The organism is Pigmentiphaga litoralis (genome assembly GCF_014651835.1).
Lineage (GTDB): Bacteria > Pseudomonadota > Gammaproteobacteria > Burkholderiales > Burkholderiaceae_B > Pigmentiphaga > Pigmentiphaga litoralis.
Genome location: NZ_BMXQ01000001.1, coordinates 2,500,434 through 2,615,017, shown reverse-complemented (window position 1 = coordinate 2,615,017; position 114,584 = coordinate 2,500,434). Strand labels below are relative to the sequence as shown.

Annotated in this window: 102 protein-coding genes, 1 other RNA gene and 3 pseudogenes (2 of these 106 cut by a window edge); 46 read left to right on the top strand and 60 right to left on the bottom strand. The window is 64.1% G+C overall.

The genetic code is table 11. The features are described 5' to 3' along the window. From rfbG to wbaP, 7 genes are all read right to left on the bottom strand, one after another. A protein-coding gene (rfbG, locus tag IE116_RS11835; RefSeq protein ID WP_189614581.1) for a CDP-glucose 4,6-dehydratase crosses the window boundary here: on the bottom strand, positions 1-404 show its beginning. The gene continues 676 nt to the left of window position 1, outside the view; the window shows 404 of its 1,080 coding nt (coding positions 1-404); the start codon lies at positions 402-404; its stop codon lies beyond the left edge, outside the window. After that, positions 404-1,174 (bottom strand): glucose-1-phosphate cytidylyltransferase, encoded by a 771-nt coding sequence (gene rfbF, locus IE116_RS11830; protein WP_189614582.1) that lies wholly within the window; start codon positions 1,172-1,174, stop codon positions 404-406. The genes rfbG and rfbF overlap by 1 nt, the downstream gene beginning before the upstream one ends. A 37-nt stretch (positions 1,175-1,211) precedes the next feature. Beyond that, positions 1,212-1,763, bottom strand: coding sequence for a dTDP-4-dehydrorhamnose 3,5-epimerase (gene rfbC, locus IE116_RS11825; protein WP_189612653.1), 552 nt, complete (start codon positions 1,761-1,763; stop codon positions 1,212-1,214). A 2-nt stretch (positions 1,764-1,765) separates the two neighbouring features. Beyond that, on the bottom strand, positions 1,766-2,659 hold the full coding sequence (rfbA, locus tag IE116_RS11820; protein ID WP_189612651.1) for a glucose-1-phosphate thymidylyltransferase RfbA: 894 nt from the start codon (positions 2,657-2,659) through the stop codon (positions 1,766-1,768). Beyond that, complete coding sequence (gene rfbD, locus IE116_RS11815) at positions 2,656-3,585, bottom strand: dTDP-4-dehydrorhamnose reductase (protein ID WP_189612649.1); 930 nt, start codon at positions 3,583-3,585, stop codon at positions 2,656-2,658. The genes rfbA and rfbD overlap by 4 nt, the downstream gene beginning before the upstream one ends. Beyond that, the gene (gene rfbB, locus IE116_RS11810) at positions 3,575-4,666 is read right to left on the bottom strand and encodes a dTDP-glucose 4,6-dehydratase (RefSeq protein WP_189612647.1); all 1,092 of its coding nucleotides are present in this window, start codon (positions 4,664-4,666) and stop codon (positions 3,575-3,577) included. The genes rfbD and rfbB overlap by 11 nt, the downstream gene beginning before the upstream one ends. 114 nt (positions 4,667-4,780) lie before the next feature. Next, the gene (gene wbaP, locus IE116_RS11805) at positions 4,781-6,250 is read right to left on the bottom strand and encodes an undecaprenyl-phosphate galactose phosphotransferase WbaP (protein WP_189612645.1); all 1,470 of its coding nucleotides are present in this window, start codon (positions 6,248-6,250) and stop codon (positions 4,781-4,783) included. A 489-nt stretch (positions 6,251-6,739) separates the two neighbouring features. On the opposite strand from wbaP, the gene galE reads away from it, so the two are divergent. From galE to IE116_RS11785, 4 genes are all read left to right on the top strand, one after another. Beyond that, positions 6,740-7,789 carry a UDP-glucose 4-epimerase GalE gene (gene galE, locus IE116_RS11800; RefSeq protein ID WP_308428229.1) on the top strand — a complete coding sequence of 350 codons (1,050 nt, stop codon included), beginning with the start codon at positions 6,740-6,742 and terminating at the stop codon, positions 7,787-7,789. A 155-nt stretch (positions 7,790-7,944) separates the two neighbouring features. Continuing rightward, complete coding sequence (locus IE116_RS11795) at positions 7,945-8,196, top strand: hypothetical protein (RefSeq protein WP_189612643.1); 252 nt, start codon at positions 7,945-7,947, stop codon at positions 8,194-8,196. 153 nt (positions 8,197-8,349) lie between these two features. Beyond that, a complete protein-coding gene (locus tag IE116_RS11790; protein WP_268249234.1) occupies positions 8,350-10,464 on the top strand; it encodes a YjbH domain-containing protein in 2,115 nt (704 codons plus the stop codon). A gap of 383 nt (positions 10,465-10,847) precedes the next feature. After that, on the top strand, positions 10,848-11,390 hold the full coding sequence (locus tag IE116_RS11785) for an MORN repeat-containing protein (protein WP_189614579.1): 543 nt from the start codon (positions 10,848-10,850) through the stop codon (positions 11,388-11,390). Between the two features lie 9 nt (positions 11,391-11,399). Here the strand turns inward: IE116_RS11785 and IE116_RS11780 are convergent, their stop codons facing one another. Further along, positions 11,400-11,768: a VanZ family protein gene (locus tag IE116_RS11780; protein WP_189612640.1), complete on the bottom strand. Its 369-nt coding sequence runs from the start codon at positions 11,766-11,768 to the stop codon at positions 11,400-11,402. A gap of 204 nt (positions 11,769-11,972) precedes the next feature. On the opposite strand from IE116_RS11780, the gene IE116_RS11775 reads away from it, so the two are divergent. The 5 genes from IE116_RS11775 to IE116_RS11755 all read left to right on the top strand — a co-directional run bounded on the left by IE116_RS11775 (position 11,973) and on the right by IE116_RS11755 (position 19,769). Continuing rightward, on the top strand, positions 11,973-13,379 hold the full coding sequence (locus IE116_RS11775; RefSeq protein WP_229828111.1) for a phosphomannomutase/phosphoglucomutase: 1,407 nt from the start codon (positions 11,973-11,975) through the stop codon (positions 13,377-13,379). A gap of 11 nt (positions 13,380-13,390) precedes the next feature. Next, positions 13,391-15,016 carry a glucose-6-phosphate isomerase gene (gene pgi / locus IE116_RS11770; RefSeq protein WP_189612637.1) on the top strand — a complete coding sequence of 542 codons (1,626 nt, stop codon included), beginning with the start codon at positions 13,391-13,393 and terminating at the stop codon, positions 15,014-15,016. Positions 15,017-15,833: 817 nt separating this feature from the next. Then, positions 15,834-17,297 (top strand): capsule assembly Wzi family protein, encoded by a 1,464-nt coding sequence (locus IE116_RS11765; protein WP_189612635.1) that lies wholly within the window; start codon positions 15,834-15,836, stop codon positions 17,295-17,297. Between the two features lie 175 nt (positions 17,298-17,472). Beyond that, on the top strand, positions 17,473-18,447 hold the full coding sequence (gene waaC, locus IE116_RS11760) for a lipopolysaccharide heptosyltransferase I (RefSeq protein WP_373303044.1): 975 nt from the start codon (positions 17,473-17,475) through the stop codon (positions 18,445-18,447). Further along, positions 18,447-19,769 carry a 3-deoxy-D-manno-octulosonic acid transferase gene (locus IE116_RS11755; RefSeq protein WP_373302989.1) on the top strand — a complete coding sequence of 441 codons (1,323 nt, stop codon included), beginning with the start codon at positions 18,447-18,449 and terminating at the stop codon, positions 19,767-19,769. Before waaC ends, IE116_RS11755 begins: the two co-directional genes overlap by 1 nt. A gap of 69 nt (positions 19,770-19,838) precedes the next feature. Here the strand turns inward: IE116_RS11755 and IE116_RS11750 are convergent, their stop codons facing one another. The 7 genes from IE116_RS11750 to IE116_RS11720 form a co-directional block, all read right to left on the bottom strand. Next, entirely contained in the window at positions 19,839-20,936 is a 1,098-nt protein-coding gene (locus tag IE116_RS11750) for a glycosyltransferase family 9 protein (RefSeq protein ID WP_189612632.1), read from the bottom strand. Positions 20,937-21,099: 163 nt separating this feature from the next. Then, entirely contained in the window at positions 21,100-22,002 is a 903-nt protein-coding gene (locus IE116_RS11745) for a glycosyltransferase family protein (protein ID WP_189612630.1), read from the bottom strand. 36 nt (positions 22,003-22,038) lie between these two features. After that, complete coding sequence (locus IE116_RS11740) at positions 22,039-22,983, bottom strand: WaaZ-like lipopolysaccharide core biosynthesis protein (RefSeq protein ID WP_189612628.1); 945 nt, start codon at positions 22,981-22,983, stop codon at positions 22,039-22,041. Positions 22,984-23,041: 58 nt separating this feature from the next. Further along, positions 23,042-24,352 (bottom strand): TolC family outer membrane protein, encoded by a 1,311-nt coding sequence (locus IE116_RS11735; protein WP_189612626.1) that lies wholly within the window; start codon positions 24,350-24,352, stop codon positions 23,042-23,044. 12 nt (positions 24,353-24,364) lie between these two features. After that, the gene (locus IE116_RS11730; protein ID WP_189612624.1) at positions 24,365-25,045 is read right to left on the bottom strand and encodes a protein-L-isoaspartate O-methyltransferase family protein; all 681 of its coding nucleotides are present in this window, start codon (positions 25,043-25,045) and stop codon (positions 24,365-24,367) included. Positions 25,046-25,218: 173 nt separating this feature from the next. Next, positions 25,219-25,518: an antibiotic biosynthesis monooxygenase family protein gene (locus IE116_RS11725; protein ID WP_189612622.1), complete on the bottom strand. Its 300-nt coding sequence runs from the start codon at positions 25,516-25,518 to the stop codon at positions 25,219-25,221. A 17-nt stretch (positions 25,519-25,535) separates the two neighbouring features. After that, the gene (locus tag IE116_RS11720) at positions 25,536-26,510 is read right to left on the bottom strand and encodes a Bug family tripartite tricarboxylate transporter substrate binding protein (RefSeq protein ID WP_229828110.1); all 975 of its coding nucleotides are present in this window, start codon (positions 26,508-26,510) and stop codon (positions 25,536-25,538) included. 286 nt (positions 26,511-26,796) lie between these two features. Here IE116_RS11720 and thiD point away from each other — a divergent pair, with 286 nt between their 5' ends. Both thiD and IE116_RS11710 read left to right on the top strand, forming a co-directional pair. Next, positions 26,797-27,639, top strand: coding sequence for a bifunctional hydroxymethylpyrimidine kinase/phosphomethylpyrimidine kinase (gene thiD, locus IE116_RS11715; protein WP_189612620.1), 843 nt, complete (start codon positions 26,797-26,799; stop codon positions 27,637-27,639). Between the two features lie 116 nt (positions 27,640-27,755). Beyond that, positions 27,756-28,592 carry a fumarylacetoacetate hydrolase family protein gene (locus IE116_RS11710; protein ID WP_189612618.1) on the top strand — a complete coding sequence of 279 codons (837 nt, stop codon included), beginning with the start codon at positions 27,756-27,758 and terminating at the stop codon, positions 28,590-28,592. A 77-nt stretch (positions 28,593-28,669) separates the two neighbouring features. Here IE116_RS11710 and IE116_RS11705 read toward each other — a convergent pair whose 3' ends face one another. The 4 genes from IE116_RS11705 to thiC all read right to left on the bottom strand — a co-directional run bounded on the left by IE116_RS11705 (position 28,670) and on the right by thiC (position 34,974). Continuing rightward, positions 28,670-30,259, bottom strand: coding sequence for a carboxylesterase/lipase family protein (locus IE116_RS11705; RefSeq protein WP_189612616.1), 1,590 nt, complete (start codon positions 30,257-30,259; stop codon positions 28,670-28,672). Further along, a complete protein-coding gene (locus tag IE116_RS11700; protein ID WP_229828109.1) occupies positions 30,252-31,391 on the bottom strand; it encodes a serine hydrolase domain-containing protein in 1,140 nt (379 codons plus the stop codon). Before IE116_RS11700 ends, IE116_RS11705 begins: the two co-directional genes overlap by 8 nt. 392 nt (positions 31,392-31,783) lie before the next feature. Further along, positions 31,784-32,581: a thiazole synthase gene (locus IE116_RS11695; RefSeq protein WP_189612614.1), complete on the bottom strand. Its 798-nt coding sequence runs from the start codon at positions 32,579-32,581 to the stop codon at positions 31,784-31,786. 464 nt (positions 32,582-33,045) lie between these two features. Further along, entirely contained in the window at positions 33,046-34,974 is a 1,929-nt protein-coding gene (thiC, locus tag IE116_RS11690) for a phosphomethylpyrimidine synthase ThiC (RefSeq protein WP_189612612.1), read from the bottom strand. 338 nt (positions 34,975-35,312) lie between these two features. Here thiC and IE116_RS11685 point away from each other — a divergent pair, with 338 nt between their 5' ends. Then, entirely contained in the window at positions 35,313-36,497 is a 1,185-nt protein-coding gene (locus tag IE116_RS11685) for an alpha/beta hydrolase family protein (RefSeq protein WP_189612610.1), read from the top strand. A gap of 82 nt (positions 36,498-36,579) precedes the next feature. On the opposite strand, the gene IE116_RS11680 is transcribed toward IE116_RS11685, so the two are convergent. The 3 genes from IE116_RS11680 to IE116_RS11670 form a co-directional block, all read right to left on the bottom strand. Then, positions 36,580-37,350: an ABC transporter substrate-binding protein gene (locus tag IE116_RS11680; protein WP_229828438.1), complete on the bottom strand. Its 771-nt coding sequence runs from the start codon at positions 37,348-37,350 to the stop codon at positions 36,580-36,582. Positions 37,351-37,424: 74 nt separating this feature from the next. Next, positions 37,425-38,123, bottom strand: a complete 699-nt coding sequence (locus tag IE116_RS11675) for an ATP-binding cassette domain-containing protein (protein ID WP_189612606.1) — start codon at positions 38,121-38,123, stop codon at positions 37,425-37,427. After that, on the bottom strand, positions 38,120-38,947 hold the full coding sequence (locus tag IE116_RS11670; RefSeq protein WP_189612604.1) for an ABC transporter permease: 828 nt from the start codon (positions 38,945-38,947) through the stop codon (positions 38,120-38,122). Before IE116_RS11670 ends, IE116_RS11675 begins: the two co-directional genes overlap by 4 nt. Positions 38,948-39,054: 107 nt before the next feature. Between IE116_RS11670 and IE116_RS11665 the strand changes: the two genes are divergently transcribed. Then, entirely contained in the window at positions 39,055-40,179 is a 1,125-nt protein-coding gene (locus IE116_RS11665; protein WP_189612603.1) for a substrate-binding domain-containing protein, read from the top strand. A gap of 163 nt (positions 40,180-40,342) precedes the next feature. Here the strand turns inward: IE116_RS11665 and IE116_RS11660 are convergent. The 12 genes and pseudogenes from IE116_RS11660 to apbC form a co-directional block, all read right to left on the bottom strand. Continuing rightward, positions 40,343-40,681, bottom strand: a pseudogene (locus IE116_RS11660) (hypothetical protein); the annotation flags it as partial. Positions 40,682-40,696: 15 nt separating this feature from the next. After that, positions 40,697-41,815: a formate dehydrogenase subunit gamma gene (locus IE116_RS11655; RefSeq protein ID WP_229828437.1), complete on the bottom strand. Its 1,119-nt coding sequence runs from the start codon at positions 41,813-41,815 to the stop codon at positions 40,697-40,699. Between the two features lie 225 nt (positions 41,816-42,040). Then, positions 42,041-42,268, bottom strand: a complete 228-nt coding sequence (locus IE116_RS11650) for a hypothetical protein (protein ID WP_189612599.1) — start codon at positions 42,266-42,268, stop codon at positions 42,041-42,043. Further along, positions 42,265-42,930 (bottom strand): formate dehydrogenase FDH3 subunit beta, encoded by a 666-nt coding sequence (fdh3B, locus tag IE116_RS11645; protein WP_179584866.1) that lies wholly within the window; start codon positions 42,928-42,930, stop codon positions 42,265-42,267. Before fdh3B ends, IE116_RS11650 begins: the two co-directional genes overlap by 4 nt. 11 nt (positions 42,931-42,941) lie before the next feature. Further along, positions 42,942-45,908: a formate dehydrogenase subunit alpha gene (locus tag IE116_RS11640; RefSeq protein WP_189612596.1), complete on the bottom strand. Its 2,967-nt coding sequence runs from the start codon at positions 45,906-45,908 to the stop codon at positions 42,942-42,944. Between the two features lie 13 nt (positions 45,909-45,921). Continuing rightward, positions 45,922-46,131, bottom strand: a complete 210-nt coding sequence (locus IE116_RS11635; RefSeq protein ID WP_308428228.1) for a ubiquinol-cytochrome c reductase iron-sulfur subunit N-terminal domain-containing protein — start codon at positions 46,129-46,131, stop codon at positions 45,922-45,924. Positions 46,132-46,292: 161 nt separating this feature from the next. After that, on the bottom strand, positions 46,293-46,925 hold the full coding sequence (locus tag IE116_RS11630) for a TorD/DmsD family molecular chaperone (protein WP_189612592.1): 633 nt from the start codon (positions 46,923-46,925) through the stop codon (positions 46,293-46,295). Beyond that, complete coding sequence (locus IE116_RS11625; protein WP_189612590.1) at positions 46,922-49,039, bottom strand: 4Fe-4S binding protein; 2,118 nt, start codon at positions 49,037-49,039, stop codon at positions 46,922-46,924. The genes IE116_RS11630 and IE116_RS11625 overlap by 4 nt, the downstream gene beginning before the upstream one ends. A gap of 22 nt (positions 49,040-49,061) precedes the next feature. Next, on the bottom strand, positions 49,062-49,889 hold the full coding sequence (locus IE116_RS26170; RefSeq protein WP_189612588.1) for a DUF3306 domain-containing protein: 828 nt from the start codon (positions 49,887-49,889) through the stop codon (positions 49,062-49,064). A 131-nt stretch (positions 49,890-50,020) separates the two neighbouring features. Next, positions 50,021-50,080: pseudogene (locus tag IE116_RS26165) on the bottom strand (hypothetical protein); the annotation flags it as partial. A 2-nt stretch (positions 50,081-50,082) separates the two neighbouring features. Further along, the gene (locus tag IE116_RS11615) at positions 50,083-50,685 is read right to left on the bottom strand and encodes a DUF3305 domain-containing protein (protein WP_189614574.1); all 603 of its coding nucleotides are present in this window, start codon (positions 50,683-50,685) and stop codon (positions 50,083-50,085) included. Positions 50,686-50,774: 89 nt separating this feature from the next. Further along, positions 50,775-51,863, bottom strand: coding sequence for an iron-sulfur cluster carrier protein ApbC (gene apbC / locus IE116_RS11610; RefSeq protein WP_189612585.1), 1,089 nt, complete (start codon positions 51,861-51,863; stop codon positions 50,775-50,777). Between the two features lie 155 nt (positions 51,864-52,018). On the opposite strand from apbC, the gene mobA reads away from it, so the two are divergent. The 3 genes from mobA to mobB are packed head-to-tail and all read left to right on the top strand — an operon-like array spanning position 52,019 to position 54,589. After that, on the top strand, positions 52,019-52,672 hold the full coding sequence (gene mobA, locus IE116_RS11605) for a molybdenum cofactor guanylyltransferase MobA (protein WP_189612583.1): 654 nt from the start codon (positions 52,019-52,021) through the stop codon (positions 52,670-52,672). A gap of 4 nt (positions 52,673-52,676) precedes the next feature. Next, a complete protein-coding gene (gene moeA / locus IE116_RS11600; protein ID WP_189612582.1) occupies positions 52,677-54,017 on the top strand; it encodes a molybdopterin molybdotransferase MoeA in 1,341 nt (446 codons plus the stop codon). Next, a complete protein-coding gene (gene mobB, locus IE116_RS11595; protein WP_189612580.1) occupies positions 54,017-54,589 on the top strand; it encodes a molybdopterin-guanine dinucleotide biosynthesis protein B in 573 nt (190 codons plus the stop codon). The genes moeA and mobB overlap by 1 nt, the downstream gene beginning before the upstream one ends. On the opposite strand, the gene IE116_RS11590 is transcribed toward mobB, so the two are convergent. From IE116_RS11590 to IE116_RS11580, 3 genes are all read right to left on the bottom strand, one after another. After that, positions 54,573-55,475 carry an NAD(P)-dependent oxidoreductase gene (locus tag IE116_RS11590; protein WP_189612578.1) on the bottom strand — a complete coding sequence of 301 codons (903 nt, stop codon included), beginning with the start codon at positions 55,473-55,475 and terminating at the stop codon, positions 54,573-54,575. The two genes, mobB and IE116_RS11590, sit on opposite strands and share 17 nt — an antisense overlap. A gap of 120 nt (positions 55,476-55,595) precedes the next feature. Further along, positions 55,596-57,098: a tripartite tricarboxylate transporter permease gene (locus IE116_RS11585; protein ID WP_189612577.1), complete on the bottom strand. Its 1,503-nt coding sequence runs from the start codon at positions 57,096-57,098 to the stop codon at positions 55,596-55,598. A 10-nt stretch (positions 57,099-57,108) separates the two neighbouring features. Beyond that, positions 57,109-57,573: a tripartite tricarboxylate transporter TctB family protein gene (locus tag IE116_RS11580; RefSeq protein ID WP_189612576.1), complete on the bottom strand. Its 465-nt coding sequence runs from the start codon at positions 57,571-57,573 to the stop codon at positions 57,109-57,111. A gap of 312 nt (positions 57,574-57,885) precedes the next feature. Here IE116_RS11580 and IE116_RS25890 point away from each other — a divergent pair. Further along, a pseudogene (locus tag IE116_RS25890) lies at positions 57,886-58,041 on the top strand (response regulator transcription factor); the annotation flags it as partial. Positions 58,042-58,258: 217 nt separating this feature from the next. Here IE116_RS25890 and IE116_RS11570 read toward each other — a convergent pair. Then, a complete protein-coding gene (locus IE116_RS11570) occupies positions 58,259-59,272 on the bottom strand; it encodes a Bug family tripartite tricarboxylate transporter substrate binding protein (RefSeq protein ID WP_189612572.1) in 1,014 nt (337 codons plus the stop codon). 95 nt (positions 59,273-59,367) lie between these two features. Between IE116_RS11570 and IE116_RS11565 the strand changes: the two genes are divergently transcribed. Then, positions 59,368-60,510 carry a branched-chain amino acid ABC transporter substrate-binding protein gene (locus IE116_RS11565; RefSeq protein ID WP_189612570.1) on the top strand — a complete coding sequence of 381 codons (1,143 nt, stop codon included), beginning with the start codon at positions 59,368-59,370 and terminating at the stop codon, positions 60,508-60,510. A gap of 135 nt (positions 60,511-60,645) precedes the next feature. On the opposite strand, the gene msrA is transcribed toward IE116_RS11565, so the two are convergent. Both msrA and IE116_RS11555 read right to left on the bottom strand, forming a co-directional pair. Continuing rightward, positions 60,646-61,194, bottom strand: a complete 549-nt coding sequence (gene msrA, locus IE116_RS11560) for a peptide-methionine (S)-S-oxide reductase MsrA (protein WP_189612569.1) — start codon at positions 61,192-61,194, stop codon at positions 60,646-60,648. Between the two features lie 224 nt (positions 61,195-61,418). Further along, the gene (locus IE116_RS11555; protein WP_189612566.1) at positions 61,419-61,754 is read right to left on the bottom strand and encodes a c-type cytochrome; all 336 of its coding nucleotides are present in this window, start codon (positions 61,752-61,754) and stop codon (positions 61,419-61,421) included. A 152-nt stretch (positions 61,755-61,906) separates the two neighbouring features. On the opposite strand from IE116_RS11555, the gene lgt reads away from it, so the two are divergent. Further along, positions 61,907-62,698 carry a prolipoprotein diacylglyceryl transferase gene (gene lgt, locus IE116_RS11550; protein WP_189612565.1) on the top strand — a complete coding sequence of 264 codons (792 nt, stop codon included), beginning with the start codon at positions 61,907-61,909 and terminating at the stop codon, positions 62,696-62,698. A gap of 152 nt (positions 62,699-62,850) precedes the next feature. Here lgt and IE116_RS11545 read toward each other — a convergent pair whose 3' ends face one another. The 8 genes from IE116_RS11545 to IE116_RS11510 form a co-directional block, all read right to left on the bottom strand. Beyond that, complete coding sequence (locus IE116_RS11545) at positions 62,851-63,621, bottom strand: SIMPL domain-containing protein (RefSeq protein WP_189612563.1); 771 nt, start codon at positions 63,619-63,621, stop codon at positions 62,851-62,853. A gap of 75 nt (positions 63,622-63,696) precedes the next feature. Beyond that, positions 63,697-64,515 carry a sulfite exporter TauE/SafE family protein gene (locus IE116_RS11540; protein WP_189612561.1) on the bottom strand — a complete coding sequence of 273 codons (819 nt, stop codon included), beginning with the start codon at positions 64,513-64,515 and terminating at the stop codon, positions 63,697-63,699. A gap of 151 nt (positions 64,516-64,666) precedes the next feature. Further along, a non-coding RNA gene (gene ssrS / locus IE116_RS11535) (6S RNA) lies at positions 64,667-64,850 on the bottom strand. A gap of 177 nt (positions 64,851-65,027) precedes the next feature. Further along, the gene (locus tag IE116_RS11530; protein ID WP_189612559.1) at positions 65,028-65,339 is read right to left on the bottom strand and encodes a cell division protein ZapA; all 312 of its coding nucleotides are present in this window, start codon (positions 65,337-65,339) and stop codon (positions 65,028-65,030) included. Beyond that, positions 65,326-65,718: a cell division protein ZapB gene (locus IE116_RS11525; RefSeq protein ID WP_189612557.1), complete on the bottom strand. Its 393-nt coding sequence runs from the start codon at positions 65,716-65,718 to the stop codon at positions 65,326-65,328. Before IE116_RS11525 ends, IE116_RS11530 begins: the two co-directional genes overlap by 14 nt. A 135-nt stretch (positions 65,719-65,853) precedes the next feature. After that, a complete protein-coding gene (gene panC / locus IE116_RS11520) occupies positions 65,854-66,696 on the bottom strand; it encodes a pantoate--beta-alanine ligase (protein WP_189612555.1) in 843 nt (280 codons plus the stop codon). 134 nt (positions 66,697-66,830) lie between these two features. Then, positions 66,831-67,715, bottom strand: a complete 885-nt coding sequence (locus IE116_RS11515; RefSeq protein ID WP_189612553.1) for a segregation and condensation protein A — start codon at positions 67,713-67,715, stop codon at positions 66,831-66,833. Between the two features lie 12 nt (positions 67,716-67,727). After that, the gene (locus IE116_RS11510; protein WP_179584915.1) at positions 67,728-67,919 is read right to left on the bottom strand and encodes a DUF3460 family protein; all 192 of its coding nucleotides are present in this window, start codon (positions 67,917-67,919) and stop codon (positions 67,728-67,730) included. 213 nt (positions 67,920-68,132) lie between these two features. On the opposite strand from IE116_RS11510, the gene IE116_RS11505 reads away from it, so the two are divergent. Continuing rightward, a complete protein-coding gene (locus IE116_RS11505; RefSeq protein ID WP_189612551.1) occupies positions 68,133-68,363 on the top strand; it encodes a DUF6356 family protein in 231 nt (76 codons plus the stop codon). Here the strand turns inward: IE116_RS11505 and metG are convergent. Together metG and IE116_RS11495 are read right to left on the bottom strand one after the other, a co-directional pair. After that, the gene (gene metG / locus IE116_RS11500; RefSeq protein ID WP_189612549.1) at positions 68,356-70,419 is read right to left on the bottom strand and encodes a methionine--tRNA ligase; all 2,064 of its coding nucleotides are present in this window, start codon (positions 70,417-70,419) and stop codon (positions 68,356-68,358) included. The two genes, IE116_RS11505 and metG, sit on opposite strands and share 8 nt — an antisense overlap. Positions 70,420-70,500: 81 nt before the next feature. Continuing rightward, a complete protein-coding gene (locus IE116_RS11495) occupies positions 70,501-71,409 on the bottom strand; it encodes a LysR family transcriptional regulator (protein ID WP_189612547.1) in 909 nt (302 codons plus the stop codon). A gap of 61 nt (positions 71,410-71,470) precedes the next feature. On the opposite strand from IE116_RS11495, the gene IE116_RS11490 reads away from it, so the two are divergent. Then, positions 71,471-72,565: a 4-oxalomesaconate tautomerase gene (locus IE116_RS11490; RefSeq protein WP_189612545.1), complete on the top strand. Its 1,095-nt coding sequence runs from the start codon at positions 71,471-71,473 to the stop codon at positions 72,563-72,565. 110 nt (positions 72,566-72,675) lie between these two features. Continuing rightward, positions 72,676-73,653, top strand: a complete 978-nt coding sequence (locus IE116_RS11485) for a Bug family tripartite tricarboxylate transporter substrate binding protein (protein ID WP_189612543.1) — start codon at positions 72,676-72,678, stop codon at positions 73,651-73,653. Positions 73,654-73,764: 111 nt separating this feature from the next. On the opposite strand, the gene IE116_RS11480 is transcribed toward IE116_RS11485, so the two are convergent. Together IE116_RS11480 and IE116_RS11475 are read right to left on the bottom strand one after the other, a co-directional pair. After that, positions 73,765-74,121, bottom strand: a complete 357-nt coding sequence (locus IE116_RS11480) for a hypothetical protein (protein ID WP_189612541.1) — start codon at positions 74,119-74,121, stop codon at positions 73,765-73,767. Positions 74,122-74,245: 124 nt separating this feature from the next. Next, on the bottom strand, positions 74,246-75,565 hold the full coding sequence (locus IE116_RS11475; protein WP_189612539.1) for a hemolysin family protein: 1,320 nt from the start codon (positions 75,563-75,565) through the stop codon (positions 74,246-74,248). Here IE116_RS11475 and IE116_RS11470 point away from each other — a divergent pair. The 3 genes from IE116_RS11470 (at position 75,564) to IE116_RS11460 (ending at position 81,990) form a co-directional block, all read left to right on the top strand. Then, complete coding sequence (locus IE116_RS11470) at positions 75,564-75,812, top strand: hypothetical protein (protein ID WP_189612537.1); 249 nt, start codon at positions 75,564-75,566, stop codon at positions 75,810-75,812. The two genes, IE116_RS11475 and IE116_RS11470, sit on opposite strands and share 2 nt — an antisense overlap. A 191-nt stretch (positions 75,813-76,003) precedes the next feature. Continuing rightward, entirely contained in the window at positions 76,004-77,809 is a 1,806-nt protein-coding gene (locus tag IE116_RS11465) for an autotransporter assembly complex protein TamA (protein ID WP_189614573.1), read from the top strand. Beyond that, a complete protein-coding gene (locus IE116_RS11460) occupies positions 77,806-81,990 on the top strand; it encodes a translocation/assembly module TamB domain-containing protein (protein ID WP_189612535.1) in 4,185 nt (1,394 codons plus the stop codon). The genes IE116_RS11465 and IE116_RS11460 overlap by 4 nt, the downstream gene beginning before the upstream one ends. A 382-nt stretch (positions 81,991-82,372) precedes the next feature. Here the strand turns inward: IE116_RS11460 and IE116_RS11455 are convergent, their stop codons facing one another. Beyond that, on the bottom strand, positions 82,373-83,440 hold the full coding sequence (locus IE116_RS11455) for a Bug family tripartite tricarboxylate transporter substrate binding protein (protein WP_189612534.1): 1,068 nt from the start codon (positions 83,438-83,440) through the stop codon (positions 82,373-82,375). Positions 83,441-83,520: 80 nt separating this feature from the next. Continuing rightward, positions 83,521-84,108, bottom strand: a complete 588-nt coding sequence (locus IE116_RS11450; RefSeq protein WP_189612532.1) for a cupin domain-containing protein — start codon at positions 84,106-84,108, stop codon at positions 83,521-83,523. A 180-nt stretch (positions 84,109-84,288) separates the two neighbouring features. On the opposite strand from IE116_RS11450, the gene IE116_RS11445 reads away from it, so the two are divergent. From IE116_RS11445 to IE116_RS11425, 5 genes are all read left to right on the top strand, one after another. Beyond that, positions 84,289-85,005 (top strand): TetR/AcrR family transcriptional regulator, encoded by a 717-nt coding sequence (locus IE116_RS11445; RefSeq protein WP_189612530.1) that lies wholly within the window; start codon positions 84,289-84,291, stop codon positions 85,003-85,005. A 102-nt stretch (positions 85,006-85,107) separates the two neighbouring features. Next, positions 85,108-85,674, top strand: a complete 567-nt coding sequence (gene dcd, locus IE116_RS11440; RefSeq protein ID WP_189612529.1) for a dCTP deaminase — start codon at positions 85,108-85,110, stop codon at positions 85,672-85,674. A gap of 88 nt (positions 85,675-85,762) precedes the next feature. Beyond that, complete coding sequence (locus IE116_RS11435; protein ID WP_189612527.1) at positions 85,763-88,024, top strand: arginine/lysine/ornithine decarboxylase; 2,262 nt, start codon at positions 85,763-85,765, stop codon at positions 88,022-88,024. Next, complete coding sequence (locus tag IE116_RS11430; RefSeq protein ID WP_189612525.1) at positions 88,024-89,253, top strand: BaiN/RdsA family NAD(P)/FAD-dependent oxidoreductase; 1,230 nt, start codon at positions 88,024-88,026, stop codon at positions 89,251-89,253. The genes IE116_RS11435 and IE116_RS11430 overlap by 1 nt, the downstream gene beginning before the upstream one ends. Continuing rightward, complete coding sequence (locus tag IE116_RS11425; protein ID WP_229828108.1) at positions 89,253-89,735, top strand: NUDIX hydrolase; 483 nt, start codon at positions 89,253-89,255, stop codon at positions 89,733-89,735. Before IE116_RS11430 ends, IE116_RS11425 begins: the two co-directional genes overlap by 1 nt. Here IE116_RS11425 and IE116_RS11420 read toward each other — a convergent pair. Further along, positions 89,707-90,444 (bottom strand): GntR family transcriptional regulator, encoded by a 738-nt coding sequence (locus IE116_RS11420; protein ID WP_189612522.1) that lies wholly within the window; start codon positions 90,442-90,444, stop codon positions 89,707-89,709. The two genes, IE116_RS11425 and IE116_RS11420, sit on opposite strands and share 29 nt — an antisense overlap. Before the next feature lie 103 nt (positions 90,445-90,547). On the opposite strand from IE116_RS11420, the gene IE116_RS11415 reads away from it, so the two are divergent. From IE116_RS11415 to IE116_RS11405, 3 genes are all read left to right on the top strand, one after another. After that, positions 90,548-91,525, top strand: a complete 978-nt coding sequence (locus IE116_RS11415; RefSeq protein WP_229828107.1) for a Bug family tripartite tricarboxylate transporter substrate binding protein — start codon at positions 90,548-90,550, stop codon at positions 91,523-91,525. A gap of 67 nt (positions 91,526-91,592) precedes the next feature. Continuing rightward, positions 91,593-92,432, top strand: a complete 840-nt coding sequence (locus IE116_RS11410) for a sulfite exporter TauE/SafE family protein (RefSeq protein ID WP_189612518.1) — start codon at positions 91,593-91,595, stop codon at positions 92,430-92,432. 137 nt (positions 92,433-92,569) lie between these two features. Beyond that, entirely contained in the window at positions 92,570-94,000 is a 1,431-nt protein-coding gene (locus IE116_RS11405; RefSeq protein ID WP_189612515.1) for an amidohydrolase family protein, read from the top strand. Positions 94,001-94,021: 21 nt separating this feature from the next. Here IE116_RS11405 and IE116_RS11400 read toward each other — a convergent pair whose 3' ends face one another. Both IE116_RS11400 and IE116_RS11395 read right to left on the bottom strand, forming a co-directional pair. After that, a complete protein-coding gene (locus tag IE116_RS11400; protein WP_189612513.1) occupies positions 94,022-95,266 on the bottom strand; it encodes a multidrug effflux MFS transporter in 1,245 nt (414 codons plus the stop codon). Between the two features lie 41 nt (positions 95,267-95,307). Then, entirely contained in the window at positions 95,308-96,573 is a 1,266-nt protein-coding gene (locus IE116_RS11395) for a lipoprotein-releasing ABC transporter permease subunit (protein WP_189612510.1), read from the bottom strand. Between the two features lie 146 nt (positions 96,574-96,719). Between IE116_RS11395 and IE116_RS11390 the strand changes: the two genes are divergently transcribed. The 8 genes from IE116_RS11390 to IE116_RS11355 all read left to right on the top strand — a co-directional run bounded on the left by IE116_RS11390 (position 96,720) and on the right by IE116_RS11355 (position 106,003). Then, complete coding sequence (locus IE116_RS11390; protein WP_229828106.1) at positions 96,720-97,847, top strand: alpha/beta hydrolase family protein; 1,128 nt, start codon at positions 96,720-96,722, stop codon at positions 97,845-97,847. 31 nt (positions 97,848-97,878) lie between these two features. Then, complete coding sequence (gcvT, locus tag IE116_RS11385) at positions 97,879-99,039, top strand: glycine cleavage system aminomethyltransferase GcvT (protein WP_189612508.1); 1,161 nt, start codon at positions 97,879-97,881, stop codon at positions 99,037-99,039. Positions 99,040-99,095: 56 nt separating this feature from the next. Further along, entirely contained in the window at positions 99,096-99,476 is a 381-nt protein-coding gene (gcvH, locus tag IE116_RS11380) for a glycine cleavage system protein GcvH (RefSeq protein ID WP_189612507.1), read from the top strand. 93 nt (positions 99,477-99,569) lie between these two features. Beyond that, positions 99,570-100,073, top strand: a complete 504-nt coding sequence (locus IE116_RS11375) for a hypothetical protein (RefSeq protein ID WP_189612505.1) — start codon at positions 99,570-99,572, stop codon at positions 100,071-100,073. 90 nt (positions 100,074-100,163) lie between these two features. Continuing rightward, positions 100,164-101,408: a TolC family protein gene (locus tag IE116_RS11370; protein ID WP_189612503.1), complete on the top strand. Its 1,245-nt coding sequence runs from the start codon at positions 100,164-100,166 to the stop codon at positions 101,406-101,408. Then, positions 101,408-102,559 (top strand): efflux RND transporter periplasmic adaptor subunit, encoded by a 1,152-nt coding sequence (locus IE116_RS11365; protein ID WP_189614570.1) that lies wholly within the window; start codon positions 101,408-101,410, stop codon positions 102,557-102,559. The genes IE116_RS11370 and IE116_RS11365 overlap by 1 nt, the downstream gene beginning before the upstream one ends. Before the next feature lie 4 nt (positions 102,560-102,563). Further along, entirely contained in the window at positions 102,564-105,665 is a 3,102-nt protein-coding gene (locus IE116_RS11360; RefSeq protein WP_189612501.1) for an efflux RND transporter permease subunit, read from the top strand. Positions 105,666-105,676: 11 nt separating this feature from the next. Continuing rightward, positions 105,677-106,003 carry a P-II family nitrogen regulator gene (locus IE116_RS11355; protein WP_189612499.1) on the top strand — a complete coding sequence of 109 codons (327 nt, stop codon included), beginning with the start codon at positions 105,677-105,679 and terminating at the stop codon, positions 106,001-106,003. Positions 106,004-106,130: 127 nt separating this feature from the next. On the opposite strand, the gene IE116_RS11350 is transcribed toward IE116_RS11355, so the two are convergent. Further along, positions 106,131-106,619, bottom strand: a complete 489-nt coding sequence (locus tag IE116_RS11350) for a dihydrofolate reductase (protein WP_189612496.1) — start codon at positions 106,617-106,619, stop codon at positions 106,131-106,133. Positions 106,620-106,714: 95 nt separating this feature from the next. Continuing rightward, complete coding sequence (gene pyk, locus IE116_RS11345) at positions 106,715-108,145, bottom strand: pyruvate kinase (protein WP_189612494.1); 1,431 nt, start codon at positions 108,143-108,145, stop codon at positions 106,715-106,717. Between the two features lie 137 nt (positions 108,146-108,282). On the opposite strand from pyk, the gene IE116_RS11340 reads away from it, so the two are divergent. Both IE116_RS11340 and IE116_RS11335 read left to right on the top strand, forming a co-directional pair. Continuing rightward, positions 108,283-108,951 carry a dienelactone hydrolase family protein gene (locus IE116_RS11340; protein WP_189612492.1) on the top strand — a complete coding sequence of 223 codons (669 nt, stop codon included), beginning with the start codon at positions 108,283-108,285 and terminating at the stop codon, positions 108,949-108,951. Between the two features lie 137 nt (positions 108,952-109,088). After that, on the top strand, positions 109,089-109,883 hold the full coding sequence (locus IE116_RS11335) for a thymidylate synthase (protein WP_189612490.1): 795 nt from the start codon (positions 109,089-109,091) through the stop codon (positions 109,881-109,883). Here the strand turns inward: IE116_RS11335 and IE116_RS11330 are convergent. Continuing rightward, complete coding sequence (locus tag IE116_RS11330; protein WP_189612488.1) at positions 109,861-110,655, bottom strand: hypothetical protein; 795 nt, start codon at positions 110,653-110,655, stop codon at positions 109,861-109,863. The genes IE116_RS11335 and IE116_RS11330 overlap by 23 nt on opposite strands. A 103-nt stretch (positions 110,656-110,758) precedes the next feature. On the opposite strand from IE116_RS11330, the gene yccS reads away from it, so the two are divergent. The 3 genes from yccS to ettA form a co-directional block, all read left to right on the top strand. Then, the gene (gene yccS, locus IE116_RS11325; RefSeq protein ID WP_189612486.1) at positions 110,759-113,110 is read left to right on the top strand and encodes a YccS family putative transporter; all 2,352 of its coding nucleotides are present in this window, start codon (positions 110,759-110,761) and stop codon (positions 113,108-113,110) included. Between the two features lie 65 nt (positions 113,111-113,175). Beyond that, positions 113,176-114,192: a Bug family tripartite tricarboxylate transporter substrate binding protein gene (locus IE116_RS11320; protein WP_189612484.1), complete on the top strand. Its 1,017-nt coding sequence runs from the start codon at positions 113,176-113,178 to the stop codon at positions 114,190-114,192. 62 nt (positions 114,193-114,254) lie between these two features. Then, positions 114,255-114,584: the beginning of an energy-dependent translational throttle protein EttA gene (gene ettA / locus IE116_RS11315; protein ID WP_189612483.1), read on the top strand. It continues 1,338 nt past the right edge of the window; the window shows 330 of its 1,668 coding nt (coding positions 1-330); the start codon lies at positions 114,255-114,257; its stop codon lies off the right edge, out of view.

Genomic DNA, 114,584 nt, shown 5'->3' with positions numbered 1-114,584 from the left:
TAGCATTTGTCGCTAGTCACTACAACGACTGCCTTAACCCCTGGGGTCTGACGTACGGCCTCTAATAAATGGACTGTTCCCATCACATTAGTCGCGTATGTCTCGACAGGCGCTACATAGGAGTACCGAACCAGAGGTTGAGCGGCCATATGTATGACGATCTCGGGACTGGCCTTCTTGACTGCTGCCAGCATCGATGCCAGATCGCGGATGTCTCCGATTTGCGAGTCAATGCCCTGCGCTACGTTCGCTAGATCGAACAAGTTAGGTGTGGTATCAGGAGCTAAGGCGAAGCCAGTGACTTCTGCACCAAGTGACTGCAACCATAGCGCAAGCCAGCTTCCTTTGAAGCCAGTATGTCCTGTCAGGAAAACGCGCTTGCCTTTCCAAAATAATGGATCCATTACCACTTCTTCCAAGGTGCTTTGCCAGATTGCCACAGATCTTCGAGATGCAACTTATCACGCAACGTATCCATTGGCTGCCAGAATCCTTCATGGTCGTATGCAGAAAGCTGGCCGGATCTCGCCAATGACTCCAGTGGTTTTCCTTCCCACACAGTGTCATCGCCATCGATTAGGTCGATCACTTTTGGCGAAAGTACGAAGAAACCTCCGTTGATCAGACCACCATCGCCCTTCGGCTTTTCCATGAACGAATGCACTTTTTCGCCACGAATGTCCAGTGCGCCGAAGCGACCTGGAGGGGCAGTCGCCGTCAAGGTGGCAAGAGTACCTGCCTGAGTATGGAAATCAATCACGGCTCCAATATCGACGTCCGATACCCCGTCACCATAGGTGAAGCAGAAAGCCTCCTCGTCCTTCACGTACTCTTTCACTCGGCGAAGTCGGCCGCCAGTCATGGAGTTCTCACCCGTATCGACCAGCGTCACCTTCCAAGACTCTGCATATCGTTGATGGACTTCCATCTGATTCGTTGCCATGTCGAAGGTCACATCCGACATGTGCAAGAAATAGTTGGCAAAATACTCTTTGATTACATAGCCTTTATATCCGCAGCAAATAACGAAATCGTTGATGCCATAGTGCGAATACATTTTCATAATGTGCCAAAGAATAGGCTTCCCGCCTATTTCGACCATGGGTTTTGGCTTCACCGAAGTCTCTTCGCTAATCCGGGTGCCCAACCCACCGGCAAGAATGACAGCTTTCATCGTTACGTTCTCAAGTTGACTGTTACGGCCGAAGCCGTCATTCGAAGCATTCGGCGTGCTGTAATGCGGTGCCGTTTGCATCCTTATTTGCTAGAGCAGGCGGTCCGTCGGTCGGCCAATCAATGCCAACGTCTGGGTCCGACCACAATAACGATCGCTCAAATTCGGGATACCAGTAATCCGTTGTCTTGTACAAGAATTGCGCGCTCTCGGACACGACGACAAAGCCGTGGGCGAAACCTTCAGGCACCCACAGTTGCCGGTTGTTTTCCGCGCTCAACGTGACGCCGACCCACTTGCCGAAGTTGGGTGAACTCTTGCGCAGATCAACTGCGACGTCGAACACTTCACCCTCGACCACACGAACGAGCTTTCCCTGCGGATGCCGAATCTGGTAGTGCAAACCGCGCAGCACGTTGCGAGACGACTTGGAGTGATTATCCTGAACGAATTCCTTGTTCAAGCCCGTGCACTTTTCAAAGTCGCGCGCGTTGAAGCTTTCATAGAAGAACCCGCGGGAATCACCGAAAACTTTCGGCTCCAGAATCAGGACTTCGGGCAGGTCGGTGGCAGTGACGGTATAGGGCATGATCAGCCGGCGATAAGTTTTTGGAGATACTGGCCATAGCCATTCTTGGCCAGGGGCTTTGCGAGCTTTGCGACGTCATCGGCAGCGATCCACCCGTTGCGAAAGGCGATTTCTTCCGGGCAGGCAACCATCAGGCCTTGCCGCTTCTGGAGCGTTGCGATGAAGCTGCTGGCCTCGAGCAAGGAGTCGTGCGTACCGGTATCGAGCCAGGCAAAACCCCGTCCCATGATCTCGACGTTTAGCGACTTGTTTTCCAGGTAGCGCTTGTTCACGTCTGTGATCTCGTACTCCCCTCGTGGCGACGGTGCGATGTCTGCTGCGATATCGCATACCGTGTTGTCGTAGAAGTAGAGACCTGTCACGGCGTAGTTGCTGCGCGGCTTCAGCGGCTTTTCTTCGATGCTGAGCGCACGGAACTCGTCGTTGAACTCGACAACGCCGTAGCGTTCCGGATCGTGAACGTGATAAGCGAAGACCGTCGCTCCGTCCGTACGGGCGTTGGCGCTCTCAAGCTGCTTGACGAGATCATGGCCGTAGAAAATGTTGTCGCCCAGGATCAGCGAGGACGGAGCGTTGCCCACGAAGTCCCGGCCAAGCACGAATGCTTGAGCCAGGCCATCTGGCGATGGTTGGACCTGATACTGGATATTCAGGCCCCATTGGGAGCCATCACCCAGCAGGTCCGAAAAGCGTGGCGTATCTTGCGGCGTCGAGATGATCAGGATGTCGCGGATGCCCGACAGCATCAGCGTTGCCAATGGGTAATAGATCATTGGCTTGTCGTAGATTGGCATCAGCTGCTTGGATACGGCTTGCGTGATCGGATACAGGCGCGTGCCGGAGCCTCCCGCCAGGATGATGCCCTTGCGGGTGGAAGACGTTGCTGCCTTGATCATTGTTTGAGCTCTGCAAGAAGTTTGACGGTGCTTTCGACGTGCACGGTCCAGTCTGGAAGGCGGACACCAAAAGTCGACTCAAGTTTGTCGCACGACAACCGGGAGTTGTGCGGGCGCTTGGCGGGTGTCGGATAGTCGGACGTCGGGATCGGATGGATACGCTCGGGCGCGGCCTTCAGTTCCAGACCTGCGGCAATGCCTTCGGCAATCACCTTGGTCGCATAGGCATGCCACGTCGTTTCGCCTTTAGCCGTCAGGTTGTAAAGGCCGAAGGGGAACGTTGCGGACGCTGCGCCTGCTGTACGAACTGCGAAATACTGCGCGATGATGTGGGCGCTGACGTCGGCAATCAGCGCTGCGCTGGTAGGCACACCGTACTGGTCCGCGATCACATTGAGGCTGTCGCGAGCGCCCGCCAGCTTCAGCATTGTCTTGGCGAAATTGCCGCCATGGGCACCAAATACCCATGTCGTGCGGAAGATCAAATGTTCGCGCAATTCTGCTGCGATCGCCTGTTCTCCGGCCAGTTTGCTCGCCCCGTAGACGTTGACGGGACTCGTGGCATCGTCTTCCGTGTACGCAGTGGCCTTGGAGCCATCAAACACATAATCCGTCGAATAGTGCACTAGCAGCGCGCCGATGGTTGCAGCCGCCTGGGCCAGTGCTTTTACCGATGTTGCGTTGACGAGGTATGCCTGATCCTGATCGCTTTCAGCTTTGTCCACGGCAGTGTAGGCCGCCGCGTTCACAATGACGTCTGGCCGGATCATCGACACGAGCTTGTCGAGCGCAGCCGTATCCGTGAGATCACATGTGGAGCGGTCGACGCCGACAACCTTGCCGAGCGGCTGCAGCGCGCGCATGAGCTCGAACCCGAGCTGACCCTTCTGGCCGATGACGAGGAGGGTAGGGGATTCAAGCGCCATATTGCTTTTCCACCCAGTTGCGGTAGTCGCCGCTGACCACGTTGTTCAACCAGGCTTGGTTCGCGAGATACCACTCGATCGTCTTGCGCATGCCGGTTTCGAACGTTTCGGCCGGACGCCAGCCCAGTTCGCGTTCCAGCTTGGTGGCGTCGATGGCATATCGGCGGTCGTGCCCCGGCCGGTCTTTCACAAAAGTTATCTGATCGGCGTAGGAGACCTTGTCAGCGCGCGGTTTCAGTTCATCGAGCAGCGAGCAGATGGTGCCGACGACTTCCAGGTTGGTCTTCTCATTCCAGCCGCCGACGTTATAGGTTTCGCCCAGCCGTCCGGACTCGAGCACACGATGGATCGCGCTGGCGTGGTCTGCGACGAACAACCAGTCGCGCACATTCTTGCCATCGCCATAAATGGGCAGCGGCTTTTGTCCCAATGCGTTCAGGATGACGAGCGGGATCAACTTTTCAGGAAAGTGATAGAACCCGTAGTTGTTCGAGCAGTTGGTCGTCGTGACCGGCAAGCCATAGGTATGGAAATACGCCCGCACCAAGTGGTCGCTGGCCGCCTTGCTGGCCGAGTACGGCGAGTTGGGTGCAAACGGCGTTTCTTCGGTAAAGGCAGGGTCATCCAGTTCGAGCGTGCCATACACCTCGTCGGTCGAGATGTGATGGAAGCGGCGCGTCTGTTGCAGCGTGTCCTTGTCCAGCTTCTGTTCAGTCTGCCAGAACTGCCGGCATGCTTCGAGCAGGCAGTATGTGCCTTCGATATTGGTTCTTACGAACTCGCCGGGTGCGGTAATGGACCGGTCGACATGGCTCTCGGCCGCAAAGTGAACCACCGTATCGATGCTGTGTTCGCGGAGCAGGCGATCCACCAGGGCACGATCGCAAATATCGCCTTGCACCAGGATATGACGTTCTTCGCCATCCATCCCCTTGAGGTTGTCGGGATTGCCTGCGTAGGTCAGCAGATCAAGATTGACAACGTTGACGTCTTTGGCAGCGCCAAGGAGGTAGCGCACGAAATTGGAACCGATGAATCCGGCACCGCCAGTGACGAGAATGTTTTTGGGCTGGTAGCTCATTGCTTGGGTATGGATGGACCGTTCTGGTTATGCGACACACTGACGCATCCGCGCCCATGTGTTTGTTGGAATATCGGGGGTTCGTCAGGAACCTGCCGGTGATGTCGTCGAGCCTCAGTAGGCTCCGTCCCGCTGGAGCACCACGCCAGCCGTCTTGAACAGGATGGCGACGTCGTAAAACAGCGACCAGTTTTTGACGTACCACGCGTCCAGATAAACGCGTGTTGCATAGTCGATGTTGTTGCGCCCGCTGATTTGCCACAGACCGGTCATGCCTGGTTTGACCATCATGTAATAGTCGGCATCGTCGGCATAACGCGCCAGCTCGGCTTCTACGATAGGCCGCGGTCCGACCAAGCTCATCTCGCCCTTGAGCACATTCCACAGTTGGGGCAATTCGTCGAGGCTAGTGCGCCTGAGAAAACCGCCGATCTTGGTAATGCGTGGGTCGTTCTTCAGCTTGAAGTCAAGATTCCACTCTTCGCGCGCGGCCGGGTCGTTCGCCAGCAGATTGCGAAGAACCTCTTCCGAATTGAGCACCATCGACCGCAACTTCAGGCAGTTGAACTTCTTTCCGTTCTGGCCAATGCGCGTATGGCCATAGAAGGCGTTGCCGCCGTCTTCGCGCACTTTGTACGCGAAGTACGCCAGCACGGGGGAGAGAATCAGAAGCAGCAAGGAAGAGAAGACGATGTCAAACGAACGTTTGATCACCCGCGAAGCCGTACGCTTCAAATTGGTATTCAAGCGCAGCATCAGCACTTCATGGCTGAAGAAGTGGGACATTTCCGCGCCGTAGAGTGGCACCCCACGCATTGCGGGAATCACGGAGATGTCTCGTATCCCGTGGCGGGTCAGGTCCCGGATCCAGCGGTCGCGAAGATGGTGCTCGTGGTGTTCGAGTGCGATCACAACCTTGACGTCCGCAAGCAGGTTGAAACTGCTGGCGTTGAATCCGTTCAAAATGGGGACGCTGGTAAGGGTCTGGGAGCCCAGTGATTCGGCGGGAGACACGTAGGCGATGACATCCAGGCCCATCAGTGGCTGGCTACGCAAGGCAAGACATGCTTCTTTTGCGTTTTCCCCGGTGCCAACAATCAGGGTAGGCTTTTTCCAATAACCCGCACCTGTAAGAATCGTCTTGATAGCCCAGCGACCGATCGGCACACAAACCATTGCACTGACCCAGGTCGTGAACCACCAGATGCGGGAAAACTGCCACCCGATCAGGGCAATGAACGCAAGTTCCAGAAAGGCAACAAGCACGAGGGTCGACAACACCTCGTGCAGTTCGCTCCAGAATGGTTTTCTGTATGCATAGTGCCTTGCGCTTCCCCAAAACCACAGAATGGCCGAGAAAACGAAAGCAGCGTGCGTCAGCAATGGAGAAAATATATTGCTGCTGTTAATGCCAATCCAGGCCGAAGGTAATCCGCTGGACGTTGCACTTGCCATGGCCAGCGCGCCCAAACCGAAAGCTGTCAGAAAGCTCACCAAATCGGTCAAGCACAAAGCGTACTTGTTAATCCATCGCGCATTAAGCCGCGAGCCGCTTTGCAAAGGACTGAATAGTTCTGCTTTCATAGTGAGGTCTCAAACCATCGACGCACGCTGACGCCTTGTAATTTCACAACGATCTCATCCGCGAATCGCCGGTAGTCGAAGCAGCAATATGTCGCGGGCCGCGGCAGCTCAGGCACAGCGCTGCTGCCAGTCGCTGAGAACGTGTCAGGCGCTCTCGTAGTGACCCATAAGCAATAAAAGCGCTCACCCAAGGAGCGCCTCTTTGCAACAACAGATTTTAGCCTAGAACGTAATTCGTATGGTTCCCACGGCCGAGACAGTGATTGCAACATAGTGAAACCGCACCGGCATTCGAGTTGACAGGGCAGAGCAACAATGGCATCGGGAAAGTACCATCATCCCTTGGCTGTAGAGGTGCTATCGGCACCGCGTAGGTCCATGTCATTGCGACCACAGGTGCCGAAGCCTTCAAGATGTAGGTCTTAGTGACTGTGGTGTTTAGGCTGCAAAGCATCGAATATCATCGGGCCTAATTCAGGACGGAACAAAATGCAGATGAAGTTGTTGGTGACGGGCGGTGCGGGATATATCGGCAGCCATACCCTGGTGGAATTGATCGGGGCGGGGTATGCCCCGATTGTCTTGGACAACCTGTCGAATAGCGATGTCGAAGTGTTGAGACGCGTCAAATCGCTGACCGGGGTCGATGTGCCTTTCGTCAACGCTGATATCCGCGACGAAGCGGCACTGAAAGAAGTGTTTGATGGTGCTGCTCGCGACGGCGAGGCCATCTCGGCAGTCATTCACTTTGCGGCATTGAAAGCCGTGGGCGAGTCCGTGGCTGACCCGCTGCGGTATTACGACAATAACGTGGGTGGAACGCGTACGTTGCTGGCTGCGATGCTCGCCTCGGGCGTGAACGCAATCATATTCAGTTCATCTGCAACCGTGTACGGCGATCCACAGTTCTTGCCTTATACCGAGCAGCATCCACAAAAGCCGACCAATCCGTATGGGTGGACGAAGTTTATGGTCGAGCAAATGTTGGCTGATGTGTGTGCGTCGAATCCAGATTTTTCGGCAGTCACCTTGCGGTATTTCAATCCGATCGGGGCGCACCCGAGCGGGCAACTGGGTGAAGATCCCAAAGGGTTGCCAAATAACCTGTTCCCCTTTTTGACCCAGGTGGCGGTGGGCAAACTTGAACGGCTTCGCGTCTTTGGCAGTGACTATGAAACCGTGGACGGGACGGGAGTTCGCGATTACCTTCACGTTGTCGATCTCGCCGTCGGTCACGTCAAGGCAGTCAAGGTTGCTGTCGAGCAGACCGGCTTCTTGCCTGTCAACTTGGGCACAGGGCAAGGCACGAGCGTCTTGCAGATGGTCAAGGCGTTCGAGGAAGCTTCGGGAAAGCAGATCCCCTTGGCAATGATGGACAGGCGTGCGGGAGATTTGCCGCAGTTCTGGGCCGATGCGTCTGAAGCAAAGCGCCTGCTTGGCTGGACAGCCGAGCGTTCTCTTGAGGATATGTGCCGCGATGGATGGAACTGGCAGCGCCAGAATCCGGATGGATATCGCGGCGGGCCGGGTGTTGCATAGCGGTCTCTGATACAAATTTTTCGAAGGTCTAGCCCGTCCGGCTTACGCGTCATGTTTACGCTTGAGGGGTTCCCCGGTATGATCAACGCTCGGATTTCCGTGTATGCGCGTCGCTGTCCAGCGGGGTGCTTTTCAACTAATAGGGGGATTTACCCATGAAACTGACCCAGATCGCTGCATTCGCGGCTGCTGCTCTGTTTAGCGTTGCTGCTGTTGCTCAACAGCCTGCTACACCTGCTCCTGCACGTACCAGCGGTACTGCTGCTGGTGGTGTTGGCGCTGGCGGCATTGCTGGCGTGTCCGGCGCTGCTGTTGCTGGTGGCGTGTTGGCCGTCGGCATCGCTATCGCTGCTATCGCTTCGGGTTCGAGCGATACGACGACCAGCCATCACCACGCTGGCCGTTAATCTGCGGCAACGCGGATAGCGCGGGAGCTAGCTTCTGCGCGACAGGCGGCTTCGGCCGCCTTTTCTTTGCCGGTTTTCTTTTGGTGGTTTCGGTTGAGCAATCTAACTTTGGCTAGACGACGCTCGGGATACCTCGCGTGCCTGTTGGCGCTCGTGCCGGGCGCTTTATGGGCTCAAGCCGCTCAGAACGGACTTACCGGTCTCATCAACACGCCTTCTGCACGTATGCAGGACGACGGTGTGTTCCGGATCGGCGTGACGCATGCTTCGCCTTACACGGCAGGTTTCTTCAGCTTGCAGGCGATGCCTTGGCTGGAAGCCACGGCCCGGTACACGCAGATCGCCGGTGTGGATGGCGGGTTGGGACCCGATTACGGCAGTTTCAAGGATAAGTCGGTAGGCGCCAAGGTGCGTCTGCTGGAAGAAGGTGCTTTCGGCATCAGCTGGCTGCCACAGTTTGCAGTCGGGATGGATGACCGGGGTACGGGAACGGGCATTTTTGCCAGTGAATTCGTCGTGGCCAACAAGAAGTTCGGCTTCAATGGCGTCGGCGTGTTCGACGTCAGCGCCGGCTATGGACGCAAACGGTTGGATGGGGCTTTCGGCGGTGTGCGTTTTTCGCCTCAAGCTCTTCCTAACTGGCGATTGGTTGTTGAGCGCGACGCGACCAACTTTGCCCGTGACTATGGCTCGGCGGAATCAGGTGTCAACACGCGCCCCGTCGGCAAGTGGAACGCTGCCGTCGAGTACACCCGGGGTCCGTTCACCCTCCAACTCGGCTCACAATACGGCAAGCCCTCCGTCGCTGCCTACTTTTCGATCCCGTTCCAGGCACGCGAGTTCGTCCCCAAGATCAACGAAACCGGTCCCCTTGCAAAAGGCGCCTGGTACAGCGACGCCCCACGCCCCACGGCCGCGCAGTGGGACGAGGATCGCGGCTACCGTCAAGGCATGCTGGCCACGCTGCATGACGAAGGCTTCCGCAATGTGAAGCTCGCATACCGCAACGGCACGATGGTGTTGTCGCTGACCAGCGAGCGGTTCCGTTATCAGTCTCGCGGTATCGGCCGCGCAGCGCGCATTGCGCTGGCGTATGCACCGCTTGAGACGAAAGCAATGGAGATCACCTGGGAGAACCAGGACCTGGCCGCCGTCACCTACCGGTTTGGCAACGCGGAAGTGCTGCAGCGTTACTTTGCAGGGTTGACGACGCGCGAGGCGCTGGCTGCCCACGTCGACATCCGCTACGCCGCGCCGCCTAAAACGGCAGCCCAGACCTCGGATATCGACCAGGTGCTGGATGCCGTGGCGTATGAGCGCCCCAAGGCCAATTTTGCGTTTAACCGCGATGGCAACCTGTTCAACTTCCGCCGCGAGTCGTATGACCAGAGCCGGTTCCAGATCAGCCCGTATTTTTCGACTTACCTGAACGACCCGAGCGGTGCGTTCAAGTACGACGTGGGCCTGGACTTCTCGGCACGCTTGCGTATCGCGCAAGGATGGTGGGCGGACGGGTCGGTGCGTACGGTGCTGTCGGAAAACGTGTCTGACGTGGCGCAGGAGTCGAATTCCGATCTTCCGCACGTGCGAAGCGACGCCGCAAAGTACAAGCGAGCGTCCAAGATCAAGCTGGACCGTGCGTTGCTGCACCGCTATTGGCAGCCTGCCGAACGGGTCTACACACGCGCTTCCGCCGGTATCTACGAAGAAATGTTTGGCGGCGCGGGCGTGCAGGCGTTGTGGGTTGCGCCGGGATCGCGCTGGGCAGTCGACGGATCGTTCGACATGCTCAAGCAGCGTGACTATAAGGGCACGGGCTTTTTGGACTACAGGACGAGCACTTATCTGATGTCGGTGCACCATCGCGTGCCATGGCTGGATGGTGTGACGGTCACGGCCCGCGGCGGTCGTTTCCTGGCGGGGGACGAGGGCGTGCGGGGCGAGATCAAGCGTACCTTCAAGTCCGGCATGGAAGTGGGTGTCTGGTACACCGTGACGAACGGCAACGACATTCAAAGCCCGGGTTCGCCCGATGCGCCTTATCGCGACAAGGGTGTGTTCATGCGGATTCCGTTGGCGACGATGCTGGCGACGGACACGGGTGCGGCGGCGAACTTCAGCCTGCAGCCGTGGACGCGTGACGTGGGCGCGATGGTGCGTTCGCCTGGCGATCTGTATGACCAGTTCGAACGCGGCATGCTGCAGAACGCGACGGAAGGCGATGGCCTGCGCAGCTTCAGCGATGTGATCGGGGAGGACGCGCCATGACGGTCGTTCTTTTCGCAAAGCGCGCCGCCGGGCTTGGTGCGGCGACCTTGTTGATGGGTGCGTTGGCCACGGCGCAGGTAATTCCCTTGCCGGATGCGGCACCGCCTGCGCCGGGTGCGGCTCGCGCGACGGTTCCTGGCGCAACGCGGGCCCCCGCTGGTACGCGCGCTCCTGCTGGAGCGCAGGTTCCAGTAGGAACTCAGGCCCCGGCTGGAACTCAGACTCCTGCTGCTCCGTCGGCCGATCAACCTGTCTGGCCGTCAGGACCTGTTGCCCCCGTCTCACCACCGCCCCCTCCGGCACCCACCTGCAAAGTCTGGGACGTTGAACTCCAGGTCTCTTACCAGGGCGGCTGCAAGGACGGCTACGCAGAAGGGCACGGCGTGGCGCGCGGCTTATCCGGTGCGTATTACAACGGCACGTTCAAGGGCGGCAGCAAGGAAGGGCAGGGCCGGAAGGTCTACGCCAATGGCGACGAATACAACGGCGCCTGGGTGTTCGATGCCCGCGAAGGCGCGGGCACCTACATCTTTGGTGAGGCGTCCCCGTGGCGCGGCGACCGGTCCGAAGGCCTGTGGGTGGCGGACAGGCGGCATGGCAAGGGTGTGTATATCTTCTCGCCAGACAACATCCGCATGGAAACCAACTTTTTTGGCGGCGTGCCTATCGACCCGGCCCCACCGGCCATGGTGCAGCGTCAGCGGGCCATGAAGGTGTTGTTGCCCGTGATCGGTGTGCCGGGCACGAGGGTGTGCTCGATTACGACGCAGGGTGCGACGTCGACGCGGATCGCGCGGGGCGTGGTGACCAATGTGCTGGAAGACCGGCTGCAGGTGAATATCACGACACCGGAGACGCTGCGCGTAAGCGTGTCCAAGATCAATCCGCGATGGGACAACATCACGGAATGGATGCCCTGCAAGTAGGCGGACAGCCTATCCCGGCTGATACGTGCGGCGCGATTCCACCAAACGCAGCAGGCCCACGGCGATCAGGGCCGCCGCAATGTCGCAGAACCAGTCGGACCAGCTTGGGGTGCGGTACGAGAACAGGGACTGCACGCCTTCGTCGAGCGCGCCCATAATGCCAATGGCGAGTACGGCGATCCGGCCGCGGTATCGATTGCTGGGGGACTGGCCCATGTACAGCAGCCCGGCAAGGACGCCGTAGGCCACCATGTGCAGCACCTTGTCCGGGATGATCGATGACAGTTCATTCGCCTGATTGGGAATGGAACCGATGCCGATCATCAACGCAAAAAACGCGAACGCGGCCAGAAAATAGAGTTTTCGCAAATGCTTCATGCCTCCTTTATTGCCCATCCGTAGAGCCTCGGTCAACCCAGTCGGGCATCTGGACGAGGCGCATCAACTGCTCTTCCGCTTAGTATGGGACTTTACGGAGTAACCCTGAGTTCCAAGTAACCGGGCGTTACTCCATACGTGCCGATTGCCGCGTTGATCGTGGATAATCGCCGTCTTTACATACAACATACTCAGGGGAATTTTGTGGGGGCTAACGCTGCTGATGGAACCATCGATATTGCCGCTTCGGCGTTCAAGGCCTATGACATCCGCGGGGTTGTTCCGTCACCCCTGAGTCCTGAATTTGCGCGGCGCCTGGGCGCGTCGCTGGCCAATGCCGCGCACGAAGCCGGCGTGAAGGCTGTCGTCGTTGGCCGTGACGGTCGCCTGAGCGGACCTGACCTGTCGGACGCATTGCAGGAAGGCCTGTTGGCCGGCGGCGTCGACGTGATCGACGTGGGCATGGTGCCGACACCGCTGGTGTACTTTGCCGCGAACACGACCCAGACGGGTACGGGCGTTGCCATTACCGGCAGCCACAACCCGCCTGAATACAACGGCTTCAAGATGATGATGGCCGGCGTGACGCTGTATGGCGATGCCATTACCGGCCTGCGTACGCACATGCTGGAGAACACGCCGCAAACCACGCATGCCCGTGGCACGCGCACCGAAGTCGATGTGGTGCCGGAATACCTGGAACGCATCGTCAGCGACGTGAAGCTGGCGCGTCCCATGAAGATTGCCGTGGACTGCGGCAATGGCGTGGCCGGCCCGGCTGCCGTGCGTCTGTTCCGTGCGCTGGGTTGCGAAGTGACCGAGCTGTTCTGCGACGTGGACGGCAACTTCCCCAACCACCATCCGGACCCGGCTGACCCGCACAACCTGGAGGACCTGATCCGCTGCCTGGAAGAAACGGACTGCGAATTGGGCCTGGCCTTTGACGGTGACGGCGACCGGCTTGGCGTGGTGACGAAGGGCGGTGAGATCATCTGGCCGGATCGTCAGCTGATTCTGTATGCGCGTGACGTGCTGTCGCGCAATCCCGGCGCCCAAATCATTTATGACGTGAAGTGCAGCCGCTACGTGGCGCAAGAAGTGCTCGCAGCCGGCGGCAAGCCGCTGATGTGGAAGACGGGCCATTCGCTGGTCAAGGCCAAGCTGAAGGAAACCGGCGCGCCGCTGGCAGGCGAGATGAGCGGCCACATCTTCTTCAAGGAACGTTGGTTCGGGTTTGACGACGGCCTGTACACGGGCGCGCGTCTGCTCGAGATCGTATCGAAGAGCCCCAACGCATCGGCCGTGCTCGAGGCCCTGCCTTGTGCCACGTCCACCCCTGAACTCAAGCTGGAAACGGCCGAAGGCGAGCAGTTCAATGTCGTTAAGCGCTTGAACGAGCAGGGCAAGTTTGCCGGTGCGCGTGAGGTCATCACGATCGACGGCGTGCGGGTCGAGTATGCCGACGGCTTTGCGCTGGCGCGTCCGTCGAACACGACGCCCGTGGTGGTGATCCGTTTTGAAGCCGATGATGACGCCGCCATGGCGCGCATTCAGGCCGACTTCCGCTCGCAGCTGCTGCGCGTGGCGCCCGACGCCGTACTGCCTTTCTGAGGTCTCGAAGTATGTCGGGAGTCGATGAGGCAGGAAGTACAGGCGCGACAGCGGGCGGCGCGGCCAGCTTGTGGCACGCAGACAATGCGCCGGCGCCGTTGGCCGATACGCAGGCATGGCGGCAGTTCGTCGTGTCGGCGCAGCATGCGGATCTGACCGCGGCGACCTTGCGTATCGTGAAGGCGCCGCACGTGGCGGTCGACCTGAGCGCGCAAGCGCAGTCGCCAGCGTTGAAGGCGGCGGGCGAAGCGTTGCTGGCGGAGCGGGGCTTCGATGCCGCGCGTGCGTGCCTGCTGGATGGTGGCATGGCCAATTGCACCGAAGCCCGGCCTGCCTGGCACACCGCCTTGCGCAGCCCGGATGCTTCGCTGCGCGTGGCCGCGCAGGTTGCGACCGAACGGGAACGCGTGCGCACGTTCGTGCGGCGCGCCGATGCCGAAGGGCGCTACAAGCATGTCGTGAATATCGGCATTGGCGGCAGTGACTGGGGCCCGCGTCTGGTCGTCAGTGCACTGGGCAATGCGGGCACGCGGCGTGAGATGCGCTTTGTGTCGAACATCGATGCGCATGCGATCGAGGCCGGCTTGCTGGGTCTGGATCCGCTGCACACGCTGATCATCGTGTCGTCCAAATCATTCAACACGATCGAAACGCTGCGCAACGCCGAACGCGCGATCGAATGGCTGCGTGCGGGGGGCGTGCAGGATGTGAATGCGCATGTGGTGGCGGTAACGTCGAACGTGGCGGGCGCTGCGAAGCTGGGCATTACAGAAGACCACGTGTTCAAGCTGTGGGACTGGGCAGGCGGCCGCTATTCGGTGTGGTCGTCGATCGGCCTGCCGATTGCGCTGGCCTTGGGTGTCGAGACGCTGGATGGTCTGCTGGAAGGCGCGGCCGACATGGACGCGCACTTTGCCACGGCGCCGATCGGCGAGAACGCGCCGGTGCAGCTTGCATTGACGGCCCTGGTGAACCGCAATGTGTTCGGCTATCCGTCGCTCAACATTGCTGCGTACGACGCGCGGCTGACCAATCTGGCGCCGTATTTGCAGCAATTGGATATGGAGTCGTTGGGCAAGTCGGTGGACGTGTATGGCCGGCCTGTCAGTGTGCCGACGGGGTCGCTGGTGTGGGGCGTGTCGGGCACCGATGCGCAGCACACGTTCTTTCAGTGGCTGCATCAAGGCACGGATCCGACGCCGGTCGATTTCGTGGTGTGCCGCGAAGCCGATCATGACTTTGCCGAGCACCATCGTCTGCTGCTGGCGAACTGTCTGGCGCAGCGCGAGGCGCTGCTGCGTGGCAAGTCGTTTGATACCTTGCTGCCCGAAGTGGCCAAGTCGGAAACCGATCCGGAACGCGCGGCCTGGCTGGCCCATCATAAGGTGCACCCGGGTGGTCGCCCGTCGACCTTGCTGGTATTGCCCCGCTTGACGGCCCACAGTCTGGGCGCCTTGCTGGCGCTGTATGAACACAAGGTGTTCGTGCAGGGCATCGTGTGGGGCATCAACCCCTTCGATCAGTGGGGCGTGGAGTACGGCAAGGTGCTGGCGACAGGCATTGCCGACGAACTGAGTGGCGGCGATATCCAGCCCCACGACGTATCGACTGCCCACTGGGTTGGCGAATGGAAGTGACCTGGAAGCAATGCAGACAGGCTGTGCATGAGTAGAAAAGGCGTCCGAATCGGACGCCTTTTTTTCATGTTTCCTGCAACGTTTTTACGGCCGCCAGTAGGTCACATCGATTGCGCAGCGGTATTCAAGCCCTGCGTTTTGACACGAGCACTGTGTCTGCGAAGCCTGGCTCCACCCTTGCTGCAACCACATGCGGCCATCGCGCTCCGCATTGTTTGCCGCGATGGTGCAGGCCCCTGCGGGGTATGCGCTGACTGCGGTATAGGTCTTGGTAAGTGTGGTTGCGGCCGACACGCTGAACGCCGTCACCAGACCGGCGAGTATCCAAAGTCTTTTCATGCTGTGCTCCATCCGCTTCTGGTGTGATCAGGCGGCTTAAAGATCGGCGTTCGAACGCCTGTCATCAAACGATGCGCAATGTCTGATTGTCCGTTGCGCGGTCGGAATATTACATTGGGAAGACGACGTAGTTCAGGACAGCAAATTGCAACTGTTTGACATGTCAGTAACGCGGAAACTGATGAGTAGAAATTGTCGTGATTTCTTTCTACATGCTGGGGCGGCGCGTACCGCAGAGCAGGTCATTGCGCAGGCGCGGGCTTACATCCGATGACCTAGCACTGTTCGGCCTAGGGAAGAAAGGTGCTAGCTTCTTGCGTCCATGGCTTCGGTCATTGTCAGAAGAAGCGCTACGCCCATGTTGAAGACATCCCGCTCCACCGCCCGGGCATACGCCCGGCGCAGCCCCTTGGGCAACCCACTCAAGCTCACGCAATCTTTGCTCCTGCCGATGGCGATGTGCTCGGCAGTTGGTACGGTGGGCCTTTCCACCCAGGCTTACGCGCAGACAGCCGTGATGGTGGAAGCGGGCAATCAATCCTTGCGCGATGACGTGCAGTGGTTGATCGACCGCGGCATCATCGACCTGACCACGTCGACGTGGCCCATGCCCTTGTCAGCACTCGAATCGGCGCTGGCGTCGCGGCGGGTGGGGAACATGTCGCGGGGTGACCAGCACGCAATGGCGGCAGTGGAAGCCTACGTAGCCCAACAGCGGCGGACGTTTGTGGGCGTAACGGCCGGCCTCAACACCGACCGGGTGCCGCAACTGGGCTTTGACGCGACAACGCGCGCGCGAGCCGGGGTGGGCGCTTACGGACAGGCGAGCACAGAAGGATTTGCCGGCAAGGTCCAGGTGAACGGCCTGGCGGACACGATTACCAATCGGCAGTCGAACGCCAACCTGGAAGGCAGCTATGCCGCCGCGGCCGCATTGGGCCAGGTGCTGTATGTCGGTCAGCTGGCGCACTTCTGGGGGCCGGGTCAGGACGGCAGCCTGAACTGGGGCAATGCGGCAACCGCCATTCCGGGCATCGGGCTGCAGCGCGGCACGCAGACGGCGTTCGACAACAAGTGGCTGTCATGGATCGGGCCGTGGGGCTACGACCTGTTCGTGGGCCAGATGCAGCACAACACCGCCGTGCCGCAGGCCAAGGTGCTGAACATGCGCGCATTCGCCCGGCCGGTGCGCGGTCTGGAGATCGGACTGTCCCGCTTCATCCAGTTCGGCGGCAAGGGCCGCCCGAACAATCTGGGGGCCGTGTGGGACGCCGTCACGGGCAACTCGAACATCGATGATCCCAACGCGATCGGCACGGACCCGAGCAATGAACTGTCGGGCATCGATGCGCGTTATACGTTCTCGCTCGCCGGCAATCCGCTGACGCTGTACACCCAATTGACGGGTGAGGACGAAGCCGGCGGGCTGCCGTCGCGCTATCTGGGTCAGGTGGGCGCGCAGTTCAAGCACATGGTCGGAACCACGCGGATGCAGTGGTATGCCGAAGCTGCGGATACGACCGCGCGCCGTCTGTTCGGCCTGCAGGAAGGCTTGCGCGGCTATGCCTACAACCACGGCAGCTACACCAACGGGCTGTATCACGACCAGCTGCCGATCGGTCATTCCATTGGCGGTGATGGACAGCTGCTGTCAGGCGGCGTCACGATCGTGCCGGATGACTACCGCTACTTTTCGCGCTACAGCGCGAAGATTCTGCATGCACAGGTCAACCGCGCAAACGTTCCGACCAACCAGGCCTTTGATCGATCCGACAAGTTCTACGGCGGCGAGTTTGCCTACAGCTGGATGTTCAAGCCCGCCACGTTCAAGGCGGGCGTGACGGTGCTGCGCAGCGTGAACGGCAATACGAACGATGCGTTCAGCTTGATGCTGTCGATGAACGTGCCCCTGGGCGGTGGTTCGACAATGCCAGCGCGTTGAATGGCGGATCGCGACAGATAGCGCGCGGTTTCATGCGGTTTTGGTAAGCGCGCGGCGGGCTTGGGTGTGTCCGCCAGCGCAGCCACCGGGGCAGAGCGGCTACAATCCGGCTTTCCGATTTCCTGCTTTCGCCGGCTTTCCCGTGCCCCGCATCCTTCTCGTCAAAACGTCATCCATGGGCGATATCGTGCACGCGCTGCCCGCCGTGTCGGATATCGCTCGCCATTTTCCTGGCGCAGTCATCGACTGGGTGGCTGAAGAGTCGTTCACGGCCATTCCTGCGTTGCATCCCCAGGTGTCGCAGGTGATCCCGGTTGCCTTGCGGCGCTGGCGCAAGAACTGGTTTTCGGCCGAGACACGTCAGGAACGCGCAGCCTTCTGGCATCGCGTCGGCAAGCATCGGTATGACTGCGTCATCGACCTGCAGGGCCTGGTGAAGTCGGCCTTGCTGGCGCGCCATGTGAACGGCCCGCTGCACGGCTGTGACTTCCGGTCGGCTCGCGAACCTTTGGCCGCGCTGTTCTATCGCTTTCGCCACCGTGTGGTGTTCCAGCAGTCTGCCGTGACGCGCATGCGTCTGTTGGCCGCCCAGTCCCTGGGCTATGCACTGGAAGGCCCGCCCGAATTCGGCCTGAAGGTGGGCCGTCGTCCTGGCATGCCGCCGCGCTATGCCGCGGTCATGCCGTCGGCCAGCCGTGAAACCAAGCTGTGGCCCGAGGAATACTGGAAGGCCGTGCTGCTGCGCCTGGAAGTGGCCGGCTACGCGCCTTACCTGTTTGCCGGCAATGAAGAAGAACTGGAGCGCGCGCAGCGTTTGGCCGATGCCGTCCCGCGCGCCCGTGCAATGCCACGCATGGGCCTGCGGGAAGCTGCCGAAGTGCTGGCCGGGGCATCGGTGTTCGTCGGGCTGGATAGCGGGCTGACTCACCTTGCCGGTGGCCTGGGCCGTCCGACCATCGGCATCTATTGCGACTACGACCCGGCCTTGGCGCCGGTGACGGGATCGGGCTTCATTGCCTGCCTGGGCGGCCCGGGCACGCCGCCGACGCGGGAAGAAGTGCTGGCCGCGGTCGGCCGCGCCTTGCCGGCCGAAGCGACGCACCCGCGGCCGGTCGTTGCGATCAACGACGACACGGAGCCCGACGCGTGATGGCCGCTGCGTTGTGGCGGGCCGTCTATTCGACGTTGTGGCGGCTGCTCACACCCTTCATCTGGCTCAAGATCTGGCGCCGCGCCAAACGCGAGCCCCTGTATGGCGTGTTTCCGGCTGAGCGCTTCGGCTTTTATCGCAAGGCGATGCCCAAGCCGGCCAATGACGACTTTCGTGCCGCGCCGGTGTGGGTGCACGCGGTCAGCCTGGGCGAGACGCGCGCCGCGCAGCCCTTGATCGAAGCGCTGCTGGAACGCGGCCTGCCGGTGCTGTTGACCAACATGACTGCGACCGGGCGCACCGAGGCGTCGCGCCTGTTTGCGACCGCCATTGCGCAGGGGCGCCTGCGTCAGGTGTGGCTGCCGTATGACCTGCCGGGCGCGGTGCGCCGCTTCTTTCGGTACTTCACCCCGCGCTGCGGACTGTTGATCGAGACCGAGGTCTGGCCCAACCTGATCCGTGCCGGCAAGCATTACGCAGTGCCCCTGGCGCTGGTCAGCGCGCGCATGTCGGAAGCGTCGATGCGCAAGAACCTGCGCCTGGCCAGCCTGGCGCGGCAGACGTTTGGCAGCCTGGACCAGGTGCTGGCCCAGACGCAGGAAGACGCGGATCGCTTGACCAGGCTGGGGGCCAGGGCGCCCAAGGTGGTCGGAAACCTGAAGTTCGACTTGCGCCTGCCGCCCGATCAGCTGGATGCGGGCCTGGCATGGAACCCGGGGCTGGCGCGTCCGGTGATCGCGATTGCGAGCACCCGCGAAGGCGAGGAGGGCGACTTTCTGACGGCCATTGCCGCCATGCCGCGCACGCAAGACGGAGTCGAACCCCTGGTGGTGCTGATTCCACGGCACCCGCAACGGTTTGACGAAGTGGCGGCCATGGTGGCGGGGTCCGGCTTGCGCATGAAGCGGCGGTCGGCCATCCAGGGCCTGCCCGCGCCCCGCGACGTGAGCAGCGATGTGCAAGTGCTGGTGGGCGACAGCCTGGGCGAGATGCCCTTCTACTACGCAGCGGCCGACGTGACCATCGTGGCGGGCAGCTTTGCCCCGCTGGGCGGCCAGAACCTGATCGAAGCCAGCGCCTGTGGCGTGCCCGTGATCGTGGGCCCGCATACCTTCAATTTTGCGCAGGCGTCCGAAAACGCGATTGAAGCCGGGGCGGCGTTGCGGGCCACGGACGCCGCGGATGCGTGGCGCCTGGCGCTGCAGCTGCTCGAGCATCCGGAAGACCGCATGCGCATGCGGGAAGCGGCCGCGCGATTCAGCGCGACGCATACGGGCGCGACGCGCCGGGTGATGCTCGAGATTTCCAGCTGGTTGATGTAATCAAGGCGGCGATCAGCCGATAGGGCAATGCCAGGAGCCTGCGTACCGCAGGTGGCGCTGCCAGCCGGGTCAGCGGCCGATTGAAGTGCCGTGCTGGCTTGCGTTGGCGCTCGTGCCGCGAGCGCGCACCTGCGTCGGCAGGATGGGCGCCGCGGTCGACGCCGGCACGCGGCTTCGCAAGGCCAGCAGATTTGCCCATTGCCGCCCGAGCATGCGCGCATACCCATGGCTCAGTTCAGGCGTCGGGCCGAAGGCCCGGGGTGTGCCCGCCACGTGCTGTCGTAGCCGTTCAATGGCCGCGGCGACCCGCGAGACGGGCAACAGGTGCTTCCAGAACGCCTCGCGCAGCATGCGCCCTGGCATCAAGGGGATGGGTGTCAACGTGACGCTGGGCGACCAGCCCGGCGCCCAGCGGCGGGCGATACGTGGACGCATGGCCAACGACACGACCGGCACACCGACATTCGATGCCAGATGGGCGATGCCCGAATCGTTGCCGACAAAAATGCCCGCGGAGACCAGCCATCCGGCCAGGTCGGCCAGCGAGGCGTGCGACACCAGCCGATAGCCACACGATTCCACCCACTGCCAGCCCGGACGTTCGGTCGGGGCGACGACAAAACAGGGCTCATAGCCTTGCGCTTCGAGCTGGCGCGCCAGGCGCAAAAAGCGCTGCGGCAGCCATTGCTTGTGCAGGGCGCTTGCGGTGGGATGGATCACGGCGCGGCGGCGTACCACGCGGGTGTCGACGGTCGCAGGCAGCTGAATGCCGTTGCTGCGCGACAGTTCGGTCAGGCCGAACATCGTGCGGCAGACATCGAGCTGAATATCCAGCATCGGCTTGATCTGTCGATACACGGGCCACTCATCCATCACCCACGCGCGCGGGTGCCAGCTTCGCACGTCGCCCACGACGTCGGCGGCATACGCATGAATGACCGTGTCGTAGCCGTCCAGGCTCTGGCGCAGGCTGTGGGCCTGCAGTGCCGGCTGGATGTCGAAGCGGGGAAACCAGTCCTTGAGCACGCTCAAGTGGTTGCTGAAGACAGTCACCTGAATGCCATGCGCAACGAGATTGCGCACGATAACCATGGCGATCAGCGTGTCGCCAAGTCGTGCCGACATGACGAACGCTACGCGTCGTCCTTTCTCGATGGTGGTTGACATGGGCGTCCCTTCGCATGCGCGTGGCCGTATACGCCAAGGGCCGCGCTGAGCAGCCCGGAAGTGAGCCCTCTCTTCGATATATATATCATGCGTTACAGCACAGCTTCCTGACTGTGGTAACAGGCCGACACGGTTGTGACCGAAGAGCGCGCAAACTGATGCTTCAGGAGGCGTCCGCAGGACTGCCTGTTGTTTTACGCCCGAACCCCAGCCTCGCCCAAAAGGATGGTTTCCGGGTTCGCTTGTTGCCCTGATAGCCGCGTTGCGATGCCTTGATCATGCGGCCGAACGGTTCGTCCGCTTCGTATAACGCAAGGTTATAGCCCGCCCGCAAGGCCTCGTCGTAATACTGATCGAACAGGGCTTTCAGGTCGCTGCGGGGATGCGGAAGAATGGCGCCGTCGAACCAATGTTCCTGGCCTTGCGCCGCCAGTCTGGGCAGCGCGTAGCTGTGCGAAAACTGCGTGCCCATGTCCGAGTAATGCAGGATGCGGATCGCATCGATCGGTTTTTTTTCGCCGTCGACGTTGTTGTAGTCCGAGTGCATCGGCTGGATCAGTTCGGCGTGATCCTGGAAGTGGCGCATCAGGCGCTGATGGGCGCCCGGGTCGGCGCGAAGCGCATTGATCTCGGGCAGGTGGGCCCTGGCTGCGGCGTTGTCCCACACCGACACGCAAAAGCGCCACGATGTCTTGCGGCCTTTGCCGCTCAGGACCTTGCCGGGCGCGAACGGCAGCCGCCACAGCTCGGCCATGTCGCACAGCACCAGCATGTCCGCGTCCATGTAGATGGCGCGGCCCTGGTAATGGCAGGCGGCGGGCACGGCCCAGCGAAAGCCGGAAAACGGTGTCGCCCAGGTGGCGGTGCGCCAGCCGCGTTGCTGCTCGGGATCGGAATACCAGAGGCTGTCCGGATCCCTGGACAGGCGCATCCACTCGATGTCGACCGGCATCGATGCGTGCTTCTTGATGCTGTATTCCAGCACCATCATCTGTTCAAGGTCGCAGTCGTTGGGGTCGCATCCGACAAAGATGCGGATGCGGTCTTCGGAAGCGCGGTGATCCATCCTGCTGTCGTCCCTGCTGGTGGCTGCTGCCTGGGGCTACGTATTTCCCGCAGGCTTGTCGTCCAGAAGCATACGCCAGTCGCGCTTGTCGATGCGATCGGCCACCAGCGCGCTGTGGGGCGACAGGTTCACGATACGGACGCCTTGCCCGGCAAGCAGGTCGGCCGCGGCCGTAAAGGCCGGCAGGATGTGATGCGGCAGGTATTGGTCCAGCGTCGTGGGCAAGGTATCGGCCGGGGTTTCATAGAAACGCGGCACCTTGGCGGCGTCCTGCAGGTCGACGCCGTGCAGCACGATCTCGGTATGGCCAAGCCACGCCATGATCTGCAGCGCACTGTAGGCCACGGTGCCTGCGTCAAACAGCCCTTGGCGGATGTTGTGGGCAAAGCCCAGCACGCGTGCTTCATTGAACAGGGTCAGCGCGCCAGCCGGCGCATCGGCCAAAACGGCCTGCACGCTACGCTGGGGCAGCCGCGCGCGAAACTGCGGGTTTTCGATCAGGAAGATGCGGCAGCGGATATCGTCCGCGGGCATCTGCTGCAGCACGTGCCACAAGGACAGCGGCGTCGTGAACAGCAGCAGGTCTTGCGTGACGATGCGCCGGACCAGTTGCGGCCGGGCGCGCACGAAGCCGGTGTCGTTGAAGCAGTACGTGTCGAAAGCGATGGGGTGCCGGTCGGTCAATGCGATCGCGCCGTTGACTCCCATCACGTTGGTCAGCGCGAGCCGCGCGTAATCGATGTCGTTGACCGATGGCCCGCTGGCAATGATGTGGCCGACGCCGCTGCGGCAACCCCGCGTCAGCACAGCGTTCATCAACGCGAAGTCGCGCCCGCGGTACGAGAAGCTGTCGATCTCGCCCGCGGCATTGCGCCCGACCCGCACGTGCGGCCACAAGCGCTCGTTATGCCGGTTCAGGCGCGAGTGGGTGTGCCGGTACAGCAGTTTGAGCAGACTGTTGGAAAGGCGATGCGACGGCATACGGATGAAGGTGAGCGCGGCGGGCGTTGGCGACGAAGGCGTGGGATGGCGCCAAGCGTCAGCGCAGCAGCCGGTTCACCGCCTCCACGTCGTCCCCGGTCAGCACGCCCGCCGCCGCCTTCAATTGCAGGCCCGAGAGCAGGGCGTTGTAGCGCGCCGCGGCCAGGTCACGTTCGGTTGAGTACAGCTGTTGCTGCGCGTTCAGCACGTCGATGTTGATCCGCACGCCCACCTCGTAGCCGGTGCGGTTGGCTTCGAGCGAGCTGCGGCTGGACGTTTGCGCGGCTTCGAGCGCACGGATCTGCGCGAGGCCGGAATTGACGCCCTGAAACGCCACGCGCGCGTTCTGGATGGCAACGCGGCGCTGGACTTCCAGATCGTTGCGGGCGCGTTCCTGCAAGGCAACCGCTTCAGTCACCCGCGACTGGGTGCCAAAGCCGGCAAACAGCGGCACCTGGACCTGCACGCCGACGGCGCGCGTGGTGTAGGGGTCGTTGATCACGACGTTGCCGACCAGGCCTTCCGCACGCTGCAGGGTACCCACCAGATCCACCGTGGGATAGTGACCGGCTCGCGCGATCTCGATGGACCGTTCCGCCACTTCGGTATTGATACCGGCCTGGATCACGGCCCAGTTGTTGTTGCGGCTGCGTTCCACCCAGTCGTTCATGCGGGCCGGAATCGGCCCGGGGATCGGCGCGGCGGGCGGCAGTTGCGCCAGCTGCCCGGTGCGGTCGCCCACGATCTGCTGCAAGGCGCTGATGCGCACTTCCAGGTCGGCTTCGGCCTGGATACCTTGCGCTTCGGCCAGGTCGTACCGGGCTTGCGCTTCGTACGTGTCGGTGATGGTGGCGGTGCCAATCTCGAAATTGCGCTTGGCAAATTCGAGCTGTTCGGCAATCGCGGCCTTTTGCGCGCCGATGAAGGTCAGGTTGTCCTGCGCGGCCAGCACGTTGAAGTAGGCCTGCGCAAGGCGGACGATCAGGTCCTGCCGGCCCAGTTCGAGCTGGATCTCGCTGATCTCGACCAGCAGCTTGGATTGCTCGTAGTTCTGCCAGGACGCCCAGCGAAACAGCGGCTGCACCAGTTGTACCGCATAGGTGGTGTTCGACAGCCGGGTGTTGGGAATGCGCGTGGTGCTGGTTTCGGTCCGGCTGGCCGTGCCGTTGATGGCCGGCAGCAGGCCCGCGCGCGCCTGCGGCAACCTTTCCAGTCCGGCCAGATACGACGAGCGCACCGACGCGAACGTGGCGTCATTGGCCAGCGCGGCCTGGTAAGCCTGGAGCAGGTCGATGGCCGATGCAGCAGGGGCAAACACGCAGGCGCAGACTACCGCGCCCAGCGATACAGCTCGCGACATCGCGCGCATGGACAGCTCCGTTCAGAACTTGAACTTGGATACGGGGGCAGCGCGCAGTGGCTTGACGACCGTTTCGAACAGCGACACCGTCTCGAAACTGGCCGCCGTCGTGCGGGTGATGATGCGCGCGGTCATGGCAGGCGCCTGGCCGACGATCAGCACCAGACGGCCACCGACGCGCAGTTGATACTTCAGGCCATCGGGCACGTCATGGAGCGATCCCGTCACCAGGATGGCGTCATACTCGGTCGATCCCCAGCCGTTGCTGCCATCGCCGACTTCAACCGTGACATTGGTGATGCCGGCACGCTTCAGGTTCGCCTTGGCGAAGTCGGCCAGGCGCGGCTGGATTTCAACGGTGGTGACGCTGTGGGCCAGATGCGCGATCAGCGCAGCCTGGTAGCCCGAACCGGTGCCGATTTCAAGCACGCTGTCGGTGGGCTTGAGGTTCAGTTCCTGCAGCAGGCGGGCTTCGATCTTGGGCGGCAGCATGAATTCGCCGGTCTCGCCCGATTCCAGGCGCAGCGGGATTTCAGTGTCGACAAAGGCAAGCGAGCGCAAGGCAGGCGGAACGAACTCTTCGCGTTTGACGGTGGAGAGCAGGGCCAGCACTCCCTGGTCAAGAACATCCCAAGGGCGGATCTGCTGTTCCACCATGTTGAAACGGGCGTGCTCGACGTCCGGAAGGTTAGCAACGGTCATGGCTGTAGAAACTTTTCAAAAGGAGAAGCGGACGCAATTCAGGGGTGACCCCGCGGCATTTTACTCGCTGCCGGGCGTATGGCCGAGCGCCAGCGGCACCATACCAAAAATCGATGGCGAAGTGGTCATCTATGTGACGGGGGTGTGCTGGCGACAGCGGTGCCCTGGGGAAGTCAGAACCCCGTCAGCGCCACCGTGGTGTGCTGGACTTGCGGCGGACTGGCAAAGTAAGGGCCGACTTCGGCGCGCCAGGTCTGGAAGTCGGCGGATTCCCGGAAATGCACCATGTGATCTTCCACCGTGTCCCACGTCACCACCAGGAAGTAGTGGTCGGGCTGTTCCACAGACCGCTGCAACTGCATCGCCTGGCAACCCTTGGCGCGCTGGAACAGGGGCGCGCAGCGCTGCACGCCGGCTTCGAAGTCGGCGTGGGTGCCGGGGCGGATGTCGATCTGGGCGATTTCGTAGACCATGGGCGTTCCTGGAAGCGTCAGTGTTCGGGCTTGATGCCGGCGTCGTGCATCATTTTGCCGTACGCCGCGTACTGGGCGCGCGTAGCGCGCGCCAGGTATTCGGGCGTGGAGCCGCCGGGTTTCAGGCCAAGGGCTTCGAGCTTGCCGCGCACGTCGGGGTCTTGCAAGGCTTTCATGATCTCGCTGTGCAGGCGAGAGCGGATATCGGCGGGCGTACCGGCCGGCACCATCATCGCGAACCACGAGCTGAACTCGAAGCCGCGCAGGCCTGATTCCGAAATGGTGGGGGTGTCGGGATACTGCGCCATGCGGCCCGGCGTGGCCACGCCCAGCAGCTTCAGCTTGCCCGACCGGACCATGGGTGCCACGGTGGCAATGCCCTGGAAGCCGATCTGCACGTCGCCGCCCGCCACGCCCAGGGCTGCCTGCGTGGCGCCCTTGTAGGTGACATGCTCGATGTGAATGCCGGCGTCGGCTGCGAACAGGGCCATGGCCACGTGCTGCGGACTGCCGATGCCGCCCGTGCCGTAGTAGATGCGTTTGGGGTTGGCCTTGGCGACCTTGATGAAATCGGCGGCCGTGTCGAACGGCGCATTGGGCGCGGTCACCAGACCCCATTCGATCGTGGCCACCAGCGAAATCGGTTCGAAGTCCTTCATGATGTCCCAGTTCAGGGACGCCTGAAGGTGGGGCACCATGGTCATGAGGCCATCGTGGAAGGCGCCTAGGGTATAGCCGTCGGGCGGCGACTTGGCGACCCGTTCGGCGCCGATCACACCGGCCGCCCCGGGCAGGTTCTCGATAATGATCGCCTGGCCCATATTGGACGACATCTTCTGCGCCAGGATGCGGGCGGCGTTATCGACGGAGCTCGCCACGGCCAGCGGCACGACCATACGGATCGGCCGGTTCGGGTAATCCGACTCGGCGCGTGCGCCCAAGGCGGCGCAAGCCAACAGCAAACCCGTCATCAGCGGGGTCCAGCAACGCATGGGTACTCCTGTCCACGCACGGCAGAGCGCCGCACCGCAGCATGGTACTCAGGGTTGGCGGCGCAGGCGCCCCGATCCGGTGCCTGGGGGGCTAGGGAATGCCCCTAGACTTGCAATGTCGTGGTCAGGCTACGCGCCGCCGCAGTCCTGCGCAGGCCCGGGCGGGCCGACGCAGCGCCGGCTTTGTACAATGCGGTCCGGGTTGCAGGCATGGCGCCTTGCCCCCACATCGTTTCCATCGCCCCTCAATTTTCTTGGCCGCGGCTCGCCCGGCAGGCAGGACCTCATGTCATCGACCGACCGTGTCATTCCCAAGACCCTGACCATTGCGGGCGTCGATCCGTCCGGCGGCGCCGGCGTGCTGGCTGATGTGAAGACCATGAGCGCCCTGGGCGCCTACGCCTGCGGGGTGATCGCCGCCTTGACCGCGCAAAGCACCACCGGCGTGACCGGCGTGCTGCCCATCGAGCCGGCGTTTGTTGCCCAGCAGATCGACACGCTGTTCGCCGACGTCAAGATCGATGCCGTCAAGATCGGCATGCTTGGCCGCAGTAACGTGATCGAGACGGTGGCCGACCGGCTGCAACACTGGAAGCCCGTGCACATCGTGCTGGACCCGGTCATGATCGCCAAGAGCGGCGATGCCCTGCTCGAAAAGTCGGCCATTGGCGCGATGCGCGAAGCGCTGATTCCGGGGGTGACCATGCTGACCCCCAACCTGCCCGAAGCTGGCGTGCTGCTGGATCAACGGCCGGTCGAGACGGTCAAGGAAATGCGCCGCGTGGCCGAGCGCCTGCGCGCCGCCATGAACCACAACGGGCACCGGTGGGTCTTTCTGAAGGGCGGCCATCTGCCCGGCAACATGGCCATCGACCTGCTGCACGACGGCGACCAGATGATCGAGATGGCATCCCCGCGCATCGAAACCAAGAACACCCACGGCACGGGCTGCACGCTGTCGGCAGCGCTGGCCGCCTTGCTGCCGCAGACGCACGACGTGCCCGACGCCGCACGCCGTGCCAAGGCTTACCTGACCGAGGCGATCCGGCAGGCCGACACCCTGCACGTGGGGGAAGGACACGGGCCGGTGCATCACTTTCATGCCATGTGGAAGCCCGCCGACCGCTAAAGCGCATGGGCGGCGCCGGCATTTGCAGGCGGATCACATGTTCGTGATCGCCGGAATGTCCGAAAAATGGTATGAATTCGCCACGCCACCCCCCACCCCAGACTTCAGGAGAAGCCATGCGCTGCGTCTGTTTCCTTCAAGGCAAAGAGATCAAGTTCGGCCTGCGACAGGGCGATCAGGTTGACGAGATCAACGATCCGTCCATTGCGTCGATCGACGATCTGTTGCGCGCGCTGATGGAGGGCCGGCGTCCCGCCACCGGCGCCGTGCATGTCTTCGGGGAACTGGATCTGCTGCCACCCGTGCCGCGGCCCGGCAAGATCCTGTGCATCGGCCTGAACTATGTGGACCACGCCAAGGAAAGCGGCCACGCCGTGCCGGATTACCCCGCCGTGTTCATGCGGGGCCCGTCGTCCCTGACCGGCCATAACCACCCCTTGCTGCGTCCGGTGTGCTCCGACCGCTTTGACTACGAAGCCGAACTGGCGATCGTTATTGGCCGCAGCGTGCACGCGATCAGCGAGCAGGACGCGCTGGACTGCGTGGCGGGGTACGCCTGCTTCAACGACGGGTCGCTGCGCGACTACCAGATGAAGTCCGGCCAATGGACCATGGGCAAGAACTTTGACCAGACGGGGGGCTTTGGCCCGGATCTGGTCACGCCTGATGAACTGCCTGCGGGGGCAGCGGGGCTGCGTGTGGTGACGCGCTTGAATGGCGAGATCCTGCAGGACGGCAACACGTCCAACATGATTTTCAGCGTGGCCAAGATCATCGAGATCCTGTCCGAAGTCATGACGCTGGAGCCCGGCGACGTGATCATCACCGGCACCCCCGCAGGCGTGGGCTTTGCCCGCAACCCGCCGATCTTCATGCAGGCGGGCGATGTGTGCGAGATCGAAATCGAGCAGATCGGCACGCTGCGCAATCCGATCGTGGATGCGGCTTTCTAGGTCCGAGCAGACGTCAAAATGGCCGGCAACGTCAATTGCCGGCCATTTTTTTTCATGCGTCGACGCTTGGGGAACGTCTATCGCGGGTTCAACGCCGCATCGACTTTCCCGATGAAGTCGAGTTCCTTGGTGCGCGGCGCATTGGTCACGGATAGCGGGGTGTCCAGCACATACACCGGTTCGGTCGCCACGTCGTAGCGCGGCCAGTTGTTGATGGTGCCGCCGTTGGGATTGCCGGTCTTGACGAAACGTACCCACGCGTCTTTCATCGTGGCCGACAAGGTGCGGTCATCCTGGTTGTAGGGTGCGGCGTTCAGCACGGCATCCCCGCGCACATAGGCCAGTTCGGCGCCATGCAGCGGGTCCTGGCCAGTACCGCTTGCCCGTCGCTTGAACCAGTAGCGGTATACCGGCTGGCCTGCCGTTGTCATGGCACGTGCAATACCGCGTGTGCCGTACACGAACTGGTTGTCGCTGAAGCTGTCCGCTACGGCGCGCGGCACGGCGGCATCGGTTGCCGCCGGGTATACCGTCAATGCCTCAGTCCCGAAGTTGGCAAAGATGGTGGGGTCCAGCAAATACGCCGCGTACTGAGCCAGCGTCTTGATCGGATAGTTTTGCGTGAACGAGGTGCCCTCGTCGGTGTTGTAGCCGACCAGCGTGGGCACGGCCTTGAAGGCGCCGCGCTCGAAGGTGGGCCGTTCTTCGGCAGGCAGCACGACCTTGTCGAGGGTAGGGCCGATCACGCGGGGTTCGGCCAGGGCGCGGATGGCGGTGCCCGATCCGGTGTTGCGGATCACCGGCAACTGATCCGCGGGCAGGGCGCGCAAGGCGTCGAGGCTGGCGCCAACGGCCAGTCCGTCCTGCTCGGCTTGCGGCAGAGTCTTCCAATGCCGGAACGCGCCCGGGCTGTCGAGGATGACCTGGTCGTACAGACCGGCGGCTTTCGGGCTGACCATCAAGGCCGTGATGGCACTCGCGCCCGATGACTGCCCCCACACGGTGATCTTGGTCGGGTCGCCCCCGAAATTCTGGATGTTGTCGCGCACCCACTTCAAGGACGCGGCAATGTCGAGCAGGCCGTAGTTGCCGGATGTCTTCTCGGCTGATTCGCTACTGAGCGCAGGGTGGGCCAGGAAGCCCAGGGTGCTGACGCGATAGTTCATCGAGACGACCACGACGCCCGCACGGGTCAATGCGTCGGCATCGATGTTGCCGTTGCCGCCGTGGAAGCTGCCGCCATACACCCACACCAGCACGGGCCGCCGTTCGTTCGCCTGCAGGGCGGCTTGTGTGGTCCAGACATTCAGCGTCAGGCAGTCTTCGCTCTGCAGCGTCGTGCCGCCTTGAATACATGCGGGGCCGAACGCGGTGGCATTGCGGGCGGTCGTCCACGCGGGCGCGGGTTGCGGCGCCTTCCACCGCAGGTTGCCAACCGGCGGCGCGGCGTAGGGGATGCCCTTGAAGCTGGTGATCTCGCCGACGGCACCGGTGACGGGACCCGACGCCGTACGCACGGTGGCGATGGGCGCCTGGCTGGCCGGTGCGTCGTCGGAATCGCTGCCGCCGCATGCGGTGACGAGCAGCGTGACCGCCATGGCGGAGCCTGCAGCCGCAAGGCGTTTGTTTTTGCGTCGCGAAGGCGCGGTGGTGTTGAGGTCAGACATGATCTTTGAGCACTCCGTCGACAAGCTTCAGGAAATCGGTGCTGGACACGCCGGCCTTGTTGACCGGGGTGTCGCCCAGGTTGCGCGCCACGGCAAATTCGTCGCTGACCGATCGGCGATGCACGATGACGGTGTTGATGGCCGGCAGCACCAGAATGAACTGGCCATAGTTGCCGTTGGCAAGGAAGGCATTGCGCCAGTCGGCGCTGGTGCGCGTGGCGGTCGGGATCCACCACAGGTAGCCATAGCCGTTGTCGGCTTCGCCGGCGATGTCGCTGCGTGGCACACGCAGTTGGGTGCTTTGCGCGACCCAGTCGGCAGGGACGAGCTGCGTGTCGTTCCAGCGGCCGCCATTGGCCATCAGCACACCCAGACGCGCCATGTCGCGGCCCGACAGGAAGAAGTGATAGGCCAGGTAACGCGACACATTGGTCTTGAAGCCCAACATGCGCTGCCGGGTGGCGTCGTAGTCTTCGAAGCCCAGCGGGTCGGCCAGGTCGGTCTTGAACGCGTCGAAGATCGTGCGGCCCGTCAGCTTTTCGAACAGGTAGCCAACGACGTTGAAGTCCCAGTTGTTGTAGATGAACTTGGTGCCGGGCGTGACGCTGCCGCGTTCCGGAATGCCGGCGGCGCTGCCTGGGCTGCCGGCCGGATGGTAGACGCCTGACCGCGCGGTCAGCAGGTCGCGGACCTTGGCGGTCTTTTCGATGGGAAGAAGGCCGGCGTTGTCGTCGATGCCGAGCGAACCCAGGGTCGCATCCAGGTTGATCGTGCCATTGGCCACGTACTTGCCGTAGAGCATGGACACGATGCTTTTGCGTGCCGACGCCAGATAGGCAACGTCATCGATATTGCCGTACGAATAGGCGATCTTGCCATTGCGCACGATCATGGCCGACGTGGTTTCGAGCGGGTAGAGGGCGGTTTCAAACGCCTTGAGCGATGCCGACGAAAAGCCCGCGTCTTCGGGCTTGGCGTAGCGTTCCCACGTGCTGCCCGGAAGACTGCCGGGCGCGGTGGCCGCTTCGGCATCGCTGCCGCCACAGCCGGCCAGCGGCAAAGTCATTCCCAAGGGTACTGCCAATGTCAACGCGCGCAGGACTGCGCGCCGTTCTTGATGAACGGATTCCAAGGTCCACTCCAGTCGTCTGTCAGACGTGTCTTGTTGTGGTCAGCGCATGCCATGTTGCAGGGCGCTGTCGCATCGCGCGGTTGTCCGCATCGATGCATCAAGGCAGGAAGATACGCCCCGGAGACTGTTCCATCCATTGCATATCAAGGATCGTTTGATGCAGCGCTTGCATTAATACCAGGCGCGGCTTATTTGTTGACCCTGTCAACGACACTGTTGTGATACGCAACTATTTGATTTGACAGCGCAAATTTGCTCGGCAGCAGACGTGACAAGGCCGGCATGACGCCGGCCCTGGAAGTGCTCGAAATGCGCAGCAAGGCGATGGCCGCTTTGCGCGGGTGGCCTTTTGCAGCCAACCGCCTGGGCGCAGCTACATTCCGCTTATCGGCTCAGGCCGACTTCAACGGCGCGATCATTCCGCCTGTCGGCGAACTGGGCGCCGCGCTGTACAGCTTCTTGGGCATGCGCCCGGCCAGGAACGCTTCACGCCCGGCCTCGACACCCTTCTTCATGGCAGACGCCATCAACACCGGGTCCTGCGCCACCGCGATCGCCGTATTCATCAGCACCGCGTCGCAGCCCAGCTCCATTGCAATCGCCGCGTCCGACGCCGTACCCACCCCCGCATCCACGATCACCGGCACCCGCGCCTGGTCAATGATCAGCTTCAGGTTCCACGGATTCAGAATCCCCATGCCCGACCCGATCAACGACGCCAGCGGCATCACCGCCACCACGCCAATGTCTTCCAGCATGCGCGCCTGGATGGGATCATCCGTGCAATACACCATCACCTTGAACCCATCCTTGACCAAGGTTTCCGCCGCTTTCAGCGTCTCGGGCATGTTCGGGAACAGCGTATGGCTATCCCCCAGCACCTCCAGCTTCACCAGATCATGCCCATCCAGCAGCTCCCGCGCCAGACGCAGCGTCCGGACCGCATCCTCCGCGTTGTAGCAACCCGCCGTGTTCGGCAACAAGGTGAATTCACTCGGCGGCAGGTACTCCAGCAGACTCGGTTCCCCCGCGTTCTGCCCGATATTCGTCCGCCGGATCGCCACCGTAATGATCTGCGCGCCACTCGCCTGAATCGCCGCACGCGTCTGCGCAAAATCCTTGTACTTGCCCGTCCCGACCAACAACCGCGAGCTGTACGACTTGCCCGCAATAACCAGCGCATCTGACATAGAAAATCCTGAAAAAATTAAACGGTCGCCGCACAGGCAGCGCCCTGAATCAAGCCAATGAACAAACGCTAACCCAGCGCTCGCAAAGAAAGAAAGTCGCAGTTCAACCCGACTCCGGAACCGCAGCGAACCCAAAACCCAAAAGGGCCGTGTCGGGGTATCTCCCCCGGCGGGGCGTCAAGCGCTGCCGGATTTTTTCCTCAGCGGGGGAGTCAAGGGCGGGACTGTTTGAGCGCGGCTTTCGGGACCGTCCGGGGGACGGTTCCGGCGCGAGTTTCCCGCCCGCCCCCGATGAGGAAAAAATCCGGGGAGTCCCGGCTTGCCGGGACCAGCGGTTCCAACCCGACGGGGGAGATACCCCGGCGCGGCCCGCCTCAAGAACCCAACAACGCGGCCGCCTCAAACGATGCCCCAAGTGTACAACCCACCCCAAACCCCCAACCGCCGCTCAAACCCGACCCCGCTCAAACCGCCCGATACACCTCCCCGCCATTCCGAACAAACTCCACCGCCTTCTCCCGCATCCCCACCACCACCGCCTCGGCATCCGATACCCCGACGTCAGCCGCATACGCCCTCACTTCCTGCGTAATCTTCATCGAACAAAAATGCGGCCCACACATCGAACAAAAATGCGCCGCCTTCATCGATTGCTTCGGCAACGTCTCATCATGGAAATCCTTCGCCGTATCCGGATCCAGCCCCAGATTGAACTGATCCTCCCACCGGAACTCGAACCGCGCCTTCGACAACGCGTTATCCCGGATCTGCGCCCCCGGATGCCCCTTCGCCAGGTCCGCCGCGTGCGCGGCGATCTTGTACGTGATGATCCCGTCCTTCACATCCTTCTTGTTCGGCAAGCCCAGGTGCTCCTTCGGCGTCACATAGCACAGCATCGCCGTGCCATACCACCCGATCATCGCCGCCCCGATCCCTGATGTGATGTGGTCATACCCCGGCGCGATATCGGTCGTCAGCGGCCCCAGCGTATAGAACGGCGCCTCATCACACTGCGCCAGCTGCAGGTCCATGTTCTCCTTGATCAGGTGCATCGGCACATGCCCCGGCCCCTCGATCATCACTTGCACATCGTGCTTCCACGCCACCTTCGTCAACTCACCCAGGGTCTTCAGTTCCGCCAGTTGCGCCGCGTCATTCGCGTCATAGATCGACCCCGGCCGCAAGCCATCGCCCAGCGAAAAGCTTACGTCATACCGTTTCATGATCTGGCAGATATCTTCGAAATGCGTGTACAGGAAACTTTCGCGGTGGTGCGCCAGGCACCACTTGGCCATGATCGATCCGCCCCGCGACACAATGCCGGTCATGCGCGACGCCGTCATGGGCACGAAGGGCAGGCGCACCCCGGCATGGATCGTGAAATAGTCCACGCCTTGTTCGGCCTGCTCGATCAGCGTGTCGCGAAAGATCTCCCACGTCAGCGCCTCGGCCTTGCCGTCCACCTTCTCGAGCGCCTGGTAAAGGGGCACCGTGCCGATCGGCACCGGCGAATTGCGCAGGATCCATTCACGCGTCTCGTGGATGTGCTTGCCGGTCGACAGGTCCATGACCGTATCGCCACCCCACCGGATCGCCCACGTCATCTTTTCGACCTCTTCCGAGATCGATGACGTGACCGCCGAATTGCCGATGTTCGCGTTGATCTTGACCAGGAAATTGCGGCCGATCGCCATCGGCTCGATCTCGGGATGGTTGATGTTGGCGGGCAGGATGGCGCGGCCGCGGGCGATTTCGTCCCGCACGAATTCCGGCGTGATTACTGAAGGGATGGACGCGCCGAACGACTGCCCCGGGTGCTGCCTTCCCAACAGCGCGACCAGCTTTTCCCCTTGCGGACCCGACGCCGCCAGTGACGCCAGGTACTGTTCGCGCCGCAGGTTTTCGCGGATGGCGACGAACTCCATTTCGGGCGTGATCATGCCGCGCCGCGCGTAGTGCATTTGCGTGACATTGGCGCCGGCACGTGCGCGGCGAGGGGCGCGGGTCAGGTTGAAGCGCAGGTCGGCCAGCGCCGGGTCAGCCAGGCGTGCCTGGCCATAGTCGCTCGACGGTCCGGGCAGCGATTCGGTATCGCCGCGCTCCGCAATCCATGCCGCCCGCAAGGCAGGCAGGCCCGAGCGGATGTCGATGTGGGCATCCGGATCGGTGTAGGGCCCGCTGCAGTCGTACACCGTCAGGGGCGGGTTGGCCTCGCCGCCAAACGATGTGTCGGTTGGAGACTGCGTGATCTCGCGAAAGGGTACGCGCAGGTCGGGCCGCGAGCCTTGTTCGTAGATCTTGCGTGAGTGCGGAAGCGCCTGGATGGCCAGCTGATCGACCTGAGCGGTCGATGCAAGAAATCGCGGTGTGGCGTTAGCGTTTTGGGTGTTCATGGGAGCTCCAGAAAATAGTTTTCGGAGCCGAACCAAGGAAGAAATTTTCCGGGAGGGTATGGCCGATCGTGGCACCGGGATCGCCGGTGGAATCGGACATGGAAGGCAGCTTGGGCCAACACTCGGGCCCAGGGCGGGCCCGCCGGAAAACGCTCCCTGCATCGGCATTATCCGTACAGGTGCTAAGGGACTTTCTCACCCCGGCGGATGTGGCCTGTGGCCGCTTCCGCACGTGGACCCCTGCGTCTTGAGGCGCCAGTATAGGCCGGAAGGCAGGCTCCTGGTCAACCGGCCGTCTGCGATAATGCCCGCTGCTTTGTTCCGCATCGAGGTCGTCCATGCTTCGTCTTCTGGCCCGCGCGCAGCGTGCGCCCCGCTTTGCCGTCCTTGCGGCCGCCGCGCTGTCAGCCCTGACAGTTGGCAGCGCCCAGGCCGACGGTCCGGTGGATCCGATCAAGCAGGTAGCCGCCACATCGCGCGCAAAGAAAGCGGGCAAGGACAGCGAACCCGCGTCGGCGCCGGCCCCCGCGCCCACCGGCCGCTTCGTGGTGCGGACCACGGCCGGCTTGGGCGACATGCCGGTCTACACCTGGCCCGCGCAAGCCGTTGACGCCCTCAACCATTCCGGCATTCCATCGACCGCCACGCGCGCGGTGATCGTGGTGCATGGCATCCGCCGCAACGCTGCCGAAGAACTGGCCGACGTGCAACGCGCGTTGGGCAAGGATCGCGACAACGTCATCCTGGTTGCGCCGCGGTTTTCCGAACCCGCTGACTTATCGTCCGGCGACGCCAACGATCGCGTATTGACATGGCGCAAGGGCAATTGGTCCGATGGCGAACCCGCTGCCGGTCCGGCCGCCATCAGTTCCTTTGACGTGTTGGACGAGATGCTGATGGCCCTGTCCGACCGCGCCCAGTTTCCGGCCCTGCGGCAGATCGTGGTGGCAGGCTTTTCGGCAGGCGGGCAATTGGTGCAACGCTACGCGGCCGTCGGGTCGGTCTTTGCCGCGGTCGAACGCACCGGTGTGACCTTGAGATGGGTGGTCGGCGATCCGGGATCGCTGCTGTACTTCGATGGCACCCGCCCCACCGCCCGCGGCGGTCTGGCGTCCTTTCGCGCGTCGGCGTGTCCTGGCTTCAACCAGTGGAAGTACGGCTTCGAACAGGCGCCTGAATACGCCGCGAATCGCAACGTGCAATGGCTGGCCGCCGACTACGCCCAACGCGACGTGGTCTACCTGCTGGGCGGCAAAGACACCAATGCGCTGCACCCGGCGCTGGACAAAAGCTGCGAAGGCGAAGCGCAAGGCGTGCACCGCTACGCGCGGCTGCGCAACTACATCGGCTACATGAAAGCGCGCGAACCGCAGCGCCTGGCGCACCGTTGGGGTGTTGCCCCGGACGCTGGCCATAGCGCAGGGCTGGTGTACAACTCGGCCTGCGGCAAGGCAGCGTTGTTCGACGCACCCGGGTGCACCTTGAACGCTGCAAGTGGCGCGTTGCCCCCGATGATTCCTTGAGCTCCCTGCTGCGCGTCGCAACCTGCGCGTGCAAAAAAGGGCTGCCATCGCGCAGCCCTTCTTGCATCAACCAAGCGCCTGTTTACTTCGCCGTATTCGCGTTCGGAAAGAACAGCTGCTGACCATTGATCTTGTACGCCGCCACCGTCTCTTGCCCGGCAGGCGAGATGATCCAGTCGACAAACTTTTGCGCGTCGGCCACCTTGGTCTGCGGGTGTTTGGCCGGGTTGACGACCATGGTCCCGTATTGGTTGAAGAGGCGGGTGTCGCCTTCGACGAGCACGGCCAGGTCGCCGCGGTTCTTGAAGCTGAGCCAGGTGCCGCGGTCGGCCAGCACATAGCCGCCGCTGGACGATGCCATGTTCAAGGCGGGACCCATGCCGCAGCCGCAGGCCTTGTAGCCGGTGCCTTTGTTGTCGATGCCGGCCTGTTTCCAGTAGCGCTGCTCGGCGGCGTCGGTGCCGCTCTTGTCGCCGCGCGACACGAACTCGGCGTTGGCCGCGGCCACGTTCTTCAAGGCGGCGACGATGTCCTTGCCTTTGACCTTGGCGGGGTCCGATGCGGGACCGACCAGCACGAAGTCGTTGTACATGACCGGGTAGCGTTTGACGCCATACCCTTCGGCAATGAATTTTTCTTCGGCCGCCTGGTCGTGCACGAAAAGCACGTCGGCATCGCCGCGGCGGCCCATGTCCAGGGCCTGGCCGGTGCCGACCGCCACGACCTTGATGTCGATGCCCGATGCCTGCTTGAACGCCGGCAACAGGTGGCTGAAGAGACCTGACTGTTCGGTCGAGGTCGTGGATGCCATGACGATCGTGGACTGCGCGTGGGCAGCGGTCGTTGTGATCATCAACAATGCAGGCAGGGCCCGGGTGACGACGCGCGACAGGCGTGGAACCCGCGCGCCAAGGATTGGGGCATCCTTCATATTCTTTCTCCTTTGACAAACAGATGCGCTTCTTCGGGCAGCGTGCCGTTGAAGAACTGATCCACCGGCAGGTCCGCCAGCAGGCGGCCATGCTCCAGGTAGATGACACGGCTGGCCAGGCGTTTGACCTGGCCCAGGTTATGGCTGCTGAACACCATGGTCAGCGCGCGGCCGTCGCTCGGACACGAGAACTCCTGCATCAGTGCTTCGACTTCGCGTTTGGCATGGGGGTCGAGGTTGGCGGTGGGCTCGTCCAGCAGCAGGACATCGGGGCGCATCGCCCACGCCTGCGCCAGGGCAACCCGTTGCTGCTGGCCGCCCGACAACGCGCGGGCCGACCTTGACGCCAGGCTGTCCATCTCCACCCGTTCCAGCGCGCGCAGGGCCAGCGGCCGCGCATCGCGCCAGCGCGTGCCGCGCAGCCACAGGCCCAGCGCAACGTTGTTCAGCACACTGGTGCGCAGCAGATAGGGGCGTTGAAACACGAGTGCCTGCCGGTCGCGTGCGATGCGTTCGACCGTGCCGCTGCTTGCCGGCAGCAGCCCGTGCAGCAATCGCAGCAGCGTGCTCTTGCCACTGCCGTTGGCGCCGACCAGGGCGACGCGTTCACCGGCTTCGATGCGCAGGCTGATGGCGGACAGCGCTATCACCGACCCATAGCGAACGTCGACCTTGTCGAGATGAAAAAGGCTCATGACGCGATGCTTCCGGGCAGTGGGCGAGCGCCACGGGCAGGGCCATTGGGTCCTATGCCGAGGCGACCGCCGATACTGCCGCCGCCGCTACCACCAAAGCCACCACCCCCTTCGTGCGACCCGCCATCGCGCTGCTCCCGCCACCGCCGCAACACCGACACCAACGTGTTCAACAGCAGCACCACAGCCAGCAGGATCAGCCCCAGCGCCAGTGCGAGCGGCAGGTCGCCCTTGCTGGTCTCCAGCGCGATCGCGGTCGTCATGACGCGGGTATAGCCCTCGATATTGCCGCCAACGATCATCACCGCGCCGACTTCCGATACGGCGCGCCCAAAGGCGGTGATGACGATGGTGAGCAGTGCGAACCGTTCATCCCAGGCCAGCAGCAGGCTGCGCAGAAAGGTGCCCGCGCCCAATGCCTGCAGCTGTTCGCCATGGCTGCGTTCGGCGTCTTCGACGCCTTGCCGTGCCAGCGCCATGACCACCGGCAGGACCAGCACGGCCTGGGCCAGCACCATGGCCTTGAACGAGAACAGCCAGCCCAGAAAGCCAAGCGGTCCGGACCGTGACAGCAGCAGATAGAGCAGCAGGCCTACGACCACGGACGGCAAGGCCAGCGAGGTATTGAGCAGCGTGAGGACCACGCCGCGGCCACGAAATCGCGCGACGCCTAGCCATGCACCCAGCGCAAGACCGATCACACAGGCGATCGCACAGGCGGATCCACTGACAGCCAGCGATCGCAGAACGATCGCGATCAGGACGGGATCGAACGCGAGAATCAGTTGGAGCGCAGTCAGCGCGCTGTCGGAAATGCTATGCATAGGGAAGAATCAAGGCAGGCGCAAGGGTAGCCGACCCCCAAGGATGAGGCGATATGTAGCAATGTGCATAGGGACTGGCTGCCACGGGTTTGAGGCATACTGCCGGCGTGCATCAAGTCGAACTTTCCTACTCGTTTGGCGTGTCCCGCGCGTCGGCCGCCATCCGCAATCCGCTCATGGACCTGCTCCAGGCCATCCGGGCCCACGGCTCCATTTCTGCTGCGGCCAAGGGCATGGGCCTGTCGTACCGGCACGTCTGGGGCGAACTCAAGAAGTGGGAACAGACGCTGGGCCACACGCTGGTGGTGTGGGAGAAGGGACATCCGGCGCGCCTGAGCGAATTTGGCGACAAGCTGCTGTGGGCCGAACGCCAGGCGCAGGCCCGGCTCGCGCCGCAGATCGACGCGCTGCAGGCCGAGCTGGAACGCACCTTTGCCGTCGCGTTCGACGACGCGGCGCACGTGGTCAGCTTTACCGCCAGCCATGACGATGCCCTGAACCGGCTGCGCGATCACGCGGTGGCTACCAACAAGCTGCATCTGGATATCCGCTTTACCGGCAGCGTCGATGCCATCGGCGCCTTGAATGAAGGCCGCTGCGAAATGGCCGGCTTTCACACCACCTTGGCGCCGGCCACCGGATCCTTGTCGGAGCGCACCTACAAGCCGCTGCTGCAGCCCGGGCAGCACAAGCTGATCGGCTTTGCCCGGCGCACGCAGGGACTCATGGTGGCGCGCGGCAACCCCGGCAATCTGCGGACCCTGCAGGATCTGACACGGCCTGGCGTACGCTTCGTGAACCGGCCCAAGGGCACGGGCACGCGGCTGCTGCTGGATGAACTGCTGGCCGATGAGGGCATTGCGGCGGGCGATATCGTGGGCTATGAACAGACCGAGCCGTCGCACTCGGCGGTGGCCCATGCCGTGGCCTCAGGCGCCGCCGACGCCGCCCTGGGAATCGAACTGGCCGCCCATGCGCACGGCCTGGATTTCGTGCCGCTGCGCCAGGAAAACTACTTTCTGGTCTGCCTGAAATCCACCCTGGACCTGCCTGCCACGCAGGCCCTGCTGGCCGTGCTGCGCAGCGAGGCCTGGCAACAGCAATTGGCCCGGATGCCAGGGTACGAGCCGTCGCACACCGGTGAAGTGCTGGCAATGAACCGCGTGCTGTCGTGGTGGGACTTTCCCAATAAAAAAGCGCCCCGACCGCAGGCGCTTTCAGGCGAGGGATGAAGGCGCCATCGGGCGACCTTCAGACCACAACTTACTTCTTGGACGGCTCCGCCGAGTTGCGCGTCGACGGTTCCTTGACCGTGGCCGGCTGGCTCGACTGGGATGCCGGCGCGGTGTCGCCCCCTGAGGTCTTGTCCGCGGCGTCGGTTTCCCGCTTGTTGTGGGGGCTCGCCGCCGTGGTGGCAGGAGAGTGAGCGCCTGCTGCTTCCAAAGGCCGATCGGCCTGGTCGTTATTCACGTACTTGAATTCACCTGGGTCGGCGCAGGACGGCGTGGCGACGACAGGGCCGGGCGGCTTGCCGGCCGCCTGCGCGCTGGCGCGGTAGGTGGCGGCTACCTTGTCTTGCACCTGACACAGCTGATAGCTGTCGACCTTGGATTGCCAGGCTTGCTTGGCAGCGGTTTCGGCGCTCTTGGCCTTGTTTTCCGGGGAAGGGGCCGGAAGCTTGGCCATGACGGGCATGGCCGCCACGAGCAGCACAACAAATAGAGATTTTTTCATGATCGCGGATCTCGTTCAGGCACGGGCCGGACGGGTTGGCGTTTTGGCCACCGACGGGTCGGGCGTGCGTTGCGCAGGAGTCTTCCCTGCCTTGATGTCGTCGTACCAGAGTTGGTGGTGTTCGCGGGCCCAGGTCTCGTCGACGTAGCCGGTCTTCATGGCGCGATACGCGCCGTTCATGCCGAACGTGCCGAGGTAGATGTGACCCATGATCATGCACATCATGAGGATGGTCGCCACGGCGTGGACAATGTGCGCGACCTGCATGTTGCCGCGGGTGTACTCACCCACCGGCAGCAGGTGGTCGAGGAACAGTCCCGACAGCGACACGAACACGCCCAGGAACAGCACGCCGCCCCAGAACACCAGCTTTTCGCCCGCATTGAAACGGCCGGCCGGGACGTGCTGGCCCGAGAACAGGCCGCCGCCCTTGCGGATCCAGATCCAGTCGGACTTGTCCGGGAAGTTGTCACGCACGAAAGCAAAGAACATCACGATCAGCGAGATGACAAACGCCGGGCCGACAAAGTTGTGAATGGTCTTGAGCACCCACGTGATTGGGCCAAAGACCTGCCCGCCCATGATGGGCAACGCAAAGAACTTGCCGAAGGCCATCACGATGCCGGAGATGGCCAGGATGGAAAAGGCAATGGCGTTGACCCAGTGGCAGGCGCGCTCGAAGTAGGTGAAGCGCTCGATCAGGCGGCCGGTCGGCTTGCCGTGGACCTTGATCGGGCCCTTGGCGAAGTAGAACAGCAGGATGGCCACCAGCACGATCAGCATCAGCGCGCCGCCGTACGGGATCAGCCAGTTGTTGCGCGTCTGGCGCCACGCTTCGCCCGCGGTCGTGAACATCGACCCGGGGTATTGCGTGAACTTCTGGATCAGGATGCCGGCTTCGGGCGCCTGACTGTGCGGCAGGCTGGTGTAACCCGGCTTGCCGGAATTGACTTCCCGCCAGATGGGCGCATTGTTGCCCGGCTGGACCTGGCCGCGCTGGGCGTTGTTCTGCTCGGCGTAGCCTTTGTCCGCGCTGGCATCGGGCTTCACTTCGAAGATGTTGGTGCCCTGGATGCCGCCCAGGCTGCCGGCGCCCGTGGTGGGTGCACCCGTAGGCGCCGCCGTGGTGGGCATGTTCGAAGGGGGCGCCGCCGTCGGGTTCGCCGTGGACCCCGGCTGGGCGTCACGCGCCACCGGTGCCTGCAGCGGTGCCGAGGTGGGCGCCGGCGTCGTGGCGGGCGCGGCCGCAGCCGTGGCAGGCGCCGCGGACGGGTCCGCGGTCTGCGCGCCCGCGGGCGACAGCAGCGCCGCGCCCAGGAGCAATGTTGCGAAGGATGACCGTATCATGCCGCTCTCCGGTCAGTGGGCCGTCTTGTTGTACTCGTTCTGACCTTGCTGGGTCCGAACCTTCAATTCCTGCTCCCAGCTGTTGCGGTCACCCGGCGTCCAGCCCGGCTGCACGAACTTGCTGCCGGTGCCCTTGTAGGCCTGTTGGTAGTTCGCGTTGGAATGCAGTTCCTGCTTCTGGTCGGTGCAACCGGCCAGCGCAAGCGCCGCCAGCGACACGATCATGGCGTGCTTGATCATGGCTTGGTCCCCGGTGCGGCAGCGGCGGGCGCGGCGGTGCCGGCCTGTTGCTGCTGTTGCGACGGCTGGCCTGCCTGGCGCGAGCCGTAGGCGGTGCCCCAGCCCCAGACTTCGGCGCCCTTGCCACGCGCGACCACGCGGGTGCGGAAGATGTCGGCCACGACGTCGCCGTCACCGGCCAGCAGCGCCTTGGTCGAGCACATTTCGGCACAGGCCGGCAGCTTGCCTTCAGCCAAGCGGTTGCGACCGTACTTTTCGAATTCTGCTTCGCTGCCGTGCGCTTCCGGGCCACCGGCGCAGAAGGTGCACTTGTCCATCTTGCCGCGGACGCCAAAGGTGCCTTGCGACGGGAACTGCGGCGCGCCGAACGGACAGGCGTACGAGCAGTAGCCGCAGCCGATGCAGACGTCCTTGTCGTGCAGCACGACGCCTTCATCGGTGCGATAGAAGCAATTGACGGGGCAGACGGCCATGCACGGCGCGTCGCTGCAGTGCATACAGGCCACCGAAATGGACTTTTCGCCAGGGATGCCGTCGTTCAGGGTGACGACCCGGCGGCGGTTCACGCCCCAGGGCACTTCGTGTTCGTTCTTGCATGCCGTGACGCAGGCGTTGCACTCGATGCAACGCTCGGCGTCACAGACAAATTTCATTCGGGCCATGATGCCGTTCCTTAAGCTTTTTCGATGTTGCAGATCGTGGTCTTGGTTTCCTGCATCATCGTTACGCTGTCATAGCCGTACGTTGTGCCCGTGTTCACTGCCTCGCCGCGCACGATAGGCGCCGCGCCCTTCGGGTAGTGGTCCAGCATGTCCTTGCCTTGCCAGTGCCCCGAAAAGTGGAAGGGCATGAACGCCGTGTCCGGACCGACCCGCTCCGTCACCATCGCCTGCACATTCATGCGCGCGCCCGTCGGCGTCGTCACCCACACCCGCGAACCGTTGCGGATGTCGCGCGCGGCCGCAGCCTTGGGGTTGATCTCGACGAACATTTCCTGCTGCAGTTCGGCCAGCCAGGGGTTCGAGCGCGTTTCTTCGCCGCCACCTTCGTATTCGACCAGCCGGCCGGACGTCAGGATGATCGGGAATTTCTCGTGCAGCTTGTCGTCGATGTTCTTCTGCTGCACCGACTTGTACAGCGTCGGCAGGCGCCAGAAGGTCTTGAAGTCGTCGTGCGACGGGTACTTGGCGACCAGGTCCGGGCGAATGCCATAGAGCGGTTCGCGGTGTTGCGGCACGGGATCCGGGAAGTTCCAGACCACCGCGCGCGCCTTGGCGTTGCCGAACGGGTGCACGTTGTGGTTCTTGACCGTGACGCGAATGATGCCGCCCGACAGGTCGGTCTTCCAGTTTTTGCCTTCGGCCTGCACTTTTTCCTCGGCCGTCAGTTCGTCCCACCAGCCCAGCTTTTTCATGAGCAGGTGGTCGAATTCCGGATAGCCGGTCGTGATGTCCGAATCTTTCGAGTGGGAGCCGTCTTCGGCCAGCAGGCTGACGCCATTGCGCTCGACGCCGAAGTTGGCGCGGAAGGTGCCGCCGCCATCCATGACGGTTTTGGAGTTGTCGTACAGGTTGGGCGTGCCCGGATGCTTGAATTCCGGGGTGCCCAGGCACGGCCAGGGCAGGCCGTAGTAGTCGCCCGTCAGGTCGTAGCCGGTTTCCTTGTCGATGCCGCCCTTGGACTTCAGGGTGGTGACGTCGAACAGGTGCTGGTTGCGCATGTGCGCCTTCAGGCGCTCCGGGCTCTGGCCCGTGTAGCCGATCGACCAGCACGAACGGTTGATTTCGCGCAGGATATCTTCGATCACGGGCTCGTCCATGCCCTTGACCTTCTGCATCTTGTACGGCTTGACGAGCTCATTGGCAAAGCCGAGCTTTTGCGCCAACTGGTACATGATCATGTGATCGGTACGGCTTTCCCACAGCGGCTCGATGACCTTCTCGCGCCACTGCAGCGAGCGGTTCGAAGCCGTTACGGACCCGCTGGTCTCGAACTGAGTCGCAGCCGGCAGCAGGTACACGGCACGGTTCGGGTTCAGGTCTTCGGCCTTGCCCGGCATGGCCGCCATGGCGGCGGTGGCCGACGGATACGGGTCGATCACGACCAGCATGTCCAGCTTGTCCATCGCGCGCTTCATTTCCAGACCGCGGGTCTGCGAGTTGGGCGCGTGACCCCAAAAAATCACCGACCGCAGGTTCGAGTCCTGGTCGATGAGCGCGTTGTCTTCCAGCACACCGTCGATCCAGCGCGACACGGTCATGCCGGACTTGGTCATCATCGCGGGCGACGAATAGCGGCCCTTGATCCATTCGTAGTCGACGTCCCACACCTTGGCGAAGTGCTTCCACGAGCCTTCGGCCAGGCCGTAATAGCCGGGCAGCGAGTCGGGGTTCGGGCCGACGTCGGTCGCGCCCTGGACGTTGTCGTGGCCGCGGAAAATGTTGGTGCCGCCGCCGCTGACGCCGACGTTGCCGAGCGCGAGCTGCAAGATACAGGACGCGCGAACCATGGCGTTGCCGATGGTGTGCTGGGTCTGGCCCATGCACCACACGAGCGTGCCCGGACGGTTTTCATGCAGCGTGCGCGCCAGGCGAGCCACGGTTTCTTCGTTGACGCCGCAGGCCTCTTCGACCTTTTCGGGCGTCCACTTGGCCAGCACATCGGCCTTGACCTGGTCCATGCCGTACACGCGGGCATTCAGGTAGGCCTGGTCTTCCCAGCCGTTCTTGAAGATGTGATACAGCACGCCGAACAGGAAGGCAATGTCCGAGCCCGAACGGATACGGATGTGTTCGTCGGCCTTGGCGGCCGTACGCGTGAAGCGGGGGTCGACCACGATGACCTTGCAGCCGGCTTCCTTGGCGTGCAGCAGGTGCAGCATGGAGACGGGGTGCGCTTCCGCGGCGTTCGAACCGATATACAGGGCCGACTTGGCCTTCTGCATGTCGTTGAACGAGTTGGTCATGGCGCCGTAGCCCCACGTGTTGGCCACACCGGCCACCGTCGTGGAGTGGCAGATGCGCGCCTGGTGGTCGCAATTGTTGCTGCCCCAGAAGCTCATCCACTTGCGAAGCAGATAGGCCTGCTCGTTGCTGTGCTTGGACGAGCCCACGACGTAGACCGAGTCGGGGCCGCTTTCCTTGCGCAACTGCAGCAGGCGGGCCGAGATTTCTTCGATTGCGGTGTCCCAGCTGATGCGCTCGTACTTGCCGTTCACGAGCTTCATGGGATAGCGCAGGCGGTGTTCGCCATGGCCGTGCTCGCGCAGCGAGGCGCCCTTGGCGCAGTGCGCGCCCATGTTGATGGGCGAATCGAACACGGCTTCCTGGCGGACCCAGACGCCGTTTTCAACGACGGCGTCGACCGAACAGCCGACCGAACAGTGCGAACAGACGGTGCGCTTGACGGTGACAGGCGTGTTGCCGATGCCGACCTTGGCGCCATCGGCCGCAGTGGCCTTGCGCACCAGCGTCAGTTGGGCGGCCGCGAGGCCCGCGCCGACACCGACGCCCGACCGGCGCAGGAAGGTGCGGCGGTCCATGGTGGGCAGCGCCTGGGAGACGCCCCGGCGCAGGCTTTGTACGAATGAGGATGCGGCGGCGCCGTGATCGGCCCCACCGGTTTTCTTGGTCAGCAACATGCCGCGCTCCGGGTTAAACGAGGGTGGTCTTGTAGTAGCGCTTCACGTGTTCACTGACGTGATAGCCGCCGCCGCGCTTGGGCGCCGGCGGGGTGTCGACCGCAGCGGTGGCAACGGGCTTGACATGGGGCATGACGACGGCGCCCGCCGCCACGGCGCCCGTGGAAGCCGCCGCGATGAAGAACCCCCGGCGGGACAGACGAGATGGGTTGTTTTCGCTCAAGGCGGTCTCCTGGAAATCTGACAGATATGAAGCAATTTGCATACTGTACTCGTGACGCACGCTCAGCGGCAAATCGCTCATCTAGCGATTTTCCCTGGCGTAGCGATGGTGCGACGCGATAAATGCGCAGGCTTTCGATCATCGAAGGCCTGCGATCAAACTTACGCGAGGATGTCGAAACCTTGCGATTCGACGCTCATGAAGGCCAGCGTGAATGCGGCCAGGGCCGCGTAGAACCTGGCTCGGGGATGGCTGGACAGCGCCAGGCAAAGCGGCTCGACCCACGGCTGCAGGTGGTCGCCATAGAACTGCCGCTGATGCGTCAGGTTGGCCACGGCCACGTCGTCACCGGCGATCAGGTACCGCATCACCTCGCATTCGTAAGCGATGTGATCTTCGGTGTCGGGCATCTGCTCGTCCCGGCCCAGGCCCAACGCGGCCAGATCATGCCGCAGCTTGATCAACGGCTTTTCATTCAGGAAGCCGCTCAGGTAGTGCGAGCCATACAGGTAGATTTCGGGCTTGCCGATCCCGCCGAACAGCGTGTCGTATTCGGCGTGGATCTGCGCGTCGGTCAATTCGCGGGCCGACGCAACCAGGGCCTGCCAGGAGCTTTCCAGGAAGGCGCCCGCTGCGGGCGCATCGGTGGGCGCTTCACGCAGTTGCGCGAGCAGTTCGGCGGCCGGCGGGGCGTAATACAGCTGCGCAAGCAGGCCATACACGTCGGCACGGGCGGTTTCTTCATCCAGTTGCGATGAGGAAATGGCATCCAGGGATACGGAAGCGCTGCTCATAGTTCGGTGATCTTCGATTCGTTCTGCGAGGTGTAAAGGTCGACGACGCGGCAGTCGCCGCACATCTTCAGGCGATCCAGCGCCGCGCCCTGGAACATGGCGTGGCCACTGAGCTTGCCCAGCATGGCTTCGATTGCCTTGACCGTGCCGAAGGGCTTGCTGCAGCGAATGCACTGGTAAGGCTGCACTTCGTTCAGCACGCGCGACGCCTTGCGTTCCGGCGTGAGCAGCAGGCGCGGCACCAGGGTGATCGCGTCTTCGGGGCAGGTCGTGGCGCACAGGCCGCACTGCACGCAATTCTTTTCGATGAAGCGCAGCTGCGGCCGCTCGGCGTTGTCGCCCAGCGCGCTGGCCGGGCAGGCGTTGACGCAGCTCAGGCACAGCGTGCAGGCGTCCTTGTCGACGTGCAGCGTGCCGAACGGCGAGCCGGCGCCCGGGATGCCGGCCGGCAGGGCAATCGCCTCGGGCAGCGCCGCAGCCGCAGGCGCCTGCAGGATCAGGTGATCGATCGCCATGTCCAGCGTGCTGCGTTTTTCCTTGGCCACGGCAAATCGTGCCGCCTGGCGCGGGATGGCGGCGCGTTGCACAGCCAGCGTTTGCAGTGCGGTGTCGAGTGCTGCGGGGGTTTCGGCGCGGATCAGGCGCAGGTGCGTGCCGGTGTAGCCCAGGCCGGTCAGGATGGCCTGGGCGATGTCCATTTGCGCCTGCAGGCCGTCCAGGTACTGCGGCGCTTCTTCTTGCGTCGTCAGCACGGCGACCTGCGTTGCGCCGAAGGCGATGGCGCTGAGCCACAAATCGATGCCGGTGCTGGCCGTGTGCCACAGGCCGGCCGGGATCACATTGGCCGGTACGCCGTGCGCCTGCTTCAGTTGCGCGGCGCGGCCCAGCCGGTCGACGAGATCCCGTCCGGCTTCCTGGCTGTGCAGCAGCAGGACGGCATCCTTGCCGCCCGCCTTGGTGTAGGTCGAGAGCAGGGTGCGGAAGTTCAGACCCTGTTCCGATGCGCGGGGCGTGGCGTACGTGAGCGCGCCCGTGGGGCACGCGGTGGTACAGGCCCCGCAGCCCACGCACAAGTTGGGATTCACTTCGATGCGTTGGCGATGCTTGTCGCTGCTGATGGCCAGCGCCGAGCAGATGCGGATACAGGCGTCGCAGCCGACCACTTCGTTGCGGCTGTGGGCGCAGAGCGACTGCTTGTAGTCAAAGAACTTGGGCTTGTCGAACTCGCCCACCATGTCGCGCAGTTTCAGCAGCGTGGGCAGGCTGACGCCGTCCCAGCGGAAGTAGCCTTGTGGCGGTGCGTGTTGCGCAAAGGCCGACTCAGTACGCAGGTCCAGCACCAGGTCGAAGGGTTCCGCATCGAGCAGGATCGGCCGATTGAAATCGATGGCGCCGGCCACGGTACAGGCGCTGACGCAGGCCTGCTGCACGGTGCTGTCCAGCGTCGTCCACTTGGCCATGTCGACCTGATAGTCCAGGCCGATGGCGCCTTCCGGACAGGCCGCAAGGCAGGCGTTGCAGCGTGTGCACAGGTCCAGGTCGATCGGGTTGTCGCGCGCCCAGGTCAACTCGAAGGCGCCCAGCCAGCCGGTCAGGCTTTTGACCGTGCCACCCAGCACCGGGTAGCGGCGTTCCTGCGATGCCCCGTTGCGGCCGGGGCCCTGCGTGAAGAGGGTGACGTTGAGCACGTCGCTGACCATGTCGGCGGCGCGTTCGGCCTGATCCATCGGGCCGATGATCAACAGGCGGCCGGCGCTTTTGTACGTGACGGTCGACACGGGTTCCGGCTCGGGCAGGCGCGCCGCGGCCAGCAAGGCGGCGATCTTGGGCGTCGCTTGCGATGCATCGCGGCTCCACCCGCCGGTTTCACGGATGTTGACGAAGCGGATGGGCGACACGGCGCCTTCCGTGGCCGCGCCCAGTTCGGCGAACAGGCGCTTTTCCTGCGTACAGGCCACCACCACGTCGTCACCCGACTTGATTGCCTGCTGGTAGGCGCCCGCGTCCCGGCGGCACAGGGTCGAGTGCAGCGTGAGCGGTTCGTTGAGGGCGTTGCCCAACGCAGTCGCGTCAAGGGGCATCGTCCGGTTGCAATCGCAGATCAGTGTGGACATGGAAACGCTTAATTTCGCCGGCTCAGGAATCGCCGGATCGGGATGGAACAGGGGGGGGGCCGTCGTCGGCGCGTGACGCGTCCGGCCGGGGCGCCGAGGCTAGCACGTCGACAGGCGCTCGCGGGGCGGCTGTTGCAACGTGGAGACGGTTGTCGAGCCGCGCAGTCGGCTCGGCTGGCATGTCAGGTGGGATCCGGTTCGACCCCGGCTCGTCCGTGGCGGTTCCCGGAGGTGGGGTAGATGCGGGGGTGGCCCATGCGGTCGCGTTCGATTCGAGACGGTCAGGGCCGTCGGAAGCATCGTTTTCCGCTGGTGCGGCTTCGGGTGCGGCCGCCTGCGCGGGGACTTGCGCCGCGGCCTGGTCTGCCGCGGCCAGTTCCGCTGCCGCTTCGTCCTCCGCGACGGCCCTGGCTTCGTCTTCGTCGGTGAACAGATTGAGCACCCGCGCGCTGGCCATCTTGCGCAGCATGGACTTGGGCATGATCTCGGGCGACGAATAGTCGTCGATGTAGATGTCCAGTCCGTCCATGATGTTGTAGTGCGGGTCCGAGAACAGCTTTTTCATTGCGGCGTTCTTGACCTCGGGCGCGACGCCCTTGGCCATGAAGACGCTGTAGTCGGAATCGGCCGTCAGCTTGGCGACGTCGGCAAGGGTCGGCAGGGCAGGGGCATCGGGGTGGGCGGCCGACGTGGAGTTGGACGGTACGGCGGCGGGGCGCGATGCGGCATCGCCTGCGCCGGTGCGCGCCAGCGTGGCCGCGTCAGCCATTGGCGCGCCGTGCGCGGGCAACGATGAGCCGGCGTCGGCCAGGGGAGCCGTTTGCAGGGACGTGGCGGCAGCCGAACCCATGGCGGGATCGGGGGGGGGNNNNTCCCCCCCCCCGCAGCCTTGGCAGCAGCCGATTCAGCCGCGGATTCAGCCGCGGATTCAGCAGCTTCTTGCGCTGCCTGTTCCGCTGCTTTTTCCGCTGCTTCGACCTGCCGTGCCTCGATCTTGCGCCGCGACCAGCGGCCAAGGAAGGTCCGTGACGTATCGTCCACGGCTAGCCCTCGCCTCCACCACCGCCACCGAATTTCTTGGTGGTCGTGACGGATACCGGATTGCCGAATCGGTCCTGCAGCGACTCGAAGCTGACCGGGCGCCGGCGCTTCTTCTTTTCGATCACATAGTTGGCGTCGACGAATTCGCGCAGCCAGTGGCTGATCTGCGGCGGCGCGGGAATCAATTCGACGGTTTCTTGCGCGTCGAGCAGGCGGCCGGCGTGGTAATAGCTGAGTGTCACCACTTCGGGTCGTGCGATCGGCTCGTCGGCCAGCGTGGCCGTTTCTTCCATCCGCCACATCACGAACCAGCAGGGCACATCGGTGCTGGCGTTCAGGTAATACCCTTCGGCATCGTCGCGGTACAAGCCCACCGTAAAGCCGGGAAACAGCCACCGTTCCTGCTGGGCGTCGGCCACCAGCACGCGCGGCTCGGCGCCAAAGCCGGGTTCATTCATAACCACGTCTTCAAGCACCCAGCGCCATGTCTGCCACCGGCTCATGGGACCGGTGACCCGTTCGCGGCGCATCAGCACCGCCACGTCGACCGTTGGTGCAGCGTCCGGATTCGAACCTGCCGCAGGCACCGGCGCAGCGTCGCCCATGCCTGGCGCCGGGTTCCCGGCCGTCACGTCGTCTGGCTTCACGTCATCCATGACAGGACTTTCGCATCGTGTCGCGAGGACCGACCACGTCAGGTGTTCGCGCTGACGGTGATGGTCGGGAACTTGGACGAGAAGTCGCGGTTCTTGCTGGCGATCGCCACGGCGACCTTGCGGGCAATGTCCTTGTACATCATGGCCACTTCGCCGTCGGGGTCAGCCACGACCGTAGGCCGGCCATTGTCGGCCTGCAGGCGGATGTTGATGTCGAGCGGCAGGCCGCCCAGGTAGTCCATCTTGTATTCGGCCGCCATGTTCTTGCCGCCGTTCGCGCCAAAGATATGTTCGACGTGGCCGCAGTTGCTGCACACGTGCACGGCCATGTTTTCGACGATGCCCAGGATCGGCACGTTGACCTTCTCGAACATCTTGATGCCCTTCTTGGCATCCAGCAGCGCGATGTCTTGCGGCGTCGTGACGATGACGGCGCCGGTCATGGGCACGCGCTGGCTGAGCGTCAGTTGAATGTCGCCGGTGCCCGGGGGCATGTCGATGATCAGGTAGTCCAGATCGCGCCAGTTGGTCTGGCGCAGCAGCTGTTCCAGCGCCTGCACGGCCATCGGGCCGCGCCACACCATGGCTTCGTCCTGACCAACCAGGAAACCGATCGACATGACCTGCACGCCGTAGTTTTCCAGCGGTTCCATGGTCTTGCCGTCGTCGCTGACCGGACGGGCATCGATGCCCATCATCAGCGGCTGGCTGGGACCGTAGATGTCGGCATCGAGCAGGCCCACGCTGGCGCCTTCGGCGGCCAGCGCCAGGGCCAGGTTGACGGCCGTCGTGCTTTTGCCGACGCCGCCCTTGCCCGAGGCAACGGCCACGATATTCTTGACGCCCGGCATGAGCGCGACGCCGCGCTGCACCGCGTGCGGCACGACGACGGTGCGCAGGTTCACCGACACGTTTTCGACGCCCGGCACGCCCTTGGCAGCGGCGATCAATGCGCGGCGCAGCGCCGGGATTTGGCTTTTGGCCGGGTAGCCAAGCTCGATGTCGAACGAGACATCGCCGCCCGTCACCTCGAGGTGCTTGACCGACTTCGTCGAAACGAAGTCTTTGCCGGTGTTGGGATCGATGACGGCCTGCAGGGCCTGAAGTACGGAGTCGTTGGCGACCATGGGGAAGGTTCGTGAAGAAGGTAAAAACTGCTGGCGAAAACTGCCGGGCTGGAGTAGCCAGTTGAGCGTTTCATCATATCAGACCCTCCGGAGGGGGCGCTGAGCGCGTGGCCGGCGCCAGAGGGCAGGGCAGGCCACGCCTTATACTGACGCCCATGATCGACAAAAATTCCATCACCGGCGTCATTCTTGCCGGCGGCCGCGCGACCCGCATGGGCGGCGTCGACAAGGGCCTCCAGACCGTGCAGGGCATTCCCATGGCGCTGCTGTCCTTGTTGCGCCTGGCGCCGCAGGTTGGCGAGGTCATGATCAATGCCAACCGCAACATGGGCGCCTATGAATCGATGGGCGTGCCGGTCTGGCCCGATTCAATGTCCGGTTTTCCGGGTCCGCTCGCCGGCTTCGTGACCGCGCTCGAACGCTGCGAAACGGCGTATCTCGTGACAGTGCCGTGCGATACGCCGCGCTTTCCCGACGACCTGGTGGAGCGGCTTGCCGCGGCGCTCGAGGCCGAAGATGCCGAGATCGCCATGGTCGCGACCCGTGAATCGCGTGAACCACATCCATCCGGCGAATCGCATGTTGACGCCAAGGACGACGACAGCGCGTCCGCCGCTGGCGAATGGCGCACCCAGCCCGTGTTCTGTCTGATGCGCGCCGACCTGCTGGCCAGCCTGGTCGCCTTCACGTCCGCAGGCAATCGCAAGATCGACAGCTGGACCGCGCTGCATCGCTGCGTGGAAGTCCGCTTCGACGATGCCGACGCGTTCGTCGGCGCCAACACCATCGCCGAACTGCAGCGGCTTTGACATCATGACGCCCACTCAGTCCCCCATCCCCGCCGCGACGCAGCCAATTGCCCAGCCCGGCGCCGTTCCTGCCTCGCTCGAAGAAATTTCGTCGTGCATCAACGGCTACGATCCGAACGCGTTGTCGGTCGACCAGGCGCGCGCCTTCATCGACCGGCTCGTGCCGCGTCTTGACGCGGTCGAGATGCTGCCGCTGCGCTCCGCGCTGGGCCGCGTGCTGGCGCGCGACATCGTGTCGGCCATCAACGTGCCGTCGCACGACAATTCGGCCATGGACGGCTATGCCTTTCGCGGACGAGATCTGGCTAATGGCGCCGAGACCACGCTGCGTGTCGTGTCGCGCGCCATGGCGGGGCAGGAAGCCAAACACGCCATCGCACACGGCGAATGCGTGCGCATCATGACCGGCGCCGTGATGCCCGAGGGACTCGACACGGTCATCCCGCAGGAATTCACGAAGCTGGACGGCGATCAGGTCACGATCCCGGCCGGTATCGTGCGGCCCGGCGACAACCGCCGGCTGGCCGGCGAAGACCTGGCCAAGGGCGAAGCGGCGCTGGTGGCCGGACGCGTGCTCCGTCCCGCCGACCTGGGCGTGCTGGCGTCGCTGGGCCAGGCCGAAGTGCCCGTGGTGCGCCGTCTGCGCGTCGCGTTCTTTTCCACCGGCAACGAATTGCGTTCGATCGGCGAGACGCTCGACGAAGGCTGCGTGTACGACAGCAATCGCTACACCCTGTGGGGCATGTTGCAACGCCTGGGTGTCGAGATTCTGGACATGGGCGTGGTGCGTGACGATCCCGCTGCGCTCGAGGCGACCTTTACCGCGGCAGCTGCGAATGCCGATGTCGTGATCACCTCTGGTGGTGTCAGCGTGGGCGAGGCCGACTACACCAAGATGGTCATGGCCAAGCTCGGCGACGTGCTGTTCTGGCGGATTGCAATGCGGCCGGGCCGGCCCATGGCGATCGGACGTATTGCCAGCGGCAGCCGCCATGCGATTCTGTTCGGATTGCCCGGCAATCCGGTGGCCGTGATGGTGACGTTCTATGCCCTGGTACGCGATGCCTTGCTTGCCATGAGCGGCGCGCGTGTCGCCCCCATGCCCCTGCTGCGCGCGACCAGTGTCGACGCGATCCGCAAGAAGGCAGGGCGCACCGAATACCAACGTGGCAGCGTGACCCCCGCACCCGGCGGTGGCTGGGAAGTGCGCATGGCGGGCTCGCAAGGGTCCGGCATCTTGCGCAGCATGAGCGAGGCCAACGGCCTGGTGGTCCTGCACCATGACCAGGGCAACGTGGCCGCGGGCGAGACTGTCGACGTCCTGCCGTTCGACGGGCTGGCCTGATGACGCGTGTTCTTGGATTGGCGGGATGGAGCGGCGCGGGCAAGACCACGCTGCTGGCCAAACTCATACCGGTGTTGAATGCCCGCGGCTATAGCGTATCGACGCTCAAGCACGCGCACCACATGTTCGATATCGACAAGCCGGGCAAGGATTCCTACCTGCACCGCGAAGCGGGCGCCAGGGAAGTGCTGGTGGCATCGGGCGCGCGGTGGGCCCTGATGCACGAATTGCGGGATGAAGACGAACCGCGCCTGGCCGACCTGCTCGGCCACATGAGCCCGGTCGATTTCATTCTGGTGGAAGGCTTCAAGCGCGACAAACACGTCAAGATGGAAATCCACCGCCGGGACAATACCAAGCCCTGGCTCTATCCCGACGACAGCAGCATCGGCGCGATCATCAGCGATGCCGATGCGAATGCCGCCGACGGGGCCGGCGCGCTTGCTGCAGGCTCGCCCCCCACCACGCTGCCACGCGCGCATCTGGATGACATGGAAGGCATTGCCAACCTCGTCGTCGACCTGGCGTGGCCCCTGGACGAAACGCTGCGGGTGCTCAGACCAGCCGCTTGACCAGCGACGAAGTATCCCAGCGGCTGCCGCCCATCTGCTGCACGTCGGCATAGAACTGGTCGACCAGCGCCGTCATTGGCACGCGTGAACCGTTCAGGCGCGCTTCGTCCAGCACCAGGTTCAGGTCCTTGCGCATCCAGTCCACCGCAAAGCCGAAGTCGAATTTGTCGTCGACCATCGTGCCGCCGCGGTTTTCCATCTGCCAGCTTTGCGCCGCGCCCTTGGCGATCACGTCCAGCACCAGCTTCATGTCCAGGTCGGCATTCTTGCCGAAGGCTATGGCTTCGGACAGGCCCTGCACGATCCCCGCGATGCAGATCTGATTGCACATCTTGGCCAGCTGGCCCGCGCCGACTTCGCCGATGCGCGTGAACGCGCGCGCATAGACAGCCCCTACCGGCAGGGCGCGATCGAACGCGTCGACGTCGCCGCCGCACATGACGGTCAGCACACCATTGACCGCGCCGGCCTGCCCGCCCGACACCGGGGCATCCACGAACGACACCTGCCTTGCCTTGGCGGCTTCGTACAGTTCGCGCGCCACCTTGGCCGATGCCGTGGTGTGGTCGACCAGCAGCGTGCCGGGGCGCAGGCCCGCCAGCGCGCCGTCGTCGCCGAGCATGACGCTGCGCAGATCATCGTCGTTGCCGACGCACGAGAAAACGATATCGGCTTTTGCGGCAGCTTCGCGCGGGGTCGGGGCATGCGCGCCGCCGAACTCGTCGACCCATGCCTGCGCCTTGGCGGAAGACCGGTTGTACACGGTCACGTTGTGACCTGCGCGGGCAAGATGGCCGGCCATGGGGAATCCCATGACGCCCAGACCGATGAACGCCACGTCAACGGGCGTCGTGGCTTCGTAAGTTCTGGATCCGTTCGATGACATATGGCTCTCCGTGAATAGACGTGAAGTCTAGCGTAAACATGCGGACGAAAAAAAAGGCGTCCCGAGGGACGCCTTTCTGCGTTCGATCCAGGCTGCGTGCTAGTGCGCAGCCTGTGTCGATCAGTCTTCCACGAAGGTTTCTTCGCGCTTCTTCCGGATCGATGGCGAAGCCACGATCAGCACCAGGATGGCGGCGACGATCAGCAACGACAGCGACAGAGGACGCGTCACGAAGGTCGAGAACTCACCACGCGACAGCAGCAGGGCACGGCGGAAGTTTTCTTCCATCATGGGGCCCAGGACCAGGCCCAGCAGCAGCGGTGCGCCTTCGCACTTCAGCTTCGACCACACGTAGCCCACGAGCCCAAAGAAGGCCGTCATCCAGATGTCGAACACGTTGTAGTTCAGCGTGTACACACCGATCGAGCAGATCATCAGAATGGCCGGATACAGGATGCGGTAAGGCACCTTCAGCAGCTTGACCCACAGACCGATCAGCGGCAGGTTCAGAATCACCAGCATCAGGTTACCGATCCACATCGAGGCGATCAGACCCCAGAACAGTTCCGGGTTCGCGGTCATGACCTGAGGACCCGGCTGGATGTTGTGGATGGTCATGGCGCCGACCATCAGCGCCATCACGGCGTTACCCGGGATACCCAGCGTCAGCAGCGGAATGAACGAGGTCTGCGAAGCGGCGTTGTTTGCCGATTCCGGACCTGCCACACCCTGGATGGCGCCCGTACCGAACAGCTCGGGGTGCTTGGCGATCTTCTTTTCGATCGTGTAGGACGCGAACGATGCCATCACGGCGCCGCCGCCCGGCAGGATGCCCAGTGCCGAACCGATGGCCGTACCACGCAGAACCGGACCGGTAGCCGCCTTGATGTCCGACCAGTCGGGATACAGGTGACTGATCTTTCCAAGGAAAACTTCGCGCTCTTCCTTCTGCTGAACGTTGTTCATGATTTCAGAGAAACCGAACACGCCCATGGCGACCGCGGCAAAGTCGATACCGTCGGTCAGTTCCGGAATGCCGAACGAGAAGCGGGCAACACCCGAGTTCACGTCGGTACCGACCATGCCCAGCAGCAGACCCAGCAAGATCATGCAGATTGCCTTGGTCAGGGAACCCGATGCCAGCACCACGGCGCCGACCAGACCCAGACACATCAGCGAGAAGTATTCGGCAGGACCGAACTGGAATGCCACTTCAGCCAGCGGAGGTGCGAAGGCAGCCAACAGGATCGTTGCCACGCAGCCTGCGAAGAACGAGCCCAGTGCCGCGATCGACAGTGCCTGACCGGCACGTCCTCGACGGGCCATCTGGTACCCGTCCAGACACGTCACCACAGCCGACGTTTCACCTGGCAGGTTCACCAGAATGGCAGTCGTGGAACCACCGTACTGCGCGCCGTAGTAAATACCGGCAAGCATGATCAGGCCGGCAATCGGGGGCAGTGCGTACGTGATGGGCAGCAACATTGCGATGGTGGGCACGGGGCCCAGGCCAGGCAACACGCCAACCAGCGTTCCAATCAACGCGCCGAGAAACGCGTAGATGATGTTCTGAAACGACAGCGCGGTGGAAAAACCCAACGCAAGGTGGTCAAACAATTCCATGCGGGGCTCCTTAATTCAGGCCGAGGAAGGTTGGCCAAAGCGGGAAAATCAATCCCAGACCCTTGACGAACACCGCCCAGGCGAAAACTGCCAGGCAGAGTGCGTTGATGACAGCGACTTTCCAGTTGAACTCGTGGCTGGCGAGGCTACTGAGCACGACGAGGATAAAGATCGAAACGAAGATACCGAGAGGACGCAGCAGGACGCCGAAGAGGACGACCGAACCGAGCACCAGGAACATGACACGAAAGTCCCAACCTTCGACTTTCGTCTCCTGTGCCTTCGAGGACAAACCGGAAATGCCGATGACTACACCCAGCAACGCGAGAATGACCCCGAGCCAGAAGGGAAAATAGCCAGGCCCCATTTTGGCGGCGGTGCCCATGGAATATTCGACGGCGTTACCGGCGAAGAATATTCCGATGGCGAGAAACATCACCCCGGACCAGAAGTTTTGTTGTGACCGAATACGCATTGGAAGTGGGCTCCTATCTGACTTCACTAGCAAGCCGCGAATGTTAGCTCAGGAGATTCGTGCCGCAACGATGATTTTCGCGCCGGTTGCTCGGGGTTTTCCCGACAATCGATGGAAATGTGGGAACTTGATCCCACCTACTTGTGCGCGCTTTCAGGAGCCTGTCAGTGTTGACAGTTTTTCTGTCTTTTGAACCCTGCAAGACTTGGCTTACCAGTGTGGCTAGTCCTTATCTGCCACACGATCACGTAGTTCAAGGAAGGCAATATGGCGGCGCACAACTATCCCGGCGAACAAGAATGGACCAATCGGCTTACGCCGCGTGAACGAGAAGTGATGGCTTTGCTGCTCGAAGGCCGCGCCAACAAGGTGATAGCCGACAGGTTGGGTATCTCCACCCGTACGGTGGAGGTCCACCGGGCCCGCGTGATGGCGAAGTTGGGCGTACGCAACGCCGTTGAACTGTCCGCGCGCGTTCACAGCCGATATATCGAGTGGCTCATGACACAAATGAAGATGGGCGCACCGATGGGGCAGCCCGTGCTGGCCGAACCGGCGGCGCCGACGCAGTCGGGTGGGCCACCCCCATCTGCCCTCGGCGTCCCGGTCCCGCCCGCCGCACGGCCGGGCGGCAGTGGCGCCAATGGCGGCCTGGGCGCACAGTCCGGCTCCACCATCCATCGGCTCAGTTGAGCCGCGCGCCCGATACCTTCACGATCTCGGCGTACTTGGCCAGATCGGCCTTGACCAGCGCCGCGAAGGCCTCGGGTGTGGTGGGTTCGGCATCCGATCCCATGGCTTGCAGTCGCTGACGCAGATCGGGGCTGCGCAAGGCGGCCGTGGTCGCCTCGCTCAAGCGGTGCACCACGGCCGCCGGCGTGCGGCCGGTGGTGAACACCCCGAACCAGGTTCCCAGATCAAAGTTCTTGACCCCGGCCTGCATCAAGGTGGGCACGCCGGGCAGCAAGGGCGACGGCGCGGCGGTGGTCACTGCAAGCGCCTTCAGTTTGCCCGATGCGATCAGCGGGGCGGCGGACGCCAGGTTGTCGAACATGAAATCGGTCTGTGCGCTCAATAGCGCAAGTTGCGCCGGCACCGAGCCCGGATACGGGATGTGCGCGGCGAACACCTGCGCGCGCGCCTTGAGCAGTTCGCCGGCCAGGTGGCCCGCGCTGCCATTGCCGCCCGACCCCATGTTCAGCTTGCCCGGATTCTTGCGTGCGTAGGCGAGCAGGTCGGCCACGTTGCGAACGCCCAGCTTGTCGGCGGTGGCCGGATTCATCACCAGCACGTTCGGCACCGACGCCACGAGCGAGATCGGCGCAAAGTCCTTGATCGCGTCGTACGGAATGTTCGGGAACAGGGCGGGGTTGATCGCGTGCGTGGCGACGGCCCCCATGACCAGGGTGTAGCCATCGGGCGTGGCCTTGGCGACCAGGTCGGCGCCGATGTTCCCGCCGGCGCCCGGCTTGTTTTCAACAACCACGGTCTGGCCCAGACTGACGCGCAGTTTTTCGGCCAGCGCGCGCGCCATGACATCCAGCGGACCGCCGGGCGGATAGGGCACGATGAAGCGCAGCGGGTGGGTGGGCCAGGCCGGGGCGGCCGGCGCTTGTGCAAAGGCGGGGGCAAGCGCCCCGCAGGCGGTGGCAACGGCGGCGCTTAGCAGGGCGCGCCGTGTCCATGAGTGTCTCGACATATCGACCCTGATGTGCGGTTTTTCATGTATGTTTGTTGCTGCGAAATTGTACGCTGGCGCAGCGGGCCCAGCGGCACGAACCCCCAGGAGTGTCCATGTCTATTCGTTTGCTTCCGTTCGCCCTGGCCGCCGGCCTGACCGTGGTGTCCTTTGGCGCCGTCGCCCAGGAAGTCGTGGTCAAGCTCGGGCACGTCGCACCCACCACCGGCCCCATCGCCCACCTGGGCAAGGATATGGAGAACAGTGCGCGCATGGCGGTGGAAGACCTGAATGCCGCGGGCGTCACGCTGGGTGGCAAGAAAGTGAAGTTCGAGCTGCTGGCCGAAGATGATGCGTCCGACCCCAAGCAGGGTACGGCCGCCGCCCAGAAACTGGTCGACGCCAAGGTCAACGGCGTGATCGGTCACCTGAACACCGGCACCTCGATCCCGGCATCCAAGATCTACTACGACGCGGGCATCGTGCAGATCTCGCCAGCGTCCACCGGCACCGCCTATACCAAGCAGGGCTACGACACCACGTTCCGCGTGGTCGCCAACGACGGCCAGCTGGGCGGCACCCTGGGCCGCTATGCGGTCAAGGAACTGAAGGCCAAGAATTTTGCGGTGGTGGACGATCGCACGGCCTACGGCCAGGGCGTTGCCGAAGAATTCGCCAAGTCGGCGGCCGCTGCGGGCGGCAAGATCGTCAGCCGTCAGTACACCACCGACAAGGCCACCGACTTCCAGGCCATCCTGACTTCCATGAAGGCCAACAAGCCTGACGTGGTGTTCTTTGGCGGGATGGACGCCGTGGCCGGCCCGATGCTGCGCCAGATGAAAGCCCTGGGCATTGAAGCGCACCTGATGGGCGGCGACGGCATCTGCACGACGTCGCTGTCGCGCCTGGCGGGTGACGCCATCGGCAACGGCAAGGTGGTGTGCGCCGAAGCAGGTGGCGTGGCGGGTGAACAGAAGACAACCATGGACGCCTTCCGCGCCAAGTACAAGAAGCGCTTCAATGGCGATGTCCAGCTGTACGCGCCCTACGTGTACGACGCCATGATGGTGATGGTCGAAGCCATGAAGAAAGCCAATTCGGCCGACCCCGCCAAGTACGGCCCCGAGCTGTACAAGATCAGCTACAAGGGTGTGACCGGGCCGATCACTTTCGACAAGAACGGCGACATCAAGAACGGTGCACTGACGCTGTACACCTACAAGGGCGCCGACCGGTCGGAACTGGCCGTGGTGCGGTGATCCCTCGGCGGGCGGACTGGCGGTCTGTCCGCCTTTCCGCCTGGCCCGGTCAGCGGGCAACAAAAAGGGCGGGATCACTTTGGTGATCCCGCCCTTTTTTCGTGCGTCGCTCCAGAGGCCTCGCCGCCGCCGTGCTCAGGCCGGCGTCTTCAGCTTGTCGGCAAAGGTCTTGCGCAGTTTCGTGACCTTGGGAGCAATCACGACCGCGCAATAGCCCTGGCCAGGATTACGGAGGAAGTAGTCCCGGTGATAGTCCTCGGCGGGCCAGAGTTTGGCGGGCGGAAGGAGCTTGGTCACGATAGGGGCGCCAAACGTGTTCGCGGCCGACAGTTCGTCCATATAGGCCTGCGCAACGTCGCGCTGTTCCGGCGTTTGCCAGAAAATGGCGGACCGGTATTGCGGACCGGCGTCATTGCCCTGGCGGTCCAGCGTCGTCGGATCGTGCGACGCAAAGAACACCGCCAGCAAGTCCTTGAAGGTGATGACGGACGGATCGAAGGTCACTTCAGCCACTTCGATATGCCCGGTATTGCCCTCGCACACCTGGTGATAGGTGGGGCGGTCGACATGGCCGCCTGCGTAGCCCGACTCGACCTTGTTCACGCCTTGCAATTGCTGGAATACGGCTTCGACACACCAAAAACATCCGCCGCCAAAAACGGCCTTTTCGTTCTGAGTCGTCATGATTCCTCTCTTTGAGCGACGCATCCACTGGATCCCGCGGACCGTCGCAAGACTTGATCCTGGCGAAGTGCGCGATCGTGGGCGCTGTGGCTGCCTGGGTTCTGGTTTGAAGCTGGGATGCTGGCGAGGTTATATCACCTCGCCCGGCCTAGTCCTCGGTCTACAGGCAGGATGACACCCTGCCGCGGTCAGCGTTGACTAACGACCCCGAGGGACTGTGCCTTCTACTTATTGAGGGTGAGTATCCAGGCCGCCAGCCGCCTGGCCTCCTCTTCGGACACGTGGTTCTGCGCCGGCATCGGCACCTTGCCCCACCGGTTTGCGCTCCCCCGCCGGATGGATGTTTCCAGTCTGGACTGTGCGTCCGGCTGGCCGGCGTACTTGGCCGCCACGCTTTTCCAGGCCGGGCCGACGCGCTTGCTGTCGATCTGGTGACAGGCCAGGCAGACGCGGGCCTTGGCCAGTTCCGGGCCGGTGATCTCGGCCGCGCCCGCCGTGGACGCCGCCGCAGGCGCACCGAAAAGCAGAAAAGCACACAGCACGGCAGACGGGCGAAGCATGGGCGATCCGGAAAAAGTGTCGCCCGAAGTCTCGCGCACGTGTGGGATGGAGTCAAATCGCCCGGCGCCGATCCTTTTCCTGTCGCGCGCAGCGGTTATCATCCTGCTCATTCTTTACGCGGCGGCGCCCGCCGTCTCTATAAGGCTAGTCGATGCTGGTTCATCCTGAATTTTCTCCGATCGCGTTTGCCATCGGTCCCGTCGCGATCCGCTGGTATGGGCTGATGTACCTGCTCGCCTTCCTGTTTGCGTGGGGCCTGGGTCGCTGGCGCATTTCGCACGGCAAGACATCGCTCACCCACCGCGATCTGGATGACCTGCTGTTCTACAGCGTGCTCGGCGTGGTGATTGGCGGGCGGCTGGGCTATGTGATCTTCTACAAGGCCAGCTACTACCTGGCGCATCCGCTGGAAATCTTCGAGGTGTGGCAGGGCGGCATGTCCTTCCACGGCGGGCTGCTGGGTGTGCTGTTCGTGATGGCCATGTTTGCGCGCAGCCGCGGCAAGCGCTTCCTGGAGATCGGTGATTTCGTGGCGCCGCTCGTGCCGTTGGGCCTGGCGGCGGGCCGCATGGGCAACTTCATCAACGGCGAACTGTGGGGCCGGGCCACCAGCGTGTCGTGGGGCATGATCTTTCCGCAGGCCGGCGACAACATCCCGCGTCACCCGTCGCAGCTGTATGAATTTGGCGCCGAAGGTCTGCTGCTGTTCCTGCTGGTGTGGGGCTTTGCCAGCAAATCGCGGCCCATCGGGCAGATCAGCGCCGTATTCCTGATGGGATATGGTGTCGCGCGCTTCCTGGTCGAGTACACCCGGGAACCCGACAACTTCCTGGGCCTGCTGGCCGCCGGCTTCACCATGGGGCAGTGGCTGTCGATCCCGATGGTGGTGATCGGCGCCATCATGTTCTATATGTCACGCCGCAGTCCGCACGCTGTGGTCTGACGTCGTGGTTTGAAGGCAAGGTGCTGGAGCAGGAAGAAGGGCGGTGGCGCATTGTGCCGCTACCGCCCGAATACAAAAAGGCACCGGGGTTCCGGTGCCTTTTTTCATGTCCGCAGCGATCGCGGATCATGGGTACTGCGCGGCGCCGAGGCTTAGCGTTGCTGCGTGCCCAGCAATTCCACCGTGCCACGCACCGACACCGTGACGGTGGCCTTGCCGGCTTCCAGCGGCAGGGCTTCCGCCATCTTTGCGTCGGCAGACGCTGCACGCATCATCATGGGGCGCTGCGTATAAACCGTGCCGCTGCCGCTCAGATCCAAGGTCTTGACGGCATAGCTGCCAAAGCCGAACGCCTGCGCGGCGCTGGTCGCACGTACGCCGAAGGCCTTGGCGGCTTCCTGCAACAGGCGCTGTTCTTCGGCTTCACGCGCTTCGCGCGACAGCGAGAAGTTGATGTTGGCAACGGCCATGGCCTGGCTCAACTCGCCTGCCAACGTCGATGCGGCCACGAAGTCCTTGGACTCGAGCACCAGTTCGGCGCGACCGCGCCAGCCGGTGATCTTGCCGTTGCGATCGGTATTGGCCCACACGCGGTAGTTGCCGCTGCGCGATTCGACCTTGGTGTTGCGCTTGGCCGTGGCCAGCGTCGAGGCCAGCACCTTGTTCAATTGGTCGGACAGCTGCGCCTGGTCGGCGCCTTCGATTTCCTTGGCCAGGGTGACTTCGACCTTGTCCTGCGCCACGTCGCTCGACGCCGCGGCTTCGAGCGACAGCTGCGGCAGTTCCGGACGGGCTGCCGCCGATGGAGGCGGCGTCTGTGCGGCCGCCACGCCCGGCGCAAGAAGGGCCCCGGTAAGGGCCGCGGTGGACAATGCGGTGGACAGGGCGGCAGACAACACCGTACGAGTCAGAAAACGGGCCATAACGATCATCCTTTGAATATCAGGGGACTGCCCGCCGGACGTGCGTGATCATGACCCGCGACGATAGGACGCCGATCAGACCGCGAACGCGGTGTACGCCTTGTAGGCCATGTAGAGCGCAAGCGCCATCAGGACCCAGGCGAACACACGTTTGAGCGTCGCGACCGGCAGCTTGTGGGCCGCGTTGGCGCCAAGCGGCGCGGTCAGGACACTCGAAACGATGAGCACGAGCAGCGCAGGCCAATATACATAGCCGAACATGCCGGGGTAGGTGATCTGCTGCTGCATGCCTGACCAGATGTAACCGACCGTATTGGCCAGCGCGATCGGAAAGCCCAGCGCGGCCGAGGTTGCCACGGCGTTATGCAGGGGGACGTTGCACCAGGTCATGAAAGGTACCGACACAAAGCCGCCGCCGGCGCCGACCAGGCCGGACAGGAAACCGATACCGGTGCCGGTTGCCGCCGTGCCCACGACACCGGGCATTTGGCGGCTGGGCTTGGGCTTCTTGTTCAACAGCATCTGCACGGCCGAATAGCCCACGAACAAGGTAAAGAGCAGGGCCAGCCACCCGGTCTTGAGCACGGCAAAGACGGCGCCGCCGGCCAGCAGGCCACCGATCACCAGGCCCGGCGCGAACTGCCCGACGATGTTCCAGCGGATGGCGCCTTTTTTCTGGTGCGCCATGACGCTGGATACCGACGTGAACAGGATGGACGCCATCGACGTGGCGATCGCCGCGTGGATGATCAGGTCGGCCGGCATCTTCTGCCACGTGAACAGAAAGGTCAGGAAGGGCACCATGATCATGCCGCCGCCAATGCCAAGCAGGCCGGCGGCAAAGCCCGTGGCGGCGCCAAGCACGAGCAGGGCGGCAATAAAGGAAAGGTCCATGCGGGAATACTCGAATGTGGGAGGCGCACGCATAGTGCCACGGACTGGCCATGTTGCTCCGCACAAATCGTTGTGCGGCAGTGGCGGTGTCGCAAAGCGAACGCACAAAAACAAACGACCCGGAAGCGTATCAACGCTCCGGGTCGCGGAATAGATCCCCGCCTGTGCCGCTAGGCCGGCATCCTGAACCGTTAAGTTCAAGGTCGGTCGCAGTCAGCCACTCATTGGGTTCGTTTGACAGAGAAACGATCACGCCTGGGTGGCGATTCCCGCAACCTCATGCCATAGCATGGGTCCAAGGAATATATGGCCAAACACGAACACTGCAGGGAAGATAAATCGGTACTGCGATACTGCGGTACTGCTGTTCAGGCTGTCGAACACCCTAGGCTTTAAATTACACCATTTCGGCGGGATTCAATACCCCGAAGGGCGACTTCCGTACAACTCGTTGCGTACGCAACGCGTTGAAGGCGCCGCCCGCCTTGAAGCTTGCCTTATGGCAGCTTGCGCTATAGCAGCTTGTCTTGCGGACCGAGCTCTGCGTCAAGCATCTGGTTCATGGTTTCGATCTTACGCTTGTAGTCGCCGACTGCAAGCTGCGAAAGGGGCCCGTCGGGCGCCTTGGCGTTCAACAGGTCGCCTGCGATCTGCAAGGCTGCCATCACCGCGATGCGTTCGGTGCTGCCGATTTTGCCGGCGGCCTTGATACGCTGCATGGCGCGGTCCACCATGCTGGCGGCTTCAAGCAGCGCTTCCTGTTCTTCCGGGGCGCAGGCAAGTGGATACTCGCGTCCCAGTATGGTGACGTCAAGGCGTTCCATGAGCACTCCGCACGCCGTCGCCGGCTTCGTCAGATAAAGAGGGGTCGGTATCGGCGTCAGTCCGGGCATCCGCCCAGTCGCCGTCGATGTCGTCGGCCGGGCTTGCGTCCGGATCGATGTCGGTGTCGGCGGCGGCGTCAACGCCCGGGTCGGCATCGGCGTCAGCGTCAGCCGTTGCTTCCGGCGGCTTGCCGGGCAGGCGGGCCAGCACGTCATCGACGCGGATCTGCGCCATTTCCACGGTTTCGCGCAGTTGCTGGATGCGCACGTCGCGCTTGCCGAGCTCGGTGCGCAGCGCCTGATTTTCGGCGCGGACGTGTTGAGTCAGCTGCACCAGCTGAGCAATACGGGTCGAGAGTTGGTCGAGGTCTTCGAGCATGGGCGTAATCGTAAACCATCCTGAGACCGATGTCGTACCCGAACCGGTCTCCTGCGATGTATCAATTCCTTGCAGTCACTTTGACGGCGCAGTGGCGGCACGCGGTGTCAGCGCGCGGTGTAGGTGCTCGCTAAATCAGAGCTCGAGGTTGTCGATGAGGCGCGTGGCGCCGAGCTTGGCGGCCGACAGCACGACCAGCGGTTCGCCGCCATGCATGTCGTCGGCCGTGGGCGCTTTCAGGTCCCGCTGGCGGCGTACGGCGACGTAATCGACCTTCCAGCCGCGGGCGTTCAGGTGATCGGTCGCGATCCGGCCCAGGGTATCGGCATCGCGTTCGCCTTCATGCAGGCGGGTCTTGACCGACTGCAGGGCGGCGTACAGCTGGGGCGCCTCGGCCCGGTCTTCTGGGGTCAGGTACATATTGCGGGACGACAGCGCCAAGCCGTCGGCGGCTCGCACGGTTTCTTGCGGAATGATCTCGATCGGCAACTGGAACTGGCGGCACATGGCGCGCACCACCATCAGTTGCTGATAGTCCTTCTTGCCGAACACGGCCACCTTGGGCTGCACACAGGACAGCAGCTTGAGCACCACCGTGCACACGCCCTGGAAGAAACCGGGGCGAAATTCCCCTTCAAGGATGTCGCCCAGCTCGGACGGTGGCTGCACCCGGTAGCTTTGCGGCTCGGGGTACATCTCGCGTTCGTCCGGCGCAAACAGCGCATACACGTTGCGGTCCGCTTCCAGCTTGGCGATGTCGGACGCGAGCGTGCGGGGGTAGCGATCAAAGTCTTCGTTCGGCCCGAACTGCAGGCGGTTCACGAAGATGCTGGCCACGACCGGGTCGCCATGGTGCCGCGCGGTCTTCATCAGCGCCAGGTGGCCTTCATGCAGGTTGCCCATCGTCGGTACGAACGAGACTCGCAACTGGCCGCGCAATTGATCGCGCAGCTCTTCAATGGTGTGGACAACCTTCATGGGCGTAGCTTGTGAAAAGAGAGGAATCGGAAAGAATCGTGCGGACCGCCGGGCGCCCGGCTCGCGCAAGGCGCGTCGTATCGGGCGCATCCTACAGCAGCGGCGCGGGCGCGCCAAATGCTCAATCGGACGAGTCAGGCGTCCTGGGCGATGGCGGTGAATCCCAGGCGCACGTAGATCGGTGCGTAGGGCTCGGCCTGGGTGATATCCAGCAGCGATTCGCGCGCCAGTTCCAGCATCGCGATGAAGTGGACAACGATGATCGGGACGCCGGCGCCTTCCTGCACCTTCTGCATGAACAGTTCCGTGAACTCCATGTACCGCACGCCCTGCAGGCGGCGCAGGATCTGGCTCATGTGGTCCCGGACCGATAGCGCTTCACGCGAGATGTGGTGATGGGCATTGAGCTTGGCGCGGCGCACGATCTCGGCCCAGGCGTCGCGCAGGTCGATCGCCGTTACATCAGGCAGTCGCCGTTCGGTGGTCTGGTCCAGCAGCACGCCCGTGCGCACGAAATCGCGGCCCAGTTGCGGCAGGGCGTCGATCCTGCGCGCGGCAAGCTTCATCTGTTCGTATTCGAGCAGGCGGCGGACCAGTTCGGCGCGGGGATCTTCGACGTCTTCGTCGGAATCCGATTTGCGCACCGGCAGCAGCATGCGCGATTTGATCTCGATCAGCAGCGCCGCCATGAGCAGGTATTCCGCGGCCAGTTCCAGGTTGTGCACCCGGATCTGCTCCACATACGACAGGTACTGCTTGGTGACCTCGGCCATCGGAATGTCGAGGACGTTGAAGTTCTGCTTGCGGATCAGGTACAGCAGCAGATCCAGCGGGCCTTCGAAGGTTTCCAGGAACACTTCGAGCGCGTCGGGCGGGATATAGAGATCGTTGGGAAGGGCAAACAGGGGCTCGCCGTACAGGCGAGCGATGGCGACGCCGTCGATGGTGTCGGGCGTGCTATCCACGTCGGGCGCCCTCAATGCGGCCAACGCCTTGCCGCTGGGCAGCTGTCCGGCCACGACGCCGGACGATCAGTCGGCGGAAAAGTAAACGTACGGCTTCTGGGAAACGGTGGACGCATCGAATTCCTGCGTCAGTTCAGGATCGATGGTCTTGTCCCACAGGCGGGCGCGACCTTGCTGCTGCTCGGCATCCAGCTGCGGACGCTCTTCCTTCAGTTTTTGCAGGAAGTGGGTGATTTCGGACTCGTAACTCTTGGCCATGACTACCCTTTGAACGATGGCTGGGGATTGCGGGCGAGTGTACTGCACCGGGCGCCAGCGCTCCGCCACACTCGACTAAGAAAAAATATTTCGTACCAGCCGCGATTGAGCGAATGAAACTGCCTGAACAAGCCATATGACGTCAGTTTTAGCAGAAATTTTGCCTGCCCCTACTGATAACATTTTTCAAGGATCACGATTCAGGAGAAACCGATGTCCAAGCTGTCTTTCACCGAACACCCGCGCAACGTCGGTGAAACCTACGTCGAACACCTTGGCGTGTCCTGGAGCTTTGCCCGCAGCATGTTTCGCGCCGGTTTCGCGGCCCTGATCCATGGGCTGTTCCCCTTCCTGTTCGTGACCACCGGGTCGTCCATCGTCAAACGCCTGAACGACCGGATGGTCGTGAACCGGATCCGGCAACAGTCAAAAACGACTACCTGACCCGCATGCCGGGGGTGGCGCCTTCCACGGGCTCCAGCACATAGATCCCTGGCTTGGCCTTCTCGTCGCGATCGCTCGCGGCGAGCACCATTCCTTCCGACACGCCAAATTTCATCTTGCGCGGCGCCAGGTTGGCGACCAGCACGGTCAGCTTGCCGATCAGATCGGCGGGTTCATACGCCGACTTGATCCCCGAAAACACGTTTCGCATCCGGCCCTCGCCCGCGTCCAGCGTCAGGCGCAGCAGCTTGTCGGAACCTTCCACGTGCTCGCAGTTCACGATCTTGGCGATGCGCAGGTCGATTTTGGCAAAATCGTCGATGGTGATGGTGTCGGCGATCGGCTCGCCGCCCGGGATCAGTGCTGGCGCAGCAGGGGCCGGGGGCGGCTCGAACAGCGCGTCCAGCATCTTGGGGTCGACCCGCTGCGCAAGATGCTGATAGGGCGCCACATGGTCAGGCAGGACGGCGGCGTCGGACCAGACGAAGTCGCGGTCCATGCCGAACAGTTCCCGCGCCACGCGGGTCGCGATCACCGGCAGCACCGGCGTCAGCATGACCGACAGGGCCTTGAAGCCGGCCACGGCGCGGGAACATACGTCCTGCAGCGCGGCCTTCTGTTCCGGCTGGGCGGCGGCCTGCTTGGCCATCACCCAGGGCTGGGCGGCATCGAACGCCTGATTGATGCGGTCGGCACACGCCATGATCTCGCGCAGCGCCTTGCCGTATTCACGCGCTTCGAAGGCGGCGCGGACGGTTTCGGTCGTGCCGGCCAATTCATCGGTCAATGCCGCCGTGTCGCCCTGGTAAGCCAGCGCGCCGTCGAAGTGCTTGGTGATGAAGTTCGATGCGCGGCTGGCGATGTTGACGTACTTGCCGACCAGGTCGCTGTTGACGCGCGCGATGAAGTCATCGGGGTTGAAGTCCAGGTCTTCGACATGCGCGTTGAGTTTGGCGGCAATGTAGTAACGCAGCCATTCGGCGTTCATGCCGATGTCCAGATAGCGCAGCGGCGAAATGCCGGTGCCGCGGCTCTTGGACATCTTTTCGCCGCTGACGGTAATGAAACCGTGCACGTTCAGGCCGTCGGGCGTCTTGCGGCCGGCGAACTTGAGCATGGCGGGCCAGAACAGCGCGTGGAAATACACGATGTCCTTGCCGATGAAGTGGTACTGCTCGGTGCTGCCGGCCGGATCGAGCAGGGCGTCGAAGTCCAGGCCCGCCTTGGCGCAATAGGCCTTGAGCGAGGCCAGATAGCCGACCGGGGCGTCCAGCCACACATAGAAGTACTTGCCTGGCGCATCGGGAATCTCGATGCCGAAATAGGGCGCATCGCGCGAGATGTCCCAGTCATTGAGCTTGCCTTCTTCGCCCAGCCACTCGCGGGTCTTGGCATAGACCTCGGGCTGCAGGCGGGGCAGGCCCGACGGGTTGGCGCCCACCGTCCATTGCTGCAGGAATTCCACGCAGCGCGGGTCGGACAGCTTAAAGAAGAAGTGTTCTGAACTCTTCAGTACCGGCGTGGCGCCGGTCAGCGTCGAGTACGGGTCGATCAGGTCGGTGGGCGCATAGACTGCGCCGCACACTTCGCACGAATCCCCGTACTGGTCTTTGGACTTGCACTTGGGGCAGGTGCCCTTGATGTAGCGGTCGGCCAGGAACATGCCCTTGACCGGGTCATAGAACTGTTCAATGGTGCGCGTTTCGATCAGGCCGGCATCGCGCAGGCGGCGATAGATGCCCTGCGACAGCTCGGTGTTTTCGGACGAGTGCGTGGAATGCCAGTGGTCGAAGGCGATATGAAAGCCGCTGAGGTATTGCGGGCGTTCGGCGGCGATGCGGGCCACCAGTGCCTCGGGCGTGATCTGCTCGGACTCGGCCTTGAGCATGATCGGGGCGCCGTGCGCGTCGTCGGCACAGACGAAATGCACCGTGTGACCCTGCATGCGCATGCTGCGGACCCAGATGTCGGCCTGGATGTACTCCATGATGTGGCCGATATGGAAGGACCCGTTGGCGTAGGGAAGGGCGGTGGTGACGAATATCGTGCGCGACATTGGCAATGAAAGACTCTGGTCTGGGGATCCTCTGATTTTAGCCCCTGCGCGCGTTTCGCGCCGGGATGCGGCCCGCAAGGCCTAACTGCGTGCCGCTTTGCCCGCATCGCGCAGCATGCCGTAGAGCACGCTGGCCGCCGGCGACAGGGCGTGGCCGTGCCGCGAGATCAGCCCCAGGGTGCGGCTGACCCGCGGCTTCATGAGCGGAATGCCGATCAGGGTAGGGTGGGTGGTCAGGGGCAGCGCCAGCTGCGGCACGGCGGCCACGCCCAGTCCGGCTTCGACCATGCCCAGCAGCGTCAGGACGTGGCTGACTTCAAATGCGCCTTGCGCCCGCTTGCCGCCCTTGGCCAGGGCCGCGTCGATGAGCAGGCGGTTGCCGCTGTCCTTGTGCACAGTCATGAAACGTTCGCCCGCCAGGTCTTCCCAGGTCACCGACTTGCGGGTGGCAAACGCGTGGTCGTTGCGTACCGCCAACACGAAGTCTTCCTTGAAGATCGACCGGAACTCGACTTCGGTTTCTTGCGTGCCGATGAAGTTGATGCCGAAATCGGCGCGGCCGGACGTGACGGCGTTGAGCACGAAGTTGGCGCCTTCGTCGATGACGCGCACCCGGATCCGCGGATAGCGGGCGGCAAATTCCTTGAGCACCGACGGCAAAAAGTAATAGGCGGCGGACGGAACGCAGGCCACGCTGACCAGCCCGCTCAGCTGCGCCGCCAGGTCGACCACGCCCATCATGGCGCTTTCGAGCTCGGCCAGCGCGGCGCGGGCGTGTTCCAGGAATACGCGGCCGACGTTGGTCAGGGCCACGTGGCGGGTGGTGCGGTCGAGCAGGCGCGCGCCCAGGATGGTTTCGAGCTTTTCGATGCGCCGGCTGAGCGCCGGTTGCGACAGATGCAGGTCTTCGGCCGCGGCGCGAAAGCTGGAACGTTCAGCCACAGCAACGAATGCCTGCAATTCCTGGAGGTCGAAATTGATGCGCGCCATGCATTAATTGATCTAAGAGTTGCAATTCACAAATTATCCCACAGCGCGCAAGATGCCCACCATGCAAAAAACCATTCCCTGCGTCTTCATGCGAGGCGGCACCTCCCGCGGTCCTTATTTCCTCAAGGACTGGCTTCCCCAGGATATCGAAACGCGCGACAAGGTCCTCTTGTCCGCGATGGGCTCGCCCCACGAACTCCAGCTGGACGGCCTTGGCGGCGCCAACTCGCTGACGAGCAAGGTCGCCATCGTCTCGAAGTCGGACCACCCGGACTGCGACGTCGACTACCTGTTCGCGCAGGTATCGATCGACCGCGCCCTGGTCGACACCCGTCCCAACTGCGGCAACATGCTGTCGGGCGTCGGCCCGTTCGCCATCGAGCAGGGCCTGGTCCAGGCCAAGGACGGCGAGACCCTGGTCCGCATCTACAACGTGAATACCAGGTCGACCATCAACGCCGTCGTGCAGACGCCCGGCGGCAAGGTCGAGTATGAAGGCGACGCCAAGATCGACGGCGTCAACGGCACCGGCGCGCCGATCCGCCTGAACTTCCTGGACGCCTGGGGCACGGTCACTGGCAAGGTGTTTCCGACCGGCAACCTGACGGACGAGATCGACGGCGTGCAGGTCACCTGCATCGACGCGGCCATGCCCATGATGATCGTCCGCGCCACCGACATGGGCTGGAAGGGCGACGAAAAGCCGGTGGACCTGGACGCCAACCTGGAATTCATGACCCGCCTGGAAAAGATGCGACGCGAAGCCGGCCTGAAGATGGGCCTGGGCGATGTGTCGGACAGCGTCATTCCCAAGCCTGTGCTGGTCAGCAAGGGCGCGCATGACGGCCAACTCGTATCTCGTTACTTCACGCCCCTCAAGTGTCACCGTTCGCATGCCGTTACCGGTGCCATCGGTGTCGCCACGGCATATGTCACGCCGGGCACGGTACCCTACGGATTGTCGATCCAACGGCAGCCGGGGATCCACCGGATTGAAATTGCCCATCCCTCGGGCCGCATCGAAGTCGATGTCGAACTGGCTCAAGGGGAAACCTCGGTCGAAGTCACCGGTGCGGGACTGATCCGCACCGCGCGCAAGATCATGGAAGGCCAGCTGTACATCCCCAGCCATATACTGCCTGGTGTGGCGTCCTGATCCGGCTCTGATTCGACCAGGCCAGTCCAAGAACTGGCGCAAGAATCTGGCTTGCGCGCACTGCGATGCGCGCTTGTCATCAACCCATAAGCAAAGTCATGGAGACTTCAATGCAACTTTTCGGACACCGCCTGTCGGCGATCGTCATCGGCCTGACCGCCTGCGGTTTCGCCGCTTCCGCCGCCCAGGCTGCCTACCCTGACCACGCCATCACCATCGTCGTGCCAACCGCAGCAGGCGGCGGCAACGACGCGTTCGCACGTATCGTCGGCCAGAAAATGAGCGAAGGCCTGGGCCAGACCGTGGTCGTGATCAACAAGGCTGGCGCGCAAGGCGCGATCGGCACCGAATTCGTCGCCCGCGCGCCGGCCGACGGCTACACCATCCTGCTGGGCTACATCGCCACGCACGGCATCAACCCGGCCCTGCAGAAGCTGCGTTACGACCCGGTTGCCGACTTCAAGGGCATCGGTCGCCTGGCGAACTCGCCCACGCTGCTGATCGTGTCGTCGTCGTCCAAGATCAACTCGGTCAAGGAACTGATCGAGCGCGGCAAGGCTGCCGACAGCAAGCTCAACTACGCATCGGCGGGCCAGGGCACGGCCCCTCACGTGACGGCCGAGCTGTTCAAGCTGTCCACCGGCACCAACATGCTGCACGTTCCGTACAAGGGCTCGGCCCCTGCCGTGACGGACACACTGGCCGGCACGACCCAGGTCATGTTCCCGAGCCTGTTCGGCGCCTATCCGCATCTGTCGACCGGCAAGATCAAGGCTCTGGCCGTGGCCGGTGACAAGCGCACGCCGCTGCTGAAAGACGTCCCGACGCTGGCAGAACTGGGTGTAAAGGGCGTGGATGTACCCCAGTGGTACGCGCTGTTCGCCCCGGCCAAGACCGATCAGGCGATCATCGACCGCCTGAACAAGGAGCTGAACATTGCACTGAAGGATCCGGACGTGCAGGCCAAGCTGGCCGAACAAGGCGCGGATGTGAGCCCGAGCACCCCGGCTGAGCTGGATGCCTTCGTCAAGAGCGAAGTCACTCGCTGGAAGGGCGTCGTCAAGCAGGCCAACATTCCGGTGGAATAAGGCTGGGACGGGCGCCAACGCCCGTGCCAACGACGCAATAAAAAAGCCCCCGTGTCCTTGACCGGGGGCTTTGTCATTGCTGGCCGCCGGGAAAGGCGTAGCGGTCAGACCTTACGCGACGTCGCGCGCTTCGACGTCGGTCACTTTGCTGCGGTCCATACGGACGGCGGGGCGGGGGCGACGGGCGTTGCCGGCGTCATTGGCCGCGCCGCCGCGGGCCGCTTCCTGGGATTGCGTCTGCGCACCCGTGCGAAAGGTAAAGCCCTGCGATCGCGCAAAGCCACCGCGCGACAGCGTGGTGAACAGATCCGCGGCCATGAAGGGCTTGCCCCGCACTTTGGCGATAAGGAACATGACCCCGACCGCGATCGCCGCAGAGGCGACGAACACGAGGGCCATGAACAGCCCCGCGAGCGCAATAGCTGCCACGAGGGTGATACGGATGAGTTTGCCGAGAGTTTCAGTCATAGATGAAAGAGCCTGGGAATTCGGGAAAGTTCACATGAATGCGGGTAAACCAGCAGGGGGCATGCCTGCGGGCGGTGGCTTCGGGGGCCCGGGGCCAGAGTACCTGGCCCTGGGCGAGAGACCATCAGCCCGTCTCGTCTTCCGGGTCCACCGGGTCGGGCAGGCGCGTCGCCAGGACCTTGTCGATCCGCTTGCCGTCCATGTCCACCACTTCGAATGACCATTCCGCCAGGGTCACGATGTCGCCCGTGACCGGAATGCGGCCCAGCATCAACATGATCATGCCCGACAGCGTGTGATAGGACTCGGATTCGCCTTCGGGCAGGTCGGAGATATCCAGGCGGTCTTCCAGCTCGCCCACGTCGAGCAGCCCGTCCAGCAGCCACGAACCATCCGCGCGCTGGATCGCCGACGATTCCTCGGGTTCGGTGGTGTTTGTATGGAATTCGCCAACGATCGCTTCCAAAACGTCACGAAGGGTAACGAGGCCCTGGACGTCGCCATACTCGTCCACCACCAGCGCGGTCTGGGTGTGGGAGCTGCGAAAATTCTCGACCAGCTCGGTGCCGGTCAGGGTTTCAGGCACGTACAGCGCGGGCGTCAGCTTGCCGGTCAGGTTGAACGGCTGGCCGGCCAGCACTTGGGCCAACAGGTCCTTGGCGCGCGCAAAGCCGATCACGTCGGTCAGGTCGCCCCGGCACACCGGAAAGCGCGAGTGATGCGAGGCCTCGATCTTGGCCTTGGACACTTCGATCGAATCATCCACGTTCAGGTAAATGATGTCGGATCGCGGCACCATCAGCGACGACAGCTTGCGCTCGTCCAGGCGGAATACATTGCGGACCATCTGGCGCTCGGCCTGCTCGAAAATGCCGGCGGTTGCGCCCTGCGTCATCAGTACCTGGATCTCTTCTTCGGTAACGTGATGCTCCTGGTTGTCCTTGGCGCCCATCAGCTTGAGCGCGGTATCGGTGGCCAGGGACAGGAGTTTGACGAACGGCGTGGCGACCCAGGACAGGATACGCATCGGGCCGGCGATCATGCTGGCGACCGCTTCCGGGTGCATCTGCCCGAAACGCTTCGGGACCAGCTCGCCGATCACGATCGACAGCAGGGTGATGATCACCACCACGATGCCCAGCGCAATACCGGACGCGTAGTCGGCCACGGCGGGCACGTGCAGGCGGATCAGCTCGGCCAGGGGCTGCGCAAGCGCGTTTTCGCCCACGATACCGGTCAGGATGCCGATCGAAGTGATGCCGATCTGGACGGTGGAAAGAAAACGGGTGGGGTGCTCGGCGAGTTCGAGCGCGGCTTTGGCGCGCTTGTCGCCCTCGTCGGCCATCTGGTGCAGGCGGGAGCGACGTGCCGTCACGACCGCGATTTCGCTCATGGCAAAAATGCCGTTGGCAACGAACAGTACGAGAAGTAAGGCGATTTCCATGGATTCAGGCGCCGAATGGCTTGGCCGGCTGCCATCGCGCGCGGCGACGACCTGCGGTTCAAATTCGATAGCCCTGATGTTGATAAGGCCTTCAAGCATAGCCGACGCGCACGATATTCCAAATCGTCAATATGTCTCTATCGCGCCGTCAATCCTGCCGTTGGTGCCTGCCCTGCGTCCGCGCTGGCGTCCGCTGTCTCACCCGTCCTCATTGAAACGCTTGCGTACATCCTCGTTGCAGGCGTGACTAAGCCGCCGTGGCGTTCCGCTATGCTTGCGGCAGGGTCATCTGCGGGAAGTCTTATGTGCGTGCGTGTAGCAGTGGTCGAGGCGGCAAATGCCACCGCGATCCAACTCTTTTCCGGTAGGGGAAGGAAGCCCCGCGCGCGTCGGCTGCAAGCGTCCCGATTCGTGAGTTGGTGGCTGATTGCTGCGTGCATGCCCGCGGCGGCGTGGGCGGCTCGCCCGGAAATCACGATCGATCCGGGCGGCGTGCCGCCATCGGTGCTCGCGGCGGTCACGCTGGCCGTCGACAGCATTGCCGCGCTGGCCGATGACGTGGACGGGGGCGAGTCCACGCGGCTTCGCCGCCGCGCGCGCGAAGCCACCATTACCGCACTGGCGACCGAAGGCTATTTTTCGCCAGAAGTCGTACTCGATGCCGGCACCGACGTGGGCGGCGCCACCTGGGACATCACCCTGGTGCCGGGCGAACGCACGCAGATCGAAGCCGTCGATATCGCCTTTGCCGGGGCGATCACCGGCCCGGCCTTTGAAGCGCGCGCGGCCACCCTGCGCAATGCGTGGAGCCTGAAGCAGGGCGACCCCTTCCGCAATGAAGTCTGGGAAACGTCCAAGCGTGATCTGCTCGATAACGTGACATCCAAGGACTTTCCGGCGGCCCGGTTTGTCGAAACCGCCGCCGATGTGAACGCGGACCGCGCCATGGCGCATCTGCACATCAAGCTGGACAGCGGGCCGGCGGTCAAGCTGGGTGAAGTGACGGTGATTGGCCTGAAGCGGGTGCCGGCCGGCACGGTCGAGCGCTACGTGCGCATCAAGCCGGGCGAGCCCTATGACCGAAACCGCCTGGTCGATTATCAACAAAGCCTGCAGGCGACGCCGTTCTTTCGCGGAGCCAAGGTCGACGTGGACCTGGGATCGTTGTCGCCCAAGCCGCCTGATGAACCTGCTCTGCTGCCCGAAGGGGCCGCGCCGCAAAAGACCGAAACCGCGCCGGAATACGCGGGCCCGCCCGAAGTGACGCTGCCGGTGCGCGCCGAAGTGGTCGAGTCGCGGCCTCGCAGCGCCAGTATGGCGCTGGGTTTCGATGACGAAGCCGGTGCGCGCGCCGAGGTGGTGTATCGACAGAATGTGGTGGCCAACAAGGCCGTGGAGCTGGAAAGCGGCGTGCGGGTGGACCGGCTGCGGCAGCTTGCGTATGCCGACATCCATCTGGCGCCCGACGAGAACGGCAATTACGACAGCTTCGGCGTGCTCGCCCTGAATTCCGATATCAATGGCCTGGGCGTGCGCCGATACGCGCTGGGCGCCATCCGGAAAAAGACCTTCCGTCCCGACGACCTGAGCAGCCGCGTGGATTACGAAACGCGGCTGGGCGGCCGGCTGGCGAATGAACACACCACCATCGACGGCGTGGAGTCGTACAGCGCGAACACGGTGACCAGCACGTTCGAGATCCTGCGCCGCGACGTGAATGACAAGTACGACCCGCGTGAAGGCAATCTGGTGGCGGTGGGTACTGGCCTTGGCACGGAGCTGGGCGGCAGCAACGTGTTTGGCCGCCTGACCTTGCGGGGCCAGTACTGGTGGTCGCTGAGCAAGGCCGATGTGATTACGGTCCGCGGGGAAGTCGGCAAGCTGTGGTCGCGTGACGTGACACGGGTGCCCGATGACTTTGCGTTCCGCACCGGCGGCGCGCGCACCATTCGCGGCTATCGGTATCTGGGGCTGGGCCGCAAGGTGGGCGATGCCGTCCTGGGCGACTCGACGATGGCGGTGGCCAGCGTGGAAGGCATCCATTATTTCGATGAACGGTTCGGCGGGGCCTTGTTCTTCGACGTGGGCAATGTGGCCCCCAAATTCAGCGAGATGAAGCTGGCCAGCGCGATCGGCGTGGGCGCCCGGGTCAAGACCCCGGCCGGCCCGCTCAACCTTGACCTTGCGTACGCCTTGCGCGACAACAATGTGCGTCTGCACTTTTCCCTGGGGATCGCGTTTTGAGCGACGCACGGACACCGCCTTCTTCATCGTCATCGGCCGCGCCCGCGCGGGATCCGGCCGCGGCGGGTGCCTCTGCGCCTGCACCGACGCCCCGGCCGCGCCGCCGCTGGCCGTGGGTGGTGCTGGGCGTCGCCGTGGTGGGCCTGGTGGCGCTGGGCAGCGGGGTCGCGTGGGTCGCGACCAGCACGTCCGGCGCCGATTGGGCCTTGCGCACGGGCTTGAAGGCAGCGGGGGCAACCGGTGGCTACGAGGGCCTGAGCGGCACCTTGAAAGACGGCCTGACCCTGCAGCAGTTGCGTGTCCAGCATCCGAGTGCGGACGTCGACGTGGACGCGCTGCGTGTCGAACTGGACTGGCGCGCGTTGTGGACTGGTCGCGTGCACGTGCCGGTGTTGTCCGCCGACCGCGTCAGCCTGAACCTGAAGCCATCCGACACCCCCAGCGAGCCGCTGACGACCTTGCGGCTGCCCGTGCAGGTGCAGGCCGACCGGGTGCAGATCGGCGTCTTGCAGATTGCCCAGGAAGGCACGGCCTTGCCCGTGTCGTTTGCCGACATCGACTTGCAGGCGACTTTAGGCGAGAACGAGCACCAATTGCGCATCACGCAATTGCGGGCCCTGGCGCCGGAAGCGCAGGCCAGCCTGCGTGGCCAGGCGCGCATCGGGGTCGACAAGCCGTTCACCACCGACATTGGCGTGGATATCGATGGCCGTCAGGGCGATCGCGCGTTCACGCTGCGCACCGATGCCAATGGCACGCTGGAAGCCTTGCCCTTCACCTTGAAAGGCGAGGGTGAAGGCGTGGCGCTGGATGCAACGGGCAGCCTGGCGCTGCTCGACGGATTTCCGCTGCGCGGCCTGCGCCTGGCGCTGGAGGGCGTGGATCCGGCCGCCTGGGCGCCGGGGGCGCCCCGGGCCAAGCTGGACGTCTCGGCCGACCTGACGGTGGGAACCGAGGGCGGAACGGGTCCCTTGTTGCTGCGGGGGCCGTTCTCGCTCACCAACGGCATTCCGGGCCCGATCGACGAAAACGCCTTGCCGCTGACGCGGCTGGCGGGTCAGTTGACGGTGCCCGTGGAAACCTTCGACAGCGTGCAGATCGGCGCATTGCAGATTGCGCTGCCAGGCAAGGGACGGATCGCGGGCGCCCTGTCGTGGAAGCGCGGCGCGCAGCCCGGCGATGCGATCGGTCAGGTGCAAGGCACGCTGACGGCAACCGAGATCGATGCGTCCCGCCTGCACGGCGCGGCGCTGCCGACCCGGCTGTCGGGGCCGATCACTTTTGAGGCCGATGCGCAGCGGCAGCAGGTCAAGGCCACTCTGAAAGAGGCCGGCCGAAAGGTGCCGATGTCGATTGCGCTGACGGCGGCCGTTGAAGACCAACGGGTCAAGGTCACGCAGGCCGACGTGCAGGCGGGTGAGGCACGGGCCCGCGCGACCGGCGAACTGGCGCTGCAGGGCGACCAGGCATTCAAGGCCAACGTCCGGCTGGACCGGTTCGACCCGTCGTTTTTCCTGCCTGGATCGGCGCTGCCGCCCGCGCTGGTGTCCGCGACGGTGGAAGCGGCCGGTGCGCTGTCGCCCGAGATTGCGGGCACCGCGGCGCTGCGCTTCGACGAAGGCAGCCGCTGGAATAACGCGCCACTGGGTGGCCGCGTCGACGCCGCATTTGCCGGCGAGCGGCTGTCCCGGATCGATGCCGCCGTCACGGCCGGCAGCAACCGGCTCAACGCCCAGGGCGCGTTTGGCCGTCGTGGCGACCGCTTAACGTTCGATCTGGATGCGCCACAGCTGAACCTGTTGTGGCCGTCGCTGCGCGGGACGCTGAGCGCCCAGGGCGGCGTGGCCGACACGCTGGCCTCGCCTGCCGTGGATGTGCGGCTCAAGGCCGACAACCTGCAGCTGCCGGGCGGGATCCGGGTGGACTCGGTGCGCGGCACGGCCGACGTCGGCAACATTCCGGCCACGGCCGCCGCGCGCGGGCAGACAGCCGGCATGGACCTGTCGCGCGCGCCCGTGAAGATGGATGTGACCGTCGAAGGGGCGCGCATGGCCGACCGGCCCGATGCCGCGTTGCGCAAAGGCACGCTGGTGTTGAATGGCACCCTGGCAGATCACACAGGCCGGCTCGACGCCGACTTCCTGCAGAACGGCACTGCGCCCCCGGCCACGGTCAAGGGCGCGTTCCAGGGCAGCTGGGGCAATGGCGGCAATGCGCGGCAGCCCGTGGGCTGGCGCGGCAGCATCACCGAATTGGTGTCGGCGCGCGACCCGTTCGGCCTGACCCTGTCGCGGCCGATCACCCTGAGCTACCTGCCCACCGCGGTGGCGCCGGCCTGGCAATGGGAAGCGGGCGCGGCCGATTTTGCCGTCAAGCTGCCGGGTGGGCAGACCGGCAAGATTCTTCATGCGGGATCACGCGGGGGGCATGGACGGTGGGAGTCGGCCGGTCGCATTGAAGGTCTGGCCTGGGCCCCGGAAATGTTGATGGACGCGGTATCGGGCAAGCCCGTGCCGCCCGAGCGCATCGTGATCGTGGATGCCGACTGGAGCGTGCGGTTTGCGGACGCCTTGCAGGGCACGGCGCAGATCCGCCGGCGCAGCGGCGACCTTTGGTTGCCAGGCAACCCTCCGGTGGCGCTGGGGCTGAATGCGCTCGAACTGAACCTGCAGGCCACACCCACCGGCCAGCCTGGACGCAGCCGGGTGACCGTCAAGGCGAACGTTGCGGGCGAGCGGCTGGGAACGGTGCGACTCGATGGCGAGGCCGGTGTCCGCGCGGTGGGCGGCGCGATCGGGCTCGATACCGACCGGCCCGCGTTTGCCGACGCCGACCTCGACGTCAAGGATCTGAGCTGGCTGGGTCTGCTGATCGGCGACACGCTGGAATTGGGCGGTGCGGTCAAGGGCAAGGTGCGGATCGCGCAGGAAGGCAATGCCTGGGGCGCACGCGGCGCCATTACCGGCGAAGGCATTCGTGTGATCCAGGTGGACAACGGCATCCGGCTCCTGAACGGCACGCTGCAGGCGCGCCTGGAGGGCAATCGGATCGTGCTGGAAGCTTTGCGCTTTCCGGGCGTGATCCGCGTTCGCCCGCGCGACTCGCGTGTCACGCAGTGGATCGACAGCGAAGGCCAGAATTCCGAGCTGGTGATCAGCGCGGACTGGAGCCTGCCCGACGCGTCGGGTCATGCCACCATCCAGGCGAACCGTTTCCCGGCCATCCAGCGGGCGGACCGGTTCGTTGCGGGGTCGGGCCGGGTGGACGTGGACCTGGCGCCAACCAAGCTGCGCGTGGCGGGCCTGTTCGAAGTGGACGCAGGCTGGATCAACCTGGGCACGCAGTCGCCGCCGACCTTGTCGGACGACGTGCTGGTGGTGCGCAGCGGCGATGAAAAGCGCGAGGTGCCGCGTGGCATCACGTTCGACGTCGGCCTGAAACTGGGGGAGCGTTTCTTCCTGCAGGGCTACGGGCTGGACACGGGGCTGATCGGGCAGATCCGGGTGATTGGTGAAGGCAGTTCGATGCGGGCGAGTGGTTTGGTCCGGACGCGCGGCGGCGTGTTTTCCACTTATGGCCAGACGCTGACGGTGCGGCGTGGCGCGATCACGTTCCAGGGACCGATCGATGATCCGCTGCTGGACATCGTCGCCTTGCGCGTCGGCCCGGCGGTGGAGGCGGGCGTGCAGGTAGCCGGCACCGCACGCCGTCCACGCATCACGCTGTTCTCGCAGCCGGAAGTCAGCGACGTCGAGAAGCTGTCGTGGCTGTTGCTGGGTCGCGGTCCCGACGCCGGCGGTGGCGGCGCCGATGCTGGCTTGCTGCTAAGCGCGGCAACGTCATTGCTGGGACCGAAGGGCGGCGAGCCGTTCACCCGGCGCCTGGGGATCGACGAACTGGGCGTCCGGTCGGGCAACGTGGGATCGACGCGAGGCTTGCTGCCTGAGCGGACGGTGGCGGGCAACAGTACGTCGGCGACCAACACGCAGCTGGCCAGTCAGTTCTTCATTATCGGCAAGCGGATCACGGACACGATCTACACGAGTTTCGAGCAGGCCTTGTCGGGGCGCGATGGCGTTGTGAAGCTGAGCTACAAGCTGACGGACCAGCTGTCCGTGGTCGGGAAGGGGGGCACGATCAACGGGGTGGATCTGTTGTACATGTTCATGTTCAACGATTGATCTTGCTGGTGGTGGGTCAGAGGGCGGCTTCGATTCGTGCAGGCGGATCGGAGCCGTTTTCTTTTTGAGTCTGTCTCGCCCGGTTGCGCTGCCGATTGCGCCGGGTGTGGGGTGTGCACCCCGGCGCGCCCAATGCTCCCGACCAGCATGACACCCCCCACCCCGAAGTCGAGATGGCCGAAACTTCGCCAAGCCACCGCAAACCATCAGCCAACGCCAGCCAAAGGCGCTCCAAATGCAGGGCCGGAGCGGACAGTCGTGTGGGGAGGCTTTGCAACGCCCAGGCCCGGCGTAGGCCGGGACCCAGCGAGCTCGGCCTTCCCACACGACTGTCCGCTCCGCCCGGGCTCCCAGCAAGCAGATCTTCCGATCTACAAAAACCTCAACTCCCCGTATTCAACAACCCCAAAGCCTGAATCAACGCCTTGTTCGTCTCCAGATCACTCGCCAGTTTCGCCGCAAAGTCCGTCGCGTTCAGATAGCTGATCTGCTGGAACAGCTGGCTCGCGGCGGTCTTGAATTCGGGTTTGGCGGAGGCCGTCTGGCAGGCGCGTTCAAGCGTGGTGCGAACAGCGGCGGGCGTGCTGTGATGCACGTACAGACCGTTGCGGGCAATCACGGCGTGCGGAATATTCGATTCCGTAATCGCCGGCACGTCCGGCAGGCCAGGCAGGCGCGTCGCGCCATACACCGCCAGCAGGCGCAGGTCCTTCCCGGCCACAGACGACACGCCCAGGGCGCCGAAATCGACATGGCCACCCAGGATCTGCGGAATCACCTGCGCGTCGCCCCGGAAGGCAATCTCGTTGAAGCTGACCTTGCTGGCCTTGGCCAGATTGGCCGTGGCCAGGTGCGGCACGGAGCCGGGGCCGGCGTGCCCATAGGACAGGGCGCCGGGCTTGGCGGCGGCGCGGGTCAGCAGGTCTTTCAGGTTGGTGATGGGCGAATCCTTGCGGACCGCGATCACGAACGGATTCTCGAAGATCTGGCAGATGGGCACGATCTGGTCGACCTGGTAGGGAAGTTTGCCCATCAGAAAGGGCGCTTGCGTCAGCGGCGATGAGGGCGAGAACAGCACGGTGTAGCCGTCCGGCCGGCCGTTGGCAATGGCCGCCACGCCAATGGTGCCGCCCGCGCCGTCCCGGTTGTTGACGACGATCTGCTGGCCAAGGATCTCGGCCATTTCCTTCGTGAAGGCGCGCGCCATGATGTCGACGCTGCCGCCTGCCGAGTACGGCACGATCACTTCGACAGACCGGGCCGGGTAGGGCGTCTGGGCCGCGGCGGGCGCGATGCCAAACGTAGCGTGGGCGGCGAGGGCGAGGATTGCGGCCGCGGCCACGGGCAGGGCGCGATCAGAAAGGATCGGGGCGGGGGGCGGGGAAGATGTCTGGGCGGATAGGTGGGCGGGTGTCTGGACGGATATCAGGGCGGATATCGGGGCGGGCATGGGGTGTCTCCTCGTCATGCTTTTTTTTGATGGGTCTGGTTTCTAGCGCAGGGGTTTGGCCACTGGCCTGCCCCCCGGGATCACCCGTGGCCGTGCTGGAATTTTTCCGCCAGCGCAGGCTCGAATTGGCCGTCGATCAACACGAACAGCACTTTGCAGGGCGCGTCGCTGCGGTTGGTCCAGGCGTGGTGGGTGCCGCGCTGGACGAGCATGTCGCCAGCCTTGAGCGTCACTTCGGAGTCGTCCAGCAGCATGGTGATTTCGCCCGTCAGCACGACCGCGTAGTCGATGGTTTCTGTGCGGTGCATGAAGGGGTGCCGGGCGTTGGGCGCATGCTGGGCGGTCAGGGCTTGCTGTCCGCCAAACAGGGCGAACGCGGCCTTGGCGGCGTCCGGGTCCAGATTGCGCAGTTCCAGCGCGGCCGGCGGAAATTCAATGATGCGAATCACGCTGCCCAGGGGCGGCGGCTGCAGGGCGACCGGACTGAGCGTGGGGTCCGGGCCATTGTCGATGGGGGCCGGCGACGTCGGCGTGATCCATAGCTGCGTCAGGTAATAGCCCGGACGGGCCGGGTCATGCCGGACGTTGGGAGCCGGACCGTCTTCGACAACGATGGCGCGCCCGTCGGCGTCATGGCCGGTCACGACACGGCGGATGGTGCCTTGCATGGAGTCTCCTGGGATGGTCAGTGTTGGGGGCGTGGATGCCGCCTTTTCGGACATCATAGAGACCCCGGCAGAGCCGAGTCAAACGAATGATTCAAGCAGTTGACTCATTTACTCGACATAACGTGTCCCGCCTGGAGGTACGATGTGGGCATGGCACTAACGTCCTCTCCCTCTGACCCCATGCAAGAACCGACTTCCGCCACCGCCGTGGCCGTTCGGGCCGCCGCGGCCCCGGCATCCGCCGACACGGAACAGTCCACGCGCGATCGCATCATCGACGTGGCCGAGCGCCTGTTTGCCGAGCAGGGCTACAACGGGGTGTCCCTGCGCGCCATTACGGCGGCGGCCGACGCCAACATGGCGGCCGTGCACTACTACTTCCGCAACAAGGAAGGCCTGCTGCGGGCGATTTTCGAAGGGCGGGTGGGCGAGATGAATGCCGAGCGCCAGGCTCTGCTGGACGCCTGTTTTCCGAAAGATGGCCAAGTAACAAAACCGGATGTGCGGGACGTGCTCGCCGCCTTCCTTGGCCCGGGGCTGCGCATGGGCGACACGGAAAAGGGCGCGATCTTCAACCGGCTGTCGGCGATCTGCTCGGTCGAACCCGACCGGACCGTCAAGAACATCGTGTTCGGCGTGCATGACGCGGTGGCGCGGCACTTCGTGCTGGCGCTCGAGGCGGCCTGCCCGCATTTGTCGCGCGACGAGCTGTTCCTGCGCCTGCAGTGCGTCTTCGGCAGCATGATGTACCTGCGCGCCGACAACGGTCGGGTCGCGCGGCTGATGCCCGATGCCAGCGGCCAGGGACCCACCCTGGGCCCGTCGTCGCAGACCCTGGCGGGCATGCTGGATTTTCTTGCAGCCGGATTGAATGCGCCGGGAACAAGCCCTGCGTAAGACAGGTCGGACAAAACCGGCCTGGTGCCGCGCGGTGCTGTCGCATTAGACGGCTACAATCGCAGCCTTTACTTCATTTGTCATCCGCCGAGGCCCCTGTTCATGAGCATCAAAAGCGACCGCTGGATCCGTCGTGTTGCGACCGAAAATGGCATGATCGACCCGTTCGAACCGGGACAGGTGCGGAACGTGAATGGCGAGCGCATCGTCAGCTACGGCACCAGCAGTTACGGCTACGACGTGCGCTGCGCGCGCGAATTCAAGATCTTCACCAACATCAACTCGACCATCGTCGACCCCAAGGCCTTCGATTCCAAATCATTTGTCGACTTTGAAGGTGACGTCTGCATCATCCCGCCGAACTCGTTCGCGCTGGCCCGCACGGTCGAATACTTCCGCATTCCCCGCAGCGTACTGACAATCTGCCTGGGCAAGAGCACCTACGCGCGTTGCGGCATCATCGTCAACGTGACGCCGCTCGAGCCGGAATGGGAAGGCCACGTGACCCTGGAATTCTCGAATACCACGCCGCTGCCTGCCAAGATCTACGCCGGCGAAGGATGTGCGCAGATGCTGTTCTTCGAAAGCGACGAAGTCTGCGAAACGTCTTACAAGGACCGTGGCGGCAAGTATCAAGGCCAGCGCGGTGTAACGCTGCCAAGCACCTGACCCCTGGCTTTGCGCATCATTCGTCCCCTCGCCGCGCGATCCGCGCGGGGGTGACGGTTCACCCTTATTTCTGGTTGCAGGAGCGTCCATGAAATTCCGCTTTCCCATCGTCATCATCGACGAAGACTTCCGTTCTGAAAATGCGTCCGGCTTCGGCGTGCGCGCCCTGGCCGCCGCGATCGAAGCGGAGAGCATGGAAGTCCTGGGCGTGACCAACTACGGCGACCTGTCGTCGTTCGCGCAGCAGCAAAGCCGTGCCAGCGCCTTCATTCTGTCGATCGACGACGAAGAGTTCGGCGCCGGCATGCCGGACGACGTGGCGCACGCCGTCAAGAAGCTGCGCGCGTTCATCGGCGAACTGCGTTTTCGCAACGCCGAGATCCCGATCTACCTGTACGGCGAAACGCGCACCTCGCGCCACATCCCGAACGACATCCTGCGCGAACTGCATGGTTTCATCCACATGTTCGAAGACACGCCGGAGTTCGTCGCGCGCCACATCATCCGCGAAGCCAAGAGCTATCTGGATTCACTGGCGCCCCCGTTCTTTCGCGAGCTGGTCAAGTACGCGCAAGACGGCTCGTATTCCTGGCACTGCCCGGGGCACTCGGGCGGCGTGGCCTTCCTGAAAAGCCCGGTGGGCCAGATGTTCCACCAGTTCTTTGGCGAGAACATGCTGCGCGCCGACGTCTGCAACGCCGTCGACGAACTGGGTCAGTTGCTGGACCACACCGGCCCGATTGCCGCGTCGGAACGCAATGCGGCGCGCATCTTCAATGCCGATCACTGTTTCTTCGTGACCAACGGAACGTCCACGTCCAACAAGATCGTGTGGCATGCCAATGTGGCGCCCGGCGACGTGGTCGTGGTCGATCGCAACTGCCACAAGTCCATCCTGCACGCGATCATCATGATCGGCGCCGTGCCGGTGTTCCTGCGCCCGACCCGCAATCACCTGGGCATCATCGGGCCGATCCCGCTGGATGAATTCCGCGAGGAAAGCATCCAGAAAAAGATCGCCGCGAATCCGTTTGCCAAGGGCAACGGCGCGCGCAAGCCACGCATCCTGACCATCACGCAAAGCACGTACGACGGCGTCGTCTACAACGTCGAAATGATCAAGGAATTGCTGGGCAGCACGATCGACACGCTGCACTTCGACGAAGCGTGGGTGCCGCATGCGGCCTTCCATGACTTCTACAAGAACATGCACGCCATCGGCAAAGACCGCCCGCGCAGCGCCGAGGCCATGGTGTACGCCACGCACTCGACGCACAAGCTGCTGGCTGGCCTGTCGCAGGCGTCGCAGATCATCGTGCAGGAATCCGAGACCCGCAAACTCGACCGCCACATCTTCAATGAAGCGTATCTGATGCATACGTCGACCTCGCCGCAGTACGCGATCATTGCGTCCTGCGACGTGGCGGCGGCCATGATGGAGCCGCCGGGCGGCACCGCGCTGGTCGAAGAAAGCATTCTGGAAGCGCTGGATTTCCGCCGTGCCATGCGCAAGATCGAAGCCGAGTTCGGTGACGAAGACTGGTGGTTCAAGGTCTGGGGACCGGACAAGCTGGTCGCCGACGGCATTGGCGAGCGCGAGGACTGGATCCTTGAAGCGAACGATGAATGGCACGGCTTCGGCAATCTGGCGCCGGGCTTCAACATGCTCGACCCGATCAAGGCCACGATCATCACCCCGGGCCTGGATGTGTCGGGCAAGTTCGGCGAGACCGGCATCCCTGCGTCGATCGTCACGCGCTTTCTGGCCGAACACGGCGTGATCGTCGAAAAGACCGGCCTGTATTCGTTCTTCATCCTGTTCACCATCGGCATTACCAAGGGCCGCTGGAACACGCTGCTGACCGCACTGCAGCAGTTCAAGGACGACTACGACCGGAACGTGCCGATGTGGCGCATCCTGCCGGAGTTCTGCCAGGACTATCCGGAGTACGAAAAGGTCGGCCTGCGGGATCTGTGCCTGAAGATCCACGCGTTGTACCGCGAGTACGACGTGGCGCGCCTGACGACCGAGATGTACCTGAGCGACATGGAGTCGGCGATGAAGCCGTCCGAAGCCTTCGCCAAGATGGCGCACCGTGAAATCGAACGCGTGGACGTCGACCAACTTGAAGGCCGCGTGACCAGCGTGCTGCTGACGCCGTATCCGCCGGGCATTCCGCTGCTGATTCCGGGCGAGCGCTTCAACAGCACCATCGTCCATTACCTGCAGTTCGCGCGCAAATTCAATGCGCAGTTCCCGGGCTTTGGAACCGACATCCACGGCCTGGTGGCCGAACTCAATGCCGAGGGCCAGATCCGACATTACGTGGATTGCGTCAAGGACGTCTGATGGGGGCCGGAACTGGCGCGGCGACGGTCGACGTTGCCGTGATCGGCGCCGGTGCCGCCGGCATGATGTGCGCGGCCACGGCCGGGCGGCGCGGCCGCCGGGTCGTGCTGATCGACCACGCCACCAAGCTGGCCGAAAAGATCCGCATCTCGGGGGGTGGACGCTGCAACTTCACCAACCGCGATGCGGGGCCCGCCAACTTCCTGTCGGCCAACCCGAACTTTTGCCGGTCGGCGCTGGCGCGCTACACGTCGCAGGACTTCATCGATCTGGTCACGCGGCACCGCATCGCGTGGCACGAGAAGCATCGCGGCCAGTTGTTCTGCGATGAATCCAGTGAAGAAATCATCCGCATGCTGCGCGCCGAAACCGATGCGGCGGGCGTGCAGTGGCGCATGCCGTGCAGCGTCACGGCGATTGCGCCGCAAGCCGATACCCCCGGCTTTCTTGTCACCACCTCGTCCGGTCCGATCCACGCCGCGCGTGTCGTGGTTGCGACGGGCGGCCTGCCCATCCCCCAGATCGGCGCCACCGATTTCGGGCTCAAGATTGCGCGTCAGTTCGGCCTGAAGATCATCGAGCCCCGCCCGGCCCTGGTGCCATTGACCTTCGATGCTGCCGCCTGGAAACCTTTCGTGCCGCTGGCCGGTGTGGCCCTGGAAGTCGACATCCGCACGGGCGAGGGCAAGAAGGCGCCGCGCTTTCGCGAAGACTTGCTCTTTACGCATCGGGGTCTGTCCGGGCCGGCGGTGTTGCAGATTTCCAGTTTCTGGGAACCGAACACGCCGATTACGATTGACCTGGCGCCCGGGCTGGACCTGGCCGCGGCGCTGCTCGACGCAAAACCTGGCAATCGTCAGCAGGTCGGGACGGTCCTGAGCGGTCTGTTGCCGCGCCGGCTGGCCGAGCAGTGGCTGGTCGCGCATGCCGGGCTGTGGCCGGGACTGGCGACGCAGCGTCTGGCCGACGTGCCCGACAAGACGCTGCGGGCGCTTGCGGGCAGCCTGTCGGCCTGGTCGGTCGTGCCCAGCGGGACCGAGGGCTACAAGAAAGCGGAAGTGATGCGTGGGGGTGTCGACACGCGAGGACTGGATCAACAGACGATGGAGGCCAAAACCGTGCCCGGGTTGCATTTCATTGGAGAGACGGTCGACGTGACCGGTTGGCTGGGGGGATACAACTTCCAGTGGGCGTGGGCTTCGGGCGTGGCTGCCGGGCAGGCGGTGTAATGGAAGCCATCGACCCCATACCGCTATCGATGTCCGCCCCGTTCGGGGGGGCCAAGCTTGCACTGCGTTTCGAAGACAGCCTGCTCGTCTACCGGCGCGACGACTTCCCCGACCTGCCGTACCCGAATTGCTGGGACTTGCCCGGCGGCGGGCGCGAGGTCAAGGAGTCCCCCTGGGAATGCGCCGCGCGCGAGCTGTTCGAAGAGTTCGCGCTGGTACTGCCGCCCACGCAGATGACGGTGGCCCGGGCCTACCCGGCGGTAACACCGGGCGGGCTGCCCACCTGGCTGTTCGCCGGCTGGCTGACCGCCGCCGACGTGGCGTCGATCCGCTTCGGCGACGAAGGCCAGCACTGGCAATTGATGCCGATTGCCGACTTCGTCGAGTGCGAGAACGCGATCCCGCACCTGCGGCAGCGCGTGGCGCGCTTCGTCGACGAAGACGCCTGGGGCATCAGCCCATCCGACGCCGCTCCACACTGAGGCTGTAGCTGAAGCGGTCGCTGCGGTAGGTGGTCGACTCGAACTGCAGAGGAGCATCGCCGGGCCCGAGCAGCACCCGTTCCACCTGCAGCAGGGCCGCGCCCAGTTCGACCGCCAGCGGCTTCACATGCGAGTCGTCGGCCGTCAGTGCACTGATCGACAGGTCGGCCCGCGCAATCGTCAGCCCCACATCATTTTCAAAAATGGCGATCAGGTCGCGGTTGGCCAGGTCGGCCTTGCGGATCCGCTCGCCCAGCTCGACCGACATGTACGAGTGATTCAAGGACAGCGGCGCCCGGTTCAGATAGCGCACGGTGCGCAATTCGCTGACCGGACTGCGCACCGCCACCTTCAGGTGGCGCGCGACGGCTTCGGTGGCCTTGACGGTCTTGTGCGACAGCATGCGGGTGTGGATCACGCGGCCTTCTCCGGCCAGCGATTCGGACAGCCCCCGCAGCTGGGTCAGGTCCTGTGCCACCACCGGCTGCGACACGAAGCTGCCTTTGCCGTGCACCCGCACGATCAGTCCTTCGCGATGCAGTTCGTTCAGCGCCTGCCGCACGGTGATGCGGCTCACGCCGTACTGGGTCGTGAGCTCGCTTTCGGACGGCAGCTTGGCGTGCGGGCCCAGCTTGCCATCCAGAATCTGCTGCTTGAGGCGATCACGCAGCTGCGCGTACAGCGGTTGGGCGGTCTGTTTCAATGGCACAGCTTTTGCTTCACTTGTCATAACTTGTTATGACAAGTCTAATGCGCATCGTCATGGTGCGATTCCCTGGAAATCCACTCGGGCGTGAATCATGCAAAAGCCAATGGTACTGATAAAGATCCTCCTGGGCAGCCTCGTGGCTGTCGTATCGCATGCCGGTGTCGCGCAGACCGCGGCCTATCCGTCGTCGCCCATCACGGTTGTGGTGCCATTCGCACCAGGAGGCAGCGTCGACGTGGCCGCCCGCATCGTCATGCCGCGCCTGGCCGAACGCCTGAAGCAGCCGATCGTGGTCGAGAACGTCGTGGGCGCATCGGGCACGATTGCCACGCAGCGGGTCATCCGCGCCAGGCCCGACGGCTACACCTTGCTGTTCGCGGTGGCCAGCCCGGTGACCGTGGCGCCGCTGGTGTCGCCCAACACTTTCAAGTACGACGGCCTGAAGGAACTCATGCCGATCGCGCCGGTGGCATCGTCGGCCTTCGTGCTGGTCGCGCGCCCCACGCTGCCGGTTGATTCGGCCGATGGCCTGGTCAAGCTGGCGCGCAGTCAGCCCGGCAAGCTCAATTGCGGCACCGATGGCGTCGGCACCTCGCTGCACATCACCGCGGAAATGATCAAGCAGATGGCCAGCATCGACATCATGCACGTGCCCTACAAGTCGGGCCCGCAGGTGCTGACCGAACTGGCCGGCGGGCAGATCGATCTGGCCGTGCTGCCGGTGGGCCTCGCGCAGAACTTCATTCGCGACAACAAGGTGAAAGCCATCGGCGTGACATCGCAGGCGCGCTGGGAAGGCTTGCCCAAGGTGCCCAGCCTGTCCGAGACGGCCGAGTTCAAGTCCATGAATGTGGATTCCTGGCAGGGTCTGATGGCGCCTGCGCATACCGACGCCGCCATCGTCGACCGCATCGCCAGGGAACTGGCCGCGGTCCACACCGAACCGGAACTCAAGCGCAAGCTGGCCGATGCCGGTTTTGCGCCGATGGACATGGCCCCGGCTGCGTTCGCCACGTACCTGGCGCGTGAAAAACAGATGCTGTCCACGGTGATCAACACCGCCGGCATCCGAATGGACTGATCCCTTACCTGATGTGGATGCCGATGCCGAAACCCCTTTCACTGCGTTGCCTGTCTGAAGGCCAGTCATGAGCGCCCTGGTGCTTGCGCTGATTGTGGTTGCGGGGCTGGCGGTGGGCGCGACCAGCATCGGCGGGATCCTGGTTGTGCCGGTGCTGACGACGCTGGCCGGACTGCCGGTGGCGCAGGCCGTGCCCGCGTCGACCTTCGGTTTCCTGTTCACCGGCATTGCCGCGATGGTGTGGCTGCGGCGGCGGCAGGCAAGGGAGGCTGCAGGCATTGATGCAGCGGCCGGCAACGGGGCCGGCGTCCTGGCCGCAGACCGTACAAGGCCGCGTGCCCCGGGCGCTGCCTTGACCGGGCCGCAACCCATGGCGCTGTACGGCTGGGCCTTGCTTGGCGCCGCCCTGGGCGCGCTGACTCTGCAGTGGCTGCCGTCGACCGCCGCGCAGCTGGGCGTGGCGGCGCTGGCCATCGTGTCGGGCTGTCAGACGCTGCTGGCCCGCAAGGCCAGGGCGGAAGGCGCCATGCCCGCGGCCTTGCACGGCCGCGCTGCGGTGGCGGCGCTGGGCCTGGTGGTGGGTTGCGGATCGGCCTGGTCCGGCACGGGCGGCCCGGTCATTCTGCTTCCGCTGCTGATGTGTGTCGGCGCGCCGACACGCTTGTCGATTGCCTGGGCGCAGGGCATCCAGCTGCCGATCGCGTTGTCGGCCACCGCGGTCAACCTGGCGACGGGGCAGCTCGACCTGCGGCTGGGCCTGGTCCTGGGCGCGTTGCTCGTTCTGGGCTGGGTGGCGGGCACGGCCATCGCCGCGCGCATGCCGACGCGTGTGCTGAAGGTGGGGGTGGCGGTCGCGCTGATCGCCGTCGGTCTGGCGTACTGCCTGCGCAGTGTGCTGACGGCTTAGGAGGGTGGTCGGACGGGACGACGGCCGCGTGGCGCGTTGGCCGCGGCGTCCGTCTCGCCGCCTGGCCTGAACAATGTGATGCATGACGGCGGCGCTTGCGCCTGTACGGCCGCCTCCGACGAATTCTGGAAAACACGATGACTTCATACGAACCCACAGCCCGCGCATCCTCCGCCTCGTCAGCAGGATTGACCGCCTCCGCCCTGCTTGCCGACGAATTGCTGCTGGCCCCGGAATGGCTGCTGCTTCCCGACGGGCCGGTCCAGGGCATGGCCGTGCGGATCGCGCAGGGCGTGTTTGCCGAGATCGGTCCGGTGGAGCAGCTTCGCCAGGCTCATCCGGCGTTGACGATGCGCCTGCTGCCGGGTCGTCTGCTCATGCCGGGGTTTGTCGATGCGCACCATCACCTGACCCAGTCTTTCGGGAAGGCGCTGGCCTTTGGCGAGCCGTCGGAAATTTTCCGCCGCATCTGGGTGCCACTGGAAGGCAGCCTGGATGAAGAAAGCCTGTATCTGTCGGCCAAGCTGGCGTCGCTGGAAGCGCTGCGGGGCGGCTTTACGACCGTGTGCGACGCGGGGACGCGGGCGCAGCTGGGGCTGGAAGCGGTGGCCCGTGCCGCGAAAGACGTGGGTGTGCGGTGCGTACTGGGGCTGATCTGCAATGACGCGGGCGCCGAGGCGCAGCGCGATGCCTTGCTGCAGGCGGCCGAGCGGCATATCGATGTCTGGTCGGACGACGCACTGGTGCACCCGTCGCTGGCGATCTCGACCCCCGAAGCCGCCAGCGATGCGCAATTGACGGACGTCGCCCGCTTGAGCGCCGAGCGCGGCGTGGTGTTCCAGACGCACGTGAACGAGCATCTGGCGTCGGTCGAACGGTCGCTGGTGGCGCGCGGGTTGCGGCCGCTGGAGCACCTGGACAGCGTCGGGGCACTCGGGCCGCACACCTTGGTTGCGCATGCCACGCTGGTCACGCCCTACGAAATGCGCCTGCTCAAGGAGACCGACACCGCCGTCAGCTACAACCCGGTCGCCAGCGTCTGGAAGGGCAACGCGGTGGCCGATGCGGTCACGATGTCTGCGATGGGCATCCGGGTCGGCCTGGGCACCGACGGCACGCGCAGTGACGGCTTCCGCCTGATGGACGCTGCGGAGACGAATCAACGGCTGGCGTTCGGCCTGATGCGCGGCGATTCGTCGGCGGGCGGCGGAGCGCTGTGGCTGGAGCAGGCGACGGCAGGCGGGGCCGATGTCGCCGGATTGGGCCACCGCACCGGGCGGATCGCTCAAGGCCTGGCGGCGGACTTCCTGCTGGTCGACATGGACGTGCCGGAAATGCTGCCGTCGTGGGACATGAGCTGGGAACTGGTGCGCCTGGCCAACCGGGACCAGATCGACGCCGTGTTCGTCAACGGCGCCCTGCGCCTGTGGCAGGGCTGGCCGGTGGACTGGGACGCCCGTGCCCTGATGGCAGAGGTGCGCCGGATTGCGGCCACGGCCGTCGCCAAGGCGCCGATCCAGAAAATCCACCCGCTGTCGGCAGCGTATCGGGCGTCAGTGCGGCGCTAGACGCCGGGCGGCGGGTTGCGTTTACGCCGGCGTTGCCTTGGCCAGCGCCGGCTTCAACATCCACAGATATACGATCGCCGCAGCGGCGGCGCACAGCAGCATCGTGCCGGTCATGGCGATCGCGCTTTTGCCGTCATACAAGGCGGCCACCAGGCCGCTGGCGGCCGCGCCGCAAGCCATCTGGATCGCACGCAGCACCGCCGACGCGACCCCGGCCGTGCGGCCCATGGGCTGCAACGCGCCGTGCGTGGAATTGGGCATGACGATGCCCAGCGAAAAGGTCGTGACCGCGATCAAGGGCACCAGGGCCGGCACGGTCAGGTCACCGGTCAGCGTCAGCACCACCAGGACCAGGGGGGACAGCACCAGCAGCGCCATGGCGGTGCGAAACAGCATCTTCGGACTCATCTCGCGCGTGGCTGCCCAGCCGTTCACGGACGAGCCCACCACCATCGCGCCCGCCGTGATCGCAAAGATCAGGCTGTAGGCCCCGGTCGACAGGCCCATATTGGCCATCAGCACCAGCGGCGAACCCGAGATGTAGGCGAACATGGCCGCAAAGGTCAGTCCGTTCACCAGCGCAAAACCCAGAAAGATGCGGTGGCTGAGCACGTTGCGGTAGTTGCGCAGGATGTCGCGCGGGCGCAGGCTGCTGCGCTGGCCGGGCCTGGCGCTTTCGCCGAACGACCAGAAAGCCACCCCGAAAATGATGGCGCCGGCCAGGCTCAGCGCGCCGTAGATCTCGCGCCAGCCGCTCAGGGCCATGATGCCCGCGCCGAGCGCCGGGGCAATGATGGGGCCGATGCCGAGCACCAGGCTGACATAAGACATGCGAGCGCGCGCCTGCGCGCCGCTGAACAGGTCGCGCACGATCACCACCGGCAGCATGGCGCCGGCCCCCGCGCCGATGCCTTGCAGCACCCGAAAGGCCAGCAAGGAACCGATGGAAGGCGCCATGGCGCAGCCCAGGCCGGCCACCGTAAAGACCGCCAGGCCCCACAGCAGGATGGGCCGGCGGCCGAACCGGTCGGCCATCGGTCCAAGCACCAGCGGCGCCATGGCAAATCCCAGCAGGAACAGGCTGAGCGTCATGGTGGCCTGGTTGGCGGTGGCCTTCAGGCTGTCCTGGACCTGGCCCAGACCCGGCAGGCCCATGTCGATGGACAGCGGAGGCAGGGCCGCCAGCGCGCCCAGGAACAGGATGAACGCGGTGGTGGCCGGATCGATGGCGGCGCGGGGCGTGCGCGAAGGCGGGGTGTCAGGCATGAAAGGATTCTCGACGCTTGGGGTCGGTGCAGACCCGATATCTAGGATTCCCGCAGTGCCTGCGCCGGCCGCACACGCGCCGCGCTCCAGCTGGGATATAGCGTCGCGACAAACGCCAGCAAGACCGCAAACCCGCCGATCAGGCCGACGTCATGCCACCGCAGTTCAGACGGCAGTTCGGTGATCAGGTAGATGCTCTGGTTCAGGAACTGCACGTTCAGCAGTCGTTCGATGAACGGGATGACCGTATGGATGTTCAGCGCGAGCAGGGTGCCGAGCAGCACGCCCGACACGGTCCCGACCAGCCCGACCACCGCGCCCTGGATCACGAAGATCTTCATGATCGATCCGGGCGTTGCGCCCAGCGTGCGCAAGATCGCGATGTCGGCCTGCTTGTCTTTTACGGTCATGACCAGGGTGGATACCAGATTGAACGCCGCCACCGCGATGATCAGCGCAAGGATCAGGAACATCATGCGTTTCTGCGTCTTGACGGCCGCGAACCACGTGGCGTTCTGCTGGGTCCAGTTGCGCAGGTAGATGCTGGGCGGCAGGTCGGCCGCCAGTTGCCGGGCCACCTCGGGCGCCTGCAGCACGTCGCGGATCCGCAGCCGCACGCCGCTGGGGGCGGGCTGGTGAAACAGGGTCTGGGCATCCTGGATATGGATGTAGGCCAAAGACGAATCGAATTCGAAATGCCCGGCGCTGAAGACGCCCGCCACGTTCAGCTGCGTAAGCTGGGGCAGGGCGCGTGACTGCAGCGACTGTCCGTCGGTCGCCATCATGGTGACGGAATCGCCCACCTTCACCGACAGGGCCGACGCCAGTTCCGACCCCAGGATCACATTGAATTGACCAGGCTGGAGCACGTCCAGCGTGCCCTGCTTGAGGGTGTTCACGATGTCGGTGACCTTGGGTTCTTCGGAAGGCAGGATGCCGCGCATCACTACGCCGCGCAGGGTGGTGCCGCGGGTCAGCAGCACCTGGCCGTCCAGGAAGGGCGCCGCGCCGCGGACTTCGGGATTGCGCTCGGCAAAGCGGGCCAGTTCCTGCCAGTTGGGCGACACGCCAGCCCGGTCGACGATTTCGATGTGTGCCACAACGGCCAGCATGCGATCGCGCACGACGGTCTGGAAACCGTTCATGACCGACAGCACGGTGATCAGCGCGGCCACGCCCAGGGCGATGCCCAACATCGAGGTCAACGCAATGAACGAGATGAAGGAATCCCGGCCGCTGCGCCGGCCTGCCCGCGTGTAGCGCAGCCCCACCGCCCATTCGTAGGGCACATTCTTCAACCAGCTCAACTCGGACTCCCGGAAAGAGGGTGCAGTGTGCCACAGGGCGCATCCCGCCCGGTGGGTGGCGCGGGCTTGTCGCCGCGGCGGTGCGCCGATAGACTGACCCCACGATCCCCGCCGCAACGACGCCGGGGCGCATCGCAGGAGACACAATGACCTTGCCCACCCGGACCACCCCGTCCAGTTCCCATTCCCGTTTTCGTCGTCATGCCCATGCCTTGCCCGGCCGCCCGGCCCTGTCCACGCTGGCGCGCTGGCTCGCGGGCGCCGCGGTGGTTGGCGGCCTGCAGGCCTGCGCGCCCGGCATGACTTCCGGCCAGAACAGCCTGTCGCCGGACGCGCCGTTGACCCTGGCCCGCCAGGGCAGCTTCTTCCTGGGTGGCAGGGAAGTCACGTCCGACACGCTGTCGACCCTGCCTGCCTACGCGCCCTCCGGCACGATCACGGTCGAGCAGATGTATGTCCGCTACCAGGTGCCGGTCAACCCGCGTCCCTTGTCGCTGGCGCTGGTGCACGGCTGCTGCCTGACCGGCAAGACCTGGGAAAGCACGCCGGACGGGCGGATGGGCTGGGACGAGTACTTCGTGCGCAGCGGCTTTCCAACCTACGTGGTCGACCAGGCCGCGCGCGGACGATCGGCAGCCACGCCGGCCGCCATCAATGCGGTGAAGATGGGCAAGGCGCCGGTATCCACCCTGCCCACGGTCTACTCGGTCGGTCATGCCGATGCGTGGATGGTGTTCCGGTTCGGCGCGACCTATCCGCAGGTGTTCCCGGGCCTGCGCTTCCCGCTCGAGGCCCAGAACGAGTTCTGGAAGCAGATGGTGCCGGACTGGATCAACACCCTGCCGACCCCCAATCCGACCGTGCCGGCGCTGTCTGAGCTGGCCAGGCGGGTCAAGAATACGGTGCTGGTCAGCCATTCGCAGTCCGGGATCTACCCTTTCCAGACCGCGGCGCTGGACCGTGACGGCATTGCGGGCATCGTGTCGATCGAGCCGGGCACCTGCCCCGCAGCCAATGGTGACCTGAAGCCGTACGCCGGCCTGCCCATCCTGGTGCTGTGGGGAGATTATGTCGACCTGTCGCCGCGCTGGGCGCCACGCTTCAAGGCGTGCCGCGAGTTCATCGAGGCGGTCAACAAGGTGGGCGGCAAGGCCGAGATGATTTCCTTGCCGGACCTCGGCATCAAGGGCAACTCGCACATGCTGATGCAGGACCGGAACAGCCTGGAACTGGCCGGGTGGCTGGTGGGCTGGCTGGATCGCAACGTGCGGTAATGCCGCGCCTACCGGGATGAGGGATGCCGCCATGAGCCTGCTGCCCCGCCGTTCTCCCCTGGCCAGCGAACATCGGGCGCTGGGCGCCCGGATGGTCGAGCATGAAGGCTGGAGCCTGCCGTGGTCCTACGGTCCCGACATCGACGAGCATCAGGCCGTGCGGCACACGGCCGGCATGTTCGACATCTCGCACCTGCTGGCGGTGGACGTGCAGGGGCGCGACGCGCGGACCTATCTGCGGTATGTCCTCGCCAACGATGTCGATGGCGTGCCTGGCGCGGGCGGGGCGCTGCTGTCTTGTCTGCTGTCGGACCAGGGCGGCATCATCGACCATCCCATGGTGTACCGCCTGGGCGCCGATGCCTGGCGGCTGGTCCTGAACGCCGGGTGCGCCGACGCCGCCGTGGCCTGGATGGACCATGTCCACCAGACGGGCGGCTGGCGGCTGGCGATCCAGCCGCGCCGCGACCTGGCCATGCTGGCGCTGCAGGGCCCCCACGCTGCCGAACGTTTCTGGGCGGCGCGCGCGGGCAGTCGGCCCCTGGCGGAGCCGCTGGCGCGCCGCACTTTCGTGGAATTTGGCAATCTGATGGTCGCGCATACCGGCTACACCGGAGAGGGCGGCTACGAGTGTTTCGGGCCGATCGATGCGGTCATCGAACTCTGGCGCGACCTGGTCGCGCTGGGCGTGCGGCCCTGTGGCCTGGCGGCGCGCGACAGCCTGCGGATCGAGGCCGGTCTGGTGCGGTACGGGCTGGACACCGACGCCGACGCGTCACCGTACGAGTCGAGCCTGGGCGACACCGTGTGCCGGCACGACGCGGCGCGTGACTTCATCGGACGGCGCGCGCTCGAGGCCCGGCCCGCGTCCTGTCGGCTGGCCGGGCTGATCGTGACCGATGCCGATGCGGATGAGCAGGCCGACGCCGACCTGCCGCCGCCGCAGGCGCCCCCCAGGGTTCGGCTGCCTGCCGTTCTGATTGCCGGGGAACCGGCCGAAGGGCGTGTCACCAGCCTGGCCCGGTCGCCAACGCTGGGCGTGCCGATCGCCCTGGCAAGGTTGCCGGACCGCGTGCCCGAAGGCACCTGGGCGCAGGTAGAGATGGGCGGCGTCTGGCGCAATGCGCGCGTTTGCGCGCTACCATTCGTCAGGCGCGGCCACGCCATTGCGCCTGCGCCGCCCCCGCTGTGACCCCGAATCGGTACATACCGAATACGAACTTCCGACCTCCCTTGCAAGGACCAATGATGCCCACGCCCTCCGACCGCCACTATGCCGTCACGCATGAATGGATCCGCACCGAAGACGATGTGATCGTGGTCGGGATCACCGACACCGCGCAAGACCGCCTGGGCGATCTGGTGTTCGTGGGGGATGTGAAGGTGGGCGCCCGCCTGGCCGCCGGTGACCCGGCCGGTGTCGTCGAATCCGTCAAGACGGCGTCGGACATCCACGCGCCGGTAACCGGAGTTGTCATCGCGTTCAACGATGCGCTGTCCGACAACCCCGGGCTGTTGAATGAGTCGCCGTACGAAACCTGGATCTTCAAGATGCGAGCGGAAAACCCTGACGACAGCGCAGGGTGGCTCGACGCGGCAGGCTACGAAGAAAGCGCCGGCATCCGATGAGCCAACCCCCGTTGGCCTAACGACAGCGCGGGTCCATCAGGGTTTGTAACAGGCCCGGATTGCAAATCGCCGTTCAGCCGTTAAAATGCTGCAATGCGATTCGTTCTCATCATATTCACACTGGTACTCATGCCGCTGCATCTGGCGTGGGCGTCTGCCGTGGATTGCCGGAACGCACACGAGTCGGTCGTCACCTTTTCGCCCACGTCGGTGGCCTTCGCAACCGGCGGCATGACTCAGCCTCCGTTTGGTCTCAGCGACCTCGCCGCCACGTCCGCCATCGACCTGACTGCCATGGCGTTGATGGCCGCCCAGTTCGACGACTGGGAATTCTTTGACGACGACACGCCGCATATCGTCGACCAGTTGTCGGCGCTCGATCTTCGCGACGTGAACATGGATCGCTTGGCCTGCCGCATGTCGACCGACACGTCGTCGGCCAGCGCCGGTCCGGTCGACCCGCACGAATTTGACCTGCCCATCCAGGGCGTGATCCATACCATCGTCAGCAGCCGCGTCATTGCGCCGGCTCGCCCCTCTCTCCCGTTGCCGGCCCCGGTGTTCCGCACCTATCGGCCGCCAATGGCGACGCTGTAATTCCGCTTCCTTAGTCGGGCCGGCGTCACGCCGCCCCTGCTTTTGCGCGCGACTTCTGTCGCCGTGCCTGTTCGTCCCTTGTTGATATCAATGAAACCGATCACCCTAGCATTTGCGGTGTGGCTGGGTTTCGCCACGCCCCAGGCGATGGCGGCCCAGCCCTATACGCTCGAACAACTCGTCAGCATTGCCCTGACGTCCAACGCCGGCGTCCGCTCGACCGCCGCCGGCGTCGATGCCGCCCGTGCCGGCATCACCACCGCGGGCGCCTATCCCAATCCGGAAATCGACTACCAGACCGGCCGCGCGTCGGCGCGCCAGACAGGCGGCGCCGCGGGTTCGCTCAACACCCTGTCGGTCACCCAGCGGATCGACCTGCCCAGCCAGCGCCTGCTGCGCACGCAGATTGCCGAACGCACCCTGGATGCCACCCTGGCCGGCCGCAACGTCTTCCTGACCAACCTGGTCGCGTCGGTCAAGCAGGCGTACTACGAAACGCTGCGGCGCGAAGCCGAATTCCGCGCCGCCGAAGAAGACCTGGCGCTGATGCAGCAGATCTACGATCGCGTGCAGGTGCGGGTGGACGTGGGCGATGCGCCGCGCGGCGAATCGATCCGCGCCGAGACCGAACTGCTCAATGCCCAGAAGAACAGCCAGAGCGCCTTGCTGAGGGTGAACCGGGCCAAGTCCTTCCTGCGCCAGCAGGTCGGGGGCGGGCTGCCGCTCAGCTTTGCGGTCGAAGGCGGGCTGGGACTGCGCGCACCGCAGATTCCGCCACTTGAGGACCTGCGGGCGTCGATGTTGTCGATCAACCCCGAACTGCGTCAGCTGCGCCTGGAACTGGAACGCGCCAACGTGGCCGTGGACTACGAACGCGCGCTGAACCGGCCCACGTTCGCCATCCGCGCGTCGACCGAGCGTGAACCCGATGTGCAGAACACCCGGGTGGGCCTGGTGGTCAGCGTGCCGCTGTGGGACCGCCGCCAGGGTCCGATCGCCGAAGCCGCCGCGCGCCTGATCCAGGTGCGCACGATGGTCGAAGGGCGCGAGTTCGCCCTGAGCCAGGAACTGGAAGCCGCGTATCAGCAGTTCCAGATCGCCGCCGCCCAGGTGGAAGCGCTGGAATCGGGCATCGTGCGTCAGGCCGAGGCCTCGCTGCGGGTGTCGGAAGCCGCCTACCGCTTTGGCGAACGCGGCATCCTGGAATACATCGACGCCCAGCGCGTGCTGCGTGTCGCGCGCACCGACCTCATCGCCGCGCGTTTCGATCTGCAGCTGGCCGCCATTGACATCGAGCGTCTGCTCGCCCCCACTTCCGATTCAGGTCAACCATGATGAAGCACTCCCTTTCCCTCTCCGCGTCCCTGGTCGCCCTGGCGATCCTGTTGAGCGCATGCGGCGACAAGGCGCCGGAAACCGCTGCGCCGGCCGCGCCGGCCGCCGACCCTGCGATTGTGACGGCCGATGAGGCCATGGCGTCGCGGATCAAGCTCGCGACGATCACCAAGCAGCCCTTTGGCGAAATGCTGCGTGTCAGCGGCCGGATCGACTTCGACATCGAACGTGTCGCGCGCATTGGCGCTACCGTGACTGGCCGAGTCACCGAAATCAAGGCGGAGCTGGGCCAGGCGGTCAAGGCAGGCGATGTCCTTGCCCGTCTGCACAGCAGCGAACTGGGCACCGCGCAACTGGCCTACCTGAAGGCCCAGGCGCAAAACGAATTGCAGGCCAACAACCGTGAACGCGCCCGACAGCTGTTTGCCGCCGACGTGATCGGCCGCGGCGAACTGCAAAAGCGGGAAAATGAATACAGCGTGGCCGCCGCCGAGCGGCGTGCTGCGCGCGACCAGCTGAACGTGCTGGGGGTGTCCGATGCGGTCATCAACCGCCTGGGCACCGACGGGCAGATCAGCTCGTTCTCGCCAGTGGTGTCGACCATGCGCGGCTCGGTGGTCGAACTGAACGTGTCGATCGGCCAGGTGGTGCAACCGGCGCAGGCCCTGTTCACCGTGGCCGACCTGTCGCGGGTGTGGGCCGTGGCCGAAGTGCCCGAAGCGCAGGCCGACCTGGTTGCGCAAGGTCAGACGACCGAGATCGAAGTGCCTGCGCTGGGCAACACCAAGTTCACCGGCAAGCTGATCTATGTCGGCCAGATCGTCAACCCGACGACCCGGACGGTGCTGGTGCGCACCTCGCTTGAAAACCCGGAAGGGCGTCTGAAGCCGGCCATGCTGGCCAGCATGCTGATCGCCAGCCGGCCCAGCGACAAGGTGGTCGTGGCCAATTCGGCAGTGGTCCGTTCGGACGACAAGGACATGGTGTACGTCGAAACCAAGCCTGGCACCTACCGTGCAACCGAAGTCACCCTGGGTCAGAGCTACAACGGCACTCGCGTGGTGCAGGCCGGTGTGCGGGAAGGCGACAAAGTCGTCGTCGAGGGCGCGTTCCATCTGAATAGCCAACGCACCGGCATCGCCCAGGAGTAGTCGCATGCTAGAAAAGATAATCCGCGTTGCCCTGCAACAGCGGTTGATCGTGATCGTCCTCGCGGTGATCGCGTTGGCGGTCGGCCTCGATGCGACGCGCAAGCTGTCCATCGATGCCTACCCCGACGTGACCAACGTGCAGGTCCAGATCGCGACTGAGGCGCCTGGGCGATCGCCCGAAGAAGTCGAGCGCTTCGTGACCGTGCCCGTCGAGATCGCGATGACCGGGCTGCCCGGCATCGAGGAAATGCGTTCGCTGAACAAGCCGGGCCTGTCGCTGATCACTCTGGTGTTCACCGACGCGACCGACGTGTATTTCGCGCGGCAACTGGTCATGGAACGGCTGATCGAGGTCGCTTCGCGCATGCCCACGGGCGTGACGCCGGTGCTCGGTCCGGTCTCGACCGGCCTGGGGGAGGTCTTCCAATACACGCTCGACAAGCCCGACGACGGCGACAAGGAGTTGTCGGTCGAAGAATTGACCAGGCGGCGCATCGCGCAGGACTGGGTCGTGCGTCCGCTGCTGCGTTCCATTCCGCAGGTAGCGGAAATCAACTCGCAAGGCGGTTACGTCAAGCAGTACCAGGCCCTGATGAATCCGGACCGGATGAATCACTACGGCATCTCGATCTCGCAGGTTTATGAGGCCCTGGCGCGCAACAACGCCAACTCGGGCGGAGGCATTCTGCCGCGCTTTGCCGAGCAGTATCTGATCCGCGGCGTCGGCCTGATCGAAACGCTTGAAGACATCGGCAACATCGTGCTGACCGAATCGAATGGCACGCCTGTCTACATGCGCGACGTGGCCGAAATCACGATTGGTCACGAAGTCCGCTACGGCGCAGTCGTCAAGAACGGCGTGACCGAGGCGGTCGGTGGCATCGTAATGATGATGCGTGGCGGCAATGCCAAGGAAGTGGTGTCCCGGGTCAAGGCGCGGGTGGCCGAGATCAACAGCCAGGGCATGCTGCCCGACGGGCTGCAGATCGTGTCCTACTACGATCGAAGCGAACTGGTCGACGCCGCGCTCTGGACCGTGACCAAGGTGTTGCTCGAAGGGATCGCATTGGTCGTGGTCGTGCTCTTCCTGTTCCTTGGGGATCTGCGATCGTCCGTCATCGTGATTACGACGCTCATCCTGACGCCACTGCTGACCTTCTTTGCCATGAACCAGTTCGGGATCTCGGCCAACCTGATGTCGTTGGGGGGGCTTGCCGTTGCGATTGGTCTGATGGTGGACGGGCCGGCCGTGGTGGTCGAGAACGCCTTCGGCCACCTGGGGCGCCCGCGGGAACCGGGGGACAGCAAGATCCGCGTCATTCTGCGTTCGGTGACCGAAGTCGCGACCCCGGTCGTGTTCGGTATCTGCGTCATCATCCTGGTGTTCCTGCCGCTGATGACCCTGCAGGGCATGGAAGGCAAGATGTTTGCGCCGCTGGCTTACACCATCGCCATCGCGCTGGGCATCTCGGTGGTGTTGTCCATGACGCTGGCGCCGGTGGTCTCCTCCTACGTGTTGAAGGGCGGCGCCGAGCACGATACGCGCGTCATCGCGATGATGAAAAAGCCCTACCTGCGTCTGTTGGCCTGGGCTGTCCGGAACGCCAAGAAAACGGTGGTGCTGGCCGTCCTGCTGTTCCTGAGCTCGCTGGCGCTGGTGCCAATGCTGGGCACGGCCTTCATTCCCGAAATGAAGGAAGGGTCGATCGTGCCGTCGATCAACCGCGTGCCGAATATCTCGCTTGAAGAGTCGATCAAGCTGGAAATGCAGGCCATGAAGCTGATCATGCAGGTGCCCGGCGTCAAGTCGGCGGTGTCGGGCGTGGGTCGTGGCGAAAGCCCGGCTGATCCTCAATCGCAGAACGAGTCGACCCCGGTCGTCAGCCTGAAGCCGCGCGATGAATGGCCCGACGGATGGACGCAGGACACCATCGCCGCCGAAATTCAGAAGGCGCTGAAGGTGATCCCGAGTGCGCAGGTCGTCATGGCCCAGCCGATTTCCGATCGGGTGGACGAAATGGTGACGGGCGTCCGGTCCGACGTGGCCGTGAAGGTCTTCGGTGAAGACCTTGGACGCCTGCGCGCGAAGGCAAACGAAATCGCCAAGGTCGCGAACAGCATCAGCGGCGCGCGCGATGTGCGGGTCGAGTTGATCAGCGGGCAGCAATACCTGTCGATCGAAATCGACCGGCGCGCCATCGCCCGTTACGGCCTGAACGTGTCCGACGTGCATGACGTCATCGAAATCGCGATCGCGGGCAAGAACGCGACCGAGATCTTCGAAGGCGAGCGGCGCTTCAACGCCGCGGTGCGTCTGCCCGAGTCCTTCCGCGGCAACGTGTCGGCCATCCGCGACCTGCTGGTGACGACGCCGCGTGGCGTGCGCGTGCCAATGGACAGCCTGGCCAAGATCGAGGTGCTGGACGGTCCGGCGCAGATAAGCCGCGAAGGCGGCAAGCGCCGCATCGTGGTCGCGATCAACGTGGCTGACCGCGACCTGGGCGGCTTCGTGGCCGAACTGCAGCAGGCCGTGCAGACTCAGGTGCAGTTGCCTGTCGGCTACTACCTGGAGTGGGGCGGCACCTTCCAGAACATGGAACGGGCGCTGGGCCACATGACGATCATCGTACCGATCACGGTCGCGGCGATCTTCTTCCTGCTGTTCCTGCTGTTCAAATCCGTGCGCTACGCCACGCTGATCATCACGGTGCTGCCGTTTGCATCGATCGGCGGGATCTTCGGCCTGTTCGTCACGGGCGAATACCTGTCGGTGCCCGCATCGGTCGGGTTCATCGCGCTGTGGGGGATCGCCGTGTTGAACGGGGTGGTGATGGTGTCCTACATCCGCGGCCTGCGGATGGAGGGCAAGTCGCTCGATGAGTCGGTGCTGCAAGGCGCGACCATGCGATTCCGGCCGGTCATGATGACCGCCACGGTCGCCATGTTGGGCCTGATTCCTTTCCTGTTCGCTACCGGACCGGGATCGGAAGTCCAGCGTCCGCTGGCCGTGGTGGTGATTGGCGGTCTGATTACCTCGACATTGTTGACGTTGCTCATGCTTCCGACCCTGTACAAGTGGTTCGATGAAGAAGGCAAAGAGGCTTAAGGAGAGCTTTCATGAAAGAGATCAAGGCAATCATTCGCCCCAATCGGCTTGCTGACGTCCGCGAGGCCTTGCGCCACGTGCATGGCTTTCCGGGTATGACCGTGTCCAAGGTCGAGGGCTGCAGTTCGCCCACGCGCAACCCGCCGACAAACCACAAGCAGGAGCTGCTGGACTATTCGCCTAAGGTGCGGGTCGAGATCGTGGCCGATGACGAGCACGTGGATGCGTTGCGCGCCGCGATCATTCAAGCCGGCACGACACGTCACGTAGGCGACGGGGTGGTTTGGGTAACGCCCGTAGAGTCGTTCGACTACCTGTGGAAGCCGGCAGGGCAGTGATCACGGGGCGGCGTGAGGTGACGCCTGCCTAGTGTGACGCCTGCCTGGTGTGACGCCTGCCTGATGTGACAAGGGAGACCCGCGGGTCTCCCTTTTTAATGCGTCAGCGACAGATCGACGCGCCGGCTCAGGTGAGCCGGCGATACGTCACGAAGTCATAACGCAGGCCGTCTTCTTCCGGTTGCGCCTCGCGCGCCACTTCTTCCCAGTCAGCTTGTGGCAGGGGCGGAAAGAACGCGTCGCCTTCGGTCTCCACGTCCACTTCCGTGGCGATCAGCTGCGTCGCGCCCGGCAGCGCCTCGCCATAGATCTGCGCGCCGCCGATCACGAACGCATGCGGCGCGTCGCCGCACGCTGCTAGGGCGTCGGCCAGGCTGCTCACCACCACCGCGCCGTCGGCTACATAGGCAGGGTTGCGGGTGATGACGATGTTGGTGCGGCCAGGCAGCGGACGTCCCAGTGATTCCCAGGTCTTGCGGCCCATCAGGATAGGCTGGCCCAGCGTCGTGCGCTTGAAGTGGGCGAGGTCGCCGCGCAGACGCCACGGCAGTTGATTGTCGCGCCCGATCACGCGGTTGCGTGAGTAGGCGACGATGAGCGAATACGGTGTGGCCATGGTGCGTTCCGGGCGTAAAGGCAAAGCGCGAATCTAGCACGCTGGCGACAAGATCCCTGCGGCGGCATCCCCGGCGCGGCGCTTTGTGCCCCCGCTCAGCGCGCCGCTTCGCCCACCGTCGCAATGCGCAGGATATTCGTCGTGCCCGATGACGCAAACGGCAGCCCGGCCGAGATCACCACCGTCTGCCCCTGCGTGGCGAATCCTTCGCGCAGCGCGATCTCGCACGCGTAGTCGGTCATCTCGCCCACCGTCGCCACTTCGTGCGTCTGCACCGCATGCACGCCCCACACCAGCGCCAGCAGACGCGCCGTGGTCAGGTTCGGCGTCATGCCGATGATCGGCGCCTCGGCCCGCTCACGCGACATGCGCAGTGCCGAATAGCCCGACCGCGTGTATGCAATCGTGGTGGCCACGTGCAGCAGGCTGGCCACGCCGCGCACGGCCCGGCCGATCGCGTTGGCAATGTCCGCGGGCGGCGGCGTTTGCGATGCTTCCATGACCTCGCGGTAATGCGGGTCGGCTTCGGTCTGCACGATGATGTTGTTCATCATGGTCACGGCCTCGATCGGAAACTTGCCCGATGCCGACTCGGCCGACAGCATCACCGCATCGGCGCCGTCATAAATGGCCGTGGCCACGTCCGATGCTTCGGCACGCGTAGGCACCGGCGCGCTCACCATCGACTCGAGCATCTGCGTGGCCACGATCACCGGCTTGCCGACCCGGCGGCACGCCCGGACGATGCGTTTCTGGATCGCCGGCACCTGCTCGGCGGGCATCTCGACACCCAGGTCGCCGCGCGCCACCATCACCGCATCCGTTTCGGCCACGATGGAATCCAGTTCGGCAATCGCCGCGGGCTTTTCCAGCTTGGCCACGATGCGGGCACGGTCGCCCACGATCTGTTTGATCTCGCGAATGTCTTCGGCGCGCTGCACGAACGACAGGGCCACCCAGTCCACGCCCAGTTCCAGACCAAAAGCCAGGTCCGAATGGTCCTTGGCGGTCATGGCCGACAGCGGCAGCACGACGCCCGGCACATTCACGCCCTTGCGGTCGGACAGCAGCCCGCCGTTGATGACGACGGTGTCCGCAAAGTCGGCACCGTGCTGCTGCACGCGCAGCCGGATGCGGCCGTCATCCACCAGGAGGTCGGTGCCCGAAGTCAGGGCGGCAAAGATTTCCGGGTGGGGGAGGGGCGCGCGGGTGGCATCGCCCGGCCGGTCGGCGTCCAGGTCCAGCCGGAAGCTTTGACCCTCGGTCAGCACGACGGCGCCGTCGGCGAACCGGCCCACACGCAGCTTGGGGCCCTGCAGGTCCATCAGGATGCCGATCGGGCGACCGACCTCGGCTTCGAGCGCGCGCAGCGTGGCGACGCGCGCCTGGTGGTCGGCCTGGGTGCCGTGGCTGAAATTCAGGCGGAAGACGTCGGCGCCGGCATGGAAGAGCCGGGCCAGGGTGGCCGCGTCGCTGCTGGCCGGTCCGACGGTGGCGACGATCTTGGCGTTTCTTGTTCTGCGCATGGGGTCTCCTGACGATCGCTGGGGGCACTGCTTGGAAAAGTATAGACGCCTCAGGTTTCACAATCTGCGTCGCGTCCATCCGGAGTTGGCGGTATCGTTGCCGTCGGTAGTTTCACCAAGCACTCAAAAGGGACATCATGGGACAGATCATTTCGCTGACTACAGACGACGGCAACCAACTGAGCGCCTACCGCGCTGACCCGACCGGCACGCCGCGGGGTGGGCTGGTGCTGGTGCAGGAAATCTTCGGTGTGAACGGGCACATCCGCAGCGTGGCGGACAAATTTGCGTCCGAAGGCTACCTGGTCATCGCGCCGGCCTTGTTCGACCGGATCGAAAAGGGCCTTGAACTGGGCTACACGCCCGACGACGTGAAGCGCGGCGTGGAACTGAAGGGCAAAGTGTCGCTGGACCAGGCCCTGACGGACGTTGCCGCTGCGCTGAAGGTCGCCGCCGAGGCGGGCAAGGTCGGCATCGTGGGCTACTGCTGGGGCGGGCTGATTTCGTGGGCTGCCGCGTGCAAGGCGGACGGTTTTGCCTGCGCGGTGCCGTACTACGGCGGCGGAATCCAGAACATGATCGGCGAGCAGCCCAGGATCCCCGTCATGATGCACTTTGGCGACCAGGACCACTCGATTCCCCTGCCCGAGGTGGAAAAGATCCAGGCCGGGCACCCGGACATCCCGGTGCACGTGTATTCGGCCGGCCACGGCTTCAATTGCAGCGAGCGGGGCTCGTACGACGCCGACGCATCGGCCAAGGCGTATGAACGCACGCTGGCATTCTTTCGCCAGCATATTGGCTGATTGATCCGCGTTTCGCCGGGATGCACAGGCCGTGCAGGCCCGGCTAGGGCGTTCATGGGCCTGTCAGGCGGCCGTCATGTAGCAAAAGGCGATGCCGCCTACAATGGGCGTACAGAATTTCTATACAGCTTGCTCCCATGCGCCAATACGAAGATTTCATGCGCCACGTGTACCAGCACGGGGTACACAAGACGGATCGCACCGGCACCGGCACCCGGTCCGTCTTCGGACACCAGATGCGGTTCAATCTGGCCGAAGGTTTCCCCCTGGTCACCACCAAAAAGCTGCACACCAAAAGCATCTTCATTGAATTGCTGTGGTTCCTGCGCGGCGACTCGAACGTGGCGTGGCTCCAGGAGCGCGGCGTATCGATCTGGAACGAATGGGCGCGTGCCGATGGCGATCTGGGCCCGGTCTATGGCGTGCAATGGCGCAGCTGGCCCACGCCCGCTGGCGGACACATCGACCAGATCAGCCAGGTGGTCGAGCAGATCAAGAAAAACCCCGATTCGCGGCGCCTGATCGTCTCGGCCTGGAACGTGGCCGACATCCCGCAGATGGCCTTGCCCCCGTGCCACGCGTTCTTCCAGTTCTACGTGGCCGACGGCAAACTATCCTGCCAGCTGTACCAGCGCAGCGCCGACATCTTCCTGGGGGTCCCGTTCAACATCGCCAGTTACGCGCTGTTGACCCACATGGTGGCCCAACAGTGCGACCTTGAAGTCGGTGACTTCATCTGGACGGGCGGCGACTGCCACCTGTACACGAACCACTTCGACCAAGTCGAATTGCAACTCGCGCGCGATCCCTACCCGTACCCGAAACTGGTCATCAAGCGCAAACCCGCGTCCTTGTTCGAGTACGAATACGAAGACTTTGACATCCAGGACTACCAGTTCCATCCGCACATCAAGGCGCCGGTGGCGGTCTGATATCGAGCGCTTCCGCCTTGCGGTCGCGCAACTGCAGTGCAAACCGCAGCGCGCCCGCGTCATGCAGGAAGTTCTTCGGTGCAACGTAGCGCCGGTCTCTGTCGTCGTGCCTGACGAGCCACATATTGGGTGTGTGGAACCAGGCGATCAGGGGCCAGGGATCGGAAACCGGGCCAAACCGCTTGAGGATATCCGCCACGACAGGCAAGGGTCGCATTGCGCCATCGAACTGGTAGGCAGGGAAGAGATCCTTTCCATCCGGCCCCGTTACCCCGAAGATCCTGCCGCGTCGTTTCCAGTCGGCAACGACGCGCGGGTGACCGTCCACGGTTTCCTGCAGCTCCAGCGCACTGATCCATTCGGTTTCCACCGTCAGGGTGCTGATCACGCGTCGCCGCTCGACCCGTTGTTTGACCAGGTTCGATGTGGGCGTGGCAAGACCAACGATCAGAGCCGCCAGCCGATCGGCATCTTGCAGTAGCGCCGGCCCAAGGATCCGCACCGCCTTGTTCAGGGCGATCTGCGCCGCGCGCTGCACTTCCGGTGACGTCGCGGCCGGCAGTTCGACGTGCAAGATCTCGCTCCGAGGCGCGCCGGGGGACCCTTCAAAATCTGAAAACGCCATTTCTTGCCACCTTTGCCATGTGACCCACCCGATAACGCAGATGTGGCAGATTTTCAGGTTTTTTGGATTTGAAGGGTGTCCCCCCGGCGTGGTTTTGTCCTGGTCATTCGAAGCCTCGCCGTTGTCGGTCGTCGGCTGCCGTGTCAAGCTGCGAATCCTTGCAGCAACAACCACTAGGTGTTTTCCCTAGGTCGTGCGATAGTAGACCTTCCATCGCCGGTTCCCCGGCGCACGGCTCATTCACGGCACTATGCGCGCACCGACCTTCGTCCACTTTCTCCGGCGCCTTTGGGCGCAAGACACCTTCGTCTACAGCCTGCGCGTGTTCATCGCGTTGGCGACGGTCATGGGCGTCTGCTGGCGGTTGGACAGGCAGGAAGCGCTGATCCCGGTCTTTCTGGGCATCATTGCCTGCGCATTGTCGGAAACCGACGACAGCTGGCGCGGCCGCCTGCGGGCGCAGATTGTCACGCTGGCCTGTTTTGCGGTGGCGGCGCTGTCGGTCAAGGCCCTGTTCCCCTATCCGTGGCTGTTTGTCATCGGGTTGTCGATCTCGGCATTCGGGCTGACCATGCTGGGCGCGATCGGCGAGCGTTATCGGGCGATCGCCTACGCCACCCTGATTCTGGCGATCTACACGACCATTGGCGTCGAGCACGCCAACGGCACCTCCGACCACTTCTGGAGTGAGCCGGCGCTGCTCCTGATCGGCGCGACCTGGTACGGCGCGTTGTCGGTGCTGTGGTGCGCGATGTTCGCCCACCAGCCCGTGCAGCAGAAACTGGCCGTGCTCTTTCACGCTTTGGGCGACTACCTGAAGCTGAAGTCGGCCATGTTCGAACCGGTGCGCGGCATCGATATCGAGTCGCAGCGCCTGCAGCTTGCGCAACTGAACAGCAAGGTCGTGACGGCGCTGAATGTGGCGAAGGAAAGCATTTTCAGCCGCGTCGGCCAGGCGCGGCCGGGGCAGAAGAACAGCCGGTATCTGGCGCTGTACTTCATCGCCCAGGACGTGCACGAACGTGCATCGTCGTCGCACTACCCCTACAACGAACTGGCTGACACGTTCTTCCACAGCGACATCATGTTCCGCTGCCAGCGCCTGTTGCGCTCGCAAGGGCGGGTGTGCCGCCGCTTGGCGCTGGCCATCCAGATGCGCCAGCCCTTCGTGAACGACAGCGAGGCGCAGCAGGCCAAGGACGACCTTGATGCGTCCATGGAATACCTGCGCGCGCAGAACAAGCCGGAGTGGAGCCGCCTGCTGCGCTCGCTGTCGGCCCTGTCGGGCAATCTGGGCGCACTGAATCGCCGGCTGGCGGGCGCGGGCAAGCAGGCGACGATCGAAGAGCATGACAGCACCTTGCTGGACCGCTCACCCAAGTCCTTCAAGGACGCGCTGGACCGCGTCAAGCTGCAATTGACGCCGGCCGCGCCCTTGTTCCGGCACGCGCTGCGCCTGGCGATTGCACTGGCGGTGGGCTATGGCATGGTGCATCTGCTGCATCCGAGCGAAGGCTACTGGATCGTGCTGACGACGCTGTTCGTATCGGCGCCGAGTTACGGCGCGACCCGCAAGCGGACCACGCAGCGGATCGGCGGCACCTTGATCGGGCTGGTGATCGGCTGGGCGCTGTTCAAGCTGGCGCCCGGGGCGTCGCTGCAGGCGGTGATCGCGGTGGTGGCGGGCGTGGTGTTCTTTGCGACCCGGGCCAGCCGCTACATGGTGGCGACGGCGGCCATGACCCTGCTGGTGCTGATGTGCTTCAACCAGGTGGGCAATGGCTATGACCTGATCCTGCCGCGCATGGTCGATACGCTGGTGGGCGGAATGATTGCCGTGCTGGCGGTGTTCGTGATCCTGCCCGACTGGCAGGGGCGGCGGTTGAACAAGCTGGCCTCGAACGCCGTGGCCAACAACGCCAGGTATCTGCGTGCGATCCTGGCGCAATACCGCACTGGCAAGCTCGATGACCTGGCCTACCGTACCGCGCGCCGCAATGCGCACAATGCGGACGCAGCGTTTTCGGTGGCCATGTCGAACATCCTGGCCGAGCCCGGCCATTTCCGGCGGGATGCCGACACGGGCCTGCGTTTCCTGGTGCTCTCGCACACGCTGCTGAACTACCTGTCGGGCCTGGGTGCGCACCGGGGCGATACCGTGCTCGATGCCCCGGGTGACCTGGCCATGCTGCAGCAGGCCGAACGCGTGGCCGCCGCGCTCGATGAAGTCGCCATTGGCTTGGCCGATCGCCGGCCGATCATGGTGCGCAATGCCGAAGAAGAAAGCCTGGCCGAGCAGCTCGAAACGCTGCCGGAGCACATCGACGACGCGCGCCGGCTGGTGCAGACGCAACTGGCGCTGATCACTCGCCAGCTGGCGCCGATCCGCAAGGTCGGAAGCCGTCTGCTGAACCAGGAACAACGGATCGATGCAACGGGGCCGGCCGCCGCAGGCACAGGCGCAGGCGATGGCGGTGGCGATGGCAACCCCACAGCAGGCGTGGCGGCGTCGGCGTCCAGCGGGCCGACGGCGGTCAGCGGGGTGCACCCGACCGACGCCGGGTCCGCCAAACCGTCACTGGACCGCGCGCACCCGGCCTGATGCCGTGAGCGATGGCGATGCCGGATCGAGCGCACGCAGTCGCGCCTGCGCGGCGATCCCTTACAATGTCCGGCTTCCCTCCCGCAAGTTTCCAAGCCGTGATACTCAAGCGTTTCTGCCTGTTCCTCGCCTCTGCCGTGTGTGCCGTCGGCGCTTCGCCTGCGTTTGCCATGACCCCGCTCTCGTGGCCCCAGAAGCCCGTCCGCATCGTCGTGGCCTATCCGCCTGCCGGCGTCAGCGACATCGTGGCCCGTGCCATGGCCGAAAAGCTGGCGGTCAGGCTGGGTCAGCCTGTCATCGTCGAAAACAAGGGTGGTGCGGGCGGCACGATCGGCATGGATGTCGTTGCCAAAGCCGCGCCGGACGGCTATACGATCGGCTTTTCATCGATCAGCCCGCTCGCGCTGAACCCCCTGCTCAGCAAGGTCGCCTACGACCCGTTCAAGGACATCACGCCGGTCGCCAGCGTCATGTTTTCGCCGGTGGTGCTCCTCGGGACGCCCGGCTTCACCGGTCAGGCCATGAATGATCTGGTTGCGCAGGCCAAGGCCAAGCCGGGCGCCCTGCGCTGGGCCACGTCGGGCCTGGCCACGGTCGGCCACATCACGCTGGAACAGTTCAAGCGGGCGGCCAATGTCGACATCACGCACATTCCCTACAAGGGCGGTGGCCAGCAGCAGAATGACGCGCTGGCGGGCCAGTTCGAAGTGCTGACGACCAATCTCGGCCCGCTGCTGAACGGCCACATCAAGGCTGGCAAACTGCGGCCGCTGGCCGTCGGTGCGCCCCAGCGCGTGGACGTCATGCCCAACGTGCCGACCTTTGCCGAACTGGGATATCCGAAAGCGAACCTGATGTCGGTGTTCGGCATCTTTGCGCCCGCGGGCACGCCGCCCGCCATCGTCACGGTACTGAACGCCGCCATCAATGACGTGCTGGCCATGCCTGACATCCGCGAGCGGCTGGTCAGCAGCGACAATGTGCCGACCGGCGGCACACCGGCCGACTTCGCCAAGGCGATCCGGACCGAATACGACAACAACCGCGACATCATCAAGCAAGCCAACATCACCCTGGAATGATCGGCCAGCAGAGGGGACACGCCCCCGCCCGCGCCTGATCGTCCCTTTATCGAGCACCCTCCATGGCCCAATACGTCTACACCATGCACCGCGTCGGCAAGACCGTGCCGCCCAAGCGGCAGATCCTGCGTGACATCTCTCTGTCCTTCTTTCCCGGCGCCAAGATCGGCGTGCTGGGCCTGAACGGCTCCGGCAAGTCGACGCTCCTCAAGATCATGGCGCAGATCGACAAGGACATCGAAGGCGAAGCCGTGCCGATGCCGAACCTGAACATCGGCTACCTGCCGCAGGAACCGCAGATCAATCCCGAATACACCGTGCGCGAAGCCGTGGAAGAGGGCCTGGGCTCGGTCTTCGCGGCCAAGAAGCGCCTGGACGAGGTCTACGCGGCC

Bases quoted from the DNA above. Each gene is read 5' to 3' on its own strand.
- IE116_RS11450 (WP_189612532.1), bottom strand. From the start codon at position 84,108: ATGCAAGGCACCATCCGCCGTGTCGTGACCGGCCATGACGCCGACGGG.
- IE116_RS11615 (WP_189614574.1), bottom strand. From the start codon at position 50,685: ATGGGCGACGCTGCGCCGGTGCCTGCGGCAGGTTCGAATCCGGACGCT.
- IE116_RS11425 (WP_229828108.1), top strand. From the start codon at position 89,253: ATGGAAGCCATCGACCCCATACCGCTATCGATGTCCGCCCCGTTCGGG.
- IE116_RS11580 (WP_189612576.1), bottom strand. From the start codon at position 57,573: ATGCGTATTCGGTCACAACAAAACTTCTGGTCCGGGGTGATGTTTCTC.
- IE116_RS11400 (WP_189612513.1), bottom strand. From the start codon at position 95,266: ATGCCTGACACCCCGCCTTCGCGCACGCCCCGCGCCGCCATCGATCCG.
- IE116_RS11465 (WP_189614573.1), top strand. From the start codon at position 76,004: ATGCCCGCGGCGGCGTGGGCGGCTCGCCCGGAAATCACGATCGATCCG.
- IE116_RS11375 (WP_189612505.1), top strand. From the start codon at position 99,570: ATGCGATTCGTTCTCATCATATTCACACTGGTACTCATGCCGCTGCAT.
- IE116_RS11430 (WP_189612525.1), top strand. From the start codon at position 88,024: ATGGGGGCCGGAACTGGCGCGGCGACGGTCGACGTTGCCGTGATCGGC.
- IE116_RS11625 (WP_189612590.1), bottom strand. From the start codon at position 49,039: ATGTCCACACTGATCTGCGATTGCAACCGGACGATGCCCCTTGACGCG.
- IE116_RS11725 (WP_189612622.1), bottom strand. From the start codon at position 25,518: ATGGTCTACGAAATCGCCCAGATCGACATCCGCCCCGGCACCCACGCC.
- mobB (WP_189612580.1), top strand. From the start codon at position 54,017: ATGACGCGTGTTCTTGGATTGGCGGGATGGAGCGGCGCGGGCAAGACC.
- IE116_RS11675 (WP_189612606.1), bottom strand. From the start codon at position 38,123: ATGAGCCTTTTTCATCTCGACAAGGTCGACGTTCGCTATGGGTCGGTG.
- metG (WP_189612549.1), bottom strand. From the start codon at position 70,419: ATGTCGCGCACGATATTCGTCACCACCGCCCTTCCCTACGCCAACGGG.
- yccS (WP_189612486.1), top strand. From the start codon at position 110,759: ATGCGCGCACCGACCTTCGTCCACTTTCTCCGGCGCCTTTGGGCGCAA.
- IE116_RS11710 (WP_189612618.1), top strand. From the start codon at position 27,756: ATGCGCTGCGTCTGTTTCCTTCAAGGCAAAGAGATCAAGTTCGGCCTG.
- IE116_RS11545 (WP_189612563.1), bottom strand. From the start codon at position 63,621: ATGGCCCGTTTTCTGACTCGTACGGTGTTGTCTGCCGCCCTGTCCACC.
- IE116_RS11590 (WP_189612578.1), bottom strand. From the start codon at position 55,475: ATGTCATCGAACGGATCCAGAACTTACGAAGCCACGACGCCCGTTGAC.
- apbC (WP_189612585.1), bottom strand. From the start codon at position 51,863: ATGGTCGCCAACGACTCCGTACTTCAGGCCCTGCAGGCCGTCATCGAT.
- IE116_RS11320 (WP_189612484.1), top strand. From the start codon at position 113,176: ATGTCCGGCTTCCCTCCCGCAAGTTTCCAAGCCGTGATACTCAAGCGT.
- IE116_RS11485 (WP_189612543.1), top strand. From the start codon at position 72,676: ATGCAACTTTTCGGACACCGCCTGTCGGCGATCGTCATCGGCCTGACC.
- IE116_RS11705 (WP_189612616.1), bottom strand. From the start codon at position 30,259: ATGTCTGACCTCAACACCACCGCGCCTTCGCGACGCAAAAACAAACGC.
- IE116_RS11730 (WP_189612624.1), bottom strand. From the start codon at position 25,045: ATGACCGTTGCTAACCTTCCGGACGTCGAGCACGCCCGTTTCAACATG.
- IE116_RS11410 (WP_189612518.1), top strand. From the start codon at position 91,593: ATGAGCGCCCTGGTGCTTGCGCTGATTGTGGTTGCGGGGCTGGCGGTG.
- IE116_RS11745 (WP_189612630.1), bottom strand. From the start codon at position 22,002: ATGGATCACCGCGCTTCCGAAGACCGCATCCGCATCTTTGTCGGATGC.
- IE116_RS11360 (WP_189612501.1), top strand. From the start codon at position 102,564: ATGCTAGAAAAGATAATCCGCGTTGCCCTGCAACAGCGGTTGATCGTG.
- IE116_RS11640 (WP_189612596.1), bottom strand. From the start codon at position 45,908: ATGTTGCTGACCAAGAAAACCGGTGGGGCCGATCACGGCGCCGCCGCA.
- fdh3B (WP_179584866.1), bottom strand. From the start codon at position 42,930: ATGGCCCGAATGAAATTTGTCTGTGACGCCGAGCGTTGCATCGAGTGC.
- IE116_RS11740 (WP_189612628.1), bottom strand. From the start codon at position 22,983: ATGCCGTCGCATCGCCTTTCCAACAGTCTGCTCAAACTGCTGTACCGG.
- wbaP (WP_189612645.1), bottom strand. From the start codon at position 6,250: ATGAAAGCAGAACTATTCAGTCCTTTGCAAAGCGGCTCGCGGCTTAAT.
- IE116_RS11475 (WP_189612539.1), bottom strand. From the start codon at position 75,565: ATGGAAATCGCCTTACTTCTCGTACTGTTCGTTGCCAACGGCATTTTT.
- IE116_RS11505 (WP_189612551.1), top strand. From the start codon at position 68,133: ATGTCCAAGCTGTCTTTCACCGAACACCCGCGCAACGTCGGTGAAACC.
- rfbF (WP_189614582.1), bottom strand. From the start codon at position 1,174: ATGAAAGCTGTCATTCTTGCCGGTGGGTTGGGCACCCGGATTAGCGAA.
- IE116_RS11340 (WP_189612492.1), top strand. From the start codon at position 108,283: ATGGGACAGATCATTTCGCTGACTACAGACGACGGCAACCAACTGAGC.
- IE116_RS11555 (WP_189612566.1), bottom strand. From the start codon at position 61,754: ATGCTTCGCCCGTCTGCCGTGCTGTGTGCTTTTCTGCTTTTCGGTGCG.
- IE116_RS11750 (WP_189612632.1), bottom strand. From the start codon at position 20,936: ATGTCAACCACCATCGAGAAAGGACGACGCGTAGCGTTCGTCATGTCG.
- IE116_RS11720 (WP_229828110.1), bottom strand. From the start codon at position 26,510: ATGCGTTGCTGGACCCCGCTGATGACGGGTTTGCTGTTGGCTTGCGCC.
- IE116_RS11365 (WP_189614570.1), top strand. From the start codon at position 101,408: ATGAAGCACTCCCTTTCCCTCTCCGCGTCCCTGGTCGCCCTGGCGATC.
- IE116_RS11470 (WP_189612537.1), top strand. From the start codon at position 75,564: ATGGATTCAGGCGCCGAATGGCTTGGCCGGCTGCCATCGCGCGCGGCG.
- IE116_RS11655 (WP_229828437.1), bottom strand. From the start codon at position 41,815: ATGCCCACCACGGCGGCGCCTACGGGTGCACCCACCACGGGCGCCGGC.
- IE116_RS11540 (WP_189612561.1), bottom strand. From the start codon at position 64,515: ATGGACCTTTCCTTTATTGCCGCCCTGCTCGTGCTTGGCGCCGCCACG.
- IE116_RS11415 (WP_229828107.1), top strand. From the start codon at position 90,548: ATGGTACTGATAAAGATCCTCCTGGGCAGCCTCGTGGCTGTCGTATCG.
- IE116_RS11335 (WP_189612490.1), top strand. From the start codon at position 109,089: ATGCGCCAATACGAAGATTTCATGCGCCACGTGTACCAGCACGGGGTA.
- IE116_RS11780 (WP_189612640.1), bottom strand. From the start codon at position 11,768: ATGAAGCATTTGCGAAAACTCTATTTTCTGGCCGCGTTCGCGTTTTTT.
- IE116_RS11480 (WP_189612541.1), bottom strand. From the start codon at position 74,121: ATGACTGAAACTCTCGGCAAACTCATCCGTATCACCCTCGTGGCAGCT.
- IE116_RS11445 (WP_189612530.1), top strand. From the start codon at position 84,289: ATGCAAGAACCGACTTCCGCCACCGCCGTGGCCGTTCGGGCCGCCGCG.
- IE116_RS11630 (WP_189612592.1), bottom strand. From the start codon at position 46,925: ATGAGCAGCGCTTCCGTATCCCTGGATGCCATTTCCTCATCGCAACTG.
- IE116_RS11390 (WP_229828106.1), top strand. From the start codon at position 96,720: ATGACCTTGCCCACCCGGACCACCCCGTCCAGTTCCCATTCCCGTTTT.
- pgi (WP_189612637.1), top strand. From the start codon at position 13,391: ATGTCGGGAGTCGATGAGGCAGGAAGTACAGGCGCGACAGCGGGCGGC.
- rfbB (WP_189612647.1), bottom strand. From the start codon at position 4,666: ATGAGCTACCAGCCCAAAAACATTCTCGTCACTGGCGGTGCCGGATTC.
- galE (WP_308428229.1), top strand. From the start codon at position 6,740: ATGCAGATGAAGTTGTTGGTGACGGGCGGTGCGGGATATATCGGCAGC.
- IE116_RS11510 (WP_179584915.1), bottom strand. From the start codon at position 67,919: ATGGCCAAGAGTTACGAGTCCGAAATCACCCACTTCCTGCAAAAACTG.
- waaC (WP_373303044.1), top strand. From the start codon at position 17,473: ATGGGCGATATCGTGCACGCGCTGCCCGCCGTGTCGGATATCGCTCGC.
- gcvH (WP_189612507.1), top strand. From the start codon at position 99,096: ATGCCCACGCCCTCCGACCGCCACTATGCCGTCACGCATGAATGGATC.
- IE116_RS11585 (WP_189612577.1), bottom strand. From the start codon at position 57,098: ATGGAATTGTTTGACCACCTTGCGTTGGGTTTTTCCACCGCGCTGTCG.
- IE116_RS11525 (WP_189612557.1), bottom strand. From the start codon at position 65,718: ATGCTCGAAGACCTCGACCAACTCTCGACCCGTATTGCTCAGCTGGTG.
- panC (WP_189612555.1), bottom strand. From the start codon at position 66,696: ATGAAGGTTGTCCACACCATTGAAGAGCTGCGCGATCAATTGCGCGGC.
- IE116_RS11350 (WP_189612496.1), bottom strand. From the start codon at position 106,619: ATGGCCACACCGTATTCGCTCATCGTCGCCTACTCACGCAACCGCGTG.
- thiD (WP_189612620.1), top strand. From the start codon at position 26,797: ATGTCATCGACCGACCGTGTCATTCCCAAGACCCTGACCATTGCGGGC.
- rfbD (WP_189612649.1), bottom strand. From the start codon at position 3,585: ATGGCGCTTGAATCCCCTACCCTCCTCGTCATCGGCCAGAAGGGTCAG.
- IE116_RS11570 (WP_189612572.1), bottom strand. From the start codon at position 59,272: ATGTCGAGACACTCATGGACACGGCGCGCCCTGCTAAGCGCCGCCGTT.
- IE116_RS11565 (WP_189612570.1), top strand. From the start codon at position 59,368: ATGTCTATTCGTTTGCTTCCGTTCGCCCTGGCCGCCGGCCTGACCGTG.
- IE116_RS11755 (WP_373302989.1), top strand. From the start codon at position 18,447: ATGGCCGCTGCGTTGTGGCGGGCCGTCTATTCGACGTTGTGGCGGCTG.
- pyk (WP_189612494.1), bottom strand. From the start codon at position 108,145: ATGCGCAGAACAAGAAACGCCAAGATCGTCGCCACCGTCGGACCGGCC.
- IE116_RS26170 (WP_189612588.1), bottom strand. From the start codon at position 49,889: ATGGGTTCGGCTGCCGCCACGTCCCTGCAAACGGCTCCCCTGGCCGAC.
- gcvT (WP_189612508.1), top strand. From the start codon at position 97,879: ATGAGCCTGCTGCCCCGCCGTTCTCCCCTGGCCAGCGAACATCGGGCG.
- lgt (WP_189612565.1), top strand. From the start codon at position 61,907: ATGCTGGTTCATCCTGAATTTTCTCCGATCGCGTTTGCCATCGGTCCC.
- IE116_RS11490 (WP_189612545.1), top strand. From the start codon at position 71,471: ATGCAAAAAACCATTCCCTGCGTCTTCATGCGAGGCGGCACCTCCCGC.
- IE116_RS11695 (WP_189612614.1), bottom strand. From the start codon at position 32,581: ATGTCAGATGCGCTGGTTATTGCGGGCAAGTCGTACAGCTCGCGGTTG.
- IE116_RS11455 (WP_189612534.1), bottom strand. From the start codon at position 83,440: ATGCCCGCCCCGATATCCGCCCTGATATCCGTCCAGACACCCGCCCAC.
- IE116_RS11370 (WP_189612503.1), top strand. From the start codon at position 100,164: ATGAAACCGATCACCCTAGCATTTGCGGTGTGGCTGGGTTTCGCCACG.
- IE116_RS11670 (WP_189612604.1), bottom strand. From the start codon at position 38,947: ATGCATAGCATTTCCGACAGCGCGCTGACTGCGCTCCAACTGATTCTC.
- rfbA (WP_189612651.1), bottom strand. From the start codon at position 2,659: ATGATCAAGGCAGCAACGTCTTCCACCCGCAAGGGCATCATCCTGGCG.
- IE116_RS11795 (WP_189612643.1), top strand. From the start codon at position 7,945: ATGAAACTGACCCAGATCGCTGCATTCGCGGCTGCTGCTCTGTTTAGC.
- moeA (WP_189612582.1), top strand. From the start codon at position 52,677: ATGACGCCCACTCAGTCCCCCATCCCCGCCGCGACGCAGCCAATTGCC.
- rfbC (WP_189612653.1), bottom strand. From the start codon at position 1,763: ATGCCCTATACCGTCACTGCCACCGACCTGCCCGAAGTCCTGATTCTG.
- IE116_RS11680 (WP_229828438.1), bottom strand. From the start codon at position 37,350: ATGATCACAACGACCGCTGCCCACGCGCAGTCCACGATCGTCATGGCA.
- thiC (WP_189612612.1), bottom strand. From the start codon at position 34,974: ATGAACACCCAAAACGCTAACGCCACACCGCGATTTCTTGCATCGACC.
- msrA (WP_189612569.1), bottom strand. From the start codon at position 61,194: ATGACGACTCAGAACGAAAAGGCCGTTTTTGGCGGCGGATGTTTTTGG.
- mobA (WP_189612583.1), top strand. From the start codon at position 52,019: ATGATCGACAAAAATTCCATCACCGGCGTCATTCTTGCCGGCGGCCGC.
- IE116_RS11495 (WP_189612547.1), bottom strand. From the start codon at position 71,409: ATGGCGCGCATCAATTTCGACCTCCAGGAATTGCAGGCATTCGTTGCT.
- IE116_RS11405 (WP_189612515.1), top strand. From the start codon at position 92,570: ATGACTTCATACGAACCCACAGCCCGCGCATCCTCCGCCTCGTCAGCA.
- IE116_RS11530 (WP_189612559.1), bottom strand. From the start codon at position 65,339: ATGGAACGCCTTGACGTCACCATACTGGGACGCGAGTATCCACTTGCC.
- IE116_RS11685 (WP_189612610.1), top strand. From the start codon at position 35,313: ATGCTTCGTCTTCTGGCCCGCGCGCAGCGTGCGCCCCGCTTTGCCGTC.
- IE116_RS11735 (WP_189612626.1), bottom strand. From the start codon at position 24,352: ATGCGCGCGATGTCGCGAGCTGTATCGCTGGGCGCGGTAGTCTGCGCC.
- IE116_RS11355 (WP_189612499.1), top strand. From the start codon at position 105,677: ATGAAAGAGATCAAGGCAATCATTCGCCCCAATCGGCTTGCTGACGTC.
- dcd (WP_189612529.1), top strand. From the start codon at position 85,108: ATGAGCATCAAAAGCGACCGCTGGATCCGTCGTGTTGCGACCGAAAAT.
- IE116_RS11435 (WP_189612527.1), top strand. From the start codon at position 85,763: ATGAAATTCCGCTTTCCCATCGTCATCATCGACGAAGACTTCCGTTCT.
- IE116_RS11650 (WP_189612599.1), bottom strand. From the start codon at position 42,268: ATGATCAAGCACGCCATGATCGTGTCGCTGGCGGCGCTTGCGCTGGCC.